This is a genomic window from Alistipes sp. An54 (assembly GCF_002159375.1).
In the GTDB taxonomy this organism is placed as follows: Bacteria; Bacteroidota; Bacteroidia; order Bacteroidales; family Rikenellaceae; genus Alistipes; species Alistipes megaguti.
Genome location: NZ_NFIA01000011.1, coordinates 1 through 106,781 on the forward strand (window position 1 = coordinate 1; position 106,781 = coordinate 106,781).

89 protein-coding genes, 7 tRNA genes and 1 pseudogene are annotated in these 106,781 nt (G+C 61.4%); 39 read left to right on the top strand and 58 right to left on the bottom strand.

What is annotated here, in order from left to right; genetic code table 11:
- Positions 1-138 precede the first annotated feature (138 nt).
- The gene (locus B5G09_RS10420) at positions 139-345 is read left to right on the top strand and encodes a hypothetical protein (protein ID WP_087405110.1); all 207 of its coding nucleotides are present in this window, start codon (positions 139-141) and stop codon (positions 343-345) included.
- Between the two features lie 12 nt (positions 346-357).
- Here B5G09_RS10420 and B5G09_RS10425 read toward each other — a convergent pair whose 3' ends face one another.
- Genes B5G09_RS10425 through dapF form a run of 3 tightly spaced genes read right to left on the bottom strand, consistent with a single transcriptional unit; the run spans position 358 to position 2,208 of the window.
- Positions 358-1,161, bottom strand: a complete 804-nt coding sequence (locus tag B5G09_RS10425) for an alpha/beta hydrolase (RefSeq protein WP_087405111.1) — start codon at positions 1,159-1,161, stop codon at positions 358-360.
- Between the two features lie 12 nt (positions 1,162-1,173).
- The gene (locus B5G09_RS10430; RefSeq protein WP_087405112.1) at positions 1,174-1,374 is read right to left on the bottom strand and encodes a hypothetical protein; all 201 of its coding nucleotides are present in this window, start codon (positions 1,372-1,374) and stop codon (positions 1,174-1,176) included.
- A 27-nt stretch (positions 1,375-1,401) separates the two neighbouring features.
- On the bottom strand, positions 1,402-2,208 hold the full coding sequence (gene dapF / locus B5G09_RS10435; RefSeq protein ID WP_087405113.1) for a diaminopimelate epimerase: 807 nt from the start codon (positions 2,206-2,208) through the stop codon (positions 1,402-1,404).
- Positions 2,209-2,396: 188 nt separating this feature from the next.
- On the opposite strand from dapF, the gene B5G09_RS10440 reads away from it, so the two are divergent.
- Positions 2,397-3,146 carry a nitroreductase family protein gene (locus B5G09_RS10440; protein ID WP_087309823.1) on the top strand — a complete coding sequence of 250 codons (750 nt, stop codon included), beginning with the start codon at positions 2,397-2,399 and terminating at the stop codon, positions 3,144-3,146.
- Between the two features lie 16 nt (positions 3,147-3,162).
- Positions 3,163-5,541, top strand: a complete 2,379-nt coding sequence (locus B5G09_RS10445; protein ID WP_087405160.1) for a BamA/TamA family outer membrane protein — start codon at positions 3,163-3,165, stop codon at positions 5,539-5,541.
- Between the two features lie 433 nt (positions 5,542-5,974).
- On the opposite strand, the gene B5G09_RS10450 is transcribed toward B5G09_RS10445, so the two are convergent.
- The 8 genes from B5G09_RS10450 to B5G09_RS10485 all read right to left on the bottom strand — a co-directional run bounded on the left by B5G09_RS10450 (position 5,975) and on the right by B5G09_RS10485 (position 19,955).
- Complete coding sequence (locus tag B5G09_RS10450; RefSeq protein WP_087405114.1) at positions 5,975-8,284, bottom strand: BamA/TamA family outer membrane protein; 2,310 nt, start codon at positions 8,282-8,284, stop codon at positions 5,975-5,977.
- Positions 8,265-13,172, bottom strand: a complete 4,908-nt coding sequence (locus B5G09_RS10455; protein ID WP_241147634.1) for a translocation/assembly module TamB domain-containing protein — start codon at positions 13,170-13,172, stop codon at positions 8,265-8,267. Before B5G09_RS10455 ends, B5G09_RS10450 begins: the two co-directional genes overlap by 20 nt.
- 251 nt (positions 13,173-13,423) lie before the next feature.
- A complete protein-coding gene (locus B5G09_RS10460; RefSeq protein ID WP_087405115.1) occupies positions 13,424-14,335 on the bottom strand; it encodes a helix-turn-helix domain-containing protein in 912 nt (303 codons plus the stop codon).
- A 197-nt stretch (positions 14,336-14,532) separates the two neighbouring features.
- On the bottom strand, positions 14,533-15,063 hold the full coding sequence (locus B5G09_RS10465) for an OmpH family outer membrane protein (RefSeq protein ID WP_087405116.1): 531 nt from the start codon (positions 15,061-15,063) through the stop codon (positions 14,533-14,535).
- A 27-nt stretch (positions 15,064-15,090) separates the two neighbouring features.
- A complete protein-coding gene (locus tag B5G09_RS10470) occupies positions 15,091-15,600 on the bottom strand; it encodes an OmpH family outer membrane protein (protein WP_087405117.1) in 510 nt (169 codons plus the stop codon).
- 90 nt (positions 15,601-15,690) lie between these two features.
- The gene (bamA, locus tag B5G09_RS10475; protein WP_087405118.1) at positions 15,691-18,249 is read right to left on the bottom strand and encodes an outer membrane protein assembly factor BamA; all 2,559 of its coding nucleotides are present in this window, start codon (positions 18,247-18,249) and stop codon (positions 15,691-15,693) included.
- A gap of 38 nt (positions 18,250-18,287) precedes the next feature.
- Positions 18,288-19,007: a polyprenyl diphosphate synthase gene (gene uppS, locus B5G09_RS10480; protein WP_087405119.1), complete on the bottom strand. Its 720-nt coding sequence runs from the start codon at positions 19,005-19,007 to the stop codon at positions 18,288-18,290.
- Positions 19,008-19,076: 69 nt separating this feature from the next.
- Complete coding sequence (locus tag B5G09_RS10485; RefSeq protein ID WP_087405120.1) at positions 19,077-19,955, bottom strand: NAD(+)/NADH kinase; 879 nt, start codon at positions 19,953-19,955, stop codon at positions 19,077-19,079.
- Between the two features lie 119 nt (positions 19,956-20,074).
- Here B5G09_RS10485 and B5G09_RS10490 point away from each other — a divergent pair, with 119 nt between their 5' ends.
- Genes B5G09_RS10490 through B5G09_RS10500 form a run of 3 tightly spaced genes read left to right on the top strand, consistent with a single transcriptional unit; the run spans position 20,075 to position 22,885 of the window.
- Entirely contained in the window at positions 20,075-20,800 is a 726-nt protein-coding gene (locus B5G09_RS10490) for a pyridoxine 5'-phosphate synthase (RefSeq protein WP_087405121.1), read from the top strand.
- Positions 20,797-21,444, top strand: coding sequence for a GDSL-type esterase/lipase family protein (locus tag B5G09_RS10495; RefSeq protein WP_087309841.1), 648 nt, complete (start codon positions 20,797-20,799; stop codon positions 21,442-21,444). The genes B5G09_RS10490 and B5G09_RS10495 overlap by 4 nt, the downstream gene beginning before the upstream one ends.
- Positions 21,434-22,885, top strand: coding sequence for an HD domain-containing protein (locus B5G09_RS10500; protein WP_239403229.1), 1,452 nt, complete (start codon positions 21,434-21,436; stop codon positions 22,883-22,885). Before B5G09_RS10495 ends, B5G09_RS10500 begins: the two co-directional genes overlap by 11 nt.
- A 286-nt stretch (positions 22,886-23,171) precedes the next feature.
- Here the strand turns inward: B5G09_RS10500 and B5G09_RS10505 are convergent, their stop codons facing one another.
- Positions 23,172-24,134, bottom strand: a complete 963-nt coding sequence (locus B5G09_RS10505) for a DMT family transporter (RefSeq protein ID WP_087405122.1) — start codon at positions 24,132-24,134, stop codon at positions 23,172-23,174.
- A gap of 105 nt (positions 24,135-24,239) precedes the next feature.
- Between B5G09_RS10505 and B5G09_RS10510 the strand changes: the two genes are divergently transcribed.
- Complete coding sequence (locus B5G09_RS10510; protein ID WP_241147635.1) at positions 24,240-25,439, top strand: DMT family transporter; 1,200 nt, start codon at positions 24,240-24,242, stop codon at positions 25,437-25,439.
- On the opposite strand, the gene B5G09_RS10515 is transcribed toward B5G09_RS10510, so the two are convergent.
- From B5G09_RS10515 to B5G09_RS10525, 3 genes are read right to left on the bottom strand one after another with little or no spacing between them, the layout of a single operon-like run.
- Positions 25,385-25,783 carry a thioesterase family protein gene (locus B5G09_RS10515; protein WP_087405124.1) on the bottom strand — a complete coding sequence of 133 codons (399 nt, stop codon included), beginning with the start codon at positions 25,781-25,783 and terminating at the stop codon, positions 25,385-25,387. The two genes, B5G09_RS10510 and B5G09_RS10515, sit on opposite strands and share 55 nt — an antisense overlap.
- Before the next feature lies 1 nt (position 25,784).
- Positions 25,785-26,381, bottom strand: coding sequence for an L-threonylcarbamoyladenylate synthase (locus tag B5G09_RS10520; RefSeq protein WP_087309849.1), 597 nt, complete (start codon positions 26,379-26,381; stop codon positions 25,785-25,787).
- 7 nt (positions 26,382-26,388) lie between these two features.
- Complete coding sequence (locus B5G09_RS10525) at positions 26,389-26,772, bottom strand: VOC family protein (RefSeq protein WP_087309851.1); 384 nt, start codon at positions 26,770-26,772, stop codon at positions 26,389-26,391.
- A gap of 246 nt (positions 26,773-27,018) precedes the next feature.
- On the opposite strand from B5G09_RS10525, the gene B5G09_RS10530 reads away from it, so the two are divergent.
- Entirely contained in the window at positions 27,019-27,747 is a 729-nt protein-coding gene (locus B5G09_RS10530) for a YebC/PmpR family DNA-binding transcriptional regulator (protein WP_087309853.1), read from the top strand.
- 105 nt (positions 27,748-27,852) lie between these two features.
- Here the strand turns inward: B5G09_RS10530 and B5G09_RS10535 are convergent, their stop codons facing one another.
- Positions 27,853-28,491 carry a rubrerythrin gene (locus tag B5G09_RS10535; RefSeq protein WP_087405125.1) on the bottom strand — a complete coding sequence of 213 codons (639 nt, stop codon included), beginning with the start codon at positions 28,489-28,491 and terminating at the stop codon, positions 27,853-27,855.
- A 169-nt stretch (positions 28,492-28,660) separates the two neighbouring features.
- On the opposite strand from B5G09_RS10535, the gene B5G09_RS10540 reads away from it, so the two are divergent.
- On the top strand, positions 28,661-29,149 hold the full coding sequence (locus B5G09_RS10540) for a hypothetical protein (protein WP_143256539.1): 489 nt from the start codon (positions 28,661-28,663) through the stop codon (positions 29,147-29,149).
- 148 nt (positions 29,150-29,297) lie between these two features.
- On the opposite strand, the gene B5G09_RS10545 is transcribed toward B5G09_RS10540, so the two are convergent.
- From B5G09_RS10545 to B5G09_RS10575, 7 genes are all read right to left on the bottom strand, one after another.
- Complete coding sequence (locus B5G09_RS10545) at positions 29,298-30,770, bottom strand: phosphatase PAP2 family protein (protein WP_241147636.1); 1,473 nt, start codon at positions 30,768-30,770, stop codon at positions 29,298-29,300.
- Positions 30,771-30,792: 22 nt separating this feature from the next.
- The gene (locus B5G09_RS10550) at positions 30,793-33,369 is read right to left on the bottom strand and encodes a calcium-translocating P-type ATPase, PMCA-type (RefSeq protein ID WP_087405127.1); all 2,577 of its coding nucleotides are present in this window, start codon (positions 33,367-33,369) and stop codon (positions 30,793-30,795) included.
- A 27-nt stretch (positions 33,370-33,396) separates the two neighbouring features.
- Positions 33,397-34,842, bottom strand: coding sequence for a rod shape-determining protein RodA (gene rodA, locus B5G09_RS10555; RefSeq protein ID WP_087309861.1), 1,446 nt, complete (start codon positions 34,840-34,842; stop codon positions 33,397-33,399).
- Positions 34,832-36,658: a penicillin-binding transpeptidase domain-containing protein gene (locus B5G09_RS10560; protein WP_087405128.1), complete on the bottom strand. Its 1,827-nt coding sequence runs from the start codon at positions 36,656-36,658 to the stop codon at positions 34,832-34,834. The genes rodA and B5G09_RS10560 overlap by 11 nt, the downstream gene beginning before the upstream one ends.
- Positions 36,655-37,173, bottom strand: coding sequence for a rod shape-determining protein MreD (locus B5G09_RS10565; RefSeq protein WP_087309865.1), 519 nt, complete (start codon positions 37,171-37,173; stop codon positions 36,655-36,657). The genes B5G09_RS10560 and B5G09_RS10565 overlap by 4 nt, the downstream gene beginning before the upstream one ends.
- Position 37,174: 1 nt before the next feature.
- Positions 37,175-38,029, bottom strand: a complete 855-nt coding sequence (gene mreC, locus B5G09_RS10570; protein ID WP_087309867.1) for a rod shape-determining protein MreC — start codon at positions 38,027-38,029, stop codon at positions 37,175-37,177.
- A gap of 92 nt (positions 38,030-38,121) precedes the next feature.
- Positions 38,122-39,141: a rod shape-determining protein gene (locus B5G09_RS10575; RefSeq protein WP_087309869.1), complete on the bottom strand. Its 1,020-nt coding sequence runs from the start codon at positions 39,139-39,141 to the stop codon at positions 38,122-38,124.
- A gap of 314 nt (positions 39,142-39,455) precedes the next feature.
- On the opposite strand from B5G09_RS10575, the gene B5G09_RS10580 reads away from it, so the two are divergent.
- Both B5G09_RS10580 and B5G09_RS10585 read left to right on the top strand, forming a co-directional pair.
- On the top strand, positions 39,456-40,463 hold the full coding sequence (locus tag B5G09_RS10580; protein WP_087405129.1) for an NAD(P)H-dependent glycerol-3-phosphate dehydrogenase: 1,008 nt from the start codon (positions 39,456-39,458) through the stop codon (positions 40,461-40,463).
- Positions 40,464-40,470: 7 nt separating this feature from the next.
- Positions 40,471-41,802, top strand: a complete 1,332-nt coding sequence (locus tag B5G09_RS10585; protein WP_087405130.1) for a glucose-6-phosphate isomerase — start codon at positions 40,471-40,473, stop codon at positions 41,800-41,802.
- Positions 41,803-42,047: 245 nt separating this feature from the next.
- On the opposite strand, the gene B5G09_RS10590 is transcribed toward B5G09_RS10585, so the two are convergent.
- From B5G09_RS10590 to B5G09_RS10600, 3 genes are all read right to left on the bottom strand, one after another.
- Entirely contained in the window at positions 42,048-42,656 is a 609-nt protein-coding gene (locus B5G09_RS10590) for a DUF4840 domain-containing protein (RefSeq protein WP_087309875.1), read from the bottom strand.
- 212 nt (positions 42,657-42,868) lie between these two features.
- Positions 42,869-44,206, bottom strand: a complete 1,338-nt coding sequence (gene gdhA, locus B5G09_RS10595) for an NADP-specific glutamate dehydrogenase (RefSeq protein WP_087309877.1) — start codon at positions 44,204-44,206, stop codon at positions 42,869-42,871.
- Positions 44,207-44,300: 94 nt separating this feature from the next.
- Positions 44,301-47,282 (bottom strand): PEP/pyruvate-binding domain-containing protein, encoded by a 2,982-nt coding sequence (locus tag B5G09_RS10600; RefSeq protein ID WP_087405131.1) that lies wholly within the window; start codon positions 47,280-47,282, stop codon positions 44,301-44,303.
- A gap of 89 nt (positions 47,283-47,371) precedes the next feature.
- Between B5G09_RS10600 and B5G09_RS10605 the strand changes: the two genes are divergently transcribed.
- The 3 genes from B5G09_RS10605 to B5G09_RS10615 are packed head-to-tail and all read left to right on the top strand — an operon-like array spanning position 47,372 to position 50,692.
- Complete coding sequence (locus B5G09_RS10605) at positions 47,372-48,577, top strand: hypothetical protein (RefSeq protein WP_087405132.1); 1,206 nt, start codon at positions 47,372-47,374, stop codon at positions 48,575-48,577.
- A gap of 16 nt (positions 48,578-48,593) precedes the next feature.
- On the top strand, positions 48,594-49,697 hold the full coding sequence (gene gcvT / locus B5G09_RS10610) for a glycine cleavage system aminomethyltransferase GcvT (protein ID WP_087309883.1): 1,104 nt from the start codon (positions 48,594-48,596) through the stop codon (positions 49,695-49,697).
- 26 nt (positions 49,698-49,723) lie between these two features.
- Positions 49,724-50,692, top strand: coding sequence for a dihydroorotate dehydrogenase-like protein (locus B5G09_RS10615; protein ID WP_087405133.1), 969 nt, complete (start codon positions 49,724-49,726; stop codon positions 50,690-50,692).
- Between the two features lie 165 nt (positions 50,693-50,857).
- On the opposite strand, the gene B5G09_RS10620 is transcribed toward B5G09_RS10615, so the two are convergent.
- The 7 genes from B5G09_RS10620 to ftsY form a co-directional block, all read right to left on the bottom strand.
- Positions 50,858-52,450, bottom strand: coding sequence for a beta-N-acetylhexosaminidase (locus B5G09_RS10620; RefSeq protein WP_087405134.1), 1,593 nt, complete (start codon positions 52,448-52,450; stop codon positions 50,858-50,860).
- 335 nt (positions 52,451-52,785) lie between these two features.
- Positions 52,786-53,430, bottom strand: a complete 645-nt coding sequence (locus tag B5G09_RS10625) for an HD domain-containing protein (RefSeq protein WP_087405135.1) — start codon at positions 53,428-53,430, stop codon at positions 52,786-52,788.
- A gap of 275 nt (positions 53,431-53,705) precedes the next feature.
- Complete coding sequence (rny, locus tag B5G09_RS10630) at positions 53,706-55,253, bottom strand: ribonuclease Y (protein WP_087309891.1); 1,548 nt, start codon at positions 55,251-55,253, stop codon at positions 53,706-53,708.
- A 622-nt stretch (positions 55,254-55,875) separates the two neighbouring features.
- A complete protein-coding gene (locus B5G09_RS10635) occupies positions 55,876-56,169 on the bottom strand; it encodes a cell division protein ZapA (RefSeq protein WP_087309893.1) in 294 nt (97 codons plus the stop codon).
- A gap of 39 nt (positions 56,170-56,208) precedes the next feature.
- A complete protein-coding gene (locus B5G09_RS10640) occupies positions 56,209-56,538 on the bottom strand; it encodes a hypothetical protein (RefSeq protein ID WP_087405136.1) in 330 nt (109 codons plus the stop codon).
- A gap of 67 nt (positions 56,539-56,605) precedes the next feature.
- On the bottom strand, positions 56,606-57,904 hold the full coding sequence (rimO, locus tag B5G09_RS10645) for a 30S ribosomal protein S12 methylthiotransferase RimO (RefSeq protein ID WP_087405137.1): 1,299 nt from the start codon (positions 57,902-57,904) through the stop codon (positions 56,606-56,608).
- Positions 57,891-58,892, bottom strand: a complete 1,002-nt coding sequence (gene ftsY / locus B5G09_RS10650) for a signal recognition particle-docking protein FtsY (protein ID WP_087309899.1) — start codon at positions 58,890-58,892, stop codon at positions 57,891-57,893. The genes rimO and ftsY overlap by 14 nt, the downstream gene beginning before the upstream one ends.
- Before the next feature lie 92 nt (positions 58,893-58,984).
- Between ftsY and B5G09_RS10655 the strand changes: the two genes are divergently transcribed.
- Positions 58,985-59,881: a hypothetical protein gene (locus B5G09_RS10655; protein ID WP_087405138.1), complete on the top strand. Its 897-nt coding sequence runs from the start codon at positions 58,985-58,987 to the stop codon at positions 59,879-59,881.
- Positions 59,882-60,176: 295 nt separating this feature from the next.
- Here the strand turns inward: B5G09_RS10655 and B5G09_RS10660 are convergent, their stop codons facing one another.
- From B5G09_RS10660 to B5G09_RS10695, 8 genes are all read right to left on the bottom strand, one after another.
- Positions 60,177-61,412, bottom strand: a complete 1,236-nt coding sequence (locus B5G09_RS10660; RefSeq protein WP_087405139.1) for a glycosyltransferase family 4 protein — start codon at positions 61,410-61,412, stop codon at positions 60,177-60,179.
- 6 nt (positions 61,413-61,418) lie between these two features.
- Positions 61,419-62,618, bottom strand: coding sequence for a glycosyltransferase (locus B5G09_RS10665; protein WP_087405163.1), 1,200 nt, complete (start codon positions 62,616-62,618; stop codon positions 61,419-61,421).
- Between the two features lie 282 nt (positions 62,619-62,900).
- Positions 62,901-63,059 carry a DUF4295 domain-containing protein gene (locus B5G09_RS10670; RefSeq protein WP_087309905.1) on the bottom strand — a complete coding sequence of 53 codons (159 nt, stop codon included), beginning with the start codon at positions 63,057-63,059 and terminating at the stop codon, positions 62,901-62,903.
- 13 nt (positions 63,060-63,072) lie between these two features.
- A complete protein-coding gene (gene rpmG / locus B5G09_RS10675) occupies positions 63,073-63,255 on the bottom strand; it encodes a 50S ribosomal protein L33 (protein ID WP_087309907.1) in 183 nt (60 codons plus the stop codon).
- Positions 63,256-63,270: 15 nt separating this feature from the next.
- On the bottom strand, positions 63,271-63,504 hold the full coding sequence (gene rpmB, locus B5G09_RS10680; RefSeq protein WP_087309909.1) for a 50S ribosomal protein L28: 234 nt from the start codon (positions 63,502-63,504) through the stop codon (positions 63,271-63,273).
- A gap of 280 nt (positions 63,505-63,784) precedes the next feature.
- Positions 63,785-65,038 (bottom strand): competence/damage-inducible protein A, encoded by a 1,254-nt coding sequence (locus B5G09_RS10685; protein ID WP_087405140.1) that lies wholly within the window; start codon positions 65,036-65,038, stop codon positions 63,785-63,787.
- A gap of 4 nt (positions 65,039-65,042) precedes the next feature.
- Complete coding sequence (locus tag B5G09_RS10690; RefSeq protein ID WP_087405141.1) at positions 65,043-66,278, bottom strand: quinone-dependent dihydroorotate dehydrogenase; 1,236 nt, start codon at positions 66,276-66,278, stop codon at positions 65,043-65,045.
- A 47-nt stretch (positions 66,279-66,325) separates the two neighbouring features.
- The gene (locus tag B5G09_RS10695) at positions 66,326-67,321 is read right to left on the bottom strand and encodes a 4-phosphoerythronate dehydrogenase (protein WP_087405142.1); all 996 of its coding nucleotides are present in this window, start codon (positions 67,319-67,321) and stop codon (positions 66,326-66,328) included.
- Between the two features lie 174 nt (positions 67,322-67,495).
- Between B5G09_RS10695 and B5G09_RS10700 the strand changes: the two genes are divergently transcribed.
- The 4 genes from B5G09_RS10700 (at position 67,496) to B5G09_RS10715 (ending at position 71,854) form a co-directional block, all read left to right on the top strand.
- On the top strand, positions 67,496-68,533 hold the full coding sequence (locus tag B5G09_RS10700; protein WP_087405143.1) for an agmatinase family protein: 1,038 nt from the start codon (positions 67,496-67,498) through the stop codon (positions 68,531-68,533).
- A 19-nt stretch (positions 68,534-68,552) separates the two neighbouring features.
- A complete protein-coding gene (nhaA, locus tag B5G09_RS10705) occupies positions 68,553-69,947 on the top strand; it encodes a Na+/H+ antiporter NhaA (RefSeq protein ID WP_241147637.1) in 1,395 nt (464 codons plus the stop codon).
- A 4-nt stretch (positions 69,948-69,951) separates the two neighbouring features.
- Positions 69,952-70,656 carry an FKBP-type peptidyl-prolyl cis-trans isomerase N-terminal domain-containing protein gene (locus B5G09_RS10710; RefSeq protein WP_087405145.1) on the top strand — a complete coding sequence of 235 codons (705 nt, stop codon included), beginning with the start codon at positions 69,952-69,954 and terminating at the stop codon, positions 70,654-70,656.
- Between the two features lie 88 nt (positions 70,657-70,744).
- Positions 70,745-71,854, top strand: coding sequence for an FKBP-type peptidyl-prolyl cis-trans isomerase (locus B5G09_RS10715; RefSeq protein ID WP_087405146.1), 1,110 nt, complete (start codon positions 70,745-70,747; stop codon positions 71,852-71,854).
- Positions 71,855-72,173: 319 nt separating this feature from the next.
- Here the strand turns inward: B5G09_RS10715 and B5G09_RS10720 are convergent, their stop codons facing one another.
- The 11 genes from B5G09_RS10720 to hisG all read right to left on the bottom strand — a co-directional run bounded on the left by B5G09_RS10720 (position 72,174) and on the right by hisG (position 81,595).
- Positions 72,174-72,545, bottom strand: coding sequence for a DUF3127 domain-containing protein (locus B5G09_RS10720; RefSeq protein ID WP_087309923.1), 372 nt, complete (start codon positions 72,543-72,545; stop codon positions 72,174-72,176).
- 156 nt (positions 72,546-72,701) lie between these two features.
- Positions 72,702-73,586: a twin-arginine translocase subunit TatC gene (tatC, locus tag B5G09_RS10725; protein WP_241147638.1), complete on the bottom strand. Its 885-nt coding sequence runs from the start codon at positions 73,584-73,586 to the stop codon at positions 72,702-72,704.
- A gap of 234 nt (positions 73,587-73,820) precedes the next feature.
- A complete protein-coding gene (tatA, locus tag B5G09_RS10730) occupies positions 73,821-74,033 on the bottom strand; it encodes a twin-arginine translocase TatA/TatE family subunit (protein ID WP_087405147.1) in 213 nt (70 codons plus the stop codon).
- Between the two features lie 173 nt (positions 74,034-74,206).
- Positions 74,207-74,827, bottom strand: a complete 621-nt coding sequence (gene hisIE, locus B5G09_RS10735) for a bifunctional phosphoribosyl-AMP cyclohydrolase/phosphoribosyl-ATP diphosphatase HisIE (protein WP_087405148.1) — start codon at positions 74,825-74,827, stop codon at positions 74,207-74,209.
- Between the two features lie 135 nt (positions 74,828-74,962).
- Positions 74,963-75,715, bottom strand: a complete 753-nt coding sequence (gene hisF / locus B5G09_RS10740; protein ID WP_087405149.1) for an imidazole glycerol phosphate synthase subunit HisF — start codon at positions 75,713-75,715, stop codon at positions 74,963-74,965.
- Complete coding sequence (gene hisA / locus B5G09_RS10745; RefSeq protein WP_087309931.1) at positions 75,697-76,428, bottom strand: 1-(5-phosphoribosyl)-5-[(5-phosphoribosylamino)methylideneamino]imidazole-4-carboxamide isomerase; 732 nt, start codon at positions 76,426-76,428, stop codon at positions 75,697-75,699. The genes hisF and hisA overlap by 19 nt, the downstream gene beginning before the upstream one ends.
- A 77-nt stretch (positions 76,429-76,505) precedes the next feature.
- Positions 76,506-77,216, bottom strand: coding sequence for an imidazole glycerol phosphate synthase subunit HisH (locus B5G09_RS10750; RefSeq protein WP_087405150.1), 711 nt, complete (start codon positions 77,214-77,216; stop codon positions 76,506-76,508).
- Complete coding sequence (gene hisB / locus B5G09_RS10755; RefSeq protein WP_087405151.1) at positions 77,213-78,340, bottom strand: bifunctional histidinol-phosphatase/imidazoleglycerol-phosphate dehydratase HisB; 1,128 nt, start codon at positions 78,338-78,340, stop codon at positions 77,213-77,215. Before hisB ends, B5G09_RS10750 begins: the two co-directional genes overlap by 4 nt.
- The gene (gene hisC / locus B5G09_RS10760; protein ID WP_087405152.1) at positions 78,337-79,371 is read right to left on the bottom strand and encodes a histidinol-phosphate transaminase; all 1,035 of its coding nucleotides are present in this window, start codon (positions 79,369-79,371) and stop codon (positions 78,337-78,339) included. The genes hisB and hisC overlap by 4 nt, the downstream gene beginning before the upstream one ends.
- Complete coding sequence (gene hisD / locus B5G09_RS10765; RefSeq protein ID WP_241147639.1) at positions 79,368-80,729, bottom strand: histidinol dehydrogenase; 1,362 nt, start codon at positions 80,727-80,729, stop codon at positions 79,368-79,370. Before hisD ends, hisC begins: the two co-directional genes overlap by 4 nt.
- A gap of 14 nt (positions 80,730-80,743) precedes the next feature.
- On the bottom strand, positions 80,744-81,595 hold the full coding sequence (gene hisG / locus B5G09_RS10770; protein WP_087405153.1) for an ATP phosphoribosyltransferase: 852 nt from the start codon (positions 81,593-81,595) through the stop codon (positions 80,744-80,746).
- A 476-nt stretch (positions 81,596-82,071) separates the two neighbouring features.
- On the opposite strand from hisG, the pseudogene B5G09_RS14550 reads away from it, so the two are divergent.
- Positions 82,072-82,608: pseudogene (locus B5G09_RS14550) on the top strand (cupin domain-containing protein); the annotation flags it as partial.
- 30 nt (positions 82,609-82,638) lie between these two features.
- Positions 82,639-84,303, top strand: coding sequence for an AMP-binding protein (locus B5G09_RS10775; RefSeq protein WP_241147641.1), 1,665 nt, complete (start codon positions 82,639-82,641; stop codon positions 84,301-84,303).
- A 277-nt stretch (positions 84,304-84,580) separates the two neighbouring features.
- Here B5G09_RS10775 and B5G09_RS10780 read toward each other — a convergent pair.
- A tRNA-Ile gene (locus B5G09_RS10780) sits at positions 84,581-84,654 on the bottom strand.
- 189 nt (positions 84,655-84,843) lie between these two features.
- On the opposite strand from B5G09_RS10780, the gene B5G09_RS10785 reads away from it, so the two are divergent.
- From B5G09_RS10785 to rpoC, 16 genes are all read left to right on the top strand, one after another.
- Complete coding sequence (locus B5G09_RS10785) at positions 84,844-85,110, top strand: type B 50S ribosomal protein L31 (RefSeq protein WP_019149403.1); 267 nt, start codon at positions 84,844-84,846, stop codon at positions 85,108-85,110.
- A 185-nt stretch (positions 85,111-85,295) separates the two neighbouring features.
- Complete coding sequence (locus B5G09_RS10790) at positions 85,296-86,165, top strand: hypothetical protein (protein WP_087405155.1); 870 nt, start codon at positions 85,296-85,298, stop codon at positions 86,163-86,165.
- 138 nt (positions 86,166-86,303) lie between these two features.
- Complete coding sequence (locus tag B5G09_RS10795) at positions 86,304-87,218, top strand: helix-turn-helix domain-containing protein (RefSeq protein ID WP_241147640.1); 915 nt, start codon at positions 86,304-86,306, stop codon at positions 87,216-87,218.
- Between the two features lie 574 nt (positions 87,219-87,792).
- Positions 87,793-87,866, top strand: a tRNA-Thr gene (locus B5G09_RS10800).
- 92 nt (positions 87,867-87,958) lie between these two features.
- Positions 87,959-88,041, top strand: a tRNA-Tyr gene (locus tag B5G09_RS10805).
- A gap of 71 nt (positions 88,042-88,112) precedes the next feature.
- A tRNA-Gly gene (locus B5G09_RS10810) sits at positions 88,113-88,188 on the top strand.
- A 131-nt stretch (positions 88,189-88,319) separates the two neighbouring features.
- Positions 88,320-89,507, top strand: coding sequence for an elongation factor Tu (gene tuf, locus B5G09_RS10815; RefSeq protein ID WP_087309943.1), 1,188 nt, complete (start codon positions 88,320-88,322; stop codon positions 89,505-89,507).
- A gap of 54 nt (positions 89,508-89,561) precedes the next feature.
- Positions 89,562-89,635 (top strand) — tRNA-Trp (locus B5G09_RS10820).
- 19 nt (positions 89,636-89,654) lie between these two features.
- Positions 89,655-89,852 (top strand): preprotein translocase subunit SecE, encoded by a 198-nt coding sequence (gene secE, locus B5G09_RS10825; protein WP_087309945.1) that lies wholly within the window; start codon positions 89,655-89,657, stop codon positions 89,850-89,852.
- Positions 89,853-89,869: 17 nt separating this feature from the next.
- The gene (gene nusG, locus B5G09_RS10830; protein ID WP_087263051.1) at positions 89,870-90,430 is read left to right on the top strand and encodes a transcription termination/antitermination protein NusG; all 561 of its coding nucleotides are present in this window, start codon (positions 89,870-89,872) and stop codon (positions 90,428-90,430) included.
- Positions 90,431-90,446: 16 nt separating this feature from the next.
- Entirely contained in the window at positions 90,447-90,887 is a 441-nt protein-coding gene (gene rplK / locus B5G09_RS10835; protein ID WP_087309949.1) for a 50S ribosomal protein L11, read from the top strand.
- Positions 90,888-90,899: 12 nt separating this feature from the next.
- Complete coding sequence (rplA, locus tag B5G09_RS10840) at positions 90,900-91,598, top strand: 50S ribosomal protein L1 (RefSeq protein WP_087405156.1); 699 nt, start codon at positions 90,900-90,902, stop codon at positions 91,596-91,598.
- Between the two features lie 17 nt (positions 91,599-91,615).
- Complete coding sequence (gene rplJ, locus B5G09_RS10845) at positions 91,616-92,140, top strand: 50S ribosomal protein L10 (protein ID WP_087309953.1); 525 nt, start codon at positions 91,616-91,618, stop codon at positions 92,138-92,140.
- A 43-nt stretch (positions 92,141-92,183) separates the two neighbouring features.
- The gene (gene rplL / locus B5G09_RS10850) at positions 92,184-92,561 is read left to right on the top strand and encodes a 50S ribosomal protein L7/L12 (RefSeq protein WP_087263043.1); all 378 of its coding nucleotides are present in this window, start codon (positions 92,184-92,186) and stop codon (positions 92,559-92,561) included.
- A 233-nt stretch (positions 92,562-92,794) separates the two neighbouring features.
- Positions 92,795-96,655 (top strand): DNA-directed RNA polymerase subunit beta, encoded by a 3,861-nt coding sequence (gene rpoB / locus B5G09_RS10855; RefSeq protein ID WP_087309955.1) that lies wholly within the window; start codon positions 92,795-92,797, stop codon positions 96,653-96,655.
- Positions 96,656-96,691: 36 nt separating this feature from the next.
- The gene (gene rpoC, locus B5G09_RS10860) at positions 96,692-100,960 is read left to right on the top strand and encodes a DNA-directed RNA polymerase subunit beta' (protein WP_087405157.1); all 4,269 of its coding nucleotides are present in this window, start codon (positions 96,692-96,694) and stop codon (positions 100,958-100,960) included.
- A gap of 514 nt (positions 100,961-101,474) precedes the next feature.
- Here rpoC and B5G09_RS10865 read toward each other — a convergent pair.
- From B5G09_RS10865 to B5G09_RS10885, 5 genes are all read right to left on the bottom strand, one after another.
- Positions 101,475-102,677 (bottom strand): L-serine ammonia-lyase, iron-sulfur-dependent, subunit alpha, encoded by a 1,203-nt coding sequence (locus tag B5G09_RS10865; RefSeq protein WP_087309959.1) that lies wholly within the window; start codon positions 102,675-102,677, stop codon positions 101,475-101,477.
- Between the two features lie 78 nt (positions 102,678-102,755).
- Positions 102,756-102,827: transfer RNA gene (locus B5G09_RS10870), tRNA-Arg, on the bottom strand.
- A gap of 63 nt (positions 102,828-102,890) precedes the next feature.
- Positions 102,891-104,372 (bottom strand): outer membrane protein transport protein, encoded by a 1,482-nt coding sequence (locus B5G09_RS10875; protein ID WP_087405158.1) that lies wholly within the window; start codon positions 104,370-104,372, stop codon positions 102,891-102,893.
- A 353-nt stretch (positions 104,373-104,725) separates the two neighbouring features.
- Positions 104,726-105,934, bottom strand: coding sequence for a pyridoxal phosphate-dependent aminotransferase (locus tag B5G09_RS10880; protein WP_087405159.1), 1,209 nt, complete (start codon positions 105,932-105,934; stop codon positions 104,726-104,728).
- A 32-nt stretch (positions 105,935-105,966) separates the two neighbouring features.
- Positions 105,967-106,251 carry an HU family DNA-binding protein gene (locus B5G09_RS10885; RefSeq protein WP_262481268.1) on the bottom strand — a complete coding sequence of 95 codons (285 nt, stop codon included), beginning with the start codon at positions 106,249-106,251 and terminating at the stop codon, positions 105,967-105,969.
- 138 nt (positions 106,252-106,389) lie between these two features.
- On the opposite strand from B5G09_RS10885, the gene B5G09_RS10890 reads away from it, so the two are divergent.
- Positions 106,390-106,474: transfer RNA gene (locus tag B5G09_RS10890), tRNA-Ser, on the top strand.
- 125 nt (positions 106,475-106,599) lie between these two features.
- The coding region (locus tag B5G09_RS14500) for an Arm DNA-binding domain-containing protein (RefSeq protein ID WP_262481267.1) at positions 106,600-106,781 on the top strand (182 nt) is incomplete at its 3' end.

The following is a 106,781-nucleotide window of genomic DNA, read 5'->3' on the forward strand; positions in this document are numbered from 1 at the left end:
ATTCCGAACAGAGAAGTTAAGCTCACTTACGCCGATGGTACTGCGGTTATCCCGTGGGAGAGTAGGTAGCCGCCTCTTCAAGGTCAGATCGTAAGGTCTGACCTTTTTTTGCCCTGCAATGAACCCCTCCCGGCGCGGATGATCGACGACATGACCCGCTGGACGGTGGTGGAGACGGTGTGTACGCAATGGCATGAAGCCATGGCGTCGTGGGAGGCGGACGGTGTGTGCGGGCTGTTTTGTATGGCCGCGAATGCGGAGAAAGCGTGGGGCGGCCGGTCATTTATGGCGTACGGCAAAAGAAAAGACGGGAAAGATGTCTTCCCCGTCTTGAAAAGAGAGTGAGGTGTTGTCGGATTATTTTTCGGTTTTAACAAAGTCAAGCAGGGCCTGGGCCGTCGCTTCGGGCTCCTCGAGAAAGCCCATGTGCCCCGCGTGTTCGAGCCAGACGACCCGGGCTTCGGGGTGGTCGGCAACCATCTTCTCGGCGACCTCCAGGGGAATGTAGTTATCCTTGCGACCGAGGATAAAAAGGACCGGTACTTTCGTTTGCCGCAGCATTTCGTTCTGATCCTTGCGGTTTATCATGCCGTTGAGCAGTGCCACGATACCGTCGTCCTCGGTGATGAAGACCTGCTCGGTCAGATCCTCGATGTAGTCCTTCATCCGGTCGCGGTTCTCCTCGGCAAAGCCTGCCGCCGGTGCCACACGGGCCAGCAGCTCCTTGCGTCCGGCGCGGACAAGTGCTATCTCACGACGCCGGTTTTCGGCCTTCTCCGGGCTGTCGGGATTCGGGGTGGAACTCAGCAGCACCAGGCCGTCAAGCATCTCCGGGTGACGTTCGCAGAAGGCCAGCGCCACATAGCCGCCCATCGAGTGCCCGACAAGGGTGCAGCGCGGGATTCCCAGCGCCTTCAGGGCATCGGCCACCGTATCGGCCAGAAACTCCATCGAATGCTTCTCGCCCTGTACGACCGAGATGCCGTGTCCCGGCAGGTCGAGTGTCACGACCCGCACCTCCTTGTACAGATAAGGTACGAAGTCCTCCCAGACCAGCATCGATTCCAGGTATCCGTGCAGCAGGACTATGCATCGGTCCCCCTTTTGGGAGTCGCAGATGTGCAGGGCCGTGGACCCCGCCATGATGAATTTTTCGATCATCGGTTCAGTGGGTTATTCCTCTTCTTCGTCATCGAGATAGTCGAGGGCGGATTCACGTCTGGCATAGGATCGGTAATCCTCCTCGTCATCCTCCTCTTCGTACTGGCTGTAGAGCGTGTGACGTTCCTTGCCGCTCTTGCGGAGCGGTTCGAGGCGTTTGGCCTTGCGAAGTTCATCCGTGTCGTGTTCACGGATTCCCTTTTGTGTTTTCATGGGATGGAAAATGGGAATGGTTGGAATTTAGAAATTTTCGCTTTCGAACGTGCCGCCGAAGACCCGGCGTGCAGGCCCTGTCAGACGGATGTCCGTATAGGTTTGCGTGTGTGCTTCGTGGGTGAAACGGACCGAGAGTTCACCGCCGCGGACCGTGATACGGTAGCGGTGCGTGTCGTGTTGCAGGGCAAAGTTGGTGATGATGGCGGCTGCCGTGACTCCGGTTCCGCAGGCGAGCGTTTCGTCCTCGACGCCGCGTTCGTAGGTGCGGACGCTGAGGGTGCCCGTACCTGTAACCTGGACGAAATTGACGTTCGTACCCTGCGGGAATCGGGCCGAATCGTAGCGGATGGCGCGCCCGCGGGAAACGACATCGACCGCCTTGAGATCGTCGACGAACTCCACGTAGTGGGGAACCCCCGTATTGAGAAACCACCAGTTGTCACCCGCGCGGATCTCGCGCACGGCAATCATGCCGAGTTCGATTTCGCCAGAGAAGCCCTTGGTGCGGTGGATCCGGGCGGTGTGCAGCCCGTCGGCGGCATCGAAGAACTTGGTTTCGCCGCCGATGCCGAGATGCTCGGCGAAGAGGGTGAAACAGCGGGCTCCGTTGCCGCACATCTCGCCCTCGGAACCGTCGGCGTTGTAGTAGCGCATCGAGCAGTCGATTTCGGCATTGCGCGCAAGGGTCATCAGACCGTCGGCTCCGATTCCGAAATGGCGGTCGCACAGTCGTGCGATCAACGCCGGATCGGGGGTGAAGAGCCCTTCGCGGTTGTCGATCAGGATGAAGTCGTTTCCGGCCCCTTCGTATTTGGCAAATTCAGTCAGCACCTCATCGGTTGTTTTGGAGCAGCATCTTCGGCCGCAGGTATTTCCGGCCCCTTACGGACGAAGGTTTCTCTCTGGCAAAAATAGTAAAACTTCTAAAAGTTTTGCTACTTTTGTGAAAAAATCGGCCCCGAATTGATGCAAGGTGAGGCCGATTGGTGTGGAAAGAAGAATTTTAATCCGTCGACTCTATGAAAAGTGTGCTGTTCAAGCATCGTTCCATCCGAAAATTCCGGCCGACACCCATCCCTGCGGAGGTGTTGCGCGACTGTCTCGAAGCGGCTACCCGCGCCTCGACGTGCGGCAACATGCAGCTCTATTCGCTGGTTGTCTCCCGTGATCAGGCGCTGCGTGAGCAGTTGGCTCCGTGTCATTTCAACCAGCCGATGGTGACTCAGGCCCCGTGTCTGGTGACGGTTTGCGCCGATATCCACCGTTTCACCCTGTGGTGCGAACAGCGCGATGCCGATCCGGCCTACGACAATTTCGCCTGGTTCCTGAACGCCTCGACCGATGCCCTGCTGGCTGCGCAGAACTTCTGCATCGAGGCCGAGAGCCACGGTCTGGGAATCTGCATCCTCGGTACGACGATCTATACCGCGGGCGACATCTCGCGGATTCTCGAACTCCCGAAGGGGGTGATCCCCCTGACGACGATCGTCGTGGGCTATCCCGACGAATCGCCCGAACTGACCGACCGTCTGCCGCTGGAGGCCGTGGTCCACTACGAGAAGTATACCGACTACACGGCGGCCGAGATCGACGAACTGTGGGCCGAGCGCGAGGAGTCGGAGCAGACCAAACGCCTCCTGGAGGAGAACGGTCTGCCGAATCTGGCCCGTATCTTCACCGAACGGCGTTACGTGCGGCGGGACAATCTGGCCATCTCGGAGAGCTATTTCGCCCTGTTGTGCGAGAAGGGTTTCTTCAACAACCACTGATCATCGCACGTTGCAGGTGGGTCGGTTGTGCCGTATACTGGTTGTTGCGGTGCTGGGCTTCGTCGGCTCGGCCTGCAGCGTCACGCGGCATATTCCCGAGGGAAGCTACTTCCTGCAGAAGGTGCGCATCGAGGCCGACCGCTCGACCCCCCGCAAGGAGCGGATCCCCGCCTCGGAGCTGGAGAAATACATCCGCCAGACGCCGAACAAGCGTTTCCTGGGAACCAACTTCTACGTCTGGCTCTATGAACAGGCCGATCCGGCGAAGGGGAACCGCTGGAACGAGTGGAAACGCAAGATCGGCCAGGCTCCCGAACTGCTGGACGCAGGTCTGGTGAAGAAGAGCACCGAAAACCTGAAGGTTTATATGGATTCGAAGGGCTTCTTCCATTCGCAGGCCTCGTTCCGCATCGATACCACCTCGCGCCACAAGCGCGCCACGGTGATCTACTCCACGCATCAGGGGGCTCCCTACCGCATCGATTCGGTCTCGTATCTCTTCCACGACAAGTTCCTCGAACAGATCGTGCTGCCCGACACGGTGCATACGCTGCTGCGGCCGGGGGCGATCTACGACGTCACGGTGCTCGACGCCGAGCGCGAACGGATCACGGCCTATCTCCGCGACCGGGGTTACTACAACTTCTCGGTCAACAACATACTCTATCTGGCCGATACGCTGGGCGGGGACCGCAAGGTCGATCTGCAGGTGGTGATCAAGCAGTATCTGGCGGGTTACGATGCCCGGGGCAAGGCCATCATGGACAACAACCTGGTCTACCGTCTGGGCAAGATCAACATCTTCCCGGATTACGATCCGACGGAGATCCGCAACGATACGACGCTCCTTTCGCGTCTCGATACGCTCGATTACCGCGGTCTGAACATCATCTACGAGAAGCGTCCGAGTCTGCGCCCGCGAGTGCTGCGGCAAACCGTACCCCTCTACCCGAACTACGTCTACAATTCGTCGCGCGTCAACCGGGCCTATGCCGATCTGATGTCGCTGGGCTACTTCAAGAGCACGCGCATCGCCTTCGAGGAGCAGCCGCTGGCGGCCGATTCGAGCAACTACGTCTCCTTCATCGGTTCGTCGGCCGATTCGACGCAGATGCTCTACACGCGTGAGGGGTATCTGACGTGCAATATCCTCTGTACACCGACGCTGCGTCAGAGTGTCAAGGTCGACGTGGAGGGGAGCACCACGTCGAGCTTCTACGGGCTGAAGGCCACGGTGGGCTACCAGAACCGCAACATCTTCCGCGGGGCGGAGTCGTTCGATGTGTCGTTTGCCGCGGGCTACGAGTTCATGAAGGCCCCCGATGCCCGGAAAAAACGGGCCACGGAGTTCGGGATCACAGCGGGTTTGACCTTCCCGCGCTTCCTGGCACCGTGGCACATGCGCCGTTTCCGCAATGCCAACCAGCCGCGGACGAAGATCGAGGTGGCGGTGAATTTTCAGGACCGCCCCTACTATGCACGCACGCTGTCGAGTGCGGGCCTGACCTACTCGTGGACCAACAACCGCTATTCGAGTTTCTCGCTGCGCCCCGTCGACATCAACGTGATCGACATGACGCGCCCGGTGGATCCCGAATTCCTGGGTAGCACGCAGAACAAATACCTGATCAACAGTTTCCAGACGCAGTTCATCGGCGGCCTGTCGTTCAGCTACAGCTACAACAACCAGCGGAAGAATTTCGGCGGCAACGCCACGACCATCCGTTTCAATGCCGAGACGGCGGGCAATCTGATCGACGCCGTCGAACATGCCTTCTTCGCGCCGGCGGCCGGCAGGGATTACTATACGATCTTCGGAATCCAGTATTCGCAATATTTCCGTACGGACCTGAGCGTCAGCCGCAAAATCATGTTGGGCGATGTGACGGCGCTGGTCGGCCATCTTTACGGCGGTGTGGCCATGGCCTACGGCAATTCGCAGTCGGTGCCCTTCGACCGGCAGTTCTATTGCGGCGGCAGCAACGGCATGCGCGGCTGGACGCCTCGTACGCTCGGACAGGGCTCGGTGCCCGATCCGCACAACGACTACCCCGTGCAGACGGGTGACGTGAAGCTCGAGGCCAACGTCGAACTGCGTTTCCCGATCTGGGGCATGATCCACGGTGCCACCTTCTTCGATCTGGGCAACATTTGGTACATCCGCCAGAATCCGGCCGAATACTCCGACGAGGCGGTCTTCCATTTCGACCGGTTCTACCGGCAGTTGGGATTCAATACGGGATTGGGCCTGCGCTTCGACATCAAGTTTGCGGTGCTGCGTCTGGACTGGGGTATTCAGCTCCACAACCCGAACAATCCGGCCGGTGAGCGGTGGATTCACAACTTCAAGTGGAAGAATACGGCGCTGAACTTCGGCGTCGGCTATCCGTTCTGACCTGCCGTTTCCGTCTTTCCGGCTCCTTCTCGGCCCCGGCTCCTTTCCGGCCCGGCTCCCTGCTCCGATATTTGGCTACGATACCTCCGACTTGGCATTTTACCCGACATCGCAGTCGGAACACCCTGCCTGCTGGCACGTACTTCGCCTGACTTCCCGTTCCGGCCGTCCCGGCCGCCACACATCTCGCCTGACTTCCCGTTCCGGCCGTCCCGGCCGCCACACATCTCGCCTGACTTCCCGTTCCGGATCCGTCTCGGCAGGCACACATCTCGCCTGACTCCCCGGCCGATCTCCCAACCAGACGTTCTCTGTCCGGTTTTTTTTCCCCCCCCCTCCTCCTCCGACAATCTTCTTCGTCGGAGGGCACCCTGCTCCATGTCCCGGGCGTTTTCCCGATCTGTTTGCGGTATCTCCTCCCGGCGCGGCCCCGTCAGAAGGGGTAGCCGATGGCCAGGTGGAATCCCAATCCGTCCTTGAAATTGGAGATGTTGTAGTAGCCCCGCTTGTCGGGGTTCGGATAGGGGGTGTGGAGCCCGATGCCGAGGTCGGCGCGGATGACCAGATAGCTGATGTCGTAGCGCAGACCGAATCCCGTACCGAGCGCAATGTCGTTGAAGAAGGTGCTTCCCTGCAGGGCGGCTCCCGGACGGTTGGGGTCCGCCTTCAGCAGCCAGACGTTCCCCGCATCGAGGAAGAGGGCGCCGTTGAGACGTCCCATGATCCCGAAACGCAGCTCGACGTTGGCTTCGAGTTTGAAGTCGCCCGTCTGGTCGAGGTAACCGTCGCTGTCGTCGACGGGCGGGCGGTAGCTGCCCGGACCGATCGAGCGCACGGTGAAGGCGCGGATGCTGTTGGCTCCGCCGATGTAGAACTGTTCGCTGTAGGGCATTACCTCGGAGTTGCCGTAGGCGTAGCCCACGCCGACGAGCAGACGCGTTGCCAGCCAGTTGTTGCGCTGTCCGAGGCGGCGGTAGAACTTCACCTCGCTGACCGCCTTGACGAACTGCGAAAACTGATTGTCGAAGAGTCGCTGGGGATGGTGTTCACCCGCGGCCCCGAGTATGGCCGAGAGCAGGTTTCCCGCTTCGGTGAGGCTGTTCTGCCAGTAGAGGCGCCGGTCGCCCGTCTGCCCGTAGCTGCGGTCGAAGGTGTAGGTGTAGCCGATCGAGGGGACGAACTGGTTGCGGAAACTCATGGCGATCGAGGGGTTCTCGGCCATCGTCTGGTCGAAGCTCGCCGTGGTATGGAGCAGGCGGTTGTAGGTCAGGCGGAAGAGCGTCAGATCGTGGTGGCTGTAGGGCGAACTCTGGAAACGGTAGCCGGCCGATCCGCTGAAGGCCACCAGATGGAAGAACTGCGGACGGTTCATCAGATCGGCCCCCAGCTGGAAGGTGGTCGTACCACCCGGACGCAGCCGCCGCACCCAGCGTGCAGGCAGCAGCAGCCGCGGCAGGTGAAGCGACGTATTGAGCCCCAGTTCGTAGGAGTTGAGCCGCGAGCTGCGGCCTCCGGAGTTCTTGTTGCCGGTCTGCCACTCGTAGGAGCCGTTGAGTTTGACGTCGAGACGCTCGCCGCCGCGGAAGAGGTTGTTGTGGCTCAGTGTCAGGGTGAGCCCCGGTCCGAGGAAGCTGTTCGACTTGGAGGTGACGTCGGTTTCGAGCGCCACCTCGAGCGGGGAGTCCATCTGGGCGATGATCTCCACGTCGAGCGAATCCCCGCCGCGCAGCGAATCGAGCGGTGTGACCGCAAGGTTCACCGAGCGGAAGGTGCCCAGTTTGTTGAGTTCGGTCTGGGTCTGGTTCTGGGCCTCGACCGTGAAGAGCTCACCGGGACGAAGCCTCAGCAGGCGGTTCAGCACCCGGGGGCGGACCTTCATCGGCTGTTGAGCGATCACCGTGGCGCGGCGGATCCGCAGCGTGTCGAAGGGCCCCGGACGCCGATTGTGCAGCCGCACGGTGACATCCCCCACGCGGTAGGGGCGCAGCACGGCCTGCGGGAGGTTGGGCGTGAGGGCGAGCCGCAGGGCAACGCTTCGCGGGTGGAGCGTCGTATCGGCCAGGTACTCCAGGTAGTCGGGACGGAAATAGTAGTAGCCGTTGGCGCGCAGCGTCGAGGCGATGCGTTGCCGTTCGGCGGTGAGCGTGTCGAGGTTGTACTGCACTCCGGGGCGAAGCGGCGAGGTGTGCTGCAGACTGTCGATCAGGGGCTGCATCGTACTGTCGGCCTTCGGATAGGCGATCTCCCCGTAGTGCCACGGCGGAGCGATGCGGAGCGTATAGTCGACCTTGGCCTTGCGTCCCCGCTTGCGGTAGCGCAGCGAGTCGGAGGCCTGCGAGCCGAAGTATCCGAAGTTCTCGAGAGCCTGTAGGGCCACCTCGGTGCGCAGTCCGGGCTGGACCTTCGAGATCAGAACGGGCTCCTTGGCCAGCCGCCGGTAGAACCAGTATTTGAATCCCTTTTCGCGCGGTGTGTAGCAGTAGTTCCAGGCCCAGAGTCCGATCGGGAAGGGGGTGCGCACCCAGGGGGCGTAGAGCGGGTTGTTCGGGGCCACGGAGAGGGGTTCGCGGGCGGCATCTTCGGCCGCCGACGTGAGGACGACCCCCGAATCGGGCAGGATCCGCAGGTGTTTGACCCCCGTGTAGAGGACTTCGCCCTCGGGGATGCGGCGCGTGGTGGAGCAGCCGGCCAGCAGGAGCAGTCCCGCCAGGGCGGCGAGCGTACTATTGAGGATCGTCTTCATGGTTCTCGGGTTTTGGCGTGCGGGGTTTCGACGAGCGGAAGAGGTCGCCCAGGCGCGAGAGGCGCTTGCGGATGACGAAGCCGACGCCGGTTTCGGTGATCTCACCCTCGAGGATACTCTCGTAGCCCGTATGGCGGAAGAGCTTGATATACATGTTGTCGCGTTTGTCGAGCATGTATTCGATCGAGATATCGTCGATGAGGTTTTCGCGGAGATTCTGCGAGGGGTCGCTGTCGGTGCTGAACTTGCCGCCGATGACCGCCCGGATGCGGTTGCTGAAGAGATTCTTCGACAGCCGGTAGGAGTAGTCCGTGTGCTGACCGTTGGGGTCGTCCTGGCCGTAGGAGTCGATGCCGAACGAAAGGTCGACTCCCTTCAGGTTGTTCTGCGCCCACTGGTTGAGCTCCTTCTGGATGAAGGTGTTGAGCGGATTCTCCGAGCTGACGCGGGCCGAGGTCCCCGGACCGGTGTAGGTGTTGTAGATCAGCAGGTTCATCGCCTGGTTGGCGCGCTGTTCGGCCGTCAGCGAGTTGAGCTGGTTCTGCATCGTGAGGTCCTCCGGAGCCGAGAGGTCGAAGCTGATGGCCAGATTGGTGAGCGTGTTGCGGATATTGATCGAGATGTTGAAGTTCACCGCGCGGGAGTTCTCGCCGTCCGACGAGACGTTGGCGCGGACGCTCTCCACGGCCGTGATGTTGAACGACGGGTCGGCCACGTCGCCCAGCCACTCGACATAGCCGTCCGGCTGGATGCGGAAGACCTTCTGTGCGATGACCGGCGGATTGTACTGCACGGTGCCGCCCGTGAGCAGGTAGCGGCCCGAGAGGCGCATGTCGCCCAGCGGGTTCATCGTGAAGGAGAGCTCCCCGCCGCCGCGCAGGTCGATGCGGTTGCTGCCGTCGGTCGAGAGGTCGACGGCGGCCTTGACGTCGTTGTTGATGTCGATGTTCAGGGCGACGTCCATGCCGCCGATTCGCACGGGCGGCAGCTCCTCGAAGGCTTCGCGGTTGTCGATCCGGGCGAACGAGACGAAACGGACCACGTCCTGCGACTGCTCTTTGACCTCGAGCGGCGAACTCTGCATGACGTAGTTGATGTCCGTGCCGCCGAGCAGCGCGACACGACCCCGTACGGCCAGCGCGTCGATCGGCCCTCGGATCGAGGTGTTCAGGTCGAGATAGGCCTGGCCGTAGACCTCCGTACGCTCCCGGCGGGGAACATTTACGAACTGGAAATCCGAGGCCTGCAGCCGCAGGTCGGCCGTCATGCGCTGCAGGTCGGAGAGGTCGATCTGGCCGTCGATGGTCAGCGGCTGGCGGTTGGGGGCGAGGATGGCGTAGCGGTCGAAGCGCAGGCGGCTCTCGTCGAAGCGGATCGTATCCTCCGAGAGGCGAAACGAGGTGCCGATCATCGGCACGCGGAGCTCCGTGCCGGCAAAGTGCAGGCGTCCGTTGAGCTGCGGAGCGTTGATTGCGCCTTCGGCCTGCAGGCGGCCCGAGAGCGAGCCCGTCAGGCGGAGTATCTCCGCGGGCAGGAAGGCGTCGAAGCGCTGCAGCGGGAGTTCCCGCAGGGCGATCCGCGCATCGAGCGGCGAGGGGGCCGCGGCATCGTAGGAGGCCGTGGCGGCAAGCACCTCGGCCGTGTCGATGGCCAGACGCACATCGGCACGCTGTTCACGACCCTGTCCGTAGCGGGCCCGGAGGGCCAGGTCCCCGAACGGCTGCCGGTCGTAGGCGAGTTCGCCGACCGTAATGTCGCCTCCCAGCGCCAGCGTATCGCGCCCCAGCGTCAGCGAGAGATCGGCTCCCAACTGTCCGTCGACGGGCGGTGCCGAAGGAAGCAGTTCGAGCATCGAGCCGATGCCCAGTCCGGCCATTACGAGGCGAATGCCTGCCGTGCGCTCCGAGGCGGGGATCGAGTGGAGGGCGAAGCGCTGTGAGCCGCGCGTCAGATCGAGATCGGCCTCCAGCTGCCGGTCGTAGCGGTAGACGAGGTAGTTGCCGGGATTGACGCTCCAGGGTTCGAATCCGAACTGCGGGTCGGGTTCGAGACTCAGCCGTATGAGCGAGTCGTTCCACGTGAGGTTGAGCCCCGACCGCAACCCTTCGCGACCGCTGCGGTCCCGTTGGTAGAGGTGCATCGTGGCGGTATTGCCGACCAGATCGCCGCGGAGTCCGGCGGCGGCCACGTGGTCGAGATTCCCCGGAGCGTTGGCCATCCGCAGGGCGTAGCGCATCCGTTGTCCCTGCTGGCGCAGCGACATGCCGATGGTGTCGATGCGCAGGTTGCCGGTCGTGAGTCCCTCGACGTGCATGCCGAGAGCCAGCGGCAGTGAGTCGCAGTTTGCTCCGCGCATTTCGAGCCGGCGGAAGGCCATGCGGCGCGTGCGCAGGTAGTTGTTCAGGATGTTGTTCTGTCCGGCCGTGAGCCGCAGCAGAAAGTCGGGCAGCACGGGTTTCAGCGAGTCCATGTCGAGTCGTTGGGCGCGGACCTGCCGCTCCAGTTCCTCCGTGCTGTGGGGCAGCAGGGCCAGGAAGTGTTCAAGCGATTCGGGGGTGCGGAACTCCAGTTCGAGGTCGCCCGACCGGGCAGCCGCCCGGGTTCGGACGGAGTCGGTCGCCAATTCGAACGACGTCGGGCGGATCGTCTCCGTCTGCGAACCGTTGCGCACCCGGATGCTGTCCAGTGCCACGCGGGCGGCATAACTGCCCGTCGGGGTGGCCGACGCCTCGGCCTCCAGGTCGAAGAGTCCGCCGATCGGTTCGCTGACAAGGCCCAGTGCCGCCAGATCGAACCATCCGACATGTCCCGTAAGCCGGGCCTGCTGCTGCTCGCGGGTCAGCCGTCCCTCGAGTCCGAGCGACAGGAGCAGCGCCGAGTCGCGATCCTCAATGCGTCCTTGCAGCTGCTGGTCGGCCAGTTCGGCCGTAATCCCCACGCCGCCGAAGTCGCGGCTGCGGTATTCGGCCTGTGCGACCTCCAGCTGCAGCCGGCTCCACGTCGCCGGATTGTATGGGTCGAAGCCCTTGCCCCGGGCGTCGAGTGCAAGTCCCAGCCGTCCGAGCGAGTCTGTCGGAAGGAAGCTCCCCATCGGGAAGCTGTCGGCGCGGATCGTCGCTTCGTAACGTTCGCGGCGGGCATCGAAACGTCCGTCGATACGGATGCGCCCCTCCTCCGTACGGTGCTGTCCGGCGCGCAGGAGCGAACTCAGCACGTAGTTCTGGCTGTCGATCCGCGCCGTAGCATCGATCCCGATTTGCCGGGGCAGTGCCAGGCGTCGACGCAGTGCCGTGTCGGGCACCGTTTCGAGCAGGAAGGCTCCGTTGCGCAACCGACCCCGGATGCGTGCCGAGGCCGTCAGATGCCGGGGATCGAGCGGATAGCGGGCCCGGCCGTCGACGGTCAGCCACAGATGGTCGGGCGAGGTGATCTGCAGGTCGATCCGGCGAAGATCCTCCAGCGTTCCGTCGGCCGTGAGTTCCATGCCGATCTGCCGGTTGCGCAGCGCGGCGGGCAGCAGCGCGGGGACGAGTCGGGCCATATCGTTCGTCGCCAGGTCGGCCCCGAGCGAAGCCGTCAGCGGGGTCTGCGGCTCCATTTGCAGAAGACCGCCTCCGGCCTCCATGTTGGCCGTAAGGCGTGAGGCTGCCGTCGCGAGCGAGAAGTCCGTCAGGCGGATTGCCGTCGAGTCCATCGAAAAGCGCCCCCGGGTCTGCTCGACCTCCAGTCCGCACCGCTCCCGGAAGGCCAACTGCCGGATCCGCAGCGCCAGATCGCTCCCCCGGCTGTAGAGCGAGTCGATGGCGATATGGACTCCCGAGAGTTCGATCCATGCCGGATCCAGCCCCTCGGTCGGCTGGTGTCCCGCCGTGCCGTATGTCAGTTGATTGTCGTTCAGCTCTATGCCGCCGACCCGTATGGTCCAGGGCGCCGATGCCGGTTCGCCCGCCGGAAGGTCACCCTCGGCCGGAGTCTCCTTTGCGGCCGGGGTCTCCTTTGCGGCCGGAGTCACCTTTGCGGCCGGAGCTTTACCCGCCCGCTTGCCGCCGTTGGCTATTGTAATCGGAGGGGTGCTGTTGTTATCCGAGGTGCTGCGGCCGTCCGGGTTGTCGCTGTTATTCGGGTTGCCTCCGTCGATTGTTGCGGAGCCCTCTCCGGTCGGCGTTCCGGCCGGAGAGGACGCTGTCAGCCAGGCGTAGCTCCCACGGTCGAGTTCGATGCGCGTCACCTCGACCTGCCGGCTCCCCAGCCCGACGCGGCAGCTATCCACACCCCCTTCGGCCAGTCGGACGGTCAACTCCGAGCCGTCGCTCTCCAGGGCAAATCCGGTTTGGCGGATCGAGAGCCGATCCACCGCGATCTCCCACCCGAGAGGAGCCGTCGTGTCGGGCTTCTCGACCTGGTCGCCGGAGCCCGTTCGGAGCCGTATTGAGGCGCTGTCCAGCGCAATCCGTCGGATCGAGGCCCGCTCCTCGCGCAGGGCCGCCCGGGCTTGTTCCACCCCGAAGCGTGCGGCCGCGATCCGCATGTCGAATCCCGTCGCGGTGTCGTGGTAACGGGCCTTCAGCCGTTCGATCGTCAGATCGCGCAGCACGGCCTGACGGCGGATCAGCGGCCAGGGATCCACATCCAGCGTCAGCCGGCCGCAGTCGACCAGCGTGTCACCCCGGTCGATGAGCCGCACTTCGCCCACCGCAAGCCGCAACGGAAAGCCAAGTCGCAGACTCCCCACCGAGAGTTCCATGCCAAGTGCCTTCGAGAGCGGTTTCACGGCTTTGCGCCGTGCGAAATCCTGCACCCACGGTACATAGAGCAGTCCAATGACGACGAACAGCGTCGCCACCACGGCCAACAGACTCCATCCCGTATATTTGAGGAACTTTCTCACGATCAGCCTACGCCGGCGGAATTTTACTGCAAGGTACAAAAAGCGGGCGATTAATCCATCGCCCGCCCGTGAAAAAAACGGCTCTAAAGTGGTCTGTCAGATCCGCCCCGGTATCACATCCGGCCTTTTGCGGTTGATCCTTCCCGGCCTTTTGCGGTTGGCCCTTCCTGATCTCTTCCCGGCCTCTCCGGATCCGACCCTTGCCGGCCCTTCATCTCGCACTCTCTTGGGGGCGGCTCCTTTCCGCCGCCCTATTGCTTGGCCTTGTACTGCGAGGGGGACATGCCGGTATTGCGCTTGAAGTAGCTTCCGAAGAACGACTGGTTCGGGAAGTTCAGGTAGTAGGCTATCTCCTGCACGCTCATCGTCGAATACTTGAGCAGCGTCTTGGCTTCGAGGATGACGAAGTTGTCGATCCATTCCGAACCCGACCGGCCGCTGATGCGCTTGATCAGGGTGGTAAGGTATTTCGGCGTGATGCACATCTGTCGGGCGTAGAATCCTACGCTGCGCTCCTGTTTGTAGTGTTGGCTCAACAGTTGCATGAACTGTCTGAAATATTCGTTGGCGCGATTGTGCGAGGAATTCTCCAGCTCGGGATGCTCGGCAAGGTAGCGTTGCAGAATCTCTCCGATCTTGTAGATTGTTCCGGCAATCAGACCGCCGATGATCTCGGCCGAGAATTCGCTCTCCGGACCCTTCGTCTCCTGTTCGATCAGCGTGATGAAGTTACGCAGCGCCTGACACTCTTCGTGCGAGATTTTCAGGCAGGGATAGCACGAAAACTGCAGCAACAACGGCAGCAGATGCTTCGTGTCGATGTTGATCCGCTTCATGAAGTCGCACGAGACGGCTATTACATGGGCCTTCATCCCTCCGACCGACTGCGCCTGCAAAATGCTGTTCGGTGCAAAGATGAACATCGTGTCCTTCCTGATCGTAAACTCCTGGAGATTGACCAGGCCCGAGGACTCGCCTTCGGTCCCCACGCCGATGATGAAGGCGTTGATGCGGCACGGAAACCGGAAAGCCCCCATGTGTGAATCCGTACTGGCGGCGATGCATTCACCCATCAGTCCCGGACGGTTCTCTCCGCCGGTCATGGTGATCAGCTCCTGAAGGGTAAAGTGGGAGATCGAAGCTTCCGAGATCTCTTTATTCATGATGTCGCTATGGTTTGAGGTTTTGTATACGTTCCTAACGTAAAAAGAGGCGGATTCGTCTATTGGGATGACATATTGAACACTCCACAGGATGTTTCGGAGAGAATTCGGGCGTGCTTGGCGAGGTATCCGACAAAAAACAAGCGCCGGTCCGCAACGGATCGGCGCTATGGTATCTGTTCGGGGTTGATTCCCGACTATTTGGCCGCGGGAGTCTCGGTGATGCCGAGTTCCTTCCTCACGTCGGCCGAGATATCCGTCAGTGTCGCCTCGTCGAAGTAGGCCAGCGAGCCCGTCGAGGTGTCGAAAACTACCAGATAACCGCCTGCGGCCGAGATCTTGTCGATGGCGTTTTTGGCCTTCTCGATGATCGGGGCCAACAGTTCGTTCTGCTTCTTCTGATACTCCTGCTGAGCGCGGCCCTGGAACTCCTGGATGCGGCCCTGCAGATCCTGCAGCTCCTTCTCCTTCATCTCCTTGGCCATATCCGTCAGCGTGTTGTAGTTCTTCTGGTAATCCTGATATTTGGTGTTGAACTCAACCTGCATCGTTTCGATGTTGTCCTGAATCTCCTTGCCGTAAGCCTCCATGTTGGTCTGCATGGTTTTGGTCTCGGGCATGGCCATGATGATCTCCTGGGTGTTGATGCGGCCGAATTTCTGTGCGAAGAGCGACGTGGAGCCCATCAGCAGAGCAACCGCAAGGGTTAATTTGATAGCTTTTTTCATAAAATTGATGCGTTAATGTTTTGATGTCTATTTTTGTTTCAGAAGGTCGATGACCTGCCGGGTGCGCTCCACCGTGGGGTTGTTGTAGAGCAGCGTGGGGTTGTTCGACGAATCGAGCACCAGATCGGCGCCGACCTCCTTGGCGTAGGCCTCGATCCGGGCGAAGACCTCCTTCTGGATCGGGGTGATCATCTTGATGCGGGTTTTCATCAGCGTACCCTCTTTGCCGAAGAGGCTCTCCTGATACTGCTGAGCCTTCTTCTCCTTCGCAAGGATCTCGTTTTCACGGGCCTGGCGCGAGGCCGACGAGAGCGATGCCTTCTGGTACTGGTAGTTGTTGTAGAGGGTCTCCACCTCGGCGAACTTGGCATCCACCTGACCCTGATACTGTTTGGCCAGCGAGTCGAGCTGTTCGATGGCCGTGTTGTAGGCATCGACCGACTTGAAGATCTTTTCGCTGTTGACGATTATGTAATTCTGTGCGGAGACGATTCCCGCCGTGAGTATGGCCGCAGCCATGAGAATCAGCCGTTTCATAATTTGAAATTTTAAGTTGTCAATTCCGGAAATCCGGGGTTGTTGTCGTAAATATAACTCTTTTCTTTCAAATTTATTGCCAGCCAAGGCTTAGAATTGCTGACCGAGCACAAAGTGGAACTGGCTTCCGCTCTTGGTGGTCGAGTTGGCGGGGGGATCGAAACCGTAACCCCAGTCGATGCCGAGCATGCCGACCACCGGCAGATAGAGCCGCACGCCGAAACCGGCCGACCGCTTGATCTTGAAGGGCGAGAACTCCTTCCACGAGTCGAAGGCATTACCGCCCTCGAGGAAGCCCAGTACGTAGATCTGCGACGAAGGCTTCAGAATGATCGGGTAACGCAGCTCGGCGGTGTACTTGTTGTATCCGCGCGAGTAGTAGTTCGTCGGGTCGAGGGCGCCGTCCTCGTAACCGCGCATGGCGATGATGTCGATACCGTAGATGTTGTATCCCGACATGCCGTCGCCGCCGACCTCGTAACGCTGGAAGGGCGAGACCTTGTTCTTGTTGTAGCTGCCCAGGTAACCCATCTCGGCCTTGAGCATCAGCACCAGGTTCGAGTTGTTGAGGAATCCTTGGAACCACTGCGCCTTGAACTGCCACTTGTGGAATTCGACCCATCCGTAGCGGTCCTGGTCACTCATCGACTGGTCGGAGTAGTCCTTTCCGTCCCAGAGCGAGTAGGGGAGCGTGGCCTGCACCGAGGCGCTGAATTCCGAACCGCGGCGCGGGTAGATCGGCTGATCGACCGAGTTGCGGCCGAAGACGAGCTTGAGCGACAGCAGGTTCGAGTTTCCGTTCTCGACGACGAACCCGGTCCAGTTCTTCAGGTTATAGCGTTCGTAGCTGGCCTCGGCGTAGAAGGTGAAGTAGGGGTCGGGCCAGTTCAGACGCTTGCCCAGACCGGCCGCAACACCGTACGTGCGGAAGTGCTGCGTGGCGGTCTGCCAGATGTAGTAGGCGTTGTTCTGCTCGGAGATATGGGCCGAGAAGGTGAACGAGTTGGGCTTCTTGCCGCCCAGCCACGGATCGGTGAAGCTCAGCGCGAAGGCCTTGTAGTAGGTACCGTTGGTCTGGGCCGAGAGCGAGAGGCGCTGGTTCTGACCCATCGGGTAGGGACGCCAGGCGCCCTTCTTGAAGAAGTTCTTCACCGAGAGGTTGTTGAGCGTGATGCCGACCGAACCCACGAAGGTGCCCGAGCCCCAGCCGCCGGCGATGTTGAACTGGTCGGAGGCCTGCTCCTCGAGCGGCCAGTTGATGTCGACCAGTTCGTTGGTGACGGGTTTGATGTCGGGCATGATGGTCTCGGGGTTGAAGTGGCCCATCGAGCCCAGCGTACGGATGGTCTGCATCAGCAGCGAGCGGTTGTACAGCTCGCCCGGACGCGTGTACAGTTCGCGGCGGATCACCTCGTCGTCGACGCGCTGGTTGCCCGAGATGCCGACGTTGTTGATCGTGAACTGCTTGCCCTCGAAGACCTTCACCTCGATGTCGATCGAGTCGGCGCCGATGATCGTCTCGGCGGGTTCGATCTGCGACATGAGGTAGCCCTCGTTCTGGTAGAGCGACGAGACGGACATCTCCTCCGGGTTGGACTCCTTGCCGATACCCAGACGTTTCTGCATCGTCTTCTTGTCGTACGTGTCGCCCGTCTTGACGCCGAACATGCGCTGCAGGGCGTCGGTTTCGTAGACCGAGTTGCCGACCCACGAGACGTTGCGGATGTAGTATTTGTTGCCCTCCGAGACCTCGAGGTCGATGCCCAGCCGCTTTTCGTTGATCGGGTAGATCGAGTCGCGGATGATCGTGGCGTTGCGGTAACCCTTCGAGTTGTAGAAGTCGATCAGAAGCTCCTTGTCGGCCGCATAGTCCGATTCGTTGAGTTTGGCTCCCTTGAAGATGTTGATCGATTTCTGGTGGGTCTTCTTGAAGGTGCGGCGCAGCCGCTTGTCGGGGAACTGCGTGTTGCCGATAAAGTCGATGCGGCCGATCTTGACCTTCTCCTTGCGGTCGATCAGGAAGGTGACGTTCACGGCCTGGCCCGGACGCAGCGTGTCGTTGTCGATGCGCACGTCGACCTCGGTATTGCGGAAGCCCTTTTCAGCCCAGTAGTCGTGGATGAGCTTCTTGTTCTTGTCGATGACATAGTCGGAGAGTTCGCTGCCGCGCTTGAGCTTGAGTTTCTCGAGCAGATCCTTCTGCTTGCCCTTGGAGATTCCCTCGAAGGCCCAGTTGTAGACGCGGGGACGCTCCTTGAGGAAGACCTCCAGGTCGAGGCTGTCGCCCTCGATTTCGGCGCCGATCTTCACGTCGGAGAAGAAGCGCTGGCTCCAGAAACGCGTGATGGCGTTGGAGATGAAGTTGCTGGGCAGGTAGATCGAATCGCCCTCGATCAGTCCGGCCGAGGATTTCAGCACGTCGGGGTTGAGGTATTTGACACCGTGGACGTTGATCTTGCGGATGTAGTAGAGTTTGGGGTCGCCCGAACTCTTGAACATGGGAGCGTTCTCGGAGAAGGTCACTTCGCGGAGTTGCGTGGAGTCCTGCGGAGCCGGCTCCTGAGGTTTCTGTTCCTGGGCGGACATATTCGCGCAGCAAAGCGTCATGAAGAGGGCTGCTGCTGTGAATATCTTACCTGAATAGTTCATCTGTCGTCTTTTGTCTATTGTCGACTAACTTTTTTCGATCATTTGTCTTTCACCAGACCGAAGCGGCGGTCGCGGCGGGCATACTCCTCCAGGGCGCGGTCGAAATCCCGTTCGGTGAAGTCGGGCCACAGCACCTCGGGGAACCACAGTTCGGCGTAGGAGGCCTGCCAGAGCAGGAAATTGCTCAGACGCTGTTCGCCGCTGGTGCGGACGATCAGGTCGGGATCGGGCCATGGGGCGGTGTCGAGCGACTCGCTGAGGGTCTGTTCGGTGATGGCCTCGGGGGCGAACTCTCCGGCGGCCACGCGGCGGGCGATCTGTTGCACGGCACGGGTGATTTCGCTGCGCGAGGAGTAGTTCAGTGCCAGAATCAGGGTGAGGACCTTTCCGTCGGCGGTCTGCTTCTCGATGCTCTCCAGCGCCGAGCGGACCTTTTCGGAGAAGCGGCTGCGGTCGCCGATCATGCAGACGCGCACGCCCTGGCGGATGAGTTCCGGCGCCTCGTTGCCCACGCACTGGCAGAAGAGCTCCATCAGGGCATCGACTTCGGCGGCGGGGCGTCCCCAGTTTTCGGTCGAGAAGGCGTAGAGCGTCAGATAGCGGACGCCGTTGCGCACGGCGGCGCGCAGCGAGGCACGGACGGGTTCGATACCGGCGGCATGACCTTCGCTGCGGTCCTTGCCGCGCAGTTCGGCCCACCGGCCGTTGCCGTCCATGATGATGGCGACGTGTTGCGGTATGCGTTTCTGCTCGCTCATATAGGGGACAAATATAGGGAAAAATCTGTTAACTGCTGGAAAAAATCGATAAATGATTATCGGATCGGCTCAACTGCGGATGTCGATTCCCCACATCATCTTATCCCGTAACGTGTCGTAAAAGGATATATTGTGCGGTACGGCGAGAAAAATCGTCTGTTCGGCGCGGCGGATGGTGAACGTGGCTCCGTGCGAAACGGGGTAGTTGCGGTTGTCGAGCGTGACGAAGGCATCCGAGCGGCGGGCGTCGACGCGCAGCGTGATGACGGCCGTGTCGGGGATCACCACGGGGCGCATCGTGAGGTTGTGCGGCGCCAGGGGCGAGAGGGTCAGGCAGTGGCACGTGGGGGCCACGACGGGACCTCCGGCACTGAGCGAATAGGCCGTCGAACCGGTCGGGGTGGCGACGATCAGTCCGTCGCCGTGGTAGGTGGCGACCATCTGCCCGTCGACGAAGGTCTCCACGGCGATCATGCCGGCGCCGTGGCGCTGGACCGTAAATTCGTTCAGGGCCAGCTGCGTGTCGGGCTGGCGCGAGAAGTCCCCCTCGATGTGGAGCTGCGAGCGGGGTTCGGTCTGCAGCCGTCCCTCGGCAATGTTTTTGAACAGGTGGTCGAAGCCGGCCTTGGGGGCGCTGGTGAGGAATCCGAGGTGGCCGGCGTTGATGCCCATGACGGGGATCGGGGCGCCGCACAGCCGGTGCACCCCTTCGAGCAGCGTGCCGTCGCCGCCGTAGCAGACCATCACCGTACCGTCGGGCTGCCGGCCCACGTGCCGGCGGTAGATCTTTTCGGGAGGTACGGCCTCGCCGAGCGCCTCCTCGATCAGCGGTGCAAACTCCTCGTTGACCGCGAAATCGAATCCGAAACGGTGGATGGATTCGAAGAGCCGGCGGATCTCCCCGGCGGTGTGGGCGACCAGGGGCCGGGAAAAAAGTATGATTTTCATCGGCGGAGTTTCGAAAAAATACGTAACTTTACCACGTCGGAAAAAGCCCTCGTGCAGCCTTCGACAACGGCTTCGGCATTCCGGGCTTCCGGCATATCGAGAGCAAATATACGGATTTTATGACAAAGTTGAGTGTAAACATCAATAAGATTGCCGTCATCCGCAACTCCCGGGGAGGAAATCTTCCGGACGTGATCCTCGCGGCGCGCAACATCGAGCGTTTCGGGGCCGACGGCATCACGGTGCACCCGCGCCCCGACGGACGCCACATCCGCTACGACGACGTGCGGAATCTGAAACGGGTGCTCACCACCGAATTCAACATCGAGGGCAACCCCATTCCGTCGTTCATCGACCTGGTGACGGAGGTCGTTCCGACGCAGGTGACGCTGGTCCCCGACGCCGCCGACGCCATTACCTCGAATGCCGGTTGGGATACGCTTGCCCACCGTGAATTCCTGAGCGAGGTGACGCGCCGCTTCCATCGGCACGGCATCCGCGTCTCGATCTTCGTCGACCCCCTGCCGGCGATGGTGGCCGGGGCCCGGGCATGCGGCGCCGACCGCGTGGAACTCTACACCGAGGGGTATGCCAGCCGGTATGCGCAGCATCCCGAGGCGTCCGTTGCCCCCTACGTGGCGGCGGCCGAGGAGGCGCGGCGGCAGGGGCTGGGGCTCAATGCCGGTCACGACCTCTCGCTGGAGAACCTCCGCTACTACATCTCCCGCATCCCCTGGACCGACGAGGTCTCGATCGGCCATGCGCTGATCTGCGACGCCCTCTACTACGGGCTGGAGAATACCGTGCAGCTCTACCGCCGTGAACTGAAAACCGTACAGGAATGAAACGACTGCTGCTTCTTGCCGCGGCCCTGCTCGTTGCGGGGGCGGCCTTCGCTCAGGGGGAGTATCACTTCCAGCGGCGAAGCCTTTTCGACGTGCTGCCGCTCCACTCGAGCGACATCGTCTTTGTGGGCAATTCGATCACCGACGGCTGCGAGTGGGCCGAACTCTTCCAGAACCGCCACGTCAAGAACCGCGGCATCAGCGGCGACCGTTCGGACTGGCTGCTCGGGCGGCTCGACTCGATTCTGACGGCCCATCCCAAGAAGCTCTTCCTGATGATCGGCACGAACGATCTGGCGGCGGGACGCACGCCCGACGAGATCGTGCGCGACGTCGAGCGGCTGATCGACCGCTTCCAGCGGGAGTCGAAATGGACGAAGATCTACGTACAGAGCATCCTGCCGGTCAACGGCGAGGGATTCACGAAATACCGCAGCCATTATGAACACGCGCATCTGATCGTCCCGACGAACAAGCGTCTCGAGGCTTTGTGCCACCAGAAGGGGGTCACCTATCTCGACGTGTGGGGGGCGCTGGCCGACGACGAGGGGCGGCTCGACCGCCGTTATACGAATGACGGCCTGCACCTGATGGGGGCGGGTTATCTGGTATGGCGCGATGCGATCAGGATCCATGTCAAGTAACCGCGTGCCGCTTTCGAATCCGATATTCCGTCAGATCTCGCGCCTTGCCGACGAACAGGGGGTGCGGGCCTTCGTCGTCGGGGGCTACGTACGCGACTACTACCTGCGGCGTCCGTCGACGGACATCGACGTGGTGGTCGTCGGGAGCGGCATTGCGCTGGCCGAGGCCCTGGGCCGCGAGTTGAGGACCAGGGTGTCCATCTTCAAGACCTTCGGTACGGCCATGGTCCGGGCTCGCGGCATCGAGGTGGAGTTCGTGGGGGCCCGCAAGGAGTCCTATACGCACGATTCGCGCAAACCGGAGGTCTCGCCCGGAACGCTCGAGGATGACCAGCGCCGCCGTGACTTTACGATCAATGCGATGGCCTGGTCGCTCAACGCCGAGACCTTCGGCGAACTGGTCGATCCCTTCGACGGGATGTCCGATCTGGAGGATTGCATCATCCGCACGCCGTGCGATCCGGACGTCACCTTCTCGGACGATCCGCTGCGGATGATGCGCGCCGTGCGCTTCGCTGCGCAGCTGGGCTTCACGATCGAGGAGGAGACCTTCGACGCCATTGCCCGCAATGCCGAACGCATCCGCATCGTTTCGCGCGAGCGGATTGCCGTCGAACTGAACAAGATCGTCGCCTCGCCCGTCCCCTCGATCGGTTTCGAGCTGCTCGAAATGACGGGTCTTCTGAAGCTGATCTTCCCCGAGATGCACAACCTCAAGGGGGTCGAGCGCCGCGGCAAACACGCCCACAAGGACAACTTCATCCATACGCTGAAGGTGCTGGACAACGTGGCGCGGCGTTCGGACGATCTGTGGCTGCGCTGGGCGGCGATTCTGCACGACATCGGCAAGCCGCTGACCAAGGCTTACGACCCACGCGTGGGGTGGACCTTCCACGGCCACGAGGTCGTCGGCTCGAAGATGGTGCCGGCGATCTTCCGCCAGCTGAAGCTCCCGTTGAACGAGCACATGAAGTTCGTCCGGAAGCTGGTTTTCCTCCACCTGCGGCCGATCATCCTCTCGGAGGATCTGGTGACCGATTCGGCCGTGCGGCGGCTGTTGTTCGAGGCGGGCGACGACGTCGAGGCGCTGATGACCCTCTGCGAGGCCGACATCACCTCGGGCATCGACGCCAAGGTGAAACGTTATCTGGCCAACTTCGAGCTGGTGCGCCGCAAGATGAAGGATCTCGAGGAGCGCGACCGGATCCGCAACTTCCAGCCGCCGATTACGGGTGAGATCATCATGCAGACCTACGGCATCGGCCCCTGCCGCGTCATCGGCGAGATCAAGGAGGTGATCAAGAATGCGATCCTCGACGGCGAGATTCCGAACGAATACGGGGCGGCCTACGCACTGATGGAGCGGCTGGCGACGGAACGCGGTCTGGTCAAGGCCGGAGAGCCGGCACAGGCGGATGCTTCCGCCGAGCCCGGGGCCTGACGGAGCGGAATCCCGGAGCGAGAGAGCGAAGACGGGCGAAACCTTTTTGCAGGTTTCGCCCCTCTTTTGGATGAATACATTGCCTCCGACGTTTCCGGATTCTCTGGCTGTCTTCCCGGTTTTTCGGCTTCTCCGGCTTCTCCGGCTCCTCCGACTCCTCTGGCTCCTCCGGCTCCTCTGGCGTCCCGGCGTCCCGGCGTCCTTGGACCCCGCACCTCTGTCCCCTCGGCACCTCTGTCTTTTCGGTTTCTCGGCTCCTCCGGCTTTTCGGTCTTTCGCCTGGCTCCTATTTTTCGGCGACCGGTTTTTCGGTCGCCTTCTTCTGCGCCTTCTCGGCCTCCAGCTGGGCGCGGGACTTCGACTTGGTGACCAGCCATACCCCGACAAAGACACACAGCGCAGCGAACCCCTTGGTCGGACCGAACGTATCGAGCCCGATGGCTACGGTGAAGAGCACGGCCACCACCGGCTGCACGTAGTTGTACATCGAGACGACCGTCGGCCGCAGATAACGCTGCGCAATGGGTACCAGCAGGTAGGAGAGGAACGTGGCCCCGATGACCACGAAGGCGATGCCGCCCCACGTGCGCGGCGAAAGCGATGCGTAGTCGACCTCGATGAGCGGTCGGTAGTAGATCCCCACGGCGACGACGGCCGCAAAGAGAAACATCCACTTCATCGAGGTGACGGGCGAATAGCGTACGATGACATCGCGGAAGGCCGTGAGGTAGGTGGCATAGCTGATGGCGCTGACAATGCAGAGAATGTCGCCCTTGATGCTCGAGGTATGCCCTGCGCCGTGCTGGCTGGCCAGTACCAGAATCACGGCCCCGGCGCATCCGAGAAAGACGCCGCCGGCCTTGAGCCAGGTGATCGGTTCGCGCAGGAAGAGCGTGGCCAGGACCATCGTCAGCACGGGAACGATCGTCGAGATGATCGAGGTGTCGATCGGCGAGGTGAGCGACAGCCCCCAGAGGAAGAGCATCTGGTTCAGCTGGATGCCGAACAGCGAGGCGAAGAACAGCAGCACGATGTCGCGGCGCGGAACCCGCTCGCGGGGCAGGAAGAGCGATGCGGCCCAGAAGAGCAGTGCCGCCCCTACCATGCGGTAGACGCTCATGGCAAAGGGGCTGATCCCCGAGGGGTTGGCCGCCGAGACCAGTACGCTTTTGCCGATCGGGGCGTTGAGACCCCAGATGATGTTGGCGGCCCAGAGGGCTGCATGACCTTTGAGTTTTCCCTTGTCCATCGTCGCGTAGAGTGTGAATGGAAGGAATTTACGGTTGTTTGATCCTGGCACCGGGCCCTCTTTGCGGGCCGAATGCCGCGGCAAAGATACGTAAAAATCGGTTCGGTGCGAAAATTGCCGGGTGAAGCATTCGTGGGAAAGACGCATTATCACTTCGACCTGATCTTCGCCAACCTCTTTTTCGGAGCGGACTTTTCGTTCTATGTCTCGCTCACGCGCAACTGGCTGGATTTCGAACAGATCTTCATGCTGCAGGTCCTTTCGGCGGCCCTGTTTTTCATCCCCTTTGCGCTGTTTTCGCGCGGGGCCTTCCGCCTCGGGTGGCGCGATGCCGGGAAGATCCTGCTCGTCTCGCTGCTGGTCGTCTACGGATGGATGTACCTGCTGCTCAAGGGGGCGTCGGCCACCTCGCCGATCGACGCTTCGGTCATCGCGACGCTCGGTCCGGCCATCACGCTGCTGCTGGACCACCTGTTGCATCCGCACCGCTATCTGCCGGGACGCGCCGTCGGGATCGTGATTTCGCTGCTCGGGGCGGGGATTCTGCTCTTCAACCAGGGCTTCGAGCTCACGCGTGGCAGCCAGGCCGAAGGCAATCTCTTCGTGCTGCTGGCCGTGGTGGCCATAGCCGCCAATACGGTGCTGATCAAACCGCAGCTCGAGCGCCACGGTACGCTGGTGGTGATGGGATGGTACTACATCATCGGACTGGCCGTGACGGCTCCCTTCTTCTGGCGGTATGTCGACCACACGGATTTCCTGCGGCTGCCGCTCGGCGCCCAGGCCGAACTGGCCTACATCCTCGTGCTGGGAACCGTGCTGCCGATGTACCTGCTCTACCGCGGCACGGAGAAGCTCACGGCCGTCCATACGGCCCTTTACCGCTACATTCAGCCCCTGGCGGCGGGTATTTTGGCCGTCACCCGCGGGCAGGCGCACTTCAATGCCGTGAATCTCACTGCCGCCGGATGCATCTTCACGGGGGTGATTCTCGTGGCCGTGGGGTATCATTACGGCCTGCATCATCCCCGCCGCCGTCATGCCCGTCGGGACTCTTCTGCCGAGGTCCCTTCACCGGGTTCCGCTGCCGCAATTGCCTCACCCTCTTCGACTCTCACTTCTTCCCTTTCGTCTGGCTCGCCCCTCTCGTCTGGCTCACCCCTCTCGCCCCTCGCTGCGCCCGGCTCATCCTTCTCGCCGCTGCGCCATCCGGATCTTCCGCCGCTGCGCAGCGACGGGCGGCTGCCGCTCTATTCGGCCGTCAGCCGCTCGCGCCACTCGTCGGGAACGGGGCGCGAACACTGATTCGGGAAGTCGAAGACGACCATCACCGAACGGCTCTCGCTGCGCACTTCGTCGCCGACGAGCAGCTGCTGGAAGAGCGTGAGGCTCTTGTTGCCGACCCGTTCGCAGGTGGTGGTGATGCGTACCGGATCGGTCATGCGCACCTGGCCCATGTAGGAGGTTGAGGTCGAGACGGTGACGATGCGCAGATCGCCCAGCAGGGCGCCGGCGCCGCCGAGCACCCGATCGTAATACTCCATCTTGCCGACGTCGAAGTACATCTGCTGCGAGACGTTGTTGACGTGCTGAAAGGGATCGACGTCCGAGAAGCGTTTCTGGATGGGGGTGACAAGTGTGCGTGCCATCTTATTCGCGGATGATCTTGACCTCGCCGCCTTCGCCGAACGCAATGATCGACGAAGCCTTGCGGGTGGGTTTGCCTTCGAAACGGGGATTGACGACGAAGTCGACGCCGTCGACGATCTCCTGTGCGACGTCCTGCAGTCCGACGGCCGTCGGCTGGCCGGAGATGTTGGCCGAGGTCGAGACCACGGGGCGTCCCAGGGCGCGCAGCATGCGCCGGCAGAACTCGTGGTCGGGGATCCTGACGCCGAGCGTCCCCTCGTCGGGGATGAGGTTCGGGGCGACGCCCGCGGCGCCGGGCAGAATGGCCGTCAGCGGGGTGGTGGCCATCTCCATCACCTCGAAGGCGATGCCGGGTGCGCGGTTGACATAGCGCACGACCATGTCGGCCGAGGCGCACAGCACGAGCATCGATTTCTTGTTTTCGCTGCGTTTGAGGCGGTAGATGCGGTCGACGGCCTCGGCGTTGGTGGCGTCGCAGCCGATGCCCCAGACCGTATCGGTGGGGTAGAGGATGATGCCGCCGCGGCGTAGCACCTCGACGGCGCGTTCGACCTCCTCCTGCAGGGGGGCGTTCTTCTTGTCGCTGATGTTCTGCATGGCCTTGTTATTTTTTCAGCGGAAGGATCTCGATCCAGTAGTCGTCGGGATCGTTGATGAAGTAGAGTCCCATCTCGTGGTTCTCGAAGCAGAGGCAGCCCATCGCACGGTGATACTCGCGCACGGCGTCGTAATCGCCGGCCACGCGCACGCAGAGGTGGCTTTCGTTGTCACCCAGTTCGTAGGGCGTGGCGGCGTGGTCGCGCAGCCACGTCAGCTCGAGTTTGAACGACGACTCGCCGTCGCCGACGAAGACGATCTCGTAGGATCCGTCGGCGGCCTTCTGACGGCTGATCTCCTTCAGCCCCAGGGCCTTGTCGTAGAATTTCAGACTGCGGTCCAGATCGGTGACATTGACGTTGAAATGGTCGAAACGGCTTTTGATCTCCATGGTATTCTCTTTTTTACGTGTTGCAAAGGTTTGCCGGCGGGGCGGCGGTTCGGTGCCGGGTGTTGCCTTCGGATCGGCCCCGGCCGGGCGGTTTCCGCTGCAAAAATAGGCAATTCCTCTGACAATCTCCGCTTCGGAAAGGAGATTCGTGCGGAATATTTTTGTCGGCGTTTCCTTTTTTTTTCTGAATTTTATACCTTTGCACTCTGAAAGAAAAAATCCGAAAAAATAAATTCATCATTATTTATGGGAAGAGCCTTTGAATACCGCAAAGCGCGGAAGTTGAAGCGTTGGGGGCACATGGCCCGCACCTTCACCAAACTGGGTAAGGAGATCGAAATCGCCGTGAAGGCCGCCGGAGCGGATCCCTCGGGCAATACGCGTCTGCGCATTCTGATCCAGAACGCCAAGGCCGAGAACATGCCCAAGGAGAATATCGAGCGTGCGATCAAACGTGCCACGGAGAAGGATGCGGCCGACTACAAGGAGGTCATCTACGAGGGATACGGCCCTCACGGAATCGCCTTCCTGGTCGAGACGGCCACGGACAACACCAACCGTACGGTGGCCAACATCCGCATGCACTTCAACAAATGCGGCGGTACGCTGGGCAACAGCGGCTCGGTGGGCTTCCTCTTCGACCACAAGTGCGTCTTCAAGTTCAAGGCTCCGAACGTCGATCCCGAGGAACTCGAGCTGGAGATGATCGACCTGGGTGTGGACGAGTTCTACCCCGAGGAGGACGGCATCACGGTCTACGCCCCCTACGAGTCGTTCGGTGCCATCCAGAAGTGGCTCGACGACAAGGGCTTCGAGATCGTATCGGGTGAGTCGGTGCGTATTCCGACCGATACGAAGGAGCTCGATGCCGAGGGTCGCGAATCGGTCGAGAAACTCGTCGAGCGCCTCGAGGAGGATGACGACGTGGTGAACGTCTACCACACGATGAAGGAGCCCGACGCCGAGGAGGAGTAGTCAGAGGAAGGCTGCGGCCCGAAATTTTGCCGGATATGGAGCGCGGATGTGATTGCAGCGCTTCGTGTCTGGCTTTTTTTGTGTGGCGTGATGCCGCCGGCCCGACTACTCGAAACGGATGAACTCCTCGCCGGCGGTCAGACAGTGCGGACAGTAGCGGTCGAGATACGTCGTCGCGTAGAGATTCCCGCACCGGGGGCAGACGGCAAATCCCGACGCGGAGTTCCGCCCCAGACTCTCCAGCAGCACGATCTGGCGCAGATCATTTGCCGCGGCCCAGACCTGCAGCCGGGCGGCATAACGGTTCCCGCGGCTCATGGCCCGTCGGATCTCCGCGTCGGAATGTCGGCCGAAGCGGTAGCGTTCGATCCCGATGCAGCGCTCCAGGTTGCCGGCCGTCGAACTGCCGTACAGGGCAATATCCCCAGGGGGTGTGTAGCTGCCGCCCAGACGGTGAATGGCTGCAGCAAGGTTCTGCTCCTGCAGCTCTTCGGAGCAGGCTATGGCCCGGAAGAGCCGTTCGGCCGGGTATTGATGCTCGGCGGCCGCGATCTTCGCAAAATGCCGGTATTGACGCGCCTTGAGATGTTTGCGGTGTCCGCAGGCCTCCAGGTCGGCCGTGATTTCATGCCACGTCGAACGGGCGTGCTTCGGTGGCAGGAAGGCCTTCCCGTCGTAGAGCCAGACGAGCACCCCGACCGATGCGACGAACAACAGCAGAATCAGCAACAGACGTATTTTCATTGCAGACGGATTTTGTCCAAGGGATGCCTGGTGCGGTGCATTTTTTGTGCCAGCGGGCGGAAAAGCTGGTCGGAAAATGGTTTTTCGGATCGCGGTTTTGGATTTCCCGAATCAATTTCTAACTTTGCAAACCTCACATAGTTGCTGTCGCTTAAAAATTGAGTCGTCCATGCGCTTGAATTTTCTACTTGGTGTTTGTGCCGTCGTGATGCTGGCCGTTGCAGGGGTTTCCTGCTCGAAAAAGGGAAATGATGGGGGAGACGGAGGCGTTGCCATCCAACCCAATGGCTGGATGTTGATCTCCTGGAACGAGGATACGACCCTCTCCGGGCGGGTCTATCTGGAGCTTGGAACGGATCGTTTTACGCTCTATCAGCAGATCGGCAATCTTACTTCGGCCGGATATGTCCCCTACACCGGGACGTGTCGCATGACGGCCGGTTCCGAAAACGGAACGATCCTTTCGGGGACCTATTCCGATGGTGAGCCCTGGGCGCACAGCTATCGGGTCGAGTCGATGACCGATACCGAACTGCGGCTTGTTTCGCTCGACGAGCAGATCGAATCGGTCTACGAACGGGTTGTAATTCCCGATTACGTGAAGGAGGCTCCTGTTACGTTGCCTTCGCGGAGCGAGTCCGTATTGCCGCTGCTCTGATATTTCATTTGTTCCGAAAGATAAACGGGCTGCCGATCGTCGGCAGCCCGTTTTGGGTTTTCGGGCCGTTTGCAGTCCGCCCCTTCGGACCCTTCCGTTCCTCTCTCCGGTGAGCCTTTTGTGCGAGCCTTTCGTCCCTCTCTTCGGGCTATTTTCTCGCCCCAATTGCCCTCTCCATGCTCCGGGCGGTCGCCCTCTGGGTGGTCGTCCTCTCCATGCTCCGGGCGGTCGCCTTTCCTCTTCCGGAGGGCCAGAAGACGGCGCAGACCTCGATGCCGAAGGAGAGTTTGTGCAGCGGCTCGCCCGAACCGTGGACGAGCGACGGCGCCAGGTCGTAATCCACGGCAAAGCGTACGCCGAGGTTCTGCGTGGCCAGATAGGTGGTCGAGACACCCGTGGCGAAGGCGGCGCCGTTGCGTCCCGGAATGTCGCCGAACGAGGTTTCGAACCGTTTGTAGAATTCGTAGCCGCCGAGGAGTTTCGAACCCACCTGCCAACGTAGCGAGACGGGATACGAGAAGTAGGGGCCGACATAGACCGAGGCACTTTTGAAGTTGTCGTCCTGGATGACACTGTTGATCGCCGTGCGGAGGTTCGAACAGGCCAGTCTCCCGCCGATTCCCCAGTAGGGCGAGGCGAACCAGGCTCCCTGAACACCGGCCGTAGGGCCCGCGTGGAAATGCATGCGCATCCCTTCGCGGGTGGTGTAGCTGCCGGGGATGGTCGTCACGCCGATGGCGAATCCCACGAACGACGGGTGGCAGTAGCGGTCCTGGCCCGAGAAGGTTTCGTAGACGTTCAGTCCCTGCTCCTTGAAGATCAGATCGGCCAGGAAGTAGCCGAATTCGGCGGCCAGGATGCCGATGCCGGCTCCGACCATCACGTCACTCATCCAGTGGCGGTTGTTCAGCTGCCGCGTGACGCCGGTGGCCGTGGCCACGGCATATCCGCCGATACTGTACCAGGGGCTGAGGTGGCCGTACTCCTTGTGGAGCATCGTGGCGGTCATGAAGGCCGTGGCGGTGTGGCCCGAGGGGAAGGAGTTGCGCGTCGAACCGTCGGGGCGCATGACGCGGTGCGTGTACTTGAGCGAGTTGACGGCGGTGGCCATCAGTCCGGCCGAGAAGGCGTCCGAAACCAGCATCCGGCCCCACGAACTGCGGCTCTTGACACCGCACGCCTTCATGGCCAGCATTGCTCCGGCCGGGGCATACTGCAGCCAGTCGTCGTACTTCTGGTGAAACGAAGGGACGTAGCCGTTTCTCAGACGCTGGAAATCCCGGTCGTAGCTCTGCATGATGACGCCGCCGACGATCAGCGGCGTACCGATGAAGAGCATCCGGTAGGCTTTCGTCGAGGTGTGGCGGTCGATCCGCCTGCGGAATGCGCCGCCGGCGCTCCAGTCCACGCTGTCGCGGCGCAGGTGTGTGCAGCTGTGCTGCAGGACCGAATTGTCGCTCTGCAGGGAAATGCTGTCGGGCGTCAGGGCCGTGTTGCCACGCTGCTGCAGGAGGGTGCTGTCGGACGTCAGGGCTGTGCTGTCACGGAGTTGTGCCCGAGCCTTGAGGCTGAAGAGCAGCAGCGCGACGAACAGTGCGAGAGCCTGTGTTTTGAGCATCATGTCGGCCTTTTTCCGGAAATTTTTATTTTCTTCTGCGGCCCAGCGCCCGGACGGCTTCACCTCCGAAGGCCAGCAGCGAGGTCAGTCCGATGATCTCGGCCCATTCCGGCCACGGCAGCGGCACGGTGCGGAAGACCTGCCCGCCGAACTCGACGATCAGAATCTGACCGACGGCAATGGCGGCCAGGATCAGGAAGAATTCGCGACAGCCCTTCAGATGGGTGAAGACCGAGTGGCGGGTTTCAAATCCCTTGGCGTTGAACATGTTCCAGAACTGCAGGAAGACGAACGTCGAGAAGAAGACCGTCAGCTGGTGAACCGAGAGGCCTCCGTCGCGCAGCGTCCAGCCGAAGAGCATCCCCAGTAGCGCGACGACCATCACGCCGGCGCAGGTGAAGATCGTGCGGGCCATCGACCGCGAGATGATGAATTCGTCGCGCGAGCGGGGTTTGTCCTGCATGACCTCGGGGCTCGGCGGAAGCGAGGCCATGGCCATGGCGGCGAAGGTGTCCATGATGATGTTGACCCAGAGGATCTGCACGACGGTCAGCGGCATCTCGGTGCCGAAGATCGAACCGATGAAGCAGATCAGGATGGCGGCGACGTTGATCGTCAGCTGGAAGAGGACGAAGCGCTGGATGTTGCGGTAGAGCGAGCGCCCCCACATGACGGCCGTGGCGATCGACGTGAACGAGTCGTCGAGCAGCGTGATATCCGAGGCATCCTTCGCTACGGAGGTTCCCGAACCCATCGACAGGCCGACGTTGGCGAAGTTCAGTGCCGGGGCGTCGTTCGTGCCGTCGCCCGTCACGGCGACCACCTCGCCACACTGCTGCAGCAGCTTGACCAGCCGCTGTTTGTCGAGCGGACGGGCCCGCGACATGATCTTCAGCTCCTGGACCCTGCCGAGCAGCTCCTCGTCGCTCATGGCGGCAAACTCCGCTCCGGTGATGTGGTTGCGATCGCCGTCCACGGCGTCGTTCCAGAGACCGATCTGGCGGGCGATCTCACGCGCCGTGGCGGGGGTGTCGCCCGTGACGATCTTCACGGCGATGCCGGCCCGCAGGCACTGCCCGACGGCTGCCGGAACATCTTCGCGCACGGGATCCGAGATGGCCGCCACGGCCGCAAAGTGCAGCCCGCCGGCGCGGACGGCCTCGGTGCAGTTCGTCGCCGAGGTTTCGGCCCACGCTACGCCCAGCGTCCGCATGGCGCGGTTCTGGAAGGCGGTGAGTTGGGCGGTAACCTTTTCGTCGAGCCCGTCGGCGGCGCACATCGCGCGCACGATCTCCGGCGCCCCCTTGACGCAGAGCAGACGGCGCCCCGTGAGGCCGCTTTCGATGATCGTGGCCATGTATTTGCGTTCGGTCGAGAAGGTCAGCCGGTCGATGATCTTCGCTCCGTCGCGCAGCGTCTCGTAGTCGTGACCGTCGCGCCGCATCCATTCGAGCAGCGCCCCTTCCGTCGGATTGCCGATGATCTTGCCCTCGGCATCGAGGAAAGCCGTGGAGTTGAGCGCCACCACCTCGGCAAATTCGCGCTCCGGGAGTTCGTCGTAGCGCACCAGCTCCTGGACGTGCATGCGGTTCTGGGTCAGCGTACCGGTCTTGTCGGTGCAGATGACCGTCACGGCGCCCATCGTCTCGCAGGCGTGCATCTTGCGCACGAGGTTGTTCGTCTTCAGCATCCGCCGCATGGACATCGCCAGCGAGAGGGTGATCGACATCGGAAGTCCCTCGGGCACGGCCATGACGATGATGGCCACCGAGACCATGAAGATGTTCAGTACGTGCTGCGAGATGGTGAGCCAGTCCTGCTGGAGCAAGTCTTCGACGAGAAAGGCCTTGCCCAGCATGACGCAGAAGATCAGCCCCGAGAGAAAGATGCCCACGCGTCCGATCAGGTGCGAAAGGCGGGTCAGCTGGCGGTCGAGCGGGGTCTGTTCGTCGCTCTGGACGGTCGACTGCTCGGTGACACGCCCCGCCTCGGAGTGGTCGCCTACGGCCGTGGTGACCATCACGCCGTAGCCGTCCGCAACCGTCGTGCCGCGCATGGCGACGTTCGACGGATAGGTCGCTTCGGGATCGAAGTGTGCCGGGTCGACCGTTTTGTCGACCTCGGGTTCGCCCGTGAGGGTCGATTCGTTGATCTTCAGCGAGACGGCCTCGACCAGTTCGCCGTCGGCCGGGACGGTCTCGCCCCCTTCGATGTAGACCACGTCGCCCACGACCACGTCGCGGCGCGGGATTTCGCGGATCGAGCCCTCGCGCATCACCTTGACCGGAATGTCGTCGTTGACCTGGTTCAGGCGGCGGAAGCGCCGTTGGGCGTCCCACTCGAACCAGAAGCCCACGCACGTGGCCAGGATGATGGCGCAGATGATGCCGATTGACTCGGTGAAATCCTGGTGGGCGAAGCCGATGGCCAGCGACAGCACGGCGGCCAGCAGCAGGATGCGGATGATCGGGTCGCGGAACTTTTCGAGTAGCAGTTTCCACGCCGAGTCATCTTTCGGCGGGGTGATGACGTTGTTGCCGTGTTCCGAGCGGCTCTTTTCGACCTCGGCGGAGGTCAGTCCTTTGGGGTTGTAGCGTATCATAGTTTTTTTGGTGTATGCAGGGTGTTGTCAGGCGATGCGGTTGAGGGAGAAATGGCGGGTGGAGGCATCCAGACGGATGGCGATGAAGAGCAGGATCGTGAAGGCGATGAGCGACGATCCGCCGTAGCTCATGAACGGCAGCGGAATACCCATGACGGGCATCAGGCCGATGGTCATGCCGACGTTCACCAGCACGTGGAACAGCAGGATCGAGGCCACGCAGTAGCAGTAGATGCGGCCGAAGGGCTCCTCCTGCCGTTCGCCCATGCGCATCAGCCGCAGGATCAGCAGGCACAGCAGCGTCAGCACGAAGGTTGTGCCGAGGAATCCCCACTCTTCACCGACGGTGCAGAAGATGAAGTCGGTGTGTTTTTCGGGGACGAAGCCGTATTTGATCTGGGTGCCGTGCAGGAACCCCTTGCCGAAGAGCCCGCCCGAACCGATGGCGATCTTGGCCTGGTTGACGTTGTAGTCCGTGCCCAGCGGGTCGCTCATGATACCCAGGAAGCTCAGGATGCGGTCGCGCTGGTGCTGCTTGAGGATCGAGTTGAAGATGTAGTCGGTCGTCGGGAGGAAGATCATCGACCCGACGAACAGTCCGATGAGGATGAAGAGGTTCGTCAGATGGGTGCGCAGGGCGTATCCCGCGACGAAGAGCACGGCCACGGCGGTCATGATGAGCAGGCTGTGGTAGATGTCCAGCTTGCCGGGGCTCACCAGGGCCGCGACCAGACAGAGCAGGATGCTCGAGAGCATCAGCGCCGCCAGGAAGATGATTCGTGAGCGCCACTGCCCGTTCATCATTGCCTCCGAGAGCGTGCAGACCAGAATCAGCGTCACGAGCAGCACCATCGGCGAGAGCAGGAACGAGACGATGAACAGCGCGCCGATCAGCAGCACCGGGATGCACAGCCACTTGTTGAGCCCTTCGCGGTAGAGGACGAAGAGGAACGAGCAGAGGACAATGCCCGAACCGGTGTCGTTCTGCAGGATGATGATCAGCAGCGGGATGCAGATGACCAGGGCCACCTTGAAGAGGTCGCCCGGGCGGTTGATCGAGAAGGAGTAGTTGCTCATCACGCGGGCCAGGGCCAGGGCCGTGGCGATCTTGGCGAACTCGACGGGCTGGACGCGCACCGATCCGAATTCGAACCAGGCCTTGGCGCCGTTGACCTCGCGGCCGAAGAGCAGCGCGGCAACGAGCAGCGCCAGTCCGGCGAAGTAGGCCGGATAGGCGAACATGTGGTAGAAGCGTTCGTCGAGCAGCAGCACGACCAGTGCCGTGGTCCAGGCCACACCGATCCAGATGAGCTGCTTCATGTAGAAGTGCGAGAAGGAGAAGGTTCGGGCGATGGTGTCGTCGTACGAGGCGGAGATGATCGAGACGAATCCTGCCAGGACGATCAGGACGTAGAGCAGCACCGTACCGCGGTCGACGCCGTCGAAAATGCCTGTATGCCGGTTACTTGTCATAGGCCGGGTAATAGAGTTGCATGTTCTTGACATATTCCAGCAGGGCCGGACGTCGGATTGTATCCGTGAGGTAGTACTCCTCGAGCAGGCTGGCGATCGGCAGGGCCGACGTGGCGCCGAAACCGCCGTTTTCGACGTAGACCGAGATGGCGATCCGCGGGTTGTCCTTCGGGGCGAAGCTCAGGAAGGTCGAGTGGTCGCGGCCGCGGGGGTTTTCGGCCGTACCAGTTTTGCCGCAGACGTCCCAACCCTCGAGCCGGGCCATCGTCGAGGTGCCGCCGATGTTCACGCCGCGCCACATGCCCTCGACGATCGGGTCGAAGTGTTTCGGGTCGACCTTCGTGTAGTGGCGTTCGTAGAAGCGGCGGTCGAGCGAATCCCGACCCTCGATGCGCTTGACGATGTGCGGGATGTAGTAGTAGCCGCGGTTGGCGATGATGCAGGCCAGGTTGGCCAGCTGCAGCGGCGTGCAGCCCAGGGCATCCTGTCCGATCGAGAGCGAGAGGACCGTCAGCGAGTTCCACGAACCGCGGTACTGGCGGTCGTAGTAGGCGCGGTCGGGGACATATCCGTTGCCCTCGTCCAGAAAGTCCGAACCGAGTTTGCGGCCGAATCCGAAACTCTCGACATACTCCTTCCAGACGTCGAAGCCCTCCTTGACGCTGCCGTATTTCGGGTTGTCGAGGATGTCGCGGAAGACGTAGCAGAAATAGGCGTTGCACGAGGTGGCCACCGCAAAGCGCAGGTCGAGCGGCGAGGCGTGGGAGTGGCAGGCCATCTTGAGGCGTCCGGCCTGGTAGCCGTTGTGACAGACGTGCAGGTCCGACGGGTGCAGCACCCCCTCCTGCAGGCCGATCAGCCCCTGCACCAGCTTGAAGGTCGAGCCCGGAGGGTATTTGGCCTTCACGGCACGGTTGAACAGCGGCTTGCGCTTGTTGTAGAGCATCTTCATGTAGTTGTTGCCGCGTTCGCGGCCCACCAGCTCGTCGGGGTCGTACGTCGGCGAGGAGACCATCATCAGGATTTCACCCGTCGAGGGCTCGATGGCCACCGCGGCGCCGACCTTGCCGCGCATCAGCTCCTCGCCGAGCAGCTGCAGCCGTGCGTCGATCGTGCTGACGAGGTATTTGCCCGGTTCGGGCACCGAGTCGTAACGGCCGTTCAGGTAAGAGCCCTTGATGGCGCCGTGGGTGTCGATCTCCTGGATCTTGACCCCCTTCTTGCCCTTCAGCTCGGGCTCGTAGGCCGACTCCACGCCGCTCATGCCGACGTAGTCGCCCACCTTGTATTCGGGATGCCGTTTGAGATAGGTGTCGTTCACCTCGCTGACGTAGCCCAGCAGGTTGCCGCCGATCTTGCGCGGATACTGCCGCACGGTGCGGTAGACGGTGTAGAAGCCGCGGAAGTTGCCCTCGTCGAAGCGCAGTTTGTCCTCCTTGGGGATGTAGCTCGTGATCAGCCGCGGGGCGCGGGGGCGGACCCGGGCGTTGGCGAGTTCGCGATCGAGCTTTTCGCGCGAGATGCCGGCCACCTCGCACAGCCGGGCGGTGTCGAATCCGCGCCGGTCGATTTCGCGGTAGATGACCATCAGGTCGTAGCACTCGCGGCTCTGGACGAGGTATTCACCGTTGCGGTCGAAGACCTCGCCGCGCGGCGGGTACTGTACGACGTGGCGCAGGACGTTGGCCTCGGCCAGCTCCGCGTAACGCCGGTCGAAGAGCTGTATGTAGGCCAGCCGCAGGAGGATCACCGCGAAGATGAAGATCACGATGACCTGCAGGGTCCTCATTCTCAGGAAGCTTTCCGAATCACTCATACGCGTGCGGGGAGTTTGGCGGTGAAGATGCGGGTGATAATCCAGCTGAAGGCCACCGTGACGGCCGAGCTGACGACGATGCGCACCACGGTGTGGAACAGGTGGCTCCACGAGAGGGCCTCGAGCAGGAAGAAGAGCGTATGGTGGATCATCGTCAGCGTCAGCAGGTAGACGAAGAACTTGTGCGAGCCGAGACGCCCCGGCGAGGGGATACCCCCTTCGCGGACATTCTCACGGCCGCAGATCATGGCGGCTATCTGCGGGCGGAAAAAGGCGACGGGCAGCGTGGCGATGGTGTTGATGCCGGCCGAACCCATGGCCAGGTCCATCACTACGCCGAGCAGCAGCCCGGCGCCCAGCAGCGTGACGGGCTGTGCGTCGAGCGGCAGCAGGGCGATGAAGACGATGTAGACCAGCGGGTTGAGGTAGATGCTGATCGAGAGGTTGTCGAACAGGAAGATCTGCAGCAGCACGGCGGCCACGAAGAGTCCGAGGTATGGGAAGGTACGGTACATGTCAGTTCAAGCGGGTATGTTGTTCGACCTGATCGCTTTGCTGCAGCTCGCGGATTTCGTAGCGGTCGCGGTCCGCGACGAGGATCACCTCGTTCAGACGCGACATCTCGGCGGCCAGCCGCACGCGTACGGTGTAGGAGGTTTTGGTTTCGTTCAGTTCGGCGCTTTCGACCCAGCCGATCAGCACGTCGGCGGGGAAGTACTCCGACAGACCAGCCGTGACGACCTCCTGGCCGGGTTTTGGTTCGGCATACTTCGAGAGTTCGCCCAGCGTGACCGTACCGGGGTCGGTGCCGTCCCAGTAGATCGATCCGGAGTAGTCCGTGTCGGCGATCTTGCCGCTGGTGCGGAACGAGGTGTTGAGCACCGACATGGCCACGGAGTAGCGTTCGGTGCAGGCGACGACGTAGCCCACCATGGCTCCGTCGGGGGCCAGTATGGCCATCTCCTCCTCGATGCCGTCCTTGCGGCCGCGGTTGAGTGTCAGGAGGTTCTGCATGCGGTTGAGGGTGTTGCCGACGACGACGGCCGTGGCGAAGTGGTATCTCGATTCGCCGATATCCTGCATGTAGGAGTCGAGCCGGGCGGCGGTTTCGGCCTCCTGGTACTGGGCGAGCTGCTCTTCGAGCCGGGCGACGCGGTCGGCCAGATCCCGGTTTTCGCGTCCGAGGAAGAGGTAGCGGCGGATGCCGGCGAAGAGACCGTGGACCCCGCCCGCAACCTGATTCGAGCGGGCGAGCAGTCGGGCCTGGGTGTAGCTCGAGGAGTGGGCGTAGCAGCCGATGGCCACGGCTTCCAGCACCACGAAGAGCACCGCCACATAGATGCTCCGTATGAACTCGATCAGCTTTCGCAAGGTGATTCGCGGTTAAAAATGTGGATAGATCCTTAATTCAGATTGCGGACCGAGGCCCGCAATCCGTAAACAAATATGTGTCAGCCGCTTCCCTATCGCATGAGGAACGAGAAGCGGTTGATGTTCTTCAGGGCGATGCCCGTGCCGCGTGCGATGGCACGCAGGGGGTCTTCGGCGATGTGGAACGGAAGGCCGGTCTTCTCGCTCAGACGGCGGTCGAGTCCCTTGATCAGGGCGCCGCCGCCGGCCAGGTAGATGCCGTTCTTGACGATATCGGCATAGAGCTCGGGGGGCATCGACTCGAGGACCTTCATCAGGGCGGCGTCGATCTTGGTGAGCGACTTCTCGAGGGCATAGGCGATCTCGCTGTAGGAGAGCGAGACGGTCTGGGGCAGGGCCGTGAGCATGTTGGGGCCCGTGACGACGAAATCCTCGGGCTCCTCCTCCAGGTCGGAGACGGCGGCGCCGATCGAGCATTTGATGGCTTCGGCCGTACGCTCGCCGATGCGGATGTTGTGCTGCTGGCGGACGTAGCTCTGGATGTCGTTGGTGAAGACGTCGCCGGCCGTGTTGATCGATTCCGAGCAGACGATGCCGCCCAGCGAGATGCAGGCGATCTCCGACGTACCGCCGCCGATGTCGATGACCATGTTGCCTTCGGGAGCTTCGACGTCGAGGCCGGCTCCGAGGGCGGCGGCCATCGGTTCGTAGATCATGTAGACTTCGCGGCCGCCGGCGTGTTCGGCCGAGTCGCGCACGGCGCGGATCTCGACGTTGGTCGAACCCGAGGGGATGCAGATGACCATGCGCAGCGACGGGGCGAAGAGGCTTCCGGAGGTCTTGACCTTCTTGATCATGCCGCGCAACATGAGTTCCGTGGCGTTGAAGTCGGCGATCACGCCGTCCTTGAGCGGACGGATGGTCTTGATGTTCGGATTGGTTTTCTCGTGCATCTGGCGGGCCTGCTGTCCGATGGCGACGAGTTTGCCGGTATGGACGTCGAGGGCGACGATCGAGGGTTCGTCGACAACGACCTTGCCGTTGTGGATTATCAGCGTGTTGGCCGTTCCGAGGTCGATGGCCAGCTCCTGTGTCAAAGAAAAGATTCCCATAAGGCTACACCCAACTCTGTATGTTTTCTAAAATCGTTTATTGTCAATTGGATACGCGGGGCATTCGGCTTTCGGGCCTCCGCGTGCGGACATATCCGGACAAAGGTAGCAAAAACCCTCGGAAATTGGAGCATCACGGGGCGTATTTTTTTCATCGACCGTCGATTTTGTCGTTTTCAGAAGAGGGGCTGCACCGGGTAGCGGCCTGTGGAAAAATGGCTGCGGAGCGACGAAGCCGTGCAAAAAGTTGGACGGTATTCCCAAATTTTGCTATCTTTGTAGAATAAACGTTTGTGGAATAAACGCATTGCTGCATGGAATACAAAATCGGAACCGACGCGCGATGTGCGGTGATCGGCTATGGAAGCTGGGCTACGGCTCTGGTGGGGTTGCTCACCGCCAACGGACAACGCGTGGGATGGTATGTCCGCAACCCGGAAGTGCTCGCCTCGCTGCGCCGCGAGGGGCGCAATCCGCGCTATCTGAGCGATCTGGAGTTCGATCCCGCGACGCTCGCCGTGTCGGACGATCTGGATGAGGTGGTGAGCCGCGCCGACATCGTGATTCTGGCCACGCCGTCGGCCTACCTGAAGGATTTCCTGGCGCCGCTGACCGTTTCGCTCAAGGAGAAGTTCATCGTCTCGGCCATCAAGGGCCTCGTCCCGGGCGACTACCAAACCGTCGTGGAGTATGTGCATGATCATTACGGTCTGTCCTACAGACAGCTGGGGCTCTTTACGGGGCCGTCGCACGCCGAGGAGGTCTCGCGCGGAAAGCTCTCCTATCTGACGGTCGTCTGCACCGATCCGGAGAATGCCCGCCTGATCGGGACGCGCTTCGCCGGCGAGAGCATCCGCCTGAGCTACTCGACCGACCTCTATGGCATCGAATATGCAGCCATCCTGAAGAACATCTACGCACTGGCCGTCGGGCTGGCCGTGGGGCTCGGCTACGGCGACAACTTCCTGGCGGTGCTCATTGCCAATTCGGCGGGTGAGATGACGCGCTTCCTGGAGGAGAGCTATCCCGACCGCCGCAACACGCTGGTCTCGGCCTATCTGGGCGACCTGCTGGTGACCTGCTACTCGACCTACAGCCGCAACCGCCGGCTGGGACTGCTGATCGGCCACGGCTGCACGGTGAAGAGCGCGCTGAACGAGATGACGATGGTGGCCGAGGGCTACTTCGCCGCCGACTGCATCCGCCACATCAATACGCGCCACCGCGTCGAGATGCCCATCGCCGAGATGGTCTACCGCGTGCTTTACGAAGGGACGTCGGCCCGGCGCGAGATGCAACTGTTGACAACCAAACTCATTTGACAAGCATATGAAAAACGTAAAACTGGACATCTCGAAGGCGGGTGTGGAGATCACCCCCGAGATGGAGGCCAAAGCGCAGGCCGCCAACGCCCTGCTGCACTCGGGCAAGGGCGCCGGCAACGATTTTCTGGGATGGATTCACCTTCCGTCGTCGATCACGGAGGCGGATCTCGACGCCATCGAGGCCGAGGCGGCCAAACTGCGCGCCCGGGCCGACGTGGTGATCTGCATCGGTATCGGCGGTTCGTATCTGGGTGCGAAGGCCGTTCTGGAGGCGATGAGCAACCCCTTCGAGCTGCTGCACAAGGAGCACAGGAACCCGACGGTGCTCTTTGCCGGACAGAATATTTCGGAGGACTATACGGCCGAACTACTCGAGGCCGTGAAGGAGCACTCGATTGCCGCGATCGTCATCTCGAAGTCGGGGACGACGACCGAGCCGGCCATCGCCTTCCGCCTGATCAAGGCCGAGATTGAGCGCCGTTACGGCAAGCAGGGTGCTGCCGAGCGGATCGTGGCCGTGACCGACAAGGCGCGCGGCGCACTGAAGACGCTCGCCACGAAGGAGGGTTATCCGACCTTCGTCATTCCGGACGACGTGGGCGGCCGCTTCTCGGTGCTGACCCCCGTGGGACTGCTGCCGCTGGCCGTGGCCGGTGTGGATGTCCGGGCGCTGGTGCGCGGTGCACAGGAGATGGAGAAGGCCACCTCGGAGGAGGTTCCCTTTGCCGGGAACCCCTCGGCCATCTACGCCGTGGTGCGCAACCTGCTGTACCAGGGCGGCAAGAAGATCGAGATCCTCGGTTCGTACGAACCCCGTCTGCAGTACATCAACGAGTGGTGGAAGCAACTCTACGGCGAGAGCGAAGGCAAGGAGGGCAAGGGTATCTTCCCGGCCAGCGTGACGCTGACGGCCGACCTGCACTCGATGGGACAGTACATCCAGCAGGGTGAGCGCGAGATGTTCGAGACGATCATCTCCGTAGCGCAGCCCGCCGCTAAGGTGGTCATCGAATCCGATCCGGAGAACCTCGACGGTCTGAACTACCTGGCCGGCAAGCGTATCTCGGAGGTCAACCGCATGGCCGAACTGGGCGTGCAGCTGGCTCACGTCGACGGCGGGGTTCCCAACCTGCGGGTGGAGATTCCGGCCGTAACGGCCGAGGTGATCGGTTCGCTGCTCTATTTCTTCGAGAAGGCGTGCGGCATCAGCGGTTATCTGCTGGGTGTCAATCCGTTCGACCAGCCGGGGGTCGAGGCCTACAAGAAGAACATGTTCGCCCTGCTCGAGAAGCCGGGCTACGAGGAGGCCACCAAAGCGATCAAGGCGCGTCTGTAGCCGTTGGCCGACAAGGCATGAAAAAGGGCTGTTCCCAATCGGGGACAGCCCTTTTTTTCGGCGCGGATCGCCGGAATCGGAAGAGGGCCCGGCCGGCGGCGTTTCCCTGTTGCCGCCCCTCTCCGGAGACGGGAAGCGTGACCTGTTGTCGCTTGTCGGCGGGGCCTGACGGCGTTTCGCACCATCGCTCGTCACCGGCCGTCCGGCCGCGGGCCGCATCTCCGCAATGTCCGACGTCCTGCGGTCTACTGCTTTTGAACCGTAAACGTCAGTGTGTTGACCAGATCCATCGGGTCTTCGTCGTTAAGCGTGCAGCGGAGGGTCTTGAGCGTGAAGGTCAGATTGCCCCCCCCCTTCGTGTAGGAGAGCTGCTCGGGGGCTTCGATCGCAATCTGCACCTTCAGGGCGCCGGCCATCAGCGAGAGCTCCAGATCGGGGGTCGTCAGTGCGGCCGTGAGTTTCGAGGCGTCGGCCGTCGGGGTGCCGATCGCGGCGTCGTAGGTGACCGTCCCCAGCATCGCGATCACGCCCGAGGCGGCATCACCGAGCAGCGCCTCGACCAGCGTGGCGGCCGGGAACTCGGCAAAATGCAGCGTGCCCTTCTCGTTCACCTCGAGCGAAACGGCGATATCGGTCTGCGGTTCGGGTTTGGGGTTCAGTTCGCTGGGCTCGGCCGTGAAGTCGAACGTTCCGGCGTAGCTCCCGGCGACATCCTGAAGCGTCAGGGCCTCTCCCTGCTTGTCGGGGGCCGGGGTGTTGTTGTCGTCATCGTCCGAGCAGGCTGCCGAGGCCAGCGTCAGGCAGGCCAGTGCTACGGCTGCCAGGGTGTTGGTGATTTTCCGAATGTGTGTCATAATCCGTAACGTGTTTAGAGGTTTGACTGCAACCAAAGGTAGAACACCGCATCGACAGCATCAAATAAATTCAACCATCCGGCGGAGTTTGATGATGAACCCTGCATTTTTCAGCATAAGCATTTTCCCGCCGGAGCCGTTTCGGGGGGGCGATCGCACAAAAAAGGCCGTCCGATGTCGGACGGCCTTTCGTATTTCGGAGAGTCGCGGAGTTACAGGATGCCCTGCTCGACCATCGACTTGGCCACCTTCATGAAGCCGGCGATGTTGGCGCCCTTCATGTAGTTGATGTAGCCATCCTTTTCGGTGCCGTATTCGAGGCAGGCGTGGTGGATCGACGACATGATCTGGTGCAGCTTGGCATCGACCTCCTCGGCCGTCCAGTTGAGCTTCTGGGCGTTCTGCGTCATCTCCAACCCCGAGGTGGCCACGCCGCCGGCGTTGACGGCCTTGCCCGGTCCGTAGGGGATCTTGGCGGCGATGAAGGCGTCGATGGCCTCCGGACGGCAGCCCATGTTCGAAACCTCGGCCACGATCTTCACACCGTTGGCCAGCAGCTTCTTGGCATCCTCACCGTCCAGCTCGTTCTGCGTGGCGCACGGCATGGCGATGTCGACCTTGACCTCCCAGGGCTTGCGGCCGGCGAAGAACTTCGCACCGGGGAACTTCTGCACGTAGGGCTCCACGACGTCGTTGTTCGAGGCACGCAGCTCAAGCATATAGTTGATCTTCTCGTCGTTCAGACCGTCCGGATCGTAGACATAACCGTCGGGACCCGACAGCGTCACGACCTTGGCGCCGAGTTCCGTGGCCTTCTTGGCGGCACCCCAGGCGACGTTACCGAAGCCCGAGATGGCGATCGTCTGACCCTTGATATCCATGCCGGCCTTCTGGAGCATCTGGCGCAGGAAGTAGACGGCGCCGAAGCCCGTAGCCTCGGGACGGATGAGCGAACCGCCGTAGGTCATGCCCTTGCCGGTCAGTACGCCGGTATTCTCGCGGGCGAGTTTGCGGTACATGCCGTAGAGATAACCGATTTCGCGGCCGCCGACGCCGATGTCACCGGCCGGGACATCGGTCTCGGGACCGATGTGGCGCCAGAGTTCGGTCATGAAGGCCTGGCAGAAGCGCATCACTTCGCGATCCGACTTGCCCTTGGGGTTGAAGTCCGAGCCGCCCTTGGCGCCGCCCATCGGCAGGGTCGTCAGGGCGTTCTTGAAGATCTGCTCGAAACCGAGGAACTTGAGGATCGAGAGGTTGACCGAGGGGTGGAAACGCAGACCGCCCTTGTAGGGGCCGATGGCGTTGTTGAACTGGATGCGGTAGCCGAGGTTGGTCTGCACCTCGCCGCGGTCGTCTACCCATACGACTTTGAACGTGAAGATGCGGTCGGGCTCGACGATCCGTTCGGCGATGCGGTTGGCCTCGAATTCGGGGTGTTGGTTGTAGGCCTCCTCGACGGTCATCAGCACTTCGCGTACGGCCTGCAGATATTCGCTTTCGCCGGGGTGCTTACGCTCGAGTTCCGTCATGATTTTGTTTACGTTCATAGCTTTGAAGTTTTTAGGTTTGGTATTCTTCTGTTACAAATATAGCAATATTTCTTATGGATTGTAACTTTTTTCGGGAAAATTTCGGAAAATTTTAGTCTTTCTGTGCTTCCCGGATCATGCCCTTGCTCGAACGCCCGTCGATGCAGACCCAGAGCGGGTGTTCGAAGCGCACCTGACGCAGATAGACCCCCTCGTAGAGGGCCTTGCGGGCGTTGAGTTCCTCTTCGCGGAAGATGCCGTCGCCGCGGAAGGGGCTGATCGTCAGATAGCCCACCCCCAGCGAGGTGACGTTCTGGAAGAAGTGGGTCCCCTGCGAGGGCTCGACCTCGAACTTCTCGATGCCGCACTCGACGATGACCTTCGCCTCGGAGATGTGGTTCCACTTGACGGGAACGCCCAGATAGGGATCCGACGATCCCCAGCGGCCCGGTCCGACGAGGATGTAGGAGCGTCCTTCGTCACGCATGCGGTTGTTCAGCTGGAGCAGTTCGTCGGCGATCTTTTCGGTCGAGAGCGAATCGAAGGCGTCGCTCTTGACGTAGATGATGTCCGCGAGGTCGGCCATCATGCCGATGCCGAGGGCCTGTTCGCCGTAGATCAGTGCCCGGGCGGGGTCCTCCTTCGACCAGTCGATGGCGCGGTTGTCCTGGTTGTCGATGATCGGGCGGATCTGCAGCAGGTTGAAGATCTGCTGCTGGCCGGGGGCGACGTCCATATTGACGGCGAACTCCACCTCTACCGGGCAGCGCATCTCCTCGGCCCCCATGCGGAGGATGTCCGAGATGATCTCGGCCAGCGGGAAGGTGTTGTACTTGAGGATGTTGTTGAACGTGATGACCTTGCGCCCGCGGTCGAACGGACTGTCCGAGATGCGTTCGTTCTCGCGGTCCCAGACCGAGCAGACGTAGCGCGAGTTGCGGTAGTCGCCGATTTCGCGCAGCGTCAGGCGGCGCAGGTTGACCGCATCGTCGATCGAGGTGCGGAACTCCTCGGGGCGCAGGCTCAGGGCCAGCACCTCGGTCTGCGTGTCGCTCAGCGCCAGTTCGGGGGTCGAGGTCTGGAGCACCTTCTGCGGGTAGCGGGGCGAGAAGCGCAGCGTGCGGCCGCCGTCGACGACCAGTTTGCCCAGACCCATGGCCAGGTTGCAGACGCCGTCCGAGGGCTGTTCGTCGCCGATCGGGTAGTAGTTGATCGAGCGGGCGACGCCCGAGCAGGTCGGGAACCACAGCCCGTTCTGCTCCGTGCCGCAGACCTCCTGGATGATGACGGCCATCTTCTCCTCCGAGATGAGGTTCTGCGACGAGGCGATGTAGGCCCTCGAGGCGGCGAAGTAGACCGAGGCGTAGACGCTCTTGACGGCGCGCAGGACGAGCCGCAGCATCTGATCCTCGTTGGGCGTGTAGGGGATCATGTAGGTGGAGTAGATGCCGGCGAAGGGCTGGTAGTGCGAATCCTCGAGTTTGGACGAGGAGCGTATGGCCAGCGGCGTGCGGACCGTGCGGATGTAGGCCTTCAGCTCCTCCTGCAGGCGCTGCGGCACGGTCGAGGTGACGAATTCCGAGAGGATCTCCTCGTCGGAGAAGTCCTGCGAGATGATGTATTGCAGGCCGTTGCGGTGGATAAACTCGTCGAAATACTCCGTGGCGATGACCACCGAGCGGGGGATCATGATGCGGACGTTCTCGTGTTTGTCGTACTGGCGGTGCTTGGTGAGCATCGAGTTCATGAAGGCCAGGCCGCGGGCCTTGCCGCCGAGCGAACCCTCGCCGATGCGGGCGAAGGCCACGGCATCGGAGTAGGTCTCCGGGTCGAAGCGTGCCACGACACCCTGACCGAGCAGCGTGCGGTAGTCGCGGATCAGGTTGACCAGTACGCGGCGGTGCTCCTCGACCGACGAGAAGTGGCTCTTGTTGTACTGGCGGATCGAGGCGGCCAGCGGGAACAGTCCGCGCGAATAGAGCCACTTGGAGAGGTGGTTCTGCGAGGTGTGGTACTCGAAGGCCTTGTCGGGGATCGTGGCGATCATCTGCTGCATCTGCGTGAGGTCCTTGGCGCGGCCGATTTCGGCGCCGGTCTCGGGGTCCTCGAAGACGAAGTCGCCGAAGGCGAACTCCTTGGCGATGTAGTCGCTCAGCTCGGAGAGCAGCGTCTTGGAGTTCTTGGCGATGAAGCCGGCGCCGAGCGCCCGGGCCTGTTCGCGGAAGGAGGTCTGCGACGACTGCAGCAGCACGGGCATCAGCGGATTGTCCTGCTTGATGCGGCGGCAGAGGTCGATTCCGGCGTCGAGCTTCTCGCTCTCGGAGGGGTCGTTGCGGTGGAGGACGAACCCCACGTCGGAGATTACGCCGAGTAGGTTCTTGTGGTAGCGGTCGTAGAGTTCGACGGCCTCGTCGTAGCTGCGTGCCAGGAGGATCTTCGGACGGGCCCGTTTGCGGAGCACCTGCTGCTGTTCGTTGAAGGCGTCCTTCAGGAATTCGGTGTTCTGCAGCAGGATCAGCTTGTAGAGTTCGGGCAGGTAGGTCGAGTAGAAGCGGATCGAGTCCTCGACCAGCAGGATGGCCTGCACGCCCCCCTCAAGGATATCCTCGTCGGCGTTCATCTTGTCCTCGATGAGTTTGATGATACCGATGATCAGATCCGTGTTGCCGTGCCACGAGAAGATGTAGTCGAGGCCCGAGTGGTCCTGCTCCTCGATGCGGCGGTAGATGTCCTTCGAGAAGGAGGTGAGCAGCGCTACGGGGATCTGCGGATGGCGCTCCTTGACGATGTGGGCGAAGGCGAAGACGTCGGGTTCGCCGACGTTGTACATCGTCAGGATGAAGTCGTAGGAGTCGTCCTCGGCCAGGGCCTCGAGCGCCTCGGCCGTCGAGCTGACGCGCGTGAGCGACGGCGGGTTCGACATGTTGAGGTCGATGTACTCCTGGTTGATCTGCGATTCGATGTGGCCGTCCTCCTCGAGGATGTAGCCGTCGTAGCTGCAGCAGACGAGCAGGATCTTGTGGATGCGGTATTTCATGAACCGGTAGGGGAGTTTGCTCCCGTCGGGCATGTATTGTTCGAGGCTTTTGTTCATTCGGATCCGGAAATTTGACAGATGAACAAAAATAAGGAAAAAATTGTTACCTTTGAACGTTGTAAACATCGAATTTAACGCTCAAGCCGATGAATAAGGAGAAATATACGTTGCAGGAGGTTACGACGCCGACTGTCGAGCGCGAGTGGCTCGACCTCCCGAAACGCATCTACAAGGGAAACCGCAACTGGGTCTGCCCGCTGGACGTCGACGTGCTGGAGGTCTTCGACCCCCGGCGCAACGACCTGTTTGCCGACGGCGAGGCCATCCGCTGGGTGGCGCGCAACGCACGGGGCGAGGTCGTGGGCCGTATCGCGGTCTTCTACAACCGCGAAAAGGCTGCTCTCGAGGAGCAGCCCACGGGCGGCTGCGGCTTCTTCGAATCGATCGAAGACCAGGAGGTGGCCAACCTGCTGTTCGACGCCGCACGGATGTGGCTCGCCAGCCGCGGCATGGAGGCCATGGACGGCCCGGTGAACTTCGGACAGCGCCGTGACTGGTGGGGCCTGCTGGTCGAGGGCTACGAGTTCCAGCCCCTCTACAAGAACCCCTACAACCCGCCCTACTACAAGGATCTGTTCGAAAACTACGGCTTCCGCAACTACTTCAACCAGCACAGTTTCATCTGGCGCGTGAACAACTCGGAGGCCAACAAGCAGATCTTCGCCCGCGCCAAGCGGCTCTATACCGTGCCGGGCTACCGCGTCGAGCACATCGACATGAAGAATCTCGAGGAGGCGGCCGAGAATTTCCGCGTGATCTACAACAAGGCCTGGGCCCTCTTCTCGGGGGTGAAGCCCATGACGCAGGAGGAGGCGCTGGCCATGGTCCACGAGATGAAGCCGATCATCGACCCGAACATCATCTTCTTCGCCTACTTCAACGACGAGCCGATCGGCTTCTTCATCACGGTGCCCGACCTGAACCGCCTGATCGGCAAGTTCAACGGCAAGTTCGGACTGTGGCAGAAGCTGCGCCTGATGTGGGACCTGAAGGTGCGCAAGTCGTGCGACCGCATCTTCGGGGTGATCTTCGGCATTACGCCCGAATTCCACGGCAAGGGGGTCGAGTCGGCCATCATGGTCAAGTACTACGAGTTCCTCGAGCTGACGAAGAACCCCTACAAAACGATGGAGCTGGCGTGGATCGGCGACTTCAACCCGGTGATGAACCGCATGATCGAGACCTACGTCTGCGCCACGCGCCACAAGGTCCACACGACCTACCGCTATCTGTTCGACCGTACGAAGGAGTTCCACCGCTGCCCGCGTCTGGGCGTGAAACGTCGCGAGTAACCACCAAACACCTGATATGAAAACCACCGTATTTACCGATTATCACATCGCCGCAGGGGCCAGGATGGCCGAATTTGCGGGTTATAACATGCCCATCGAGTTCACGGGCATCACCGACGAGCACATGACCGTGCGTCAGGGTGCGGGCGTCTTCGACGTGAGCCACATGGGCGAGATCTGGGTCAAGGGACCCAGGGCCGAGGCGCTGCTGCAGCGCATCACAACCAACGACGTGTCGAAGCTCTACGACGGCAAGGTGCAGTATTCGTGCATGCCGAACGGCCGCGGAGGCATCGTCGACGACATTCTGGTCTACCGCATCGACGCCCAGACCTACATGCTGTGCGTCAACGCCGCCAATATCGAGAAAGACTGGGCGCACATCTGCCGCGTGGGCGGCGAGGAGTTCGGCATGGAGGCCGGAGCCGGCAAGGAGCTCTACAACGCTTCGGACGAGATCTGCCAGCTGGCCGTACAGGGACCCCTGGCCATGAAGATCGTGCAGAAGATGTGCACGGAGCCGGTCGAGGAGATGGAGTACTATACGTTCCGCAAGATGGAGGTGGCCGGCTGCCGGGCGATCCTCTCGATCACGGGCTACACGGGTGCCGGAGGCTGCGAGATCTACGTGGCCAACGAGGATGGCGCCCGGCTGTGGAAGGCCCTCTGGGAGGCCGGTGCCGAGTACGGACTGAAGAATATCGGTCTGGGAGCGCGCGACACACTGCGCCTGGAGAAGGGCTTCTGCCTCTACGGCAACGACATCGACGACACAACCTCACCTATCGAGGCGGGGCTGGGCTGGATCACGAAGTTCGCCGAGGGGAAGAATTTCATCGACCGTCCGCTGTTGGAGCGCCAGAAGGCAGAGGGCGTTGCACGCAGGCTCGTCGGACTGAAGATGGTCGGGCGAGGCATTCCGCGCCACGGCTACGCGCTGGCCGATGCCGAAGGGCGTGCGATCGGCCACGTCACCTCGGGCACCATGTCGCCGTGTCTGAAGGTGGGCGTGGCGCTGGGCTACGTCGAGACTCCCTTTGCCAAGGTCGGCACGCAGGTTGATGTCATCATCCGCGAGAAGCCCGTGCGCGCCGAGGTGGTGAAGATTCCTTTTGTATAACGGATTACCAAAAAACGCATAGAAAGATGAAAACCGAATACCTGGGACTCGAACTTTCGAGTCCGGTCGTTGTGAGCAGTTCGCCCTACACGTCGAACAAGACCCATATCGAGGAGTGCGTACGCCACGGGGCGGGCGCCGTCGTATTGAAGTCGATCTTCGAGGAGCAGATCTACCGTCAGGCCGCCTCGCTGGACAAGATGGAGGGCTACGGGGATGCCGGCGAGTATCTCGAACGCTATCTGGGTGACGCCTACAAGGCCGAACTGTTGCAGCTGGTCAAGGATGCCGCCGCCCTGGGGGTGCCCGTCATCGGAAGCATCAACTGCATCGGCACGGGCGAGGCGTGGATCGACTACGCCACGTCGATGGAGGCTGCCGGAGCCTCGGCCCTCGAACTGAATATCTTCGTGCTGCCAACGGACCGTCACGCTTCGGCCGCGCAGATCGAGCAGCACTATGCCGACATCGTGCGCAAGGTGGCCTCGGCGGTGAAGATCCCCGTATCGGTCAAGCTCCCGATGCGGTTGACGAACGTCCTCTCGACGTGTGACACGCTGTTGGCCCGCGGTGCCAAGGGCGTGGTGCTCTACAACCGCTTCTTCGAACCCGATATCGACATCGAGAAGATGACTCTCCAGCCGGCCGATCCCTTCAGCGAGCCGAGCGAACTGCGCAACGTGCTGCGGAGCACGGCCCTCTGTTCGCACGTCCTGCCGCAGCTGGACGTGGCCGTTTCGACGGGTGTGCACGACGGTGCGGCGGCCGTCAAGGCGCTGCTGTGCGGCGCGAAGGCCGTTCAGATCTGCACGGCCATCCACAAGCACGGCTATGAGGTGATCGGGCAGATCGGCCGCTTCGTCGACGAGTGGGCTGCGCGCCACGGTTTCGATACGCTGGAGTCCTTCCGCGGACGGATGGACTACGGCTCGTCGCAGGGCGAATTCTTCCAGCGCGTACAGTACATGAAGTATTTCCCGCACGACGTTGAGTAGGCGCCGTCTGCGGCAGGAAAAAGCGGAGATCCTTTCGGGAATCTCCGCTTTTTTGTCGGGGGAGGGGGCCCGTCGTGCCGGTATCGCCTGCGGCCCCCCCCTCTGTTGTTTCGGTGCTTCAGCCGTTGTTACCGGTGCTTCAGCCGGTAGTTCTGTGTCTCGGCGCTATTCCCCGGCCACGGGTTTCTCGAAGAAGTAGGGGGCGTAGCGGTATCCGCACCGCTCGTAGATCTTGCGTAGATTCTCCATGCGGCGGCGGAAGTCGTTGATGTCGCGGCGGTCGTATGCCCATCCCACCTCGGCCAGTGCGGCGATGCGCGGCAGCACCATGTGCTGGACGTGGGCCAGCGAGGCCATGTACTCGGTCCAGATGTTGCCCTGTACGCCGAGGATGTAGGGGCGCTCGGCCTCGGTCAGCTGATCGTAGGGATCGAGCGAGTAGGCCTTCTCGACCGAAACGTATCCGCCGATTCCCCACGGTTCGTTGCCCAGGGGTTGCTCGGTCTGATAGTAGTCCAGATAGCAGTGGGTGTTGGGCGTCATGATCACCTTGTTGCCCGAACGGGCTGCGGCGATGCCTCCCTTGGCGCCGCGCCACGACATGATGGTGGCACTCTTCGAGATGCCTCCCTCGAGGATCTCGTCCCAGCCGATCAGGTGGCGTCCGTGCTCGTTGAGCCACTTCTCCATGCGCAGGACGAAATAGCTCTGCAGTCCGTGTTCGTCCTTGAGCTTTTCGTCGCGAATGCGCTTCTGGCAGTTGGGGCAGATCTTCCAGTTATCCTTCGGGCACTCGTCGCCGCCCACGTGGATGTATTCCGAGGGGAAGAGTTCGATCACCTCGGCCAGCACGTTCTGCATGAACTCGAAGGTTGAGTCCTTGCCGGCGCAGAAGACCTCGGGGAAGACACCCCAGTGGGGCTGCACCTCGTATCCTTCGCCGGCGCAGCCCAGCCAGGGATAGGCTGTCAGAGCGGCCGAAGCGTGGCCCGGCATCTCGATCTCGGGAACCACGGTGACGAACCGTTCGGCGGCATAGGCCACCACCTCGCGGATCTGTTTCTGGGTGTAGTAGCCGCCGTAGGGGATGCCGTCACAGGCCGGCGAGTTGTGTCCGAGGACCGTCTCGGCGCGCTGCGAACCGACGCGCGTCAGTTCGGGATAGCGGTGAATTTCGATGCGCCAGCCCTGATCGTCGGTCAGGTGCCAGTGGAAACGGTTGATCTTGTGCAGGGCCAGCATGTCGATGAAGGTCTTGACATCGTCGACCGAAAAGAAGTGGCGGCAGCAGTCGAGCATCGCCCCGCGGTATCCGAACGAGGGGGCATCCTCGACCGTCACCTCGGGGAGCGTCGCGCCATACTGGGTCAGCAACTGCCGCAGCGTCTGCAGTCCGTAGAAGACTCCGGCCGGCGCTCCGCCCCGGATATCGACACCCTGCTTCGTAATGTTGAGCTGATAGGCCTCTTCGCCGAGCTTCGGATCGATGGCCAGACGGATATCGCCCTCAGGCTTCTCGACGACCTTCAGCGCAAGATTCGCTTCCCGGGCAATCTGTCGGGAGAAGAGCTCCGCGGCACCGCGCAGCGCCTTGTCTGAGCGTGGAATGCTGATACGGCTGTCGGCCGTCAGGGTGATGGCTTTCGAGCCGTTGCTGGTGACCTGTTGGGGTACGGGAACGATCGCGGGCTGATCTGCTGCCGCGAAGCCGGACCCTGCCAGAGTGAGCGCAAAGGCCGACAAAAGGAATTTTTTCATCGTTTGTTTTATTGGTTCAGATTAGTGTGAAGCTCGGCTTGGTGTCATGCCGGCCGTCGGCGCAGCAAAACTTCATAAAGATACGCTTTTTTAGGTAAAATCCGTAAGAAATTCCTCCTTTTTGTCCTTCGGACCGCATTTTCCCCGGGCGAGAGGCCCGTTTCCGGGGCAGCCGTTGCGTGGTCGGGTCTTTGGACGGGGTCTGTGCGGGCCCTCTCCTGTCGGAGTCGCTCTCCCTGCCCGCGTCCGTGGGCTTTCTGTTTGAAGCGGATTCATCCGGGAGGTCTTTTGTCGGAGTCTGCCGGGGACTGCCGGTCCGAAATGCGGCGGTTCGGTTATAATCCGGATGTTCGGATCTCGATGTCGAACAGGTGGTCGAAACGGTCGCGCAGCTGCTGCGCGTCGTTGATGATCCGTCGCAGTTCGTCAAGACGTCGGGCATTCTCCGAGGGGACGATCCACAGCCGCAGGTAGCCCCCTTCGGCATATTTTTCCCGCAGATGTCCGGCACAGCGTGCAAAGTGCCCCTCGCGGTCGAGCTCCGGGTAGTGGGCCAGGCTGTACTGGATCGTGCGGCGGAGGACCGTCTCGGGGTCGATTTGTCGGTCGGCCTCGGCAACGATGCGTCCGTAGATCGAACGCGGGGCGTGATCCGATGAGGCGCGGTGGTCCTCAACGGCTTCGCGCATCGTGCGGATCTCTTCTTCCGGGAACCAGCGGCGCAGTTCCGGGTCGGCTTCGAGAATGCGCCCCGCGTCGAGGTGGTGGTGCTCGCGGCCGTTGACGAGTCCCGTATCGTGGTAGGCGGCGATCGTGTAGACCATTTCGGCGTTGACCTCGCAGTCGGCAGCCAGCGTCAGGCTGCGGTCGATCACCGCGCGTACGTGGTCGAGGTTATGCGCCCGGTCGAACGTCCGGTAGCGGGGGATGATCTGTTGCTCGATATAGTCGCGGAGTTCGCGGCGGATTTCCGGCTTCATGGCTTCTGTCTCTTTTGCCGGTTGGTGTACGAAAAATCCTTCGGAACCGACCGAAGGATTTTTTGTGTGTGGTGTTTCGAGTTTTTCGAGGGTTTTCCTATTTGCGAGTTTCGGGGGATTCGTTCGTTTCTGTCCGGTTCCATTGTTCGGCTCTTGCATCGCCCGGTTTCAGCATCGTCCCGGCTCTTGCATCGCCCGGTTTCAGCATCTCCCGGTCCCTGCATCGTCCCGGCTCCGTATCGCCTGTGCCCCCCCCCTTGTTCGGCCCCTCCGGGCTACTTGGCGTAGGCGACGGCGCGGGTTTCGCGGATGACGGTGATCTTCACCTGGCCCGGGTAGGTCATCTCGTCCTGGATCTTCTTGGCGATATCGTGCGAGAGTCCCTCCGATTCCTGGTCGGAGAGTTTGTCGGCTCCGACGATTACACGCAGTTCGCGTCCGGCCTGGATGGCGTAGGTCTTCACGACGCCGGGGTACGACAGTGCGATATCCTCCATCTCCTTCAGACGCTTGATGTAACTCTCGACTACCTCGCGGCGGGCTCCCGGACGGGCTCCCGAGATGGCATCGCAGGCCTGGATGATCGGGGCGATGAGCGAGGTCATCTCCACCTCGTCGTGGTGGGCGCCGATGGCGTTGCAGACCTCGGGGCGCTCCTTGTATTTCTCGGCGAGCTTCATGCCGATGATTGCGTGCGGCAGTTCGGGCTCGTCGTCGGGCACCTTGCCGATATCGTGCAGCAGACCGGCACGGCGGGCGATCTTGGGGTTCAGACCCAGTTCGGAAGCCATGATACCGGCCAGGTTGGCCGTCTCACGGGCGTGCTGCAGCAGGTTCTGGCCGTAGGACGAACGGTATTTCATCTTGCCGATCAGACGGATCATCTCGGGGTGCAGACCGTGGATACCCAGGTCGATGGCCGTGCGTTTGCCGACCTCGACGATCTCCTCCTCGATCTGTTTCTTGACCTTGGCTACGACCTCCTCGATGCGGGCCGGGTGGATGCGGCCGTCGGTGACGAGCTGGTGGAGTGCCAGACGGGCGATTTCGCGGCGCACGGGGTCGAATCCCGAGAGGATGATGGCCTCGGGGGTGTCGTCGACGATGATCTCGATGCCGGTGGCGGCCTCCAGGGCCCGGATGTTGCGGCCCTCACGGCCGATGATGCGGCCCTTGACCTCGTCGCTCTCGATGTTGAATACCGTGACGGCATTCTCGATGGCGGTTTCGGTGGCCACGCGCTGGATCGAGGCGACGATGATGCGTTTGGCCTCCTTCGTGGCGGTCATCTTGGCCTCTTCGATCGTCTCGTTGATATAGGCGGCGGCTTCGGTCTTGGCCTCGGCCTTCATGTTCTCCATGAGGATGTTCTTGGCCTCCTCGGTGCTCATGCCGGAGATCTGTTCGAGGCGGACGTTCTGTTCGCGGCGCACCTGGTCGATCTCCTCCTTCTTGTGCTCGAGGATCTGCAACTGGTTCTGCATCTGCTCCTTGAGACGATCGTTGTCGCGGAGCTTGTTCTCCAGGTCGCGTTCCTTGTTCTGGAGGTTCTGCTCGAGCTGCTTGGCGCGCTGTTCGCTCTGGTTGAGTTTCTGGTTGCGCTCGTTTACCTGACGGTCGTATTCGCTCTTGAGTTGGATGAATTTCTCCTTGGCCTGAAGGATTCGCTCCTTCTTGATCATCTCGGCTTCGGCTTCGGCCTCCTTGAGTGCGGCATCGCGGCGTTTGCGGATCGTGTTCTTGACGACGAAGTTCGTAATCACCGCGTAAATCGCAATGGCGACCACTGCCGAGATGCAGGCTACCAAAATGGTGGTATACATTGGTCTTTATGTGTTTTTAATTTATAAATAGGTGTTAGTTAGTAAATTCAAAAAAAAACCGCATAGCTTCCTTAGTCTCGTTTGACGAATCTGCAAGATAGGTCATGTGTGGGGGCTCCGAGTATCGCAATCTTCCAACGGTGCGCCGTAACGCACTCCCCAATGCGGGTAGTAAGGCCTGATTTTGAAGCATCGGGAGTTGCCCCAATATAATAAAGTGTTCAGTTTCGCAAAGCTTTAAGGAATCTATGCGGGTAGATTCTGATATGTAAAAAGAACGTTGTCGAGGTTGGGTGCGGTTCGTATGCCGCCTGCGGCCCCTCTTTTTGCTATCGGTTCGGGTTTCCGGCTTTCGGGCCCTCCGTTTCGGATCAGCCCTTTCGGCCGGATTCCTCCGGTAATTTTTCGTCTCGTCTGTCTCTTCTCTTCGTCTTTCTTTTTCCTCCTGTTCGGCCTTTTTTTTTCCCCCCCCCTCAGAGTGCCCTTACGACCATTCCTTCAGAGCGTCCTTACGACCTTCCCTCCTTCTCCGTCTTCTCCGTCTTCTCCCTCCTTCTCCGTTGCCCCGTTGCTCTTTTGTTGCCCCTTGCTCCGTTAGCCCCCCCCCTGGAGGCCCCTCCGGTCAGAGGGTGTTGAGGTAGGTGTCGATGTCGGAACTGATCTTCTCGAGGTGTTTGAGATCCTCGTTGTCGAGTTCGCGGCTCTGTCGGATGCTGACGTTTGCGATGGCGAACTTCAGGGCGGCCATGGCTAGGTAATCCTGCTCACCCCAACCCTTGATGTTCTGCTGCTTGATCAGCGCGACATAGGAGTTTACCTCTCTTTCGGCCAGACGATAGGCCTCCTCTTTTCCGCTTTCGATGTTGAAAGGGTAGCTTTTGCCGGCTATCTTGAGGGTTATCGCCTGTTTTGCCATTTTCTGTTTTTTTATATTCGTTTCGTCTCGGGTTACGCTCTACTTCCCGTTTTTGGCCGATGGGGCATCGGGGAGTGCGGCGGATTGGCCCAGCAGTGCGATGCACTTGTCAACCTCCCGCATCAGTCTGTTGACACGTGCCCTCGCCTTTTCGCGATTCGGACCTCCGCCGGCAAGACCTTCGGCAAGCTGCATCCTGGCTACCTCGGCATCCAGAATCCGGATCCGCTCCTCGAGCGAACGCTTCTCGATGCGCAGGGCATCGCGTTGGGCGGTCAGCTCGCTGCAGCGTTCGGAGAGCCTTTTGTGGTCGTCGATCAACTGCCTGACACGGGCTTCGATGTTCGTTATCACGCTTTTATCGGCCATCGGTGTCGGTATGAGTCCGTTTTGCTTTTTCAAAGGTAAGCAAAAAAAGGATAAAACACAAATTATTTTATTTGCCGATGGGCGAAGCGTAGAGATCGTAGTCCTCGGCCGCGTCGATCCGCACGCGGTAGAAGTGGCCCTTGAGCAGCCGTTTCTCTCCGGCCGGGATGAGGATCTCCTGGTCGACCTCGGGCGAATCGTACTGCGTGCGGCCCACATACCAGTCGCCCTGGCGCGAGTCGATCAGCACCCGCTCCTCGCGTCCCACGCGGCGGCGGTTGTTCTCGAGCGAGATTTCGTTCTGCAGCGCCATGATGCGCTCGACGCGCTGCTGCTTGACCTCCTCGGGGACGTCGTTGCGGAGCTTCTCGGCCGACCAGGTCCCCTCCTCCTCGGAGTAGGCGAAGACGCCGAGCCGCTCGAAGCGCACCTCGCGCACGAAGTCGAGCAGCTCCTCGAAGTCGGCCTCCGTTTCGCCCGGATAGCCCACAAGCAGTGTCGTGCGCAGCGCCAGATCGGGGATCGCCGCACGCAGTTTGTGGATCAGCTCCAGCGCCTCGGCCTTCGTGTGGCGGCGCAGCATGGCCGAGAGCTGTGCGTCGGAGATGTGCTGGAACGGGATGTCGAGGTATTTGCAGATCTTGGGCTCCGAGGCCATCACCTCGATCACATCCTCGGGGAAGGCCGCCGGATAGGCGTAGTGGAGGCGGATCCACTCGATGCCGTCGATGCGGCACAGACGGCGCAGCAACTCGCCCAGGCGGCGTTTGCCGTAGAGGTCCAGTCCATAATAGGTGGTGTCCTGCGCGATGACGATCAGTTCGCGCACGCCTGCGGCAGCCAGTTTGCGGGCCTCCTCCTCCAGCTCCTCGATCGGTACGGAAACGTGTGGTCCGCGGATGAGCGGAATGGCGCAGTAGCCGCATTTCCAGTTGCACCCCTCGGAGATCTTCAGGTAGGCGTAATGTTTCGGCGTGGTGAGGTGGCGTTCGGTCACCAGCTCGGGATCCTCCGAGGCCCCCAGTGCGCGGACGATGCCGTCCCACGTGCGGGCCCCGAAGTATTCGTCCACTTCGGGAATCTCGCGGCGCAGTTCGTCGGCGTAGCGCTCCGAGAGGCATCCGATGACGAAGAGGTGCTCGATGCGTCCGGCCTTCTTGGCCTCGGCGGCGCGGAGGATCATCTCGATGGACTCCTGCTTGGCGTCGCCGATGAAGCCGCACGTGTTGATCACGACCACCTTGGCATCCGTGCGGTCGCTGTCGAAAAGAACCTCGTAGCCCGCGGCGGCCAACCGTGCCATGAGGTGCTCGCTGTCGACGGTGTTCTTCGAGCAGCCGAGCGTGATGACGTTAATCTTTTTCATGGCCGAACAATGCGTTGACAAACTCCCGACGGTCGAAGATGCGCAGCTGGTCGATCCCCTCGCCGATGCCGATGTAGCGCACCGGGATGTGGAACTGGTCGCTGATGCCGATCACCACGCCGCCCTTGGCCGTGCCGTCGAGCTTGGTGATGGCCAGCGAGGTGACCTGCGTGGCCTGGGTGAACTGCCGCGCCTGTTCGAAGGCGTTCTGTCCGGTCGAGCCGTCCAACACGAGCATCACCTCGTGCGGGGCGCCGGGGATCACCTTGCCCATGACGTTGCGGATCTTCGTCAGCTCGTTCATCAGGTTGATCTTGTTGTGCAGACGCCCGGCCGTGTCGATCAGCACCACGTCGGCGCCGTTGGCCTTGGCCGAGGTGAGCGTGTCGTAGGCCACCGACGCGGGGTCGGAGCCCATCTGCTGGTGGATCATCGTGGCACCGGCGCGGTCGGCCCAGACCTGCAGCTGGTCGATGGCCGCGGCACGGAACGTGTCGGCCGCCCCGATCCAGACCTTGCGGCCGGCCTTGACGAGCTGTGCGGCCAGTTTGCCGATGGTCGTGGTCTTGCCGGCGCCGTTCACCCCGACAACCATTACCACGTAGGGTTCGCCCTCGCGGGCGTCGAGCCCGAAGTGCGTGTCCGAGCCGTGGGCCTCCTCAAGCAGCGCGGTGATCTCCTCGCGCAGGATGCGCTGCAGTTCGGAGGTATTCATGTACTTGTCGCGGGCAACGCGCTCCTCGATGCGGCGGATGATCTTCACGGTGGTCTCCACGCCGACGTCCGAGGTGATGAGCACCTCCTCCAGGTCGTCGAGCACGTCGGCATCGACCGTCGAGCGTCCGGCCACGGCGCGTGCCAGCTTCGAGAAGAGACCGCTCTTGGTCTTCTCCAGCCCGGCGTCCAACTCCTGCTGCTGCTTCCGGAGCTGCTCTTCGGAGGCGGGCGCCTCCTGCTGTTTCTTGCGGAAAATATCGAAAAATGCCATGTGTGGAATTTTTACGCGTTCATAATTGCGACAAAGATACGAAGAATGTTTGGAAAAGCGTTATCTTTGCTGCACAACCCGTACCAGAGAAGATGAAAAGAATCGCACTGCTGCTTCTGGCAGCCTTTTTCGGGGCTTTCGCAGCCTCTGCTCAGGACCTGATCGTGAAGATCGACTCGACGAAGATCGAGGCCCGGGTGATCGAGATTTCGCCCGAGAGTGTCCGCTACAAACGCTTTTCCAATCCCGAGGGTCCGACCTACCTCCTGCCCACGGCCGAGATCCACTACATCCGCTACGCCAACGGCGAGATGGAGTATTATACGCGAGCGGCGGTTCCTGCCGTACCGGCGGTCCCCGAGGCCGTAAATCCTGCCGGGGAGCCGCAGGCCGTCCCCGCACCGCTCATGACGCAGACGGGCGGCGGGCAGTATGTGCTCAAGGAGTACGAGATCGGGGAGTTGTATGATCACAACGGCGTGAAGGGGGTTGTGTGCCTGCTTTCGGATGACAAGCGCCACGGCCTGGTTCTTTCGCTCGACGAGATCTACCTCCACTGGAGCGAATTCCGCAAACCGGATCTGCGACTGGTCGGCGCCGACGACCGGACCGACGGTGCGGAGAACATGGTCCGGGTGGCCCGCTACATCGAGGAGAACAACCTTTCGTGGGAGGATTTCCCGGCCTTCAAGTGGTGCCGCGACAAGGGCGAGGGGTGGTATCTCCCCTCGATTGACGAACTGCTGACGATCGGCCACAACTACAACGGCGGTTCGCGTCTGCACAACGACCGTCAGGCCCGCAACAAGTTCAACGAAGCCCTGAAGGATGCCGGCGGAAAACGCATGGACCGGATGGTCTACTACTTCTCGTCGACCGAGATGGATGAGAAGAACGCCTACACCTCGCACATGAGCATCGAACCTCCGTACGTGGTGGAGATTCCGAAATACAACAAGTTCCTCGTGCGGGCTGTGCACCGTTTCTGAGGCGGATCCGGGACGGATACACGGCTGCGCAGAAGAGACCTCGGCCGGGAATCGGGGGCGACCTCTCGACATGCACGGCAAGACCAGAAAAGGACGGAGCGCTGTCATGCGTTCCGTCCTTTTTTTGCGGGTTCTTGCCGGATTTTGCAGAGCCGGTTTTGCCGGGTCGGTCGTGATGCGGTCGGGTTGCCCCCCCCCTTGCTGCCTCTCGGTCACCTTCCAGCCGCCATTTGGTGCCTTTCTGCCGTTGTCCTACAAGGCCCTGCCGTCAACCTGTCCCCGCCTCAGGTCCCTCTCAGAGACTCTCGATCAGGGCTCGCAGCCGGGGAATGATCACCTCCCAGGAGTAGTATTTCTCGACGTAGGCCGGTCCGCGCTCGGCAATCTGCCGCCGCAGTACCCCGTCTTCAAGCAGGCGGTGCAGCTTCCGCCGGAAGTCACGCCAGTTGTTGTACCACAGCGCTGCACCGCTCAACCGGCAGTGATCCTTCATCACCTCGCTTTGTCCGTTCACCAGCACGGGAATGCGGTTCTGCATCGCCTCGAGCATCAGCAGCGAAAGGCTCTCCTGGGCCGAAGGGTTGATCAACAGGGCGGCGTGGCGGATGATGGCGCTCTTCTCCGCATCATCGACAAATCCCGTCAGAATCACCTCCCCGGAATCGGGGCGTTCGATCTCCGGATCGATGCCCCCGACCAGCACCAGCTTGACATCGCCGCCGTATTTCCGTTTGTATTTCAGAAACTCGGGGATGATGCGGCCGATCTTCTGCCGCGTGACGCGTCCCAGGTAGAGGATGTACCGCTCGGGCAGGGCGTAACGCTGTCGGACCCTCTCCCAGTCGGCCGGTTCGACCTGCTCGATACCACACCCCACGATGCTGCCGGGAGCCATGGCCCGACCGAAGATCCGGCGGCACAACCGCTCCTCGGCCGGGGTGTTGAAGGCAATGTGGGCTACACGGGTGAACATCCCGACGCTGATGCCGTAGTAGAGCGAATGGTTGGGGTGGGCCAGCGGGATGAGAATGCTCTTTTCGGGAGCGATCGTGGCACCCAGAACCGTCTGGCTGAAATAGTAGTTCATGAAGAGCAGGGCCTGATAGTTGTTGCCGTGGTCCCGGATGTAGTCCATCATTTGCGGCGAGTGGCCGGGCTGTGATTCGAAGGTACGGCGCTCGTCCTCGATCCCCGACGTCCAGTCCGGGTGGAGCGAGGAGATGAGCGACAGAAGACCCGCACGCCGAAGCCACAACCGGATTCTCCGTGTCCTTTTTGCCCGTTTATAGAGTTGCCGGTGAGCTTCACCGTTGATTGGCCGGGGGCTGAACCGCCGGATCGTAACCTTGTTTTCGATCGTGATGCCCTCGGGAAAATCCTGCGACCGGTCGTCGAAGACCCGCATGGTGGTGGTCAGCACCTCGACGTCGTAATAGGGGGTCAGCCGTTCGGCCAGCATGCGGCAATGGGCTTCGGCCCCACCGTTCACCTCTTTGCCGTAACGGATGATGATGAAGGCGATTCTCTTCATGGTATGTCAGTTCAGCTCCTTGAAAAGTCTGAGCCACTCTTCTCCGATTCGTTCCAGATCGTAGTTGGTCGCCTGCAGATAACACTGTTCGCGCATCCGGGTCTGGGCCTCCTCGTCGAGCATCGCCTCCTTTAGCCGTTGGGCATAGGCCCGTTCACTGAAGGCTGGGATCTCGATGCCGGCCTGGCCGTGGCAGGTGATGCTGTGGATGGCGGCGAAGGAGTCGAAGGAAACGGGGATGGCACCGTATTGCTGCCCTTCGAGCAGCGACATGGGAAGTCCCTCGAAGTTGGAGGTCAGGCAGACGAACGATGCCCGACGGTAGTAGGGGGCTACATTTGTTTGGTAACCCGGAAATTCGACGTGACGGAGTTTCAACCGTCGGGCCATCTTTTCCAGCTGCTCCTTTTCGGCCCCCTGTCCGAGGATCAGCAATTTCCAGTCGGGAACCGCCTGTTCGATTTGGTGCCAGATACGGAGCAGACGGTCTACTCGCTTGTCTTCGTAGCACAGACGCCCGACATAGAGGACGATCTTCTCCTTGTGAGTATGTACCGGCTCTTCGGGGGGAAGCAGCGGATTCGGGATCGACAGGAAACGTGATGCCGGGATATCATGCTTCGGGCCGAGATAATTTCGCAGCAGTTGTTCCATCTCTTGCCGATATTCGGGGCAGAGCATGACCATTCGGTCGACGTAGGGCAGGATGTTGGCATAGGTTCTCAGTGTCCGCCGTTTGGGTTTGTTGGTGAGCCGGTTGAGTGGACGGCGGATCAGCAGAAACTCCATTCGGTATCCGAAATCCTTGCGCAGCAGATCCTGAACCCGTTTGTTGCGAATGGCATAGACTTCCCACATTGGGATGCTGTGCAGGCAGAAGATTATTTTGCAGCCTACCTGGCGGCGGATCTCCTCGAACGGTGCGTTGGTGATGCCCTGGACGATCAGACAGTCGACATTTTCCTTCTTCAGTGATTCGCAGAAGGCCTGCTTGTCGACAGTTATGGCGTTGGGCAGATGAGGTACGGCATGGATCGTGAAGGCTTGCCGATCCGCCTCGGTGATAAGATCCGCGTTGAGCTGGTCGCCGTAGACCAGAATCCGATAACCGTATTTCAAGAAGAAGTGTCCCAGGTGATGGGTTACCGTTTCTCCTCCCCCTCCCGGGTATCGCCAGTTCAGAAAAGCGATAGTCTTGATGTCCATGTTGTTCACTGCTTCGGATAATTGTGTTAAAGATAGCTCTTTTTGTCGAGACTGCCAAACGGAACCGCCAAATCCTCGGCAGGGTGTGGTGAGCACGTTCCGGGGGCGCTGACGTACCGCTGGGGGAGACGGTGGGATGGCGTTGGGGTGGAGCCGTTGCCGGAACTGTCGGCGGGACACGCCCCTTGCCTGCGCTTCTCTCTTCTCCCCTCCCACATATACACAAAGGGCACCTCCTTGCGAGATGCCCTTTGTATTTAAGAGTGTCGACTCTTAAAATACTTATTTCTTCTCCTCGAAGAAATCCTTTACCTGGTCGTTGGCAATGATACCCTCCTTGAACATGTAGGCTCCGGTCTTGTCGGACTTGACCATCTTGATGCACTTGGTGAACTGCTTGCCTGTACCGGTCTTCAGCGTTGCGACTACTTTCTTTGCCATAGAGCTCTTCTAACTATTTGATTTCACGGTGTAAGGTTACACGCTTGAGGAACGGGTTGTACTTTTTGCGTTCGAGACGTTCGGGCGTGTTTTTCTTGTTTTTGGTGGTGATGTAACGGGACATTCCCGCAACGCCGCTCTCTTTCTGCTCGGTGCACTCGAGAATTACCTGCACTCTGTTGCCTTTCTTTGCCATGGGTTACAGTTGATTTTAGTAGACGCTTTTGGGAGCGGCAGCCTCACGCATGGCTACTGCAAGCCCCTTCTTGTTGATGGTTTTCATGCCGGCGGCCGATACCTTCAGGGTGATCCAGCGGCCTTCCTGCTCGGACCAGAAACGCTTGGTTTTCAGATTGGGACTGAATTTGCGTTTGGTCTTGTGGTGGGAGTGGGATACGTTGTTGCCCACAACGGCCACCTTGCCAGTGATTTCGCAAACTTTCATGGTTCTAAAATTTTGTTAAAGCCCTTTTTGGGCTTGCAAATATACAACCTTTTCGTCAAAACGCAAAGCGCGTTGACTTTTTTTCGGTTCGGCCGCCTGTTTCCGGCCGTAATTTTCCGCGATGCCGTTTTTTAGCCGGTGTTTTTCTGCGGCTGCTTTTCTTTCGCCCGCCGGGTCCTCTTTTCCTCTCCGCCCCTCTCTGCCTGGTTCTCTCCCGTTCTGCCGGGTTCTTCCCCTCTCTCCTCCGGGTTGCCGCTGTGCCGTCCGGTTGTTTATGCGGTTACTGCTCGGTCGTCGCGCCGTCGAGGGCGTCGCGCAGCAGCGAGATGGCGAAAGCACTGGCGCGGTCGATGATCTGACCGCGGTCGGTGCCGCACTGCTTGACGACGGCCCGTGTGCCGGTGGGGGTAGCCACGGCGATCCAGACCGTGCCGACGGGTTTCTCGGCCGAACCGCCCGTCGGGCCGGCGATACCGGTCGTGGCCACGGCGTAGTCGGCGTGACCTACGCGGCGGGCTCCTTCGGCCATCTGGCGGGCCACCTGTTCACTCACCGCGCCGTAGCGGGCGATGTCCTCGGCGCGGACGCCCAACACGTCGACCTTGGCCTCGTTGCTGTAGGAGACCACGCCGCAGTGGAAGTAGGCCGAGGCGCCCGGCAGGGCCGTGAAGCGCGAGGCAATGGTGCCGCCCGTGCAGCTTTCGGCCGTGGCAAGGGTCAGGTGACGTTCGGTGAGGATGCCGTGGACAAGCTCCTGCATCGAGGCCGTTTCGAAGCCGATGACGTTGTGGGGGATCAGCTGGCGCAGCTTCTCGAACTGGCGGTCGATCTCGCGGGCGACGCTCTCACCCTCGACCTCGTAGGCCGACAGGCGCAGCCGTACGGCGCCCGGATTGGGCAGATAGGCCAGTTTGAGGTAGGGCGGCAGGGCATTCTCCCAGCTTTCGATGCGTTTGGCCAGCATCGATTCGGCCAGTCCGGCGGTGATCATCGTACGGTGGACGATCTGCCGCAGCGAGAAGCGGGCCTTCAGACGGGGCATCACCTCGTCTTGCATCAGGTGTTCCATTTCGAACGGCACGCCGGGCAGCGAGACCACCACGTGGCCGTCGCGTTCGAACCACATGCCGGGAGCCGTGCCGTGGGCGTTGAAGAGCACCGTGCAGCAGTCGGGGACCAGCGCCTGCGAACGGTTGAGTTCGTTGAAGTCGATGCCGCGGGCCGTGAGCATCCGCTCGACATGGTCGGCCACCGTCTGGTCGTAGTGCATGCCGCTGTGGAACATCTCGGCCAGGGTCTTTTTGGTGATGTCGTCCTTCGTGGGGCCGAGGCCGCCGGTGATGACCGTCACTTCGAACTGCTCCAGGGCGCGGCCGACGCACTGCTGGATCTGTTCGCGGTCGTCGCCGATCGAGATCTTCTCGCGCACGACGATGCCCGCCGAGTTGAGGTGTTTGGCAATGGAGACCGAATTGGTATCCACGATCTGGCCGATGAGAATCTCATCGCCGATGGTAATGATCGTTGCTTTCATGGTTTTATGCCTGTTTCCCGGACTCTTCGGGAGCCGCCTGCGCGGCGGCAGGGTCGGCCGTGCGGGGCGTGGCCTCCGGGAGCCCGGAGTCTGTATGTTCCGAATGGGGGTGCGGCCGGCCGTCGGTGTCGGCAGAAGCCTCGGTGTCGGCCGGTTTGGCTGCGGAGCTCTCCGAAACGGTGCGGGCCGCCTCGGTCTGGCTCTGCAGCCCGTCGGCGATCAGCTGGCGGCAGATGCGGCCCACGAGCCCCGGTCCTTCGTAGATATAACCCGTGTAGAGCTGCACCAGGTCGGCTCCGGCATCGAGCATCGCCCGGACATCTTCGGGGGTCATCAGACCTCCGACGCCGATGATCGGATAGGTGCCGCCCGAGCGGGCGTGGATGCGGCGGACGATCTCGACGGCCCGACGGGTCAGGGGGGCTCCGCTCAACCGGCCGCTGCCGATCTTATCGATCGAGACGCGGCTCGTCTGCAGTCCTTCGCGGCGGTAGGTGCCGTTGGTGGCGACGATGCCGTCGAGCGGCGTCTCGAGCAGGATGTCCGCCACGCGGTCAACCACCTCGTCGGGCATGTCGGGCGAGACCTTGAGCATGATCGGCCGGTATTGGTTCTGCCCGCGGCGGAAGTCGAACAGCGGGCCGAGGATCCGCAGGATGTACTCCCGGGTATGGGTCGTTCCTTCGCGGCAGGCGTTGTCGCAGCTGACGTTGACGGTGAAATAGTCCACGTATTGGTAGAGATTGCGGAAGACCTTCAGGTAGTCGGCCGATGCGTTTTCGGGGAGGGTGCTGGTGTTTTTTCCGATGTTGCAGCCCACGATTACGCCGTCGTGCGGGCGGCGCAGGTGGCGGATGGTGACCTCCAGACCGCGGTTGGCCAAGCCGATGCGGTTGATGATGGCGCGGTCCTTGGGCAGGCGGAAGACCCGCGGCCGCGGATTGCCCGGCTGGGGGCGCGGCGTGACGGTGCCGATCTCGACGAATCCGAAGCCCATGGCGGCCAGTTCGCGATAGGCTTCACCGTTGCGGTCGAAGCCGGCGGCCAGCCCCACGGGGTTCTTGAAGCGGATGCCGAAGACCTCGCGTTCGAGCGAGGGGTGCTCCACGGCATAGCACTTGTGCAGCAGCCAGCGTCCGCCGGGGATGAGCCCGATGATGCGCAGGAAGAGCACCACGATCCGGTGCGCCCGCTCGATCGAGAGCGAGAAGAGCAGCGGTTTTATAAGCTTGCGGTACATATCGCGGGCAAAGGTAGTGAAAAAACGGTTATGCTGAACGGCCCAAGTCAAAAATACTCACGCCGATAGGCGTAGTTGTCGCGCAGCGCCTCGAAGGTTTCGGGGTGTTGTTTCAGACGCGCGCTTTCGGCCTCGATGTCGTAGTGTTGCGGGATGGTGCGGCAGAGCTCCTCCCAGCTGACGGGCCGGGGCTCGGAGCGTTCGACCTGCGGCGGATACCACCCTTCGAGCGGCAGGTGGAAGTGGCGGCTCACGGCGGCTACGGCCATGGCCGTGGCGTTGGCCTTGCCCTGCATCGAGTAGCCGGCGATATGGGGCGTGGCGAGCAGCGCTCCGTCGAGCAGCACGGGATCGAGCGCCGGCTCGTGCTCCCAGACGTCGAGCACCCAGCGTAGGCCGCTCTTCGGCAGGGCCTCGCCGTCGACCACCTCGCCGCGCGAGGAGTTGATCACCACGGCGCCGGGGCGCATCATCTGGAAGAGCCGGGCGTCGGCCATGTGGCGGGTCGAGGCGTCGAGCGGCGTATGGAAGGTGAGCAGATCGGCCTGCCGGGCCACCTCTTCGAGCGTCAGGAAGCCGCACCGCTCGCGCTCCTCGCGCGGCGGGTCGCAGCACACGACGCGGAAACCCCACGACTCGGCGTAGCTCTTGACCAGCGAGCCGACGTGTCCCACGCCGACGATGCCCAGTGTCCGCTCCTCGGGGCGCCATCCCTCGCGGCGCGCGAGCGTGGCCAGCACGGCGCCCACCCACTGCAGTACGCCGCGGGCGTTGCATCCGGCGGCCGTGGCCACCTCGATGCCGTGGCGGGCGCACCACGCGAGGTCGATGTGGTCGAATCCAATGGTGGCCGTGGCGATCATCCCGACGCGCGAACCCTCGAGCAGGCGGCTGTCACAGCGTGTCCGCGTGCGGATCACCAGGGCGTCGGCCGTGCGCACCTCCTCGGGCGTGAACTCCCGTCCGGGGCGGTAGCGTACTTCGGCGAAGGGTTCCAGAGCGCCCTTCAGAAAGGGGATGGCTTGATCGACAATGACTTTCATGGCGTATGACGGTTTACGGCCGGGCCTCGGCGGCCCGCTGCGGGTGCGCAAATATAGCAAAATAGTCGACAGAGTGTACACGACGGTCAAAATGGCGGTTTTGTGCGGGATTTTTGCCGCCCGCCACCGTCGGTTTGGGCAAAAATTCGTACCTTTGTCTTTCAAACGCGTGTTATGGAACAGAAAACCTTCGATCCGGACGGCGTAGGTGTCGCCACCGGGAGCTATTTCGGGCTTCCGTTCGAACCCGAAACCTCGGCGCTGGTGCTGATCTCGGCCCCGTGGGACGTGACGGTCTCCTACGGCGCCGGCACGGCCTATGCGCCGGATGCCATCATCGAGGCCTCGACACAGCTCGACTTTCACGAACCGCTGGCCCCCGGAGCCTGGCGCCGCGGCATTGCCACGGCCGATATCGACTACACGATCCAGGAGCAGTCGCAGCGTCTGCGCAGCGATGCCGAACGGGTGATCGACCACCTCGAGGGGGGCGGTGAGATCGACGACGACTATGTCGTGCGCAAGATCCGCCGCGTGAACGAGGGGAGCCGCGCCCTGAATGCCAACATCGAGGCACAGGCCGCCCGCTGGCTCGACCAGGGACGGCTGGTCGGTCTGGTCGGCGGCGACCACTCGACCCCCTACGGACTGATCCGTGCGCTGGGGGCGCGCCACGCGGAGTTCGGCATCCTGCACGTCGACGCCCACCGCGATCTGCGCGAAGCCTACGAAGGGTTCGAATACTCGCACGCCTCGATCATGTACAACGTCCTGCGCGACGTGGGGCAGGTGCGGCGCCTGGTGCAGGTGGCCGTGCGCGACTTCAGCGCCACGGAGGCGGCGCTGGCCGAGGCCGACGAGCGCGTCGTCTCGTTCGAGGACCTGGAGCTGGCCGGCGGGCGTTTCCGTGGCCAGACGTGGGACGAACAGTGCCGCCGCATCGTCGCCGAACTGCCCCGGGAGGTCTACGTGAGCTTCGATATCGACGGTCTGAGCTTCGACAACTGTCCCCATACCGGGACGCCCGTCTGCGGCGGGTTGAGCTTCAACGAGGCCGTCTGGCTGCTCCATACGCTGGTCGGGTCGGGGCGGCGGATCATCGGCTTCGACGTGGTGGAGGTCTGCCCGGCCCCCGAGGGGCGCATCGACGCCATCACCGGGGCACGCATCTTGTGGAAACTCTGCTCGCTGACACTCAAGTCCAACGAATAGCCCTGCCTTTGCTGAAACGATGAGACTCTTTTCGATGTTCCGCTGGGTCCGCCGGCGACACCTGATGAGCCTGCGCGGACAACTCTTTCTCGAGGCCCCCTGGGCGGGCGGCGCCGTGCTGCTCGTCTGCGTGGTCGCAGCCATGCTGCTGGCCAACCTCCCGGCCACGAAGATCTACTACCGCCATCTGCTGGAGACGGATCTCTCGCTGTTGGTGCGTTCGCCCGACGGCGTGATCAACTGGTTGTTCCCGCGGGGCATGACCGTCGAGAAGTTCGTCAACGATGGTCTGATGGTCATCTTCTTCTTCGCCGTGGGGCTGGAGATCAAGCGCGAGGTGGTCTGCGGACAGCTCTCCTCGGTGCGTCGGGCCATCCTCCCGGTGCTGGCCGCGGCGGGCGGCATGCTCGCTCCGGCGCTCATCTTTCTGGCGTTCAACCACGGTACGGAGGCCGTCAACGGCTGGGGAATCCCCACGGCCACCGACATCGCCTTTGCCGTCGGGGTGCTCTCGATGCTGGGCGACCGCGTCCCGGCGTCGCTCAAGATCTTCCTCACGGCACTGGCCGTGGCCGACGATCTGGGGGCCGTGCTGGTCATTGCCCTCTTCTACGGCGGGCACGTCGAGCTGACGTGTCTGGTGCTGGCCCTGCTGATCATGGCCGGGGTCTACGTGATGAACCGAATGGGCGAAAAGCGCATGTTCGCCTATCTGCTTCCGGCCGTCGTGGTCTGGGGGCTGTTCTACTATTCGGGCGTGCACTCGACCATCTCGGGGGTGGCCATGGCGCTGCTGATCCCCATGCAGCCGCGTTACAGCCGGGAGTATTTCGCCCACAAGATGAAGTGGCTCAACGCCCGGGTGGTGCGGGCCGCCACGCACGAGGATTTCCCCAACGAGGAGCAGCGTTTCTACCTGCGGCGCATCCACAACCTCACGAGTCAGTCGGTGGGGATGAGCTACCGCCTGGAGCACGCCCTGGCCCCCTATGTGGCCTTCCTCATCATGCCGGTCTTCGCGCTGGCCAACGCCGGGGTGGAGATCTCCTCGGCAGCCTATTTCGATATCTTCCACCGTTCGGCCGAAACGGGGGCCGTCGGCATGGGTGTCTTCCTCGGACTGCTGGTCGGCAAACCGCTCGGAATCTTTCTGGCCAGCTGGGGCGCCGTGCGTGCGGGACTGGCCGAACTGCCCGAGGGAACCTCGTGGCGGATGCTGCTGGCCGTGGCCTGTCTGGGCGGTATCGGTTTCACGATGTCGCTCTTCGTCGATTCGCTGGCCTTCGACGATCAGGTACTCGTCGACCGGGGCAAGATCTCGATCCTGATGGGATCGGTCGCCGCGGCCGTTGCCGGAAGCGTGCTGATCCTGCTCTCCTCGCGAAAAACGAAAAAGCTACAAAACAATGCATAAAACGATGAAAAACCTGCTTTGGATCCTCCCGGCGGTGGCCCTGCTGGGGGGCTCTTGCTCGAAAAAGTCGGGCGGCGGGGGTGTGAAACTCCGCAACGACGTGGACTCGGTGGCCTACGTCATCGGCATGAACGTGGGGCTGAATCTGCAGCGCATGGACTCGACGCTCAACGTCGAGGCGGTGTGTGCGGGCATCCGGGATATCTTCGCCGGGCGGCCCGTCCTGACAACCTCCGAGGCCGAGACCTTTTATCTGAGCTACGTGAACTACGCCCTCCCGGAAAAGGCCCGGGCCTACGAGGAACGGTTCCTCGAGGATATCGCCAAATCGAACCGTTCGTATGCACGCACCTCGTCGGGCGTGACCTATACGGTCGAGGAGGTCGGCGACCAGAACCGGATCCCCGTGTCGGACCGCGACAGCGTGGCGCTGCGCTGGGTGATCCGCACGGCCGACGGACGGGAGATCCTCTCCTCGTACGAACGCGGCGATACGGTGCGTTCGACGCTGCGCGACCTGAACCGCGGCGTGCAGGAGAGTCTGAAACTGATCGGCGTGGGCGGCCGCATCAATGCCTGGATGCCCTCGTCGGTCACCTACGGCGCCGACGGTGACAAGACGCTCGGAATCGGTCCCAACACGACGCTCTGCTATCAGATCGAGCTGCTCGATCTGGACAAGTATGCCGATCGGTTCCGCCGTCGATAATTTGCGCGAAGAAAATCGGTCATTATCCAATATTTTACTATCTTTGCGCGTGCGAAAAAACATTCAACATACATATTCAAAAACAACCATGAAAAGAGTCTTTTTTGCCGCAGCGCTTGCAGGTGCGGCGATGCTTGCCTCCTGCGGGGGCAACAAGACCGGAGTCGAGATGGGCAGCCTGTCGAAGTTCGATTCGCTGTCGTACGCCCTGGGTGCGAACATCGGCTACGGCATCAACTATGAGATGAAGGACATTCCGTTCGATTTCAAGGCTGTCGACAAGGGTATCCGCGAGGGGGCTCTGGACAAGGCCTCGCAGCCGCACGACGAGTCGCTTGACATGCTGCGCGAATACTTCATGTCGAAGCGCGGCGAGCGTGCCCGCGCCATTGCCAAGAAGCGTGCCGAGGCCGACAGCGTCCGTCTGGCCGGCGGCGATTCGACCAAGGTCGAGTATCCGGCCGCCGATCCCGAGATGTTCGAGTCGGAGGAGGAGCGTACACAGCTCTCCTACGCCTTCGGTAACGACATCGGCTACAACATCGCCAACAGCGGTATGCCGGTTCAGCTGGTATGGATCTGCGAGGCCATGCAGAACGTCCGCGACAAGAACGCCAAGATGGATGAGGATGCCGTGAACCAGTACCTGCAGTACTACTTCATGGTAAAGCGTCCGGCCGAGAATGCCGAAGCTTCGAAGACCTGGCTGGAGAAGATCGAGAAGAAGTCGGGCGTGAAGAAGACCGAATCGGGTCTGCTCTACAAGGTGACCGAGATGGGCGATACGACGATGATGGCCAAGGATCCGCGCGACGTGGTGAAGGTGCACTACACGGGCCGCACGCGCGAGGGCAAGGTCTTCGATACGTCGAAGTTCGCCAACCGTCCCAAGGAGCAGCAGGAGATTCTCAAGAAGCAGCGTCCGGACAGCTATGACAAGGACGAGCCCGTGGAGTTCCCGCTCAATCGCGTGATTCCGGGTTGGACCGAGGGCCTGCAGCTTGTGGGCAAGGGTGGCAAGATCACGCTCTGGATCCCCTCCGATCTGGCCTATGGACAGCGTGGCGCCGGTCGTGACATCGGTCCCAACGAGGCCCTGGAGTTCGAGGTCGAGCTGATCGACGTAACTCCCTACGAGGAGCCGGCTCCGGCCGATTCGACGGTTGCAGTTCCCGCCGTTGAGCCCCTTGCCAAATAAGGTTCCACGTCAGCGATAAAAAATCCCGGAATGCTTGCGGCATTCCGGGATTTTTTGTTTGGCGTTCCGTTGTGGGCTTCTGACGTCAGGGTACCGCCTTCTTTCAGAGGTCCTTCTCAGCAAGTTCCTCTCTCTGCCCTCTCTGCGGTTCCTCTCTCAGCAGCCCTCTTTTTCTGCGGCCCCTCTCTCGGCCAGCGGGCCCCTTTCCTCACACTGCGGTCTCTCTCGGCCAGCGGGCCCTCTCACACTACGGCCCCTCTCTCAGCCAGCGGCCCTTTCCCTCACACTGCGGCCCCGCTTTCTCAGCGGCCCCTCGGACTCAGAAGGGGAGGTCGTCGACCTCCTGGGAGGGAGTCGAGGCGTAGGAGGGTTCCTCGACGATGGGAGGCATGTCGGGCATCGGTGCTGCGGCGGCCGGCTCCTGCTGCCTGGGCTGGATGCGCCAGGCACGCACGTCGGTGTACCAGCGGCCGTTGTATTCGCGCGACTCGATGTTGACCGAGACGGTATAGGCGGCACCCTCCTTCAGCCGGGCCACATCGTCGGGCTTGTTGAAGAACGTGACGCAGATCTTGCGGGTGAACGATCCCTCGTTCATCTCAAAAACCACATCCTGACGCTGCCATTCACCGCGGGCCGAAGTGCCCTTCGTGACCGGCAGTATTTTGTAGACGGTTCCTTCGAATTCCATAATTTCGTATCGTTTTTTGGTGATTGTCTCCTCTGCAGACCGTGCGGAAAGGGACTCCGGCGCGGTGCTCCTGCAAAGATAGGCAAATTTTGCGATTCCGCGTCCCGGAACCTTGAATTTTCCATCTTCGGGAGTCCGGTCCCGCGGGATTGAACCTCAATCCTCGTCGTCGGGCCTGCTCTGGCGGGGGTGTTTGCGCTCGATGCGCTCGGCCAGGCGGATGCTCAGTTCGTAGAGCCCGTAGAGGGGAATGATCACCAGCACCAGGCTGAAGATGTCGGGCGGGGTGATGATGGCCGAGATGACGAGCAGAATGACGAAGGCGTGGCGGCGGTAGCGCTTCAGAAAGGCTGCCGAGACGATCCCCATGCGCGAGAGGAAGTAGATCAGCAGCGGCAGTTCGAACATGAAGGCGCAGGCCATCGAGACTACAATGACCGTCGAGAGGTAGTCGCCGATGTCGATCATGTTGGTGATCTCGGGGCTGACCTGGTAGTTGGCGAAGAAGTTGATCGACAGCGGCACCATGATGAAGTATCCGAAGAGCAGCCCCGTGAAGAAGCACCCCGAGACGGCGGTGACGAACCAGCGTGTGCCGGCAATCTCGCGCGGGGTGAGGGCCGGCCGTACGAACTGCCAGAACTCCCACAGCACGTAGGGCATGGCCAGGGCGATGCCCGCGACGAGCGAGATCTTCATGTGGAGATTGAACTGTCCGGCCAGCGAGGTGTTGATCACCTGGAAGCGGTCCGAAGCAATTTCGAACGAGGCGACCGATGTGTCGAACGAGGTTCCGAGCGTGGCATTGAGCCATTCGGCCAGGTGGGCCCATTCGACGCCGATCCACGAGAGCAGCCGGTTGGTGGGGAAGTCGGCCTGCCGGGGTCCGAAGAGGACGGTGTCGATGATGAAGCCCTTGCAGAGGAATGCTGCGATGCCGATGAGGACGATGGCCAGCGCCCCGCGTACCAGATGGGGGCGCAGGGCGTCGAGGTGCTCGAAGAAGGTCATTTCCGAGGAGTCGGGTTCGGGGTGTTTCATGCGGCGGATGGCGTTTGACAGCGGAGTTCAGACATCGACGGGTGAGGCCGGCGGGTCGGAGCGGCGGAACGGACTGCCCGGCGGAGCAGCGGAACGTGGCGTGCAACGGACCGCGTGACGGGGCTGACGCTGTGCGGGGATCCGGGGCCGGCCGGGCTGACGGTGTGCGGGGGGCCCGGGACCGGTGCGGGGTTGACGGAGCACGAGAATCCGGGACCGGTCGCGGGACGGCGGCTACTTCTCGGACTCCTTGCCCGACGAATCGTTTTTGCGGTTGGCCTGATTCTCTTCGGCGGAGTAGTCCTTGTTGACGGCATCCTTGAACTCCTTGACGCCGCGGCCCAGACCGCGCATCAACTCGGGAATCTTGCGCCCGCCGAAGAGCAGCAGAACGACCAGCACGATGATCAGCAGTTGTCCGTAACCGATTACACAGGGAATGAACATCTCTTTCAGTTTTGTTTAGGTTTCTGGGGCGGATCCGACCTTCGGATTCCGTCGGGGTCGGCCCCGGGCGCGCAGGGTGCGCCTCCGGTCCGGGACCTCTTTCTGACAAAGATACGGATTATTTGGACAAATCCGCGTGCGGGGACGGAATTTTGCGCTCCGACGGAGGGGATTCAGGCGTGACGCCGGGCCAGTTCGCGCTCGAGATCGGCAATCGACAGACCGGTGGCCTCGAGCAGCACGAGCAGGTGGTAGACCAGGTCCGAAGCCTCGTAGACCAGGGCGTCGTGGTTGCCGGCCACGGCTTCGATCACCGTCTCGACGGCCTCTTCGCCGACCTTCTGGGCGATCTTGTTCACGCCGCGCGTGAAGAGACGCGAGGTATAGGAGCCTTCGGGCATCTCGCGGTGGCGTCCCTGGATGACGCTCTGCAGGTAGCGGATGAAGCCCTCTTCGTCGGGTGTGGCCTTGCCGAAGCAGGTGCGTGAACCGGTGTGGCAGGTGGGGCCGTGGGGGATGACCCGCACGAGCAGCGTGTCGGCGTCGCAGTCGGCGGCCACCGAGACCGCTTCGAGCCAGTTGCCGCTGGTCTCGCCCTTGGTCCAGAGGCACTGCCGCGTGCGGCTGTAGAAGGTGACGCGGCCCTCGGCGAGGGTCTTCTCGTAGGCCTCGCGGTTCATGTAGCCCAGCATGAGCACCTGCAGCGTGCGGTCGTCCTGGATGATGGCGGGAACAAGCCCGCCGGGGAGTTTTTCGAGGTTGAGCTCCGAAAAGGAAATTCCTGAAATCTTCATGGTATCTGTTTTTTTGTCGGTTTGTTTTTTGTCGGTTTGTTTTTGCGGGGCGTCGGGCGGCAGGAGACCGGACGTGGTTGGTCCGCTCGACAGGTCCGGCAGGCCCGGATGGTTCGGATGGCCCGGGGAGCGGCTTCAGAGGCGGACGGGGATGCCGCGCTCACGGAGCTCCCGCTTCAGGCGCGGAATCGGAATCTCTCCGTAGTGGAAGATGCTGGCGGCCAGTGCGGCGTCGGCTCCGCCGCGGGTGAGCACCTCGGCGATGTGGCCGACGGTGCCGGCTCCGCCCGAGGCGATGACCGGCACGGGCAGTTCGGCCAGCCGGGCGAAGGTCTCGCACGGGTAGCCGTTCTTCGTGCCGTCGTGGTCCATCGAGGTGAAGAGGATCTCACCGGCGCCGCGATCGACGGCCTCGCGGGCCCACGTGAAGAGTTCGCGCTCGGTCAGATGTCGTCCGCCGTGGGTCGTCACCCGCCAGCGGCCGTCGATCTGCCGGGCGTCGATCGCCACGACGACGAACTGCGAACCGTATTTCGAGGCGATCGAGTCGATCAGCGCGGGGTTTCCGACGGCGGCGCTGTTGACCGTCACCTTGTCGGCCCCGGCATCGAGCAGCCGTCCGGCGTCGTCGACCGAGGCGATGCCGCCGCCGACGGTGAAGGGGATGTCGATGCGGGCGGCGATGTGCGAAACCAGATCGGTGAAGGTGCGGCGCCCCTCCTGCGAGGCGCTGATGTCGAGGTAGACCAGTTCGTCGGCCCCTTCGGCGGCGTACTTGGCCCCGAGTTCCACGGGGTCGCCGACGCGGCGCAGATCCTCGAAGTGAATCCCCTTGACGGTCTGACCGTCGCGGATGTCCAGACAGGGTATTATTCGTTTTGCAAGCATCGTTCTATTTCCTCCAGGGTGATACGTCCTTCGTAGAGCGCCTTGCCGATGATGACGCTCCGCAGTCCCAAAGTGTCGAGGCGGCGGATGTCGTCCATCGACGAGATGCCGCCGCTGACCGTGACCTCGACCGTCGGGAACTGCTCCTGCAGCCGGGTGTAGAGCTCCGCACCGGGGCCGCAGAGCATGCCGTCGCGCGAGATGTCGGTGCAGATGACCTGCGCGAGGCCCTGCGGCAGGAAGCGTTTGATCAGTTCGTCGGCCGTTGCCGTCGACTCTTCGAGCCATCCCAGCAGGGCCACCTTGCCGTCGCGCAGGTCGGCGCCGAGGATCATCCGCCCGGGGCCGAACTCTCCGAGCCATGCGGCGAACCACTCCGGTTGCCGCACGGCCACGCTGCCGCAGATGGCCCGCCGGGCGCCGGCGTTGAAGACGTCGTGCAGCGCCTCGCGGCTCTTGATGCCGCCGCCGTACTCGATGTCGAGCTCCGTGCGCGAGGCAATGCGCTCCAGCGTGCGGAGGTTGCGCGGTTCGGAGGCCTTCGCACCGTCGAGGTCGACCACGTGGAGGCGGCCGATGCCCGCCCCTTCGAAGCGGAGCGCCGTCTCGAGCGGATCCTTGCTGTAGACTTTCCGGCTGGCGTAGTCGCCCTGCGTGAGGCGTACGCACTGGCCCTCGATGAGGTCCATGGCCGGTATGAGGGTGATGTTCATGGTTTTTCGGGGTTTGTGGTGGATATGTCCGGTCGTATCGGTGGAAGGTTGCCGGTTCGGAGTCGGGCGGCGGCGCCTTACTTCAGATTCAGGAAGTTCTGCAGGATCCGGGCCCCCGTTGTGCCGCTCTTTTCGGGGTGGAACTGCGTGCCGTAGAAGTTGTCGCGCCGGAGTGCCGCGCTGAAGCGTCGTGCGTAGTCGGTCGTGGCGATTGTAGCCGGACAGAGCTCCGCCGCATAGGAGTGGACGTAGTAGACGTAGCTCTGTTCGGGAATCCCTTCGAAGAGCGGCGAGCGCAACCCTTCGATCGTATCCCAGCCCACGTGGGGGACCTTCAGCCGGGAGCCGGCATCGGATGTTTCGGGAAGAGGCCGGGGGGTGTGGCGGCCGGTCGGTGTGGCGGCCAGCGGGGCCGTATCCGGGAGGGTCGGGCTGGCCGCCGCTTCGTGGAGGATTTCCTCTACGGCGGTGGTGGGGAGGCGCCGCACCCGTGTGGGGAAGATCCCCAGACACTCCGCCCGCCCCTCCTCGCTCGAGAGGCACAGCAGCTGCATGCCGATGCAAATACCCAGCACGGGGCACGTCAGCGTCGGCAGCACCTCGTCCAGCCCCCGTTCGCGGAGCTTTGCCATGGCGCTCGAGGCTTCGCCCACGCCCGGGAGGATCACCCGCTCGGCGCAGCGCAGCTGAGCGGCATCGGCCGTGAGCGTGAACTCCGCACCGGCCCGCCGCAGGGCATCGGCAACCGATCGCAGGTTGCCCGTATCGTAATCGACGACGGCTATCATAGGACTCCTTTGCTGCTGGGTATGTCGTATCCGAAACCTTCGCGCCGCACGGCCATGCGCAGTGCCCGGGCGAAGGCCTTGAAGATGGCTTCGGCCTTGTGGTGTTCGTTCTCGCCGCGGGCCGCGACGTGGAGGTTGCACCGCGCGGCGCAGCACAGCGAGTGGAAGAAGTGGCGGAACAGCTCGGTCGGGACGTCGCCCACCCGTTCGCGGCGGAATTCGGCCTCCCACTCGAAGTCGATACGCCCGCCGAAGTCGAGCAGCACCAGCGCCCGGCAGTCGTCCATCGGCAGGGCGAATCCGTAGCGGGCGATGCCGGCCTTCGAACCCAGCGCGCGGTCGATGGCCTCGCCCAGGGTGATGGCGACATCCTCCACGGTATGGTGTTCGTCGACCTCCAGGTCGCCGTGGGCCTCGACCGAGAGCGAGACGCCGCCGTGGTGGGCAATCTGCGAGAGCATGTGGTCCAGGAAGTGGAGGCCCGTCGAGATGCGGTCGTTGAAGTCGCCGCGGCCGTCGAGGTCCAGCCGCACGCGGATCTGCGTCTCGCGTGTCTGGCGCCGCAGGTCGACCTGCCGCTCCCCGCGGCGGATGAACTCCGCCACCTTGGCCCACGAGTCGCTCACCAGCGCGCAGCTCTCCGCCACGCCGGCCTCCTCCACCATCCGCCGCCCCTCGGCCGCGGGCCGCAGCAGGATGCCGCGGGCCCCGAGGTTGCGGGCCAGCAGAAGGTCCGTCACGCGGTCGCCGATCACGTAGCTCGATGCGAGGTCGTACGACCCGTCCAGGTATCGGGCGAACATTCCGGTGCGGGGTTTGCGCGTCGGGGCGTTGTCGCGCTCGAAGGTGCGGTCGATGAGCTGGTCGTCGAAGACGACCCCTTCGCCGCCAAGCGTCGCGAGCATCTTCTCGTGGGCGGGCCAAAAGTCCGCCTCGGGGAAGGAGTCGGTGCCCAGACCGTCCTGGTTGGTGGCCAGCACCAGCTCGAAGCCGAGCCCCGAGAGGGCCTTCAGCCCCGAGATGGCGCCCGGTACGAAGCGCATCTTTTCGAGGCTGTCGATCTGCTCGTCGGCGGGTTCCGCGAGGATCGTGCCGTCGCGGTCGATGAAGAGGGCTTTTTTCATGGTTGGAAATTTTGGATGGTTCGGATCAGCAGGTCGTTCTCCTCGGGACGGCCGACGGTGATGCGCAGGCACCCCGCGCAGCCCGCCACGCGCGAGCGGTTGCGGACGATCACCCCGGCGCGGATCAACGCCTCGTAGAGGCGGTCGGGCGCCGCGGTGCGCACCAGCAGGAAGTTGGCCTCCGAGGGGTAGACCCGTTCGATGGCCCGGCAGCCGGCCAGCGCCCGCGCCGTGCGGAGCCGCTCGCGGCGAAGCTCGGCGATCTGCGCCGTGATCGGCTGCGTGAGGCGTTCGAGAACCTCGCGCTGCGTCGGACCGTTGATGTTGTAGGGGTACTTCACCCGGGCGAAGAGCTCCGCCACGGGCTCCGCCGCAAAGGCCAGTCCGAGACGCAGCCCGGCCATGCCCCACGCTTTGGAGAGGGTCTGCAGGATGATGAGATTCGGAAACTCGTCGAGCCGGCTGAGAAATCCCGGCTTCGAGGCGAAGTCGATGTAGGCTTCGTCCAGGAGGACCATCCCCGGGAACTCGCGCAGCAGCCGTTCAATTTCGCGGGCCGGAAAGGCGTTGCCCGTGGGGTTGTTCGGCGAGCAGATCCACAGCAGCTTCGTGCACTCGTCGGCCGCCGCGAGCAGTGCGTCGGTCGGCAGCGCGAAGTCGTCGCCGAGCGCCACCTCGCGCATCTCGACGTCGTTCGTGTCGGCCGCCACGCGGTACATGCCGTAGGTCGGCGCGATCGAGACGGCGTTGTCGCGCCCCGGCGTGCAGAAGATCCGGTAGGCGAGGTCGATCGCCTCGTCGCTGCCGTTGCCCAGGAAGATCTGCCCCTCGCGAACCCCCTTCAGGGCGGCAATCCGGCGTTTCAACTCCCGCTGGTGGGGATCCGGGTAGCGGTTCACCCCGTTGTCGTAGGGACTTTCGTTGGCGTCGAGCCACGTGGAGATCTCCCCGCCGGCGTACTCGTCGCGGGCCGTGGAGTAGGGTTGCAGGGTCCGGATATTCGGCCGGACCAGCTCGTCAAGGGGTCTCATGATCGCTTCGGATTTTGCGGGTTAAGCGTATCGTTCGGGACGTCGGCTGATTCGAGCCGGATGCGGACCGCCGCGGCGTGGGCGTCAAGTCCCTCGGCCATGGCCATCGCCTCGATGGTCGGGGCCAGGCGCCGGAGCCCCTCGCGCGTCAGCTCCTGGAAGGTGATCTTCCGCAGGTAGGAGTCGACATTCACGCCGTTGCACGAACGGGCCCAGCCTCCGGTCGGGAGGGTGTGGTTCGTCCCCGAGGCGTAGTCGCCGGCGCTCTCGGTCGACCAGCGGCCGATGAAGACGCTTCCGGCCGAGGTGATCCCGGCGGCCGCCTCCCACGGCGACTCCATCGTAAGGATCAGGTGCTCCGGGGCGTAGGCGTTCGAGAAGGCGATGCGCTCTTCGCGGTCCGTGAGGACGATGATCCGGCTCTGTTGCAGCGCCTCGCGGATGATTGCGGCACGGCGACGCCGGGTCAGCTGCTCCGCAACGGCCCGCTGCGTGGCCCGGGCGAACTCCGTCGAGGCGCAGACCAGCACCGCCTGGCTGTCGCCGCCGTGTTCGGCCTGCGAGAGCAGGTCGGCGGCGGCAAACTCCGGCGAGGCGCTGTCGTCGGCCAGCACCAGCACCTCCGAAGGGCCGGCCGGGAGGTCGATCGCCACGTCACGGGCGCCGACCAGCTGTTTGGCCTTCGTCACGTAGCGGTTTCCCGGGCCGAAGATCTTCTCCACACGCGGAATGCTCTCCGTGCCATAGGCCATGGCGGCAATGGCTTGGGCCCCGCCGACGGCGAAGAGGCGTGTCACGCCGCAGAGCTGCGCCGCGTAGCGGATCTCCGGGGCGACGCTCCCGTCCGCACGGGCCGGGGTGCAGAGGATCACCTCGCGGCAGCCCGCCACCCGGGCCGGCAAGGCCAGCATCAGCACCGTCGAGAAGAGCGGTGCCCGCCCGCCGGGAATGTAGAGCCCCACGCGGTCGATGGCCACGGCGCGCTGCAGGCAGGTTACGCCTGGCATTGTCTCGACGCGCACCTCGGCGGGCAACTGCGCCCGGTGGAAGGCCTCGATATTCGCACGGGCCGTGTCGAGGGCCTGTTTCAGCGCGTCGGAGAGCTCTCCGGCGGCCGCCTCCACCGTCTCGGCCGGAATCTCGAACGCTTCGGGCCGCCGCCCCTCGATGCGCTCCGTGATGTCGCGCAGGGCCCGGTCGCCCCCCGTGCGCACCTCTTCGAGGATCTCCTCCACCTGTCGGGTGATCTCCTCCTCGCGGCGCGTGCAGCGTTCCATCAGCGCGCCCCACGCGCTGCGGGGCGGATTGTCGTAGATGGTCAGCATCGCGCTGTTTTCGGTCGTATTCATGTCGTTCATGGCTTGCAACGTTTTCAACGGATCATGTTTTCGAGCGCCAGCACAAGAATGCCTTCGGCGCCGATCTTCTTCAACTGTTCGATGCGCTCCCAGAGCTGCTCCTGTGCCAGCACGGCATGGATCGAGCACCACCCCTCCTGGGCCAGCGGCAGCACCGTCGGGCTGCGCATCCCCGGCAGGATGCGGATCGCCTCCTCGAGCCGCTCTTCGGGCAGATTCATCAGCACGTACTTCATGCCGCGGCTCTCGAGGATCGAGTTGAAGCGGAAGGTCAGCTGCTCGGTTTCGCGCCGTTTGTCGGGTCCGAGATTCGGGCAGGCGATCAGCACCGCCTCCGAGAAGAAGACCTTCTCGACCTCGGTCAGTCCGTTTGAGATGAGCGTACCGCCCGAGGAGACGATGTCGAAGATGGCGTCGGACATCCCCACCGCCGGGGCGATCTCGACCGAACCCTCGATGCGGTGAATCTCGGCTTCGATGCCCCGTTCGGCGAAGTAGCGCATGAGGATGTTCGGATAGGAGGTGGCGATGCGCCGGCCCCGGAAGTACTCCGGACCCGGGTAGTCGGTCCCCTTCGGGACGGCCAGCGAGAGGCGGCACCCGCCGAATCCGAGATCCATGAGCTGTTCGACGCGGAAGCCCTTTTCGGCCACTTCGTTCAGCCCTACGATCCCCAGATCGGCGACGCCCATCGCCACGGCCTGCGGGATGTCGTCGTCGCGCAGATAGAGCACCTCGAGCGGGAATCCTTCGGCCCGCGAGATGAGTTTGCGCTTGCTTTCGGCAACCTGGATGCCCGCTTCGGCAAGCAGACTGGTGCTCTGTTCGTTGAGTCGGCCCTTGGCCTGGATGGCTATTCGCAACATGTTTCGTGTGGTTTTGATTGTCCTGTTTTTTTTTTCCCCCCCCCTCCCCCTCCTCCGTGTGGCCTGATACGAAAAAAGCCCACCCGCAAGGGGTGAGCTTCATGTATCGGTATGGTTCGTTATCTCTCTTTCGGACCGTTTATCGGTCTGTCGTTCTGCGGTTGTTCCATACATGATCGCCTGCCCCCGGGATTTCGTGGCGGTGATGATGATGGATATGGATAAACTGCAGCATGCTGTTTCGGATCGTTGAGGACAAATATAGTGATTCCGATCCGAAAATCCAAATTTTTCATCCGTTTTGTGCCGCGCACGGCGGTTGGGAATGCCGTGTCCCTTGCCGCCTGACGGCCGAAAAGTGTCTCTTTCTCTGGAAGTTTTGCGGAGGAGCGGGGAAGTTTTGAAAAATTTTTCATATCTTTACGGGAGATCGCCGCAAGGTTAGGGCGGCGCTCTCATCCTAAAAACGAAACGCCATGTGTGACGACCCCATTCTGTCGATCGCAACCCGTCTGCGCGGGCTGCGCGAAGTTCTCGAATTGTCGGAGCAGGAGGTGGCCGACAGCTGCCGCATCTCCCTCGACGAGTATCGGGCCCTCGAAAGCGGGCATTCCGACATCTCGGTCAACCTGCTGCAGACCATCTCCCGCCGCTACGGCATCCCGCTCGACGTGCTGATGTTCGGCGAGGAGCCCCGCATGAACTCCTATTTCATCACCCGCGCCGGGCGTGGCGTGGCGGTCGAACGCCGCAAGGCCTACCGCTATGAGGCGCTGGCCGCCGGATTCCGCGACCGGCGGATCGACCCCTTCATCGTGACCGTCGAACCGGCTCCGGCCGATGCCCCGATGCACCTGAACACCCACCCCGGACAGGAGATGAACTACGTACTCGAAGGCCGCCTGCTCATCGAGCTCGACGGCCGGCAAATCGAACTCAATCCCGGAGACAGTCTCTATTTCGACTCCTCGCTGCCCCACGGCATGAAGGCGCTCGACGGCAGGACGGTCCGTTTCCTGGCCATTATATATAGAGGTATGAATCTGGTAGATCGTTATCTGTCTCGGACCGACTTCTCCTCGCAGGAGGAGTTTCGCGAGCACCTGCATATCCGGGTGCCCGAGCATTTCAATTTTGCCTATGACGTCGTCGACCGCTATGCCGCCGAAGCTCCCGACCAGCTGGCCATGCTCTGGACCGACGACAAGGATCATGTGGCCCGCTTCACCTTCGCCGACCTCAAGCGCGAAAGCGACCGTACGGCCTCCTGGTTCCGGAGCCTCGGCATCGGCAGGGGCGACCCCGTGATGTTGATTCTCAAGCGCCGCCATGAGTTCTGGCTCTCGGTGCTGGCTCTCCACAAGCTGGGCGCCGTGGTGATCCCGGCCACCCACCTGCTGACGAAAAAGGATGTCGTCTATCGCTGCAACACGGCCTCGATCCGGGCCATCGTCGCGGCCGGCGAGCGGGTCATCACCGACCACATCGCCGCCGCCATGCCCGAGAGTCCCACGGTGCGGGCCCTGGTGAGCGTCGGTCCCGAGGTGCCCGAGGGTTTCCTCGATTTCCATCGCGGCATCGAAGAGGCCGCCCCCTTCGTGCGCCCCGAACACCCGAACGACAACGACGACATCATGCTCATGTACTTCACCTCGGGAACCACCGGCGAGCCGAAGATGGTGGCGCACGACTTCACCTATCCGCTGGGACACATCGTCACGGCCCGCTACTGGCACAACCTCCACGAGGGGAGCCTCCACCTGACGATCGCCGATACGGGGTGGGCCAAGGCCGCCTGGGGAAAACTCTACGGGCAGTGGTTCGCCGGCGCCACGCTCTTCGTCTATGACCACGAAAAGTTCACGCCGGCCGACATCCTGCACAAGATCGAACAGTACCGGATCACCTCGTTGTGCGCCCCTCCGACGATCTACCGCTTCCTGATCCGCGAGGATCTGTCGCGTTTCGACCTCTCGTCGTTGGAGTACTGCACCACGGCGGGCGAGGCGCTCAACGGTTCGGTCTACGACACGTTCCTTGCCCAGACCGGCATCCGGCTGATGGAGGGTTTCGGCCAGACTGAGACGACGCTGACGCTGGGCACCTTCCCCTGGATGGAGCCCAAACCCGGCAGCATGGGCGTCCCCAATCCGCAGTATAGGATCGACCTGCTGACGCCGGACGGCCGTTCGGCCGAGGACGGCGAGCAGGGGCAGATCGTCATCCGCACCGACGGCGGAAAGCCCCTCGGCCTCTTCAAGGAGTACTACCGCAGCGAGGAGCGCACGCGCGAAGCGTGGCACGACGGCGTCTACTACACGGGCGACGTGGCCTGGCGCGACGAGGACGGTTACTACTGGTTCGTCGGGCGGGCCGACGATGTGATCAAGAGTTCGGGCTACCGCATCGGCCCCTTCGAGGTCGAGAGTGCGCTGATGACCCACCCGGCTGTCGTCGAGTGTGCCATCACGGGCGTTCCGGACGAGATCCGCGGGCAGGTGGTCAAGGCGACGATCGTCCTGGCGGCCGAATGGCGCGAACGGGCCGGTGCCGCGCTGGTCAAGGAGCTGCAGGACCATGTCAAGCGCGTCACGGCCCCCTACAAGTATCCGCGCGTGATCGAGTTCGTCGAGGCGTTGCCCAAGACCATCAGCGGCAAGATCCGTCGGACGGAGATCCGCCGCGACGACGCCTCCAAAAAGGGGTGATCCATTCCGTGTGACGGGAGCGTGCTTGTCCGCCGGGCGTGTGAAGACTTGCCGCCGGGTGTCCTGTGGAAAGGGAGGCGCCCGGCCGTTCGATCCGGATCCGGAGGGCGGGGGAGGCTTGAACGGCGGTTGGGTCCCCGTCGGAAACGGCACCTCTTCTTGCCTGTTGGTCGTTTGCCCGATCGGCCGGTTGAAGCATGAAAAAAGGACTGTCTCGCGAGACAGTCCTTTTTCGTTTCCGGCGAATTGTCCGGTATCGGGCAATCCGCCCGGCAGGTGGGCCCAGAGGGGCATGATCCCACGACCTTCGGATTATGAGTCCGCTGCTCTGACCGACTGAGCTATGGGCCCCGGGGCGTTTTGGATACCTCCGCAGAGGATCTTCCGCGCTTTGCGACGACAAAGATAGAAAAACAATCCGGATTCCGCAACCCCGCAGCCGGCTGCCGATGCGAAAAAATTTGTCCCGGCGCTTGTTTCTTGCAAATTAATTCGTACCTTTGTCCCGCTTAAGCACTAATTATTAACAAAAACAACGAAATGAAAAAGGGTATCCATCCGGAAAATTATCGTTTAGTGGCGTTCAAGGACATGTCCAACGACCACGTGTTTTTGTGCCGGTCCGCCGTTTCGACAAAAGAGACCATCGAAGTGAACGGCGAAACCTATCCCGTGTATAAGATGGAAATCTCCAACACCTCGCACCCGTTCTATACGGGCAAGATGAAGTTGGTTGACACCGCCGGTCGCGTCGATAAGTTTATGAGCCGCTACGCAAAACGCTACGATAAGAAAAACGCCAAGTAAATCGTCGCTGTCGGCATTTACCGCTTACGGGCTGCATCGCAGATGCGGCCCGTCTTTTTTTGTGTAAATCACCGCTTTTTTCGGGTCGGGGGTGTTGTTTTTTCGCTACAACGTTGTTGTTTTATACTTATATTTGCGGCCGAAGGCAAACAGGATTGATTGCAAGTCTTAATTTGTTGTGTGTCATGAAAAACGGATTCAAAATGATGGTCGTGGCCGCGCTCCTCGCTGCGGCAGCCTCGACCTCCTGCGTCAGCCGGCAGGTCGCTCTTCAGGCCGAAAACCAGCGCGACTCGCTCTCCGTGGTGGTCGGCCAGAAGGATTCGCTCATCAATGTCGTCTTTTCCGATATCAACGCCATCTCGGAAAACCTCGCCCTGATCAAGTCGCGTGAAAATCTGATCACCGTCTCCGAACCCTCCGACGGCGCCCGCCGCCCCGTTGAGGAGATCAACAACGATATCGCGGCCATCGACCGCCTGCTGCAGGAGAACAAGGCCAAGATCGCTTCGCTGCAGCGTACGGCCGCCCAGCTGCGCAAGGCCAATCTGCGCATCGACGCCCTCGAAAAGATGATTGCCGATCTGAACGGCCAGCTCGCCCGGAAGAGTTCCGAAATCGAGCAGCTGCGCGAAAATCTCGCCCAGATGGGTATCGAGGTGCAGACGCTCACCGAAGAGGTTGCCCAGCGCGATGCGCGTGTCGAGAGCCTCAGCGGCGAAAAGGTCGAACTCCAGAACCTGCTCAACACCGTCTACTACATCGTCGGCTCGGAGAAGGAGCTGCGCGATGCCCAGATCATCAACAAGGAGGGCTTCATCGGCCGGACACTGACCGTCGGCGACATGTCGAACCTCGACAGCTTCACGGTGGCCGATTCGCGGCTGCTCACCGAGATCCCCATCGGCCAGAAACGCGTGACGGTCGTCTCGTCCCACCCCGAGGATTCGTATGAACTGGTCACGGCTGCCGACAAGAGCGTCGAGAAGCTTCTCATTACCGATCCGGGCCGCTTCTGGGAATCATCCAGGGTGCTCATCGTAAGCTACAGGTAGCGTCGCGGCCGATCCCTTCGTGAGCCTCTCTGAAAAGGTCCGTTCCCCGTCGGGGACGGACCTTTTCTATTGTGCCGGCGGTCTTTTCATTTGCTTTTCCGGACTTTTTTTGTAATTTTGTCGAAACTTCACTCGTGTATGGATTATCAAACCAAACCGCAGTTTGTGGAGCCGGACCTGAAGGAGAATTGTTCTGCGGATTGTAGTAGTTGTCCTACCTTTCCGGCGCCCTTCCGGCGCGTCGGTGACTCCTCATACTGCCGGTTCTCGCAACTTACGTTCGCCGTCGGTGACGGCGTGACCTTCCCCGCCGATCGGATCGTGCGGATCCTCTTCGTCCTCTCCGGATCACTCCGCCTGCAGCAGGGCGCCGACATGCTGCGGCTCGTCACCTCGAAACAGTGCGTCTGCCTGGCCCGCAACGAACAGATCGTCGCCACGGCTCAGGATGTCGAGACCCGCGTGGTGGTCCTCTCGCTCGTGCATCGCATCGAGTTCTGCGAACAGGACTTCTTCAACCGTCTCCCGCCCTCCGATTCGAAGATCCCTGCCGAAGCGGCCCCCATCCTCTCGATCCATCCGGCCATCGAGCAGCTGCTCGTCTCGTTCTTCGCCATCCCCCAGATGGCCGGCTGTGTCCGCTACCACCGCATGAAGACCTCCGAGCTTTTCATGATGATCAAGGTGCTCTATACGCCGACCGAACACGCCTATTTCTTCCAGGCGCTGGTGCAGCCGCGCGACAATTTCCGCCTCTTCATCTGCAACAACTACGAAAAGGCGCAGGGCGTTACGGAACTTGCCGCCCTGGCCGGCATGAGCCTGTCGGTCTTCAAGCGCCGCTTCGCCGAACACTTCAACGACAGCGTCTATCACTGGATGATGTCGCAGAAGGCCCAGAAGATCTACGCCGATATCCGCGACGGGGAGGACAGCACCAAGGCGCTGATGAAAAAGTACGGCTTCCGCCACTACACGCAGTTCAGCCGTTTCTGCAAAAACTATCTGCAGGCCACTCCGGCGCAGTTGATCAGTTCGGTGCACAGCAAGTGATGCGGCGGGGTCCGCGTGCTGCCGCCGCCGGGTGAGTCGTTTGTCGGTTGCGGAGGCCGTCGGACGTGGAGACAGCGGGCTGAGGAGGCTGCCTGCTGAGCTGTCGGATATGGAGGCGGCCGGGTGAGGCGCTTGTCGGTTGCGGAGGCTGTCGGACGTGGAGACAGCGGGCTGAGGAGGCTGCCTGCTGAGCTGTCGGATATGGAGGCGGCCGGGTAAGGCGCTTGTCGGTTGCGGAGGCTGTCGGACGTGGAGACAGTGGGCTGAGGAGGCTGCCTGCTGAGCTGTCGGATATGGAGACGGCCGGGCGCTTGTGCCGGAGACGCTACGCCGGGGCGGATTCTTCTTCGGACGGCGGGCGGGACAAAGAGTTTTCCTTTGAAGACGATATTTTTTGCCGAACGTGTTGCGTTATCCAAAACTTTTCCTATCTTTGCACCCGATTTCGCCCCCGTACCACAGACGCATGGGCGCCGTTCTTTGAGAAGAGTGAAAAAGTAAAAAATTTGTCAACGAAATATTTGGTCGATAAATTTTTTATGCCTACCTTTGCAATCCAAAACGGTAAATAATTGCCGATGTAGCTCAGTTGGCCAGAGCAGCTGATTTGTAATCAGCTGGTCGTGGGTTCGAATCCCTCCATCGGCTCGGAAGCCGATCCGAGGAGCCTCGCCGGACAGGAGATCCGGAGTGGGGCAGGTTACTGAGGCTCGGTTTTACGCCGCGAAAGCGAAAAACTTGGGAAGTTACCAGAGTGGCCAAATGGGGCAGACTGTAAATCTGCTGGCGTACGCCTTCGGTGGTTCGAATCCATCACTTCCCACTCTATAGGAAAACCGATTGGAGCTCCGTCCGGCTGCATGCGGCAAGGCCACTCCGATACGGGATATTTTTGCGGAAGTAGCTCAGTTGATAGAGCATCAGCCTTCCAAGCTGAGGGTCGCGAGTTTGAGCCTCGTCTTCCGCTCCAACGCAAGCAGCGTGTGATGCAAAAATCCGGTTCGAGGACCGGAGGTTTGTGTCGCCCGCTTGTTCTGCGGAATAAGGATGAATTTTAAAACTTGAAGTAATTTTTAACAATACTTTAAAATACTTAATACTATGGCAAAAGAAAAATTCGACCGGTCGAAACCGCACGTGAACATCGGTACCATCGGTCACGTTGACCACGGTAAGACTACCCTTACGGCCGCTATCACGACCGTTCTGGCAAAGCAGGGCCTTTCGGAGCTCCGTTCGTTCGACTCGATCGACAACGCCCCCGAAGAGAAAGAGCGTGGTATCACGATCAACACCGCACACGTTGAGTACCAGACCGCAAAGCGTCACTACGCTCACGTAGACTGCCCGGGACACGCCGACTATGTGAAGAACATGGTAACGGGTGCCGCTCAGATGGACGGTGCCATTCTGGTTGTAGCCGCTACCGACGGCCCGATGCCCCAGACCAACGAGCACGTGCTGCTCGCCCGTCAGGTGAACGTGCCGAAGATCGTTGTCTTCCTGAACAAGTGCGACATGGTGGACGACCCCGAGATGCTCGACCTGGTTGAAATGGAGGTTCGTGACCTTCTGTCGAAGTACGACTACGACGGCGACAACGCCCCCGTAATCCGTGGTTCGGCCCTGGGCGCCCTCAATGGCGAGCCCAAATGGGAGGAGAAGATCATGGAGCTGATGGATGCCGTAGACAACTACATTCCGCTGCCGCAGCGTGACAACGAGAAGCCCTTCCTGATGCCTATCGAGGACGTATTCTCGATCACGGGTCGTGGTACCGTAGTAACGGGCCGTATCGAGACCGGCGTTATCCACGTGGGTGACCCCGTTGAGATCATCGGTCTGGAGGAGAAGACGCTGACGTCGACCTGCACCGGCGTGGAGATGTTCCGCAAGCTGCTCGACGAGGGCGAGGCCGGCGACAACGTAGGTCTGCTGCTCCGCGGTATCGACAAGAAGGAGGTAAAGCGTGGTATGGTCGTTGCCAAGCCGGGTTCGATCACCCCGCACACGGAGTTCGAGGCTGAGGTCTACATCCTGAAGAAAGAGGAGGGTGGCCGTCACACGCCGTTCCACAACAACTACCGTCCCCAGTTCTATCTGCGTACGATGGACGTAACGGGTGAGGTTCACCTGCCCGCCGGAGTCGACATGGTAATGCCTGGCGACCACGTAACGATCACCGTGAAGCTGATCTACCCGGTAGCCCTGAACGAGGGTCTGCGTTTCGCAATCCGCGAGGGTGGCCGTACGGTAGGTGCCGGTCAGATCCTGAAGATTCTCAAGTAACAAGGATCTATCCCCGATATTACGGAGGCGGTGCTCACCGCACCGCCTCTTCTTAGGAGCATAGTTCAAGGGTAGAATAGCGGTCTCCAAAACCGTTGATGGGAGTTCGAATCTCTCTGCTCCTGCCAGAAAGCAAACGAAAGAGTTATGTTCAACTACTTTAAAGAGTCCTACAACGAGCTTGTTCACAAGGTGACGTGGCCCACGTTCCCGCAGCTCCAGAGCTCAACGATCGTCGTGATGGTGGCTTCGGTCATCTTCGCTATTGTCGTGCTGGCCATGGACCTTACGTTCGAGAACCTCATGGCCGTTATCTACAAGACCCTGGGAAATCTCGGTCGTTAATAGCCTGTCGTTAGAAAATGAGCGAGATTAAGAAACAGTGGTATGTAGTCCGTGCCATTGGCGGCAAGGAGGCGAAGGTCAAAGAGTACATCGAAGCCGAAGTTCGCCACAACCACCTCGAGGACTATATTTCCCAGGTGCTGATCCCCACCGAGAAGGTCTATACGATCCGCAACGGTAAGAAGGTCTCCAAGGAGAAGGTTTCTTACCCGGGTTACGTGTTGGTGGAGGCGGCCTTCGTAGGACAGATTCCCATTCTGATTCGTAATACTCCCAATGTGCTGGGTTTCCTGGGCGATACCAAGGAGGACAGCCGGAAGATGATTGCAACCCCTCTCCGTCCACAGGAGGTGGCCCGCATCCTCGGTCGCGTCGACGAAATGAACGCCATGGAGGAGGAAAACGAAATACCATTCTTTGTCGGCGAGACCGTCAAGGTTACGGACGGTCCTTTCTCGAGCTTCCAAGGTACTATCGAGGCAGTCGACAACGAGCGCAAGAAACTCACGGTATCGGTGAAGATATTCGGGCGCAAAACTCCTATGGAGTTGGGTTTCACACAAGTTGAAAAAGAATAATTAACCAAGGAAAACTATGGCAAAAGAGGTTGCTGCATTTATTAAATTGCAGATCAAAGGTGGTGCCGCCAATCCTTCGCCCCCGGTTGGTCCCGCGTTGGGTTCCAAGGGAGTCAATATCATGGACTTCTGCAAGCAATTCAACGCGCGTACGCAGGACAAGGCGGGCAAGGTCCTGCCGGTGATCATCACCGTTTACAGCGACAAGTCTTTCGAGTTCGTTGTAAAACAGCCGCCCGTAGCCGTCCAGCTGAAGGAAGCTGCCAAGATCAAGAGCGGTTCGGCTCAGCCCAACCGTACGAAGGTCGCTCAGGTCACCTGGGATCAGGTCCGCGAGATCGCTCAGGACAAGATGGCCGACATGAACTGCTTTACGCTGGAATCCGCTATGCGCATGGTAGCCGGTACCGCTCGCAGTATGGGTATCAGTGTCGTCGGAGAATTTCCTAACTTGTAATGACAGAAGAAGATGAGTAAGTTGACAAAAAATCAAAAGATCGCCTACGCAAAGGTGGAAGCCCACAAGGCTTACAAACTGCCCGAGGCCGCCGCTCTTCTGAAGGAAATTACGTTCACGAAATTCGACGCTTCCGTTGATATCGACGTTCGTCTGGGTGTAGACCCCCGCAAGGCCAATCAGATGGTCCGCGGCGTGGTGACGCTGCCTCACGGTACGGGCAAGACCGTTCGCGTGCTGGTGCTCTGCTCCCCCGAGAAGGAGGCTGAGGCAAAGGCTGCCGGAGCCGATTTCGTAGGTCTGGACGAGTTTGTCGACAAGATCAAGGGCGGTTGGACCGACGTTGACGTGATCATCTGTACTCCCAACGTGATGGGTAAGGTGGGAGCCCTGGGCCGTATCCTCGGTCCGCGCGGCCTGATGCCGAACCCCAAGACCGGTACGGTGACGATGGAGGTCGGAAAAGCCGTCAGCGAGGTGAAGGCCGGCAAGATCGACTTTAAGGTCGACAAGTTCGGTATCATCCACACCACGGTAGGCAAGATCTCGTTCACGGCCGAGCAGATCGTCGAGAACGCCAAGGAGGTGCTCAGCACGATCATCAAGCTCAAGCCGGCCGCTGCCAAAGGTTCTTATGTGAAGAGTATCTATCTCTCGACCACGATGAGCCCCGGCGTGCAGATTGATGCCAAATCAGTAGAAACCAAATAACAGGGAGGATAACAGAGATGACTAAGGAAGAAAAACTGGTTGTAATCAACAGCCTCGCCGAGCAGCTCCAGGCTTATCCTCACTTCTACATCGCCGATATCGAGTCGCTCAACGCCGAGCAGACCGCTGCCCTGCGCCGCAAGTGCTTCGAGAGCGATGTGAAGCTGGTGGTCGTCAAGAACACGCTCCTGGGCAAAGCCCTCGAGAAGGTGGAGAAGGCCGATGCTGATCTGGTAAAAGTATTGGAGGGTCCTACCTCGATCATGTTCGCCAACGTGGCCAAAGCCCCGGCGGTGCTGATCAAGGAGTTCCGCAAGAAGTCCGAGAAACCCGTCCTGAAGGCCGCTTTCGCCGAGGGATGCGTCTACATCGGCGACGACAAGCTGGACGCCCTCTGCAACATCAAGAGCAAGGAGGAACTTATCGCAGACGTTATCGCCCTGCTTCAGTCCCCGGCCAAGAATGTTATTTCTGCATTGCAGGCTAATGCAGGCCAAAAGATTGCGGGCCTCGTGAAGACGCTCGAATCGAGAAACAACTAATTTCACAAACAAGAATCAAAAACAAATTAATAAGCTTACTATTATGGCAGACGTAAAGAAACTCGCTGAAGAACTGGTAAACCTGAAGGTTACCGAGGTTAACGAACTCGCTCAGATCCTCAAGGAGGAGTATGGCATTGAGCCGGCTGCTGCCGCTGTTGCCGTTGCAGCTCCCGCTGCAGGTGCCGGTGAGGCCGCTGCTGCCGAGAAGTCGACTTTCGACGTGATCCTGAAGAACGCCGGCCAGGCCAAACTCCAGGTAATCAAGGCCGTTAAGGACATCGCAGGCCTGTCGCTGGGCGATGCAAAGGCACTCGTTGACGGTGCTCCGAAGGCCGTGAAGGAGGGTGTTTCCAAGGAAGAGGCTGAGCAGATCAAGGGCCAGCTCGAGGAGGCAGGTGCTGAAGTTGAGCTCAAGTAGCATTGCTGCTTAAGCCGCATAACACACGAACAGGTATAGGGCTTACCACTGTGTAGGCTCTATGCCTTTTCTTGGTCTAAAGACTGGAAGTGCCGAGTAGGAGCTGTGTCCAGTCTTTGGCGGATGAATGCTCCCGGGGCGCGGATTGCCCTTCGTCGGGAGCATTGCCGGGATAATACCCGCACATTTTGGGGAGCGTAACCCATTACAAGTCAACTAATTTGGATTTTACGATGTCCGCAGCAAAAACACAACAGAGAATTAGCTTTTCCACGGTCAAGAACCGGGTTCCGTATCCGGATCTGCTGGAGGTTCAGCTTAAATCATTCCGGGACTTTTTCCAGATGGACACCACGGCCGAAAACCGTAAGAACGAGGGACTCTACAAGGTCTTTCAGGAAAATTTCCCCATTACGGATACCCGGAACAACTTCGTTCTGGAGTTTATCGACTACTATATCGACCCGCCCCGCTACTCGATCGAGGAGTGTCTCGAGCGCGGACTCACATACAGCGTGCCCCTCAAGGCAAAACTGAAGCTCTACTGCACGGACGATGAGCACGAGGATTTCGGCGTCGTAGTCCAGGATGTCTATTTCGGTACGATCCCCTACATGACCGAGCGCGGTACGTTCGTCATCAACGGTGCCGAGCGTGTCATTGTCTCGCAGTTGCACCGTTCGCCCGGTGTCTTCTTCGGGCAGAGCATGCACACCAACGGTACGAAGCTCTATTCGGCGCGTATCATTCCGTTCAAGGGTTCGTGGATCGAGTTCGCCACGGACATCAACAACGTGATGTACGCCTACATCGACCGCAAGAAGAAGCTGCCCGTCACGACGCTGCTGCGCGCCATCGGCTATGAGGCCGACCAGCAGATCCTCGAGATCTTCGACCTGGCCGACGAAGTGAAGGTCACGAAGGCCAACCTGAAGAAGGCCGTAGGCCGCAAGCTGGCTGCACGCGTGCTCTCGACCTGGGTCGAGGACTTCGTCGACGAGGATACCGGCGAGGTGGTCTCGATCGAGCGTAACAACGTGATCGTCGACCGCGAGACGGTGCTCCAGGAGGAGGACATCGACAAGATCATCGAAAGCGGCGCCAAGACCATTCTGCTGCACAAGGAGAACCAGTCGGGCATCGACTTCTCGATCATCTACAACACCCTTCAGAAAGACCCCTGCAACTCCGAAAAGGAGGCTGTGGTTTACATATACAGGCAGTTGCGCGCCTCGGAGCCGCCCGATGAGGCCACGGCCCGCGACGTGATCGAGAAGCTCTTCTTCTCGGACAAGCGCTACGACCTGGGCGACGTGGGCCGCTACCGCATCAACAAGAAGCTGGGTCTGGACATCGACCCGGCGATCCGTACGTTGACGCGCGAGGACATCATCGCCATCATCAAATACCTGATCCAGCTGATCAACTCGAAGGCCGACGTCGACGATATCGACCACCTGTCGAACCGTCGCGTGCGTACGGTCGGCGAGCAGCTCTCGAACCAGTTCTCGGTGGGCTTCGTGCGCATGGCACGGACGATCCGCGAACGGATGAACGTGCGCGACAACGAGGTCTTCACGCCGGTGGACCTGATCAACGCCAAGACCCTCTCGTCGGTGATCAACTCCTTCTTCGGCACCTCGCAGCTCTCGCAGTTCATGGACCAGATCAACCCGCTGGCCGAAATCACCCACAAGCGCCGTCTGTCGGCCCTGGGTCCCGGCGGTCTGTCGCGTGACCGCGCCGGTTTCGAGGTCCGCGACGTGCACTACACCCACTACGGACGTCTCTGCCCGATCGAGTCGCCGGAAGGCCCGAACATCGGTCTGATCTCGTCGCTGTGCGTTTATGCGCGCATCTCGCCCATGGGCTTCATCGAGACGCCCTACCGCACGGTCGAGAACGGAAAGGTCGATCTGGACAACTCCCACATCCGCTACTATTCGGCCGAGGAGGAGGAGGGCAAGATCGTGGCCCAGTCGAACGTGCCGCTCGGTGACGACGGTTCGTTCCTGCAGCCCGACCGCGTGAAGGCGCGTGAGGGTGCCGACTTCCCGGTAGTGACGGCCAACGAGATCAACCTCATGGACGTGGCCCCGAACCAGATCGCCTCGATCGCCGCCAGCCTGATCCCCTTCCTGGAGCACGACGACGCCAACCGTGCCCTGATGGGATCGAACATGATGCGCCAGGCCGTGCCCCTGGTGACGTGCGAAGCCCCGATCGTCGGCACGGGTATCGAGAAGGACATGATTCCGGACAGCCGCATCCAGATCGTTGCCGAAGGCGACGGCGAGGTGGTCTTCGCCGATGCGACGAAGATCCAGATCCGCTACGAGCGTACGGAGGACGAGATTCTCGTGTCGTTCGCGCCGGAGATCACGACCTACGAACTGCCGCGCTACCGCCGTACGAACCAGAATACCTCGGTGACGCTCAAGCCTACGGTGCTGACGGGCGACCATGTGACCAAGGGTCAGATCATCACCGAAGGTTACTCGACGCAGAACGGCGAACTGGCCCTGGGCCGCAACCTGAAGGTGGCCTACATGCCCTGGAAGGGTTACAACTTCGAGGATGCCATCGTGATCTCGGAGCGTATCCAGCGTGAGGATATCTTCACGTCGGTACACGTCGACGAGTATATCATGGAGGTGCGCGATACGAAGCGCGGTGTCGAGGAGCTGACGTCGGACATCCCGAACGTCTCGGAGGATGCCACGAAGGACCTGGATGCCAACGGTATTGTCCGCGTGGGCGCCAACATCCACCCGGGAGACATCCTCATCGGCAAGATCACCCCGAAGGGCGAGAGCGATCCTTCGCCCGAAGAGAAGCTGCTGCGTGCGATCTTCGGCGACAAGGCCGGCGATGTGAAGGATGCTTCGCTCAAGGCCCAGCCCTCGCTGCACGGCGTGGTGATCGACACGAAGCTCTACAGCCGCGCCAACAAGGACGGCAAGAAGAGCAAGAGCGCCGAAAAGGCCCAGCTGGACAAACTCGACGAGAAGTTCGCAGCCGAAGTTTCGGAACTGACCAAGCGTCTGGTCGGCAAGTTGTGGACGCTGCTCCAGGGCAAGACCACCACGGGCATTACCGACTATTACGGCGTGGAGCTTTACCCGGCCGGCACGAAATTCTCGCAGAAGATGTTCGAGGAGATCGCCCGCAAGTCCTCGGACGAGAAGACCGGTGTGGAGATGGGTTATCTGAACCTCGGATCGTGCAACTGGACCGGCGATGCGCATGTCGATTCGCTGATCGAGGCCACGGTCAACAACTATACGATCGAGTGGAAGAAGGCCGATGCCGCCATCAAGCGTGAGAAGTACAACTTCACCAACGGCGATGAACTGCCCCAGACGGGCGTCATCCAGATGGCCAAGGTCTACATCGCCAAGAAGCGTAAGCTGAAGGTGGGTGACAAGATGGCCGGACGTCACGGTAACAAGGGTATCGTGGCCAAGATCGTGCGCGACGAGGACATGCCGTTCCTCGAGGACGGAACGATCGTCGACATCTGTCTGAACCCGCTGGGCGTGCCTTCGCGAATGAACCTGGGTCAGATCTACGAGGCCGTGCTCGGCTGGGCCGGCCGCGAGCTGGGCGTGAAGTTCGCTACGCCGATCTTCGACGGCGCCTCGCTCGAGCAGATCAACGATTACACGGCGCAGGCCGGTCTGCCCCACAGCGGCCGTACGTACCTCTACGACGGCGGTACGGGCGAGCGCTTCGACCAGCCGGCTACGGTGGGCGTGACCTACATGCTCAAACTGGGCCACATGATCGACGACAAGATGCACGCCCGTTCGATCGGTCCCTACTCGCTCATCACGCAGCAGCCGCTGGGCGGTAAGGCACAGTTCGGTGGCCAGCGTTTCGGAGAGATGGAGGTCTGGGCGCTCGAGGGATTCGGCGCCGCCAACATCCTGCAGGAGATCCTGACCATCAAGTCCGACGACGTCACGGGCCGCGCCAAGGCTTACGAGGCCATCGTCAAGGGCGAGAATCTGCCCAAACCCGGTATTCCGGAGGCCATGAACGTCTTGCTGCACGAGCTGCGCGGTCTGGCTCTCTCGGTGAAACTCGAGTAAGGTTTGTTTAAGAGGATAAGATAAACGAAAACAGATATGCCAAATATCAAAGACAATAAACCGAATAATGGTTACAGCCGCATCTCGATCGGCCTGGCCTCCCCGGAGGAGATCCTGGCCCAGTCGAGCGGCGAGGTGCTGAAGCCCGAAACCATTAACTACCGGACCTACAAGCCCGAGCGCGACGGTCTGTTCTGCGAACGGATCTTCGGCCCGGTGAAGGATTACGAGTGCCACTGCGGTAAGTACAAGCGCATCCGTTACAAGGGTATCGTCTGCGACCGCTGCGGCGTCGAGGTCACCGAGAAGAAGGTACGTCGCGAGCGCATGGGTCACATCTCGCTCGTGGTGCCGGTGGTTCACATCTGGTATTTCCGCTCGCTGCCGTCGAAGATCGGTTATCTGCTGGGCATCCCGTCGAAGAAGCTCGAGGCGATCATCTACTACGAGCGTTACGTGGTGATCAACCCGGGAGCCGCTTCGGAGCAGGGCATCGAGCGTCTGGCCACCCTTTCGGAGAAGGAGTATCTCGACGTGCTGGCCGCCCTGCCGAAGGGCAACCAGTCGCTGGACGATTCGGACCCCAACAAGTTCGTCGCCCAGATGGGTGCCGAGGCCATCTATACGCTTCTGAAGCAGGTCGACCTCGACTCGATGTCGTACGCCCTGCGTCACAAGGCCTCGACCGAGACCTCGCAGCAGCGTAAGTCCGAGGCGCTGAAGTGTCTGAACGTCATCGAGTCGTTCCGCGCCTCGAAGGGCAAGAACAAGCCCGAATGGATGGTGCTGAGCGTCATTCCGGTGATCCCGCCCGAGCTGCGCCCGCTGGTGCCGCTGGATGGCGGACGTTTCGCCACGTCGGATTTGAACGACCTCTACCGTCGTGTCATCATCCGCAACAACCGTCTGAAGCGTCTGATCGAGATCAAGGCCCCGGAGGTGATTCTGCGCAACGAGAAGCGCATGCTGCAGGAGGCCGTCGACTCGCTGTTCGACAACTCGCGCAAGTCCAACGCCGTGAAGAACGAGTCGAACCGTCCGCTCAAGTCGCTTTCGGACTCGCTCAAGGGCAAGCAGGGCCGCTTCCGTCAGAACCTGCTCGGTAAGCGTGTCGACTACTCGGCCCGTTCGGTGATCGTCGTCGGTCCCGAGCTGAAGATGCACGAGATGGGTATTCCGAAGGATATGGCTGCCGAGCTCTACAAGCCGTTCGTGATCCGCAAGTTGATCGAGCGCGGAATCGTCAAGACGGTGAAGTCGGCCAAGAAGATCATCGACCGCAAGGATCCGGTGATCTGGGGCATTCTGGAGAATGTCATCAAGGGCCACCCGGTGCTGATGAACCGCGCCCCGACGCTGCACCGTCTGGGTATCCAGGCCTTCCAGCCCAAACTGATCGAGGGCAAGGCCATGCAGCTGCACCCGCTGGCATGTACGGCCTTCAACGCCGACTTCGACGGTGACCAGATGGCCGTCCACCTGCCGCTGGGCAACGCCGCCATCCTGGAGGCCCAGCTGCTGATGCTCGGTTCGCACAACGTCCTGAACCCCGCCAACGGTGCTCCTATTACGGTGCCGTCGCAGGATATGGTCCTCGGTCTGTACTACATCACCAAGCCCCGCAAGGGTGTCAAGGGTGAGGGCCAGATCTTCTACGGCCCCGAGGAGGCGATCATCGCCTACAACGAGAAGCGCGCCGATCTGCACGCCATCGTGAAGTGTCTGGTCGACGATCTGGACGAGCAGGGCAATCCGGTCCGCGTACTGAAGGAGACCACCATCGGCCGCATCCTCTTCAACCAGGTCGTGCCGAAGGAGGTAGGATATATCAACGAAGTGCTCACGAAGCGTTCGCTGCGTGACATCATCGCCGTGGTGATGAAGAAGGCCGGTGCCGACAAGGTGGCCAACTTCCTCGACGACATCAAGAACATGGGTTACAAGATGGCCTTCCAGGGCGGTCTGTCGTTCAACCTCGATGCCGTGATCATCCCCGAGGAGAAGGAGAAGCTCGTCCAGGAGGGTTACGAGCGCGCCGACGCCATCATGGAGGACTACAACATGGGTCTGATCACCAACAACGAGCGTTACAACCAGATCATCGACGTCTGGACGAACATCAACACCAAGCTGACGAAGGCGGTGATCGATACGCTGATCAAGGATGACGACGGTTTCAACCCGGTCTACATGATGCTCGACTCGGGAGCCCGTGGTTCGAAGGAGCAGATCCGTCAGCTGAGCGGTATGCGAGGCCTGATGGCCAAGCCGCAGAAGTCGGGTGTCGAGGGCGGTCAGCAGGTCATCGAGAACCCGATTCTCTCGAACTTCAAGGAGGGTCTTTCGGTGCTGGAGTACTTCATCTCGACGCACGGTGCCCGTAAGGGTCTGGCCGATACGGCCCTGAAGACGGCCGACGCCGGTTATCTGACGCGTCGTCTGGTCGATGTGGCCCAGGACGTGATCATCAACGAGGAGGATTGCGGCACGCTGCGCGGTCTGACGGCTACGGCCATCAAGCGCAACGACGACGTCGTGCAGACGCTCTACGACCGCATTCTGGGACGTGTGGCTCTGAACGACGTGATCCACCCGCTGACGGGCGAGGTGCTGTGCAAGGCCGGTGAGGAGATCACCGAACCGATTGCCGAAGCCATCGAGAAGTCGCCGCTGGAGTCGGTGGAGATCCGTTCGGTGCTGACCTGCGAGTCGCGCCACGGCGTCTGCGCCAAGTGCTACGGCCGCAATCTGGCTACGGCCCGCATGGTCCAGAAGGGCGAGGTGGTCGGCGTGATTGCCGCCCAGTCGATCGGCGAGCCGGGTACCCAGCTGACGCTGCGTACGTTCCACGTCGGTGGTGTGGCCGGCGGTACGGCCGTCGAGACCAACGTCATCTCGAAATACGAGGGTCGTCTGGAGATCGACGAGCTGCGTACGGTCAAGGGCAAGAACGCCGCCGGAGAGACGATCAACATCGTCATCTCGCGTCAGTCGGAGTTCCGCATCGTCGACCCGAAGACCGAAATCGTCCTCTATACGCACAACCTGCCCTACGGTGCCACGCTCTACATGGAGGATGGTGCCGAGGTCAAGAAGGGCGATCTGATCTGCGAGTGGGATCCCTACAACGCCGTGATCATCTCGGAGTACGAGGGTCGCGCCGTCTACGAGAACATCATCGAGGGTGTCACCTACCGCGACGAGCGTGACGAGCAGACGGGCCTTTCGGAGAAGGTGGTCATCGAGTCCAAGGACAAGACCAAGAACCCGGTCATCAAGATCCAGAACAAGGAGGGCGAGGAGGTCAAGCAGTACAACCTGCCCGTATCGGCCCACATCGTCATCAAGGACAACGCCAAGATCAAGGCGGGCGATATTCTGATCAAGATCCCGCGTGCCGTGGGCAAGTCGGGAGGCGATATCACCGGAGGTCTGCCGCGTGTTACGGAGCTCTTCGAGGCCCGCAACCCGTCGAATCCGGCCATCGTTTCGGAGATCGACGGTGAGGTTACGTTCGGCAAGATCAAGCGCGGTAACCGTGAGATCATCATCACCTCGAAACAGGGCGATGTGAAACGTTACCTGGTACCGCTGTCGCGTCAGATCATCGTTCAGGAGAACGACTACGTCAAGGCGGGCAGCCCGCTGTCGGACGGCGCCATCACGCCGAGCGACATCCTCAACATCCTCGGCCCGACGAAGGTACAGGAGTACATCGTCAACGAGGTGCAGGAGGTCTACCGTATGCAGGGTGTGAAGATCAACGACAAGCACTTCGAGGTGATCGTCCGTCAGATGATGTCGAAGGTCAAGATCGAGGATCCGGGCGATACGCGCTTCTTCGAGGACCAGGTGGTCGACAAGTGGGAGTTCATGGACGTGAACGACGAACTCTACGACAAGGTGGTTGTGACGGATGCCGGCGACTCCACGACGCTGCAGCCGGGTCAGATCGTCTCGCTGCGCAAGCTGCGTGACGAGAACTCGAGCCTCAAGCGCCGCGATCTGCGTCCGGTTCAGGTGCGCGACATCGTACCGGCCACGTCGACTCAGGTGCTGCAGGGTATCACCCGCGCGGCCCTGCAGACCTCGAGCTTCATCTCCGCGGCATCGTTCCAGGAGACCACGAAGGTCCTCAACGAGGCTGCCATCCAGGCCAAGGTCGATCCGCTGGAGAATCTGAAGGAGAACGTCATCTGCGGTCACCTGATCCCCGGCGGTACGGGTCTCCGCGAGTACGACGACCTGGTTGTCGGCGCCAAGGCCGACCTGGAGACACTCAAGCAGCAGTCGCAGGCTCAGTAGCAAACCGGTTCCGAGCCGGGATCTCTCGGGTGGGGGGGGGAAAAAGAACCTGCCGCTTGGGGAGTTCGGTTCGGACGAATCGAGAAAAAAGCCTCTTCCCGATATCGGGAGGAGGCTTTTTTGTGTGGTGTTGTGTGGAAGACGGGTGGAGTGGGAGGAGGTTGAACGGAGGATGGATGTGCGGATGGGTGGAGATGCGGTCTGCCGGGTGAGGCATTGATATCGGAGCCGCTGGAGGTTACCGCGTGTCGGAAGGCTGTCGCGGATCCGCCGCGGGCTGTTGGTGCTGCGGGACGATCGGGCGGCCCGATTGGAGTTCCGCCGGGTAAGAGCGGTTGCCGCACGGCCGGTTTTGCCGGGGCAGGGAGTGACTCATGCGGGCGGCGGGGCTGTCGGTGGAGCGCTCGAATCCTTGGAGCAGGATGGGCCTAACCGAGGCCGGTTGGTGTGGGCGGCGGGGCTGTCGGTGGAGGGCAGTGGCGGGTCGGGTCCGGAGGGCAGGGCCGGCAGACGGCTATTTCCGGTCGTAGTTGCGGGCCAGACCGCCCTCGGAGGTCTCGCGGTAGAGGCTTGGCAGGTCGTGGCCCGTTTCGGCCATCACCTTCACGACCTTGTCGTAGGAGACCAGATGGGCCCCGTCCGAGAGTGTGGCGTAGATATTGGCATCCAATGCCCGGGCTGCGGCGATGGCGTTGCGCTCGATACAGGGGACCTGCACCAGTCCGCAGACCGGATCGCACGTCAGTCCCAGATGGTGTTCGAGTCCCATCTCGGCGGCATACTCGATCTGCGAGGGGGTTCCGCCGAAGAGCTGGCAGGCCGCGGCGGCAGCCATGGCGCAGGCCACACCGACTTCACCCTGACAACCGACCTCGGCCCCGGAGATCGACGAATTGGTCTTGGCGACGTTGCCGAACAGACCGGCGGTGGCCAGGGCCCGCAGGATGCGGATGCGCAGGAAGTCGCGCGAGGTGGCCAGGTGGTAGAGTACGGCCGGCACCACGCCGCTCGAACCGCACGTCGGAGCCGTCACCACCACACCGCCCGAGGCGTTCTCCTCGGAGGTGGCCAGTGCATAGGCGTAGATCTTGGCCCGCGAGGAGAGTGAATCGGCGTAGCTCTTCGACTTGACGAAGTAGGTGGCGGCCTTGCGGGCCACCTTCAGTCCGCCGGGCAGCACACCGTCGTTGTTCAGACCGCGGCGGATCGTTTCGCACATCGAGGTCCAGATCGTGTCGAGGTAGTCCCAGATCTCGGGGCCCTCGCAGTCGTCGACATACTCCCAGTAGGTTTTTCCCTCGCGGTAGCACCACTCCTTGATCTCCGAGATGGTGGTCAGCGGGTAGACGCTCTTCGGGACCTCGAGCCGGGAGGTTTCGTTGGCCAGCGCTCCGCCGCCGATGCTGTAGATGGTCCACGAATCGACGACCTTCCCCTGACGGAGCCCTTCGAAGAGCATTCCGTTGGGGTGGAACGGCAGGACGATGTCGGGCCGCCAGACGATTTCGGTCGGGGCCACGGGATTCAGCACCGAGCAGATGGCGACATCCGTAAGGTGGCCCTTGCCCGTGGCGGCCAGCGATCCGTAGAGGGTGACACGATAGGCGTCGACCTCGCGGCAGCGGTCCACGAAACGTTCGGCAGCCCGTTTGGGGCCCATCGTGTGGCTGCTCGAGGGGCCGTTCCCGATCTTATAGAGTTCTTTGAGCGATTCCATTTTTTTGGCTTCTGGATGGGGCAAAGATACGCAAAAATCCAAAAAAAGAGCGAATCTTTTCGATCCGCTCCCGGCGTGTAGCTCCACCGCGACTCGAACGCGGATTTAGGGTTTAGGAAACCCTCGTTCTATCCCTTGAACTATGGAGCCTTCAGCCATGTGGCGCATACCCGGTGAGAGCATGCGCCACAAAGATAGCAATTTTTTCCGTTTTCAGAAACTGAATCTCACTCCCACGGAGAATACATGGGCGTGAAGCTTGTAATTGCCCGAGAAGACCTCTTCGAGCGAACCGCTCGTGTAGCCGTAGACGGGGTAGGAGCCCGTCCGTTCGGGGTCGGCCGAGGAGACGTAGCAGTAGGCCAGATCGACCGACATGAAGCGTGTCGGCTGCAGGCTCAGACCCGCCGTATAGGCCACCTTGGTCATCGAGGGGGTTTCGGGATTGAGGTAGTCGCTGCTCACGGGGCTCTCGTCGACGTACATACCCATGCGGGCCGAGAGGAAATCCGTCGCCCGATACTGACCGCCGAAGCGGAACGCCAGCGTATTCGAGTAGTTCTTTACGGAGTAGATGTCCTTGATCCCGAGCTCCTTCTCGTTGAACGAGACGTTCAGATCCTTGTAGGCCGACCAGCCGACCCACTGCAGATCGACGGCCAGTTCCCAGCGCTTGGTCGGGCGGAACGATACGCCCCACGTCACGGTCGTCGGCAGCGGCAGTTCGGTGCGGAACGTCCCCTTGTCGAGGGCCGGAATCAGCTCCGTGCCGGGGCTCAGCTGACCGAGCTGCTGGATCAGGGCGGCGGCCGTCGGATCGATGTTCATGGTGGCGTGTCCGCTGTTGACCTTCATGTTCATGCGCGAGCGGTAGCTCATGGCCACGGACCACTGGTCGGTGATGTCCCACAGAATACCGGCGTTCACGCCCACGGCCACGTTGGCCGAGCCTTCGAGGCGGGCCGCCACGATCGACTGATCCATCGTGCTCTCGAGGTATCCCTTGCCGCTCTGCAGCATCTGGAGAACCTCCTGAGCCTGTTGGATCTGTTCGGCGGGAGTCAACGGGTTGTTGATGATCTGATTCATGTAGTTGATCTGCGGGTCGAGCATCCCGGAGATGATTCCCTGCCGGGTGTTTTTCGAAAGGAGCGAGCGCGAGAGATCGAAGTTGCCCCACGTAATCATCAGACCCACGCCGATCGACAGCCGGTCGCAGATCTTGTAGGAGACGGTGGGTTGTACGGTGTAGGCCGCGAGGTTGATCTCCTGGATGAGGTGCGAACCGGACCAGTTTCCGTCCCACTTCATCGACGAACCGTCCGGAGTGTAGAATCCCAGTCCGACAGCCAGCCGGTCGGTGGGTTTGTAGTTGAAGTAGACGTGCAGCGGAGTCGAGAGTTTGTTGTCCGAGGTTTCGGCCGGACCGATCTGATAGTTATTGTCCTTTGTCGGGAGCGAACGGTAGGTGACGTCGGAGAGGATGCCCGTGAATCCGGCCGAGATGTTGAAGCGGCTCTTCTGGAAGGCCGTGGCGGCGGGGTTGAAGTAGATGGATTCCGAGTTCAGTTTCATGGCCGTACCCACGTGTCCCATACCGGTCTGTCGGGCCGACATGTTGTTGACCTGGTAACCTTCGGCGCGGGCGCCCGCAACGATGGCCATGCAGGCCAGAGCAAGGAGAATTTTCTTCATGACGTTTTGGTTTGGTTCATACTCGGCGTGTCGTCGCGACACGCAAAATCGGGGGCAAATGTAGGAAATCTATCCGCGCGGGCCAAACTTTTTGGTCGGAAATTCGGATAAATTGGACTATATGGTAGAAGTTTGGACGAATTGGCCGGTCGGATTGGTTGCTGGGGAGGCGGGCGGGTGTACGGGTGTCGGAGCGGTCGTGGGGGAGACGGTTGCTATTTTTTTCCCCCCCCCAAAAAAATCGACCTCCCGAAAGAGGTCGATTCCTTTCATTCCATTCGGACTCCGTTTGCCTTGCCGTTTAAGGCCGGATCCTTCACTCCGTTCAGTCGGGGAGTCCTCTGCCGGACGCTCTATTGCTGCTCCTGCTGCCGGCTGTTGTAGGCATCGAGGGCTTTGCTCAGGATGAAGAGCGCGCGCTCGAGATCCTCCTTTTTCAATACGTAGGCGATGCGGACCTCGTTGCGGCCGCATCCGGGATCGGAATAGAATCCCGAGGCCGGGGCCATCATCACCGTCTCGCCCTCGTAATCGAAGTGCTCGAGACACCAGGCGCAGAACTTGTCGCTGTCGTCCACCGGAAGGCGGGCTACCGTATAGAAGGCCCCCATCGGGATGGGCGAGTAGACGCCCGGAATACGGTTCAGACCGTCGATCAGACACTTCCGCCGTTCGATATACTCCTCGTAGACCTCGGTGCTGTACGACCGCGGGGCGTCGATCGAGGCCTCGGCAATGATCTGTCCGATGAGCGGTGGCGAGAGGCGCGCCTGGCAGAACTTCATCACCGCATTACGCAGTTCGCGGTTTTTGGTGATCAGCGCGCCGATGCGGATGCCGCACTCCGAGTAGCGTTTCGACACCGAGTCAATCAGCACGACGTTCTGTTCGATCCCCTCGAGGTGGCAGGCCGAGATGTAAGGCGACCCCGTGTAGATGAATTCGCGGTAGACTTCGTCCGAGAAGAGGAACAGGTCATACTTTTTGACGATGTCACGGATGCGGTTCATCTCACGGCGTGTATAGAGGTACCCCGTGGGGTTGTTCGGGTTGCAGATCAGGATGCCACGCGTGCGTGAGTTGATCAGCTTCTCGAACTCCTCGATCGGCGGCAGCGCAAATCCGGTCTCGATCGACGAGACGACGGGGCGGATCACCGCACCGGCCGAAATGGCGAAGGCCATGTAGTTGGCGTAGGCCGGTTCGGGGACGATGATCTCGTCGCCCGGATTGAGGCACGACATGAAGGCGAACAGAACGGCTTCGGAGCCTCCCGTTGTGACGATGATTTCGTCGGGCGAGAGTTTGATCTGGTACTGGTCGTAATAGGTGACCAGTTTTTCGCGCAGCGAACGGTAGCCGTCGCTGGGGCTGTATTCGAGGACTCGGCGGTCGATGTGCTTCAGGGCATCGAGACCGATCTGCGGGGTGGGCAGGTCGGGTTGTCCGATGTTCAGGTGATAGATCTTGATACCCCGGGCGCGGGCGGCGTCGGCCAGCGGCACGAGTTTACGTATCGGGGAGGCCGGCGTCTCGACGGCCCGATGTGAAATTTGCGGCATGTCTCTTGAAAGGTGTCACTTGAGGGGACGGGTCATTCGATCTCCACGGCCGGCCGGAAGCGGATAACCTTGCGTGCCGGGATTTTGACGGCGGCACCCGTGCGGGGGTTGCGGCCCACACGTTCGGCCTTCTGCTGGATGCTGAAACTTCCCAGACCGGTCAGCGTCAGCCGTTCTCCCTCGCGGAGCGCTTGCACCGTGACACGGATCATGGCGTCGATTGCCTTTCGGGCCTCGACCTTCGTGAGGTTTGCGTCGAGGGCAACAGCCTCGACAAACTGGGCTTTGTTCATGGCCTGAGACGTGAAGAGATTAATCCAACCTGTTGACAAAGATAGGTATTTTTTGCAGAAAGTGAAAAACTTCGTTGGAATTTTGAGCAATGACCGGATTGTGGCGGAGAAATTCACCGCTTAGATTTGGCAGAATGGAAAATCGGTGCTACTTTTGTCGCTGGAAAGTTGGCGGAGTGGTCGATCGCGGCGGTCTTGAAAACCGTTGAACCGCAAGGTTCCGGGGGTTCGAATCCCTCACTTTCCGCTGAGATAATACCGAAAATAAAAGCAAATCCCTGTAAATAATGAAATTACGGGGATTTTTATTTTGGCCGAAATGCAGAAAAAGGCATCGAAAAGCGGGTTGCCTGTGGCCTGTTCGGTGTACTTATGGAAAGGACAACATTCGGACTGTTGTTTTACATTCGGCGGGACAAGACCAACAAGCGAGGCGAAGCTCCCGTGTTTATGCGTCTGACAATCAACGGAGAACGCGCTGACGCCTCGATCAAACGCTTCATCGAGCCGCACGCCTGGAACTCGGCAAAAGGAAAAGCCAACGAAAAATGCCG

Excerpts from the sequence above, each read along its gene's own strand:
- B5G09_RS10420 (WP_087405110.1), top strand. The coding sequence starts at position 139 with ATGATCGACGACATGACCCGCTGGACGGTGGTGGAGACGGTGTGTACG.
- B5G09_RS10425 (WP_087405111.1), bottom strand. The coding sequence starts at position 1,161 with ATGATCGAAAAATTCATCATGGCGGGGTCCACGGCCCTGCACATCTGC.
- B5G09_RS10430 (WP_087405112.1), bottom strand. The coding sequence starts at position 1,374 with ATGAAAACACAAAAGGGAATCCGTGAACACGACACGGATGAACTTCGC.
- B5G09_RS10440 (WP_087309823.1), top strand. The coding sequence starts at position 2,397 with ATGAAAAGTGTGCTGTTCAAGCATCGTTCCATCCGAAAATTCCGGCCG.
- B5G09_RS10450 (WP_087405114.1), bottom strand. The coding sequence starts at position 8,284 with ATGAAGACGATCCTCAATAGTACGCTCGCCGCCCTGGCGGGACTGCTC.
- B5G09_RS10460 (WP_087405115.1), bottom strand. The coding sequence starts at position 14,335 with ATGAATAAAGAGATCTCGGAAGCTTCGATCTCCCACTTTACCCTTCAG.
- B5G09_RS10465 (WP_087405116.1), bottom strand. The coding sequence starts at position 15,063 with ATGAAAAAAGCTATCAAATTAACCCTTGCGGTTGCTCTGCTGATGGGC.
- B5G09_RS10470 (WP_087405117.1), bottom strand. The coding sequence starts at position 15,600 with ATGAAACGGCTGATTCTCATGGCTGCGGCCATACTCACGGCGGGAATC.
- bamA (WP_087405118.1), bottom strand. The coding sequence starts at position 18,249 with ATGAACTATTCAGGTAAGATATTCACAGCAGCAGCCCTCTTCATGACG.
- uppS (WP_087405119.1), bottom strand. The coding sequence starts at position 19,007 with ATGAGCGAGCAGAAACGCATACCGCAACACGTCGCCATCATCATGGAC.
- B5G09_RS10485 (WP_087405120.1), bottom strand. The coding sequence starts at position 19,955 with ATGAAAATCATACTTTTTTCCCGGCCCCTGGTCGCCCACACCGCCGGG.
- B5G09_RS10490 (WP_087405121.1), top strand. The coding sequence starts at position 20,075 with ATGACAAAGTTGAGTGTAAACATCAATAAGATTGCCGTCATCCGCAAC.
- B5G09_RS10495 (WP_087309841.1), top strand. The coding sequence starts at position 20,797 with ATGAAACGACTGCTGCTTCTTGCCGCGGCCCTGCTCGTTGCGGGGGCG.
- B5G09_RS10500 (WP_239403229.1), top strand. The coding sequence starts at position 21,434 with ATGTCAAGTAACCGCGTGCCGCTTTCGAATCCGATATTCCGTCAGATC.
- B5G09_RS10505 (WP_087405122.1), bottom strand. The coding sequence starts at position 24,134 with ATGGACAAGGGAAAACTCAAAGGTCATGCAGCCCTCTGGGCCGCCAAC.
- B5G09_RS10515 (WP_087405124.1), bottom strand. The coding sequence starts at position 25,783 with ATGGCACGCACACTTGTCACCCCCATCCAGAAACGCTTCTCGGACGTC.
- B5G09_RS10520 (WP_087309849.1), bottom strand. The coding sequence starts at position 26,381 with ATGCAGAACATCAGCGACAAGAAGAACGCCCCCCTGCAGGAGGAGGTC.
- B5G09_RS10525 (WP_087309851.1), bottom strand. The coding sequence starts at position 26,772 with ATGGAGATCAAAAGCCGTTTCGACCATTTCAACGTCAATGTCACCGAT.
- B5G09_RS10530 (WP_087309853.1), top strand. The coding sequence starts at position 27,019 with ATGGGAAGAGCCTTTGAATACCGCAAAGCGCGGAAGTTGAAGCGTTGG.
- B5G09_RS10535 (WP_087405125.1), bottom strand. The coding sequence starts at position 28,491 with ATGAAAATACGTCTGTTGCTGATTCTGCTGTTGTTCGTCGCATCGGTC.
- B5G09_RS10540 (WP_143256539.1), top strand. The coding sequence starts at position 28,661 with ATGCGCTTGAATTTTCTACTTGGTGTTTGTGCCGTCGTGATGCTGGCC.
- B5G09_RS10545 (WP_241147636.1), bottom strand. The coding sequence starts at position 30,770 with ATGATGCTCAAAACACAGGCTCTCGCACTGTTCGTCGCGCTGCTGCTC.
- B5G09_RS10550 (WP_087405127.1), bottom strand. The coding sequence starts at position 33,369 with ATGATACGCTACAACCCCAAAGGACTGACCTCCGCCGAGGTCGAAAAG.
- rodA (WP_087309861.1), bottom strand. The coding sequence starts at position 34,842 with ATGACAAGTAACCGGCATACAGGCATTTTCGACGGCGTCGACCGCGGT.
- B5G09_RS10560 (WP_087405128.1), bottom strand. The coding sequence starts at position 36,658 with ATGAGTGATTCGGAAAGCTTCCTGAGAATGAGGACCCTGCAGGTCATC.
- B5G09_RS10565 (WP_087309865.1), bottom strand. The coding sequence starts at position 37,173 with ATGTACCGTACCTTCCCATACCTCGGACTCTTCGTGGCCGCCGTGCTG.
- B5G09_RS10575 (WP_087309869.1), bottom strand. The coding sequence starts at position 39,141 with ATGGGAATCTTTTCTTTGACACAGGAGCTGGCCATCGACCTCGGAACG.
- B5G09_RS10580 (WP_087405129.1), top strand. The coding sequence starts at position 39,456 with ATGGAATACAAAATCGGAACCGACGCGCGATGTGCGGTGATCGGCTAT.
- B5G09_RS10585 (WP_087405130.1), top strand. The coding sequence starts at position 40,471 with ATGAAAAACGTAAAACTGGACATCTCGAAGGCGGGTGTGGAGATCACC.
- B5G09_RS10590 (WP_087309875.1), bottom strand. The coding sequence starts at position 42,656 with ATGACACACATTCGGAAAATCACCAACACCCTGGCAGCCGTAGCACTG.
- gdhA (WP_087309877.1), bottom strand. The coding sequence starts at position 44,206 with ATGAACGTAAACAAAATCATGACGGAACTCGAGCGTAAGCACCCCGGC.
- B5G09_RS10600 (WP_087405131.1), bottom strand. The coding sequence starts at position 47,282 with ATGAACAAAAGCCTCGAACAATACATGCCCGACGGGAGCAAACTCCCC.
- B5G09_RS10605 (WP_087405132.1), top strand. The coding sequence starts at position 47,372 with ATGAATAAGGAGAAATATACGTTGCAGGAGGTTACGACGCCGACTGTC.
- gcvT (WP_087309883.1), top strand. The coding sequence starts at position 48,594 with ATGAAAACCACCGTATTTACCGATTATCACATCGCCGCAGGGGCCAGG.
- B5G09_RS10615 (WP_087405133.1), top strand. The coding sequence starts at position 49,724 with ATGAAAACCGAATACCTGGGACTCGAACTTTCGAGTCCGGTCGTTGTG.
- B5G09_RS10620 (WP_087405134.1), bottom strand. The coding sequence starts at position 52,450 with ATGAAAAAATTCCTTTTGTCGGCCTTTGCGCTCACTCTGGCAGGGTCC.
- B5G09_RS10625 (WP_087405135.1), bottom strand. The coding sequence starts at position 53,430 with ATGAAGCCGGAAATCCGCCGCGAACTCCGCGACTATATCGAGCAACAG.
- rny (WP_087309891.1), bottom strand. The coding sequence starts at position 55,253 with ATGTATACCACCATTTTGGTAGCCTGCATCTCGGCAGTGGTCGCCATT.
- B5G09_RS10635 (WP_087309893.1), bottom strand. The coding sequence starts at position 56,169 with ATGGCAAAACAGGCGATAACCCTCAAGATAGCCGGCAAAAGCTACCCT.
- B5G09_RS10640 (WP_087405136.1), bottom strand. The coding sequence starts at position 56,538 with ATGGCCGATAAAAGCGTGATAACGAACATCGAAGCCCGTGTCAGGCAG.
- rimO (WP_087405137.1), bottom strand. The coding sequence starts at position 57,904 with ATGAAAAAGATTAACGTCATCACGCTCGGCTGCTCGAAGAACACCGTC.
- ftsY (WP_087309899.1), bottom strand. The coding sequence starts at position 58,892 with ATGGCATTTTTCGATATTTTCCGCAAGAAACAGCAGGAGGCGCCCGCC.
- B5G09_RS10655 (WP_087405138.1), top strand. The coding sequence starts at position 58,985 with ATGAAAAGAATCGCACTGCTGCTTCTGGCAGCCTTTTTCGGGGCTTTC.
- B5G09_RS10660 (WP_087405139.1), bottom strand. The coding sequence starts at position 61,412 with ATGAAGAGAATCGCCTTCATCATCATCCGTTACGGCAAAGAGGTGAAC.
- B5G09_RS10665 (WP_087405163.1), bottom strand. The coding sequence starts at position 62,618 with ATGGACATCAAGACTATCGCTTTTCTGAACTGGCGATACCCGGGAGGG.
- B5G09_RS10670 (WP_087309905.1), bottom strand. The coding sequence starts at position 63,059 with ATGGCAAAGAAAGTAGTCGCAACGCTGAAGACCGGTACAGGCAAGCAG.
- rpmG (WP_087309907.1), bottom strand. The coding sequence starts at position 63,255 with ATGGCAAAGAAAGGCAACAGAGTGCAGGTAATTCTCGAGTGCACCGAG.
- rpmB (WP_087309909.1), bottom strand. The coding sequence starts at position 63,504 with ATGAAAGTTTGCGAAATCACTGGCAAGGTGGCCGTTGTGGGCAACAAC.
- B5G09_RS10685 (WP_087405140.1), bottom strand. The coding sequence starts at position 65,038 with ATGAAAGCAACGATCATTACCATCGGCGATGAGATTCTCATCGGCCAG.
- B5G09_RS10690 (WP_087405141.1), bottom strand. The coding sequence starts at position 66,278 with ATGTACCGCAAGCTTATAAAACCGCTGCTCTTCTCGCTCTCGATCGAG.
- B5G09_RS10695 (WP_087405142.1), bottom strand. The coding sequence starts at position 67,321 with ATGAAAGTCATTGTCGATCAAGCCATCCCCTTTCTGAAGGGCGCTCTG.
- B5G09_RS10700 (WP_087405143.1), top strand. The coding sequence starts at position 67,496 with ATGGAACAGAAAACCTTCGATCCGGACGGCGTAGGTGTCGCCACCGGG.
- nhaA (WP_241147637.1), top strand. The coding sequence starts at position 68,553 with ATGAGACTCTTTTCGATGTTCCGCTGGGTCCGCCGGCGACACCTGATG.
- B5G09_RS10710 (WP_087405145.1), top strand. The coding sequence starts at position 69,952 with ATGAAAAACCTGCTTTGGATCCTCCCGGCGGTGGCCCTGCTGGGGGGC.
- B5G09_RS10715 (WP_087405146.1), top strand. The coding sequence starts at position 70,745 with ATGAAAAGAGTCTTTTTTGCCGCAGCGCTTGCAGGTGCGGCGATGCTT.
- B5G09_RS10720 (WP_087309923.1), bottom strand. The coding sequence starts at position 72,545 with ATGGAATTCGAAGGAACCGTCTACAAAATACTGCCGGTCACGAAGGGC.
- tatC (WP_241147638.1), bottom strand. The coding sequence starts at position 73,586 with ATGAAACACCCCGAACCCGACTCCTCGGAAATGACCTTCTTCGAGCAC.
- tatA (WP_087405147.1), bottom strand. The coding sequence starts at position 74,033 with ATGTTCATTCCCTGTGTAATCGGTTACGGACAACTGCTGATCATCGTG.
- hisIE (WP_087405148.1), bottom strand. The coding sequence starts at position 74,827 with ATGAAGATTTCAGGAATTTCCTTTTCGGAGCTCAACCTCGAAAAACTC.
- hisF (WP_087405149.1), bottom strand. The coding sequence starts at position 75,715 with ATGCTTGCAAAACGAATAATACCCTGTCTGGACATCCGCGACGGTCAG.
- hisA (WP_087309931.1), bottom strand. The coding sequence starts at position 76,428 with ATGAACATCACCCTCATACCGGCCATGGACCTCATCGAGGGCCAGTGC.
- B5G09_RS10750 (WP_087405150.1), bottom strand. The coding sequence starts at position 77,216 with ATGATAGCCGTCGTCGATTACGATACGGGCAACCTGCGATCGGTTGCC.
- hisB (WP_087405151.1), bottom strand. The coding sequence starts at position 78,340 with ATGAAAAAAGCCCTCTTCATCGACCGCGACGGCACGATCCTCGCGGAA.
- hisC (WP_087405152.1), bottom strand. The coding sequence starts at position 79,371 with ATGAGACCCCTTGACGAGCTGGTCCGGCCGAATATCCGGACCCTGCAA.
- hisD (WP_241147639.1), bottom strand. The coding sequence starts at position 80,729 with ATGAACGACATGAATACGACCGAAAACAGCGCGATGCTGACCATCTAC.
- hisG (WP_087405153.1), bottom strand. The coding sequence starts at position 81,595 with ATGTTGCGAATAGCCATCCAGGCCAAGGGCCGACTCAACGAACAGAGC.
- B5G09_RS10785 (WP_019149403.1), top strand. The coding sequence starts at position 84,844 with ATGAAAAAGGGTATCCATCCGGAAAATTATCGTTTAGTGGCGTTCAAG.
- B5G09_RS10790 (WP_087405155.1), top strand. The coding sequence starts at position 85,296 with ATGAAAAACGGATTCAAAATGATGGTCGTGGCCGCGCTCCTCGCTGCG.
- B5G09_RS10795 (WP_241147640.1), top strand. The coding sequence starts at position 86,304 with ATGGATTATCAAACCAAACCGCAGTTTGTGGAGCCGGACCTGAAGGAG.
- tuf (WP_087309943.1), top strand. The coding sequence starts at position 88,320 with ATGGCAAAAGAAAAATTCGACCGGTCGAAACCGCACGTGAACATCGGT.
- secE (WP_087309945.1), top strand. The coding sequence starts at position 89,655 with ATGTTCAACTACTTTAAAGAGTCCTACAACGAGCTTGTTCACAAGGTG.
- nusG (WP_087263051.1), top strand. The coding sequence starts at position 89,870 with ATGAGCGAGATTAAGAAACAGTGGTATGTAGTCCGTGCCATTGGCGGC.
- rplK (WP_087309949.1), top strand. The coding sequence starts at position 90,447 with ATGGCAAAAGAGGTTGCTGCATTTATTAAATTGCAGATCAAAGGTGGT.
- rplA (WP_087405156.1), top strand. The coding sequence starts at position 90,900 with ATGAGTAAGTTGACAAAAAATCAAAAGATCGCCTACGCAAAGGTGGAA.
- rplJ (WP_087309953.1), top strand. The coding sequence starts at position 91,616 with ATGACTAAGGAAGAAAAACTGGTTGTAATCAACAGCCTCGCCGAGCAG.
- rplL (WP_087263043.1), top strand. The coding sequence starts at position 92,184 with ATGGCAGACGTAAAGAAACTCGCTGAAGAACTGGTAAACCTGAAGGTT.
- rpoB (WP_087309955.1), top strand. The coding sequence starts at position 92,795 with ATGTCCGCAGCAAAAACACAACAGAGAATTAGCTTTTCCACGGTCAAG.
- rpoC (WP_087405157.1), top strand. The coding sequence starts at position 96,692 with ATGCCAAATATCAAAGACAATAAACCGAATAATGGTTACAGCCGCATC.
- B5G09_RS10865 (WP_087309959.1), bottom strand. The coding sequence starts at position 102,677 with ATGGAATCGCTCAAAGAACTCTATAAGATCGGGAACGGCCCCTCGAGC.
- B5G09_RS10875 (WP_087405158.1), bottom strand. The coding sequence starts at position 104,372 with ATGAAGAAAATTCTCCTTGCTCTGGCCTGCATGGCCATCGTTGCGGGC.
- B5G09_RS10880 (WP_087405159.1), bottom strand. The coding sequence starts at position 105,934 with ATGCCGCAAATTTCACATCGGGCCGTCGAGACGCCGGCCTCCCCGATA.